At 59.5% G+C, this 111,071-nt stretch carries 124 protein-coding genes, 2 tRNA genes and 2 pseudogenes (2 of these 128 running past the window's edge); 67 read left to right on the forward strand and 61 right to left on the reverse strand.

The genetic code is table 11. The annotated features are described in order from the left end of the window. The 7 genes from hemE to KR52_RS10875 form a co-directional block, all read left to right on the forward strand. Positions 1-218: the end of a uroporphyrinogen decarboxylase gene (gene hemE / locus KR52_RS10845; RefSeq protein ID WP_038555750.1), read on the forward strand. Its footprint begins 841 nt before the window's first position; 218 of the gene's 1,059 nt are visible here — the last part of the coding sequence; its start codon lies off the left edge, out of view; it ends in the stop codon at positions 216-218. Further along, entirely contained in the window at positions 215-1,222 is a 1,008-nt protein-coding gene (locus KR52_RS10850; RefSeq protein ID WP_038555753.1) for an NAD(P)-dependent oxidoreductase, read from the forward strand. Before hemE ends, KR52_RS10850 begins: the two co-directional genes overlap by 4 nt. Before the next feature lie 19 nt (positions 1,223-1,241). Next, positions 1,242-1,601, forward strand: a complete 360-nt coding sequence (gene petE / locus KR52_RS10855; RefSeq protein ID WP_038555756.1) for a plastocyanin — start codon at positions 1,242-1,244, stop codon at positions 1,599-1,601. 128 nt (positions 1,602-1,729) lie between these two features. Continuing rightward, complete coding sequence (locus tag KR52_RS10860) at positions 1,730-2,098, forward strand: c-type cytochrome (protein ID WP_038555759.1); 369 nt, start codon at positions 1,730-1,732, stop codon at positions 2,096-2,098. Next, positions 2,095-2,337, forward strand: coding sequence for a Nif11-like leader peptide family natural product precursor (locus KR52_RS10865; RefSeq protein ID WP_038555763.1), 243 nt, complete (start codon positions 2,095-2,097; stop codon positions 2,335-2,337). The genes KR52_RS10860 and KR52_RS10865 overlap by 4 nt, the downstream gene beginning before the upstream one ends. Further along, on the forward strand, positions 2,337-2,732 hold the full coding sequence (locus tag KR52_RS10870; RefSeq protein ID WP_038555765.1) for a hypothetical protein: 396 nt from the start codon (positions 2,337-2,339) through the stop codon (positions 2,730-2,732). The genes KR52_RS10865 and KR52_RS10870 overlap by 1 nt, the downstream gene beginning before the upstream one ends. A 19-nt stretch (positions 2,733-2,751) precedes the next feature. Continuing rightward, on the forward strand, positions 2,752-3,066 hold the full coding sequence (locus tag KR52_RS10875) for a hypothetical protein (RefSeq protein WP_051834354.1): 315 nt from the start codon (positions 2,752-2,754) through the stop codon (positions 3,064-3,066). A 104-nt stretch (positions 3,067-3,170) separates the two neighbouring features. On the opposite strand, the gene KR52_RS15365 is transcribed toward KR52_RS10875, so the two are convergent. Both KR52_RS15365 and KR52_RS10885 read right to left on the reverse strand, forming a co-directional pair. Continuing rightward, entirely contained in the window at positions 3,171-3,707 is a 537-nt protein-coding gene (locus KR52_RS15365; RefSeq protein WP_371257679.1) for a glycine zipper 2TM domain-containing protein, read from the reverse strand. Between the two features lie 303 nt (positions 3,708-4,010). Continuing rightward, a complete protein-coding gene (locus KR52_RS10885; protein WP_038555771.1) occupies positions 4,011-4,211 on the reverse strand; it encodes a hypothetical protein in 201 nt (66 codons plus the stop codon). A gap of 144 nt (positions 4,212-4,355) precedes the next feature. Between KR52_RS10885 and clpB the strand changes: the two genes are divergently transcribed. Next, complete coding sequence (gene clpB, locus KR52_RS10890; protein ID WP_038555774.1) at positions 4,356-6,944, forward strand: ATP-dependent chaperone ClpB; 2,589 nt, start codon at positions 4,356-4,358, stop codon at positions 6,942-6,944. Here the strand turns inward: clpB and KR52_RS10895 are convergent. Then, positions 6,930-7,407, reverse strand: a pseudogene (locus tag KR52_RS10895) (6-carboxytetrahydropterin synthase). The gene clpB and the pseudogene KR52_RS10895 sit on opposite strands and share 15 nt — an antisense overlap. Positions 7,408-7,474: 67 nt before the next feature. Between KR52_RS10895 and hisIE the strand changes: the two are divergent. Further along, a complete protein-coding gene (gene hisIE / locus KR52_RS10900; protein WP_038557272.1) occupies positions 7,475-8,143 on the forward strand; it encodes a bifunctional phosphoribosyl-AMP cyclohydrolase/phosphoribosyl-ATP diphosphatase HisIE in 669 nt (222 codons plus the stop codon). Here hisIE and KR52_RS10905 read toward each other — a convergent pair. The 3 genes from KR52_RS10905 to KR52_RS10915 are packed head-to-tail and all read right to left on the reverse strand — an operon-like array spanning position 8,140 to position 9,999. Further along, positions 8,140-8,796: a L,D-transpeptidase gene (locus KR52_RS10905; RefSeq protein WP_038557275.1), complete on the reverse strand. Its 657-nt coding sequence runs from the start codon at positions 8,794-8,796 to the stop codon at positions 8,140-8,142. The genes hisIE and KR52_RS10905 overlap by 4 nt on opposite strands. Before the next feature lie 46 nt (positions 8,797-8,842). Continuing rightward, the gene (locus KR52_RS10910; protein WP_038555777.1) at positions 8,843-9,508 is read right to left on the reverse strand and encodes a peptidase; all 666 of its coding nucleotides are present in this window, start codon (positions 9,506-9,508) and stop codon (positions 8,843-8,845) included. Further along, a complete protein-coding gene (locus tag KR52_RS10915) occupies positions 9,508-9,999 on the reverse strand; it encodes a DUF2214 family protein (protein WP_038555782.1) in 492 nt (163 codons plus the stop codon). The genes KR52_RS10910 and KR52_RS10915 overlap by 1 nt, the downstream gene beginning before the upstream one ends. Before the next feature lie 180 nt (positions 10,000-10,179). Here KR52_RS10915 and KR52_RS10920 point away from each other — a divergent pair, with 180 nt between their 5' ends. From KR52_RS10920 to KR52_RS10940, 5 genes are all read left to right on the forward strand, one after another. Next, on the forward strand, positions 10,180-11,106 hold the full coding sequence (locus tag KR52_RS10920) for a sigma-70 family RNA polymerase sigma factor (RefSeq protein WP_038557276.1): 927 nt from the start codon (positions 10,180-10,182) through the stop codon (positions 11,104-11,106). Positions 11,107-11,174: 68 nt separating this feature from the next. Beyond that, positions 11,175-11,540 (forward strand): YkvA family protein, encoded by a 366-nt coding sequence (locus KR52_RS10925; RefSeq protein WP_038555785.1) that lies wholly within the window; start codon positions 11,175-11,177, stop codon positions 11,538-11,540. 24 nt (positions 11,541-11,564) lie between these two features. Next, positions 11,565-11,885, forward strand: a complete 321-nt coding sequence (locus tag KR52_RS10930) for a hypothetical protein (protein WP_038555788.1) — start codon at positions 11,565-11,567, stop codon at positions 11,883-11,885. 40 nt (positions 11,886-11,925) lie between these two features. Next, positions 11,926-12,171: a hypothetical protein gene (locus KR52_RS10935; protein WP_038555790.1), complete on the forward strand. Its 246-nt coding sequence runs from the start codon at positions 11,926-11,928 to the stop codon at positions 12,169-12,171. 5 nt (positions 12,172-12,176) lie between these two features. After that, the gene (locus tag KR52_RS10940) at positions 12,177-12,668 is read left to right on the forward strand and encodes a phosphate-starvation-inducible PsiE family protein (protein ID WP_038555793.1); all 492 of its coding nucleotides are present in this window, start codon (positions 12,177-12,179) and stop codon (positions 12,666-12,668) included. A 482-nt stretch (positions 12,669-13,150) separates the two neighbouring features. Here the strand turns inward: KR52_RS10940 and KR52_RS10945 are convergent, their stop codons facing one another. After that, positions 13,151-13,672, reverse strand: coding sequence for a Nif11 domain/cupin domain-containing protein (locus KR52_RS10945; RefSeq protein WP_038555796.1), 522 nt, complete (start codon positions 13,670-13,672; stop codon positions 13,151-13,153). A gap of 89 nt (positions 13,673-13,761) precedes the next feature. On the opposite strand from KR52_RS10945, the gene KR52_RS10950 reads away from it, so the two are divergent. Continuing rightward, the gene (locus KR52_RS10950) at positions 13,762-13,995 is read left to right on the forward strand and encodes a DUF3136 domain-containing protein (RefSeq protein WP_038555798.1); all 234 of its coding nucleotides are present in this window, start codon (positions 13,762-13,764) and stop codon (positions 13,993-13,995) included. 19 nt (positions 13,996-14,014) lie between these two features. Further along, a complete protein-coding gene (locus KR52_RS10955) occupies positions 14,015-14,371 on the forward strand; it encodes a c-type cytochrome (protein ID WP_084221999.1) in 357 nt (118 codons plus the stop codon). Here the strand turns inward: KR52_RS10955 and KR52_RS10960 are convergent. From KR52_RS10960 to KR52_RS10975, 4 genes are all read right to left on the reverse strand, one after another. Further along, positions 14,347-14,616 (reverse strand): YciI family protein, encoded by a 270-nt coding sequence (locus KR52_RS10960; protein ID WP_038555801.1) that lies wholly within the window; start codon positions 14,614-14,616, stop codon positions 14,347-14,349. The genes KR52_RS10955 and KR52_RS10960 overlap by 25 nt on opposite strands. Before the next feature lie 337 nt (positions 14,617-14,953). After that, positions 14,954-15,769, reverse strand: a complete 816-nt coding sequence (gene trpA, locus KR52_RS10965; RefSeq protein ID WP_038555804.1) for a tryptophan synthase subunit alpha — start codon at positions 15,767-15,769, stop codon at positions 14,954-14,956. Positions 15,770-15,803: 34 nt separating this feature from the next. Next, on the reverse strand, positions 15,804-16,160 hold the full coding sequence (locus tag KR52_RS10970; protein ID WP_038555807.1) for a DUF3007 family protein: 357 nt from the start codon (positions 16,158-16,160) through the stop codon (positions 15,804-15,806). A gap of 1 nt (position 16,161) precedes the next feature. After that, complete coding sequence (locus tag KR52_RS10975) at positions 16,162-16,413, reverse strand: NAD(P)H-quinone oxidoreductase subunit L (protein WP_038555809.1); 252 nt, start codon at positions 16,411-16,413, stop codon at positions 16,162-16,164. A gap of 206 nt (positions 16,414-16,619) precedes the next feature. On the opposite strand from KR52_RS10975, the gene KR52_RS10980 reads away from it, so the two are divergent. Both KR52_RS10980 and KR52_RS10985 read left to right on the forward strand, forming a co-directional pair. Next, a complete protein-coding gene (locus tag KR52_RS10980; RefSeq protein ID WP_038555813.1) occupies positions 16,620-19,313 on the forward strand; it encodes a glucosidase in 2,694 nt (897 codons plus the stop codon). Positions 19,314-19,363: 50 nt separating this feature from the next. Then, the gene (locus KR52_RS10985) at positions 19,364-20,962 is read left to right on the forward strand and encodes a GMC oxidoreductase (protein WP_051834356.1); all 1,599 of its coding nucleotides are present in this window, start codon (positions 19,364-19,366) and stop codon (positions 20,960-20,962) included. On the opposite strand, the gene KR52_RS10990 is transcribed toward KR52_RS10985, so the two are convergent. Both KR52_RS10990 and KR52_RS10995 read right to left on the reverse strand, forming a co-directional pair. Beyond that, positions 20,963-21,454 (reverse strand): DoxX family protein, encoded by a 492-nt coding sequence (locus tag KR52_RS10990; RefSeq protein WP_051834432.1) that lies wholly within the window; start codon positions 21,452-21,454, stop codon positions 20,963-20,965. Between the two features lie 59 nt (positions 21,455-21,513). Further along, positions 21,514-22,302 (reverse strand): VOC family protein, encoded by a 789-nt coding sequence (locus KR52_RS10995; protein ID WP_253912393.1) that lies wholly within the window; start codon positions 22,300-22,302, stop codon positions 21,514-21,516. Positions 22,303-22,480: 178 nt separating this feature from the next. Here KR52_RS10995 and KR52_RS11000 point away from each other — a divergent pair, with 178 nt between their 5' ends. From KR52_RS11000 to KR52_RS11010, 3 genes are all read left to right on the forward strand, one after another. Then, positions 22,481-23,257, forward strand: coding sequence for an SDR family NAD(P)-dependent oxidoreductase (locus KR52_RS11000; protein ID WP_038555819.1), 777 nt, complete (start codon positions 22,481-22,483; stop codon positions 23,255-23,257). Between the two features lie 132 nt (positions 23,258-23,389). Further along, positions 23,390-24,283: a DMT family transporter gene (locus KR52_RS11005; protein WP_038555822.1), complete on the forward strand. Its 894-nt coding sequence runs from the start codon at positions 23,390-23,392 to the stop codon at positions 24,281-24,283. A gap of 441 nt (positions 24,284-24,724) precedes the next feature. Then, a tRNA-Leu gene (locus KR52_RS11010) sits at positions 24,725-24,813 on the forward strand. Between the two features lie 7 nt (positions 24,814-24,820). Here KR52_RS11010 and KR52_RS11015 read toward each other — a convergent pair. The 3 genes from KR52_RS11015 to KR52_RS11025 are packed head-to-tail and all read right to left on the reverse strand — an operon-like array spanning position 24,821 to position 27,786. After that, entirely contained in the window at positions 24,821-25,123 is a 303-nt protein-coding gene (locus KR52_RS11015) for a thioredoxin family protein (RefSeq protein WP_038555825.1), read from the reverse strand. Continuing rightward, positions 25,098-26,144 carry a dihydroorotase gene (gene pyrC / locus KR52_RS11020; protein WP_038555828.1) on the reverse strand — a complete coding sequence of 349 codons (1,047 nt, stop codon included), beginning with the start codon at positions 26,142-26,144 and terminating at the stop codon, positions 25,098-25,100. Before pyrC ends, KR52_RS11015 begins: the two co-directional genes overlap by 26 nt. Then, positions 26,137-27,786 carry a SulP family inorganic anion transporter gene (locus tag KR52_RS11025; RefSeq protein WP_038555831.1) on the reverse strand — a complete coding sequence of 550 codons (1,650 nt, stop codon included), beginning with the start codon at positions 27,784-27,786 and terminating at the stop codon, positions 26,137-26,139. The genes pyrC and KR52_RS11025 overlap by 8 nt, the downstream gene beginning before the upstream one ends. Positions 27,787-27,867: 81 nt before the next feature. Here KR52_RS11025 and KR52_RS11030 point away from each other — a divergent pair, with 81 nt between their 5' ends. The 6 genes from KR52_RS11030 to KR52_RS11055 all read left to right on the forward strand — a co-directional run bounded on the left by KR52_RS11030 (position 27,868) and on the right by KR52_RS11055 (position 33,401). Next, complete coding sequence (locus tag KR52_RS11030; protein ID WP_038555834.1) at positions 27,868-28,953, forward strand: calcium/sodium antiporter; 1,086 nt, start codon at positions 27,868-27,870, stop codon at positions 28,951-28,953. Positions 28,954-29,054: 101 nt separating this feature from the next. Continuing rightward, entirely contained in the window at positions 29,055-29,555 is a 501-nt protein-coding gene (locus tag KR52_RS11035) for a DUF2231 domain-containing protein (RefSeq protein WP_038557280.1), read from the forward strand. Continuing rightward, positions 29,552-30,172: a DUF2231 domain-containing protein gene (locus tag KR52_RS11040; protein WP_038555837.1), complete on the forward strand. Its 621-nt coding sequence runs from the start codon at positions 29,552-29,554 to the stop codon at positions 30,170-30,172. Before KR52_RS11035 ends, KR52_RS11040 begins: the two co-directional genes overlap by 4 nt. Then, positions 30,169-31,104, forward strand: a complete 936-nt coding sequence (locus KR52_RS11045) for a cytochrome c oxidase subunit II (RefSeq protein WP_038555840.1) — start codon at positions 30,169-30,171, stop codon at positions 31,102-31,104. Before KR52_RS11040 ends, KR52_RS11045 begins: the two co-directional genes overlap by 4 nt. Positions 31,105-31,112: 8 nt before the next feature. Beyond that, positions 31,113-32,801 carry a cbb3-type cytochrome c oxidase subunit I gene (locus KR52_RS11050; RefSeq protein ID WP_038555843.1) on the forward strand — a complete coding sequence of 563 codons (1,689 nt, stop codon included), beginning with the start codon at positions 31,113-31,115 and terminating at the stop codon, positions 32,799-32,801. A gap of 3 nt (positions 32,802-32,804) precedes the next feature. Then, complete coding sequence (locus KR52_RS11055) at positions 32,805-33,401, forward strand: heme-copper oxidase subunit III (RefSeq protein ID WP_038555846.1); 597 nt, start codon at positions 32,805-32,807, stop codon at positions 33,399-33,401. 723 nt (positions 33,402-34,124) lie between these two features. Here the strand turns inward: KR52_RS11055 and KR52_RS11060 are convergent. Further along, positions 34,125-34,304: a hypothetical protein gene (locus KR52_RS11060; protein ID WP_038555850.1), complete on the reverse strand. Its 180-nt coding sequence runs from the start codon at positions 34,302-34,304 to the stop codon at positions 34,125-34,127. A 278-nt stretch (positions 34,305-34,582) separates the two neighbouring features. Between KR52_RS11060 and KR52_RS13960 the strand changes: the two genes are divergently transcribed. After that, the gene (locus KR52_RS13960) at positions 34,583-35,041 is read left to right on the forward strand and encodes a hypothetical protein (protein ID WP_051834357.1); all 459 of its coding nucleotides are present in this window, start codon (positions 34,583-34,585) and stop codon (positions 35,039-35,041) included. Between the two features lie 51 nt (positions 35,042-35,092). On the opposite strand, the gene KR52_RS11070 is transcribed toward KR52_RS13960, so the two are convergent. Beyond that, a complete protein-coding gene (locus KR52_RS11070; protein WP_038555853.1) occupies positions 35,093-35,518 on the reverse strand; it encodes a hypothetical protein in 426 nt (141 codons plus the stop codon). A gap of 335 nt (positions 35,519-35,853) precedes the next feature. Between KR52_RS11070 and KR52_RS14485 the strand changes: the two genes are divergently transcribed. The 3 genes from KR52_RS14485 (at position 35,854) to KR52_RS11090 (ending at position 39,055) form a co-directional block, all read left to right on the forward strand. Next, a complete protein-coding gene (locus KR52_RS14485; RefSeq protein ID WP_156957720.1) occupies positions 35,854-36,126 on the forward strand; it encodes a hypothetical protein in 273 nt (90 codons plus the stop codon). A gap of 273 nt (positions 36,127-36,399) precedes the next feature. Further along, positions 36,400-37,137 carry a hypothetical protein gene (locus KR52_RS11080; protein ID WP_038555859.1) on the forward strand — a complete coding sequence of 246 codons (738 nt, stop codon included), beginning with the start codon at positions 36,400-36,402 and terminating at the stop codon, positions 37,135-37,137. A gap of 412 nt (positions 37,138-37,549) precedes the next feature. Beyond that, positions 37,550-39,055 carry a GMC oxidoreductase gene (locus tag KR52_RS11090; RefSeq protein ID WP_038555865.1) on the forward strand — a complete coding sequence of 502 codons (1,506 nt, stop codon included), beginning with the start codon at positions 37,550-37,552 and terminating at the stop codon, positions 39,053-39,055. Between the two features lie 23 nt (positions 39,056-39,078). Here KR52_RS11090 and gorA read toward each other — a convergent pair whose 3' ends face one another. Further along, positions 39,079-40,437 (reverse strand): glutathione-disulfide reductase, encoded by a 1,359-nt coding sequence (gorA, locus tag KR52_RS11095; protein WP_038555867.1) that lies wholly within the window; start codon positions 40,435-40,437, stop codon positions 39,079-39,081. Between the two features lie 145 nt (positions 40,438-40,582). Between gorA and KR52_RS11100 the strand changes: the two genes are divergently transcribed. The 3 genes from KR52_RS11100 to KR52_RS11110 are packed head-to-tail and all read left to right on the forward strand — an operon-like array spanning position 40,583 to position 42,727. Beyond that, positions 40,583-40,828 carry a hypothetical protein gene (locus tag KR52_RS11100; protein WP_038555871.1) on the forward strand — a complete coding sequence of 82 codons (246 nt, stop codon included), beginning with the start codon at positions 40,583-40,585 and terminating at the stop codon, positions 40,826-40,828. Continuing rightward, positions 40,803-42,035 (forward strand): glutathione S-transferase family protein, encoded by a 1,233-nt coding sequence (locus KR52_RS11105; protein ID WP_038555874.1) that lies wholly within the window; start codon positions 40,803-40,805, stop codon positions 42,033-42,035. The genes KR52_RS11100 and KR52_RS11105 overlap by 26 nt, the downstream gene beginning before the upstream one ends. Before the next feature lie 23 nt (positions 42,036-42,058). Then, the gene (locus KR52_RS11110) at positions 42,059-42,727 is read left to right on the forward strand and encodes a ParB-like protein (RefSeq protein ID WP_038555877.1); all 669 of its coding nucleotides are present in this window, start codon (positions 42,059-42,061) and stop codon (positions 42,725-42,727) included. Here KR52_RS11110 and dnaA read toward each other — a convergent pair whose 3' ends face one another. Beyond that, positions 42,728-44,125, reverse strand: a complete 1,398-nt coding sequence (gene dnaA / locus KR52_RS11115) for a chromosomal replication initiator protein DnaA (RefSeq protein WP_038555880.1) — start codon at positions 44,123-44,125, stop codon at positions 42,728-42,730. Positions 44,126-44,208: 83 nt separating this feature from the next. On the opposite strand from dnaA, the gene KR52_RS11120 reads away from it, so the two are divergent. From KR52_RS11120 to KR52_RS11130, 3 genes are read left to right on the forward strand one after another with little or no spacing between them, the layout of a single operon-like run. Then, complete coding sequence (locus KR52_RS11120) at positions 44,209-45,336, forward strand: trypsin-like peptidase domain-containing protein (protein ID WP_038557283.1); 1,128 nt, start codon at positions 44,209-44,211, stop codon at positions 45,334-45,336. A 1-nt stretch (position 45,337) separates the two neighbouring features. Then, positions 45,338-45,979 carry a TIGR04282 family arsenosugar biosynthesis glycosyltransferase gene (locus KR52_RS11125; RefSeq protein WP_038555883.1) on the forward strand — a complete coding sequence of 214 codons (642 nt, stop codon included), beginning with the start codon at positions 45,338-45,340 and terminating at the stop codon, positions 45,977-45,979. Further along, entirely contained in the window at positions 45,967-46,656 is a 690-nt protein-coding gene (locus tag KR52_RS11130) for a TIGR04283 family arsenosugar biosynthesis glycosyltransferase (RefSeq protein ID WP_038555886.1), read from the forward strand. The genes KR52_RS11125 and KR52_RS11130 overlap by 13 nt, the downstream gene beginning before the upstream one ends. Before the next feature lie 9 nt (positions 46,657-46,665). Here the strand turns inward: KR52_RS11130 and KR52_RS11135 are convergent, their stop codons facing one another. Genes KR52_RS11135 through hisG form a run of 3 tightly spaced genes read right to left on the reverse strand, consistent with a single transcriptional unit; the run spans position 46,666 to position 49,597 of the window. Next, positions 46,666-47,151, reverse strand: a complete 486-nt coding sequence (locus KR52_RS11135) for a GNAT family N-acetyltransferase (RefSeq protein ID WP_253912394.1) — start codon at positions 47,149-47,151, stop codon at positions 46,666-46,668. Between the two features lie 14 nt (positions 47,152-47,165). Next, positions 47,166-48,944 carry an ABC transporter ATP-binding protein gene (locus KR52_RS11140; RefSeq protein WP_038555892.1) on the reverse strand — a complete coding sequence of 593 codons (1,779 nt, stop codon included), beginning with the start codon at positions 48,942-48,944 and terminating at the stop codon, positions 47,166-47,168. Next, positions 48,944-49,597, reverse strand: coding sequence for an ATP phosphoribosyltransferase (gene hisG / locus KR52_RS11145; protein WP_038555895.1), 654 nt, complete (start codon positions 49,595-49,597; stop codon positions 48,944-48,946). The genes KR52_RS11140 and hisG overlap by 1 nt, the downstream gene beginning before the upstream one ends. 41 nt (positions 49,598-49,638) lie before the next feature. On the opposite strand from hisG, the gene gloB reads away from it, so the two are divergent. The 4 genes from gloB (at position 49,639) to KR52_RS14490 (ending at position 51,391) form a co-directional block, all read left to right on the forward strand. Then, positions 49,639-50,388, forward strand: coding sequence for a hydroxyacylglutathione hydrolase (gloB, locus tag KR52_RS11150; protein ID WP_038555898.1), 750 nt, complete (start codon positions 49,639-49,641; stop codon positions 50,386-50,388). A 37-nt stretch (positions 50,389-50,425) separates the two neighbouring features. Further along, a complete protein-coding gene (locus tag KR52_RS11155) occupies positions 50,426-50,845 on the forward strand; it encodes a RidA family protein (protein WP_371257680.1) in 420 nt (139 codons plus the stop codon). A 45-nt stretch (positions 50,846-50,890) separates the two neighbouring features. After that, the gene (locus KR52_RS11160; RefSeq protein WP_038555901.1) at positions 50,891-51,118 is read left to right on the forward strand and encodes a DUF3136 domain-containing protein; all 228 of its coding nucleotides are present in this window, start codon (positions 50,891-50,893) and stop codon (positions 51,116-51,118) included. A 99-nt stretch (positions 51,119-51,217) separates the two neighbouring features. Next, positions 51,218-51,391 carry a hypothetical protein gene (locus KR52_RS14490; protein WP_156957722.1) on the forward strand — a complete coding sequence of 58 codons (174 nt, stop codon included), beginning with the start codon at positions 51,218-51,220 and terminating at the stop codon, positions 51,389-51,391. Between the two features lie 6 nt (positions 51,392-51,397). Here KR52_RS14490 and KR52_RS14495 read toward each other — a convergent pair whose 3' ends face one another. From KR52_RS14495 to ftsH, 7 genes are all read right to left on the reverse strand, one after another. After that, positions 51,398-51,550, reverse strand: a complete 153-nt coding sequence (locus tag KR52_RS14495) for a hypothetical protein (protein ID WP_156957723.1) — start codon at positions 51,548-51,550, stop codon at positions 51,398-51,400. A gap of 200 nt (positions 51,551-51,750) precedes the next feature. Then, a tRNA-Ala gene (locus tag KR52_RS11170) sits at positions 51,751-51,823 on the reverse strand. Positions 51,824-51,882: 59 nt separating this feature from the next. Then, complete coding sequence (lexA, locus tag KR52_RS11175) at positions 51,883-52,506, reverse strand: transcriptional repressor LexA (RefSeq protein ID WP_038555907.1); 624 nt, start codon at positions 52,504-52,506, stop codon at positions 51,883-51,885. Positions 52,507-52,572: 66 nt separating this feature from the next. After that, positions 52,573-52,797, reverse strand: a complete 225-nt coding sequence (locus KR52_RS11180; RefSeq protein ID WP_038555910.1) for a hypothetical protein — start codon at positions 52,795-52,797, stop codon at positions 52,573-52,575. 9 nt (positions 52,798-52,806) lie between these two features. Further along, positions 52,807-53,127 carry a hypothetical protein gene (locus tag KR52_RS11185; protein ID WP_253912395.1) on the reverse strand — a complete coding sequence of 107 codons (321 nt, stop codon included), beginning with the start codon at positions 53,125-53,127 and terminating at the stop codon, positions 52,807-52,809. Beyond that, complete coding sequence (gene argF, locus KR52_RS11190) at positions 53,124-54,080, reverse strand: ornithine carbamoyltransferase (RefSeq protein WP_038555913.1); 957 nt, start codon at positions 54,078-54,080, stop codon at positions 53,124-53,126. Before argF ends, KR52_RS11185 begins: the two co-directional genes overlap by 4 nt. Before the next feature lie 45 nt (positions 54,081-54,125). After that, positions 54,126-56,000: an ATP-dependent zinc metalloprotease FtsH gene (gene ftsH / locus KR52_RS11195; protein WP_038555916.1), complete on the reverse strand. Its 1,875-nt coding sequence runs from the start codon at positions 55,998-56,000 to the stop codon at positions 54,126-54,128. Positions 56,001-56,084: 84 nt separating this feature from the next. Here ftsH and KR52_RS11200 point away from each other — a divergent pair, with 84 nt between their 5' ends. Together KR52_RS11200 and KR52_RS11205 are read left to right on the forward strand one after the other, a co-directional pair. Beyond that, positions 56,085-56,741 carry an SOS response-associated peptidase gene (locus KR52_RS11200; protein WP_038555919.1) on the forward strand — a complete coding sequence of 219 codons (657 nt, stop codon included), beginning with the start codon at positions 56,085-56,087 and terminating at the stop codon, positions 56,739-56,741. A 63-nt stretch (positions 56,742-56,804) separates the two neighbouring features. After that, entirely contained in the window at positions 56,805-57,518 is a 714-nt protein-coding gene (locus tag KR52_RS11205) for a potassium channel family protein (RefSeq protein ID WP_051834433.1), read from the forward strand. A gap of 2 nt (positions 57,519-57,520) precedes the next feature. Here the strand turns inward: KR52_RS11205 and ribD are convergent, their stop codons facing one another. After that, positions 57,521-58,585 carry a bifunctional diaminohydroxyphosphoribosylaminopyrimidine deaminase/5-amino-6-(5-phosphoribosylamino)uracil reductase RibD gene (gene ribD / locus KR52_RS11210; RefSeq protein ID WP_038555922.1) on the reverse strand — a complete coding sequence of 355 codons (1,065 nt, stop codon included), beginning with the start codon at positions 58,583-58,585 and terminating at the stop codon, positions 57,521-57,523. Beyond that, positions 58,585-59,073 (reverse strand): DUF3122 domain-containing protein, encoded by a 489-nt coding sequence (locus KR52_RS11215; protein WP_038557288.1) that lies wholly within the window; start codon positions 59,071-59,073, stop codon positions 58,585-58,587. Before KR52_RS11215 ends, ribD begins: the two co-directional genes overlap by 1 nt. A 71-nt stretch (positions 59,074-59,144) precedes the next feature. Here KR52_RS11215 and KR52_RS11220 point away from each other — a divergent pair, with 71 nt between their 5' ends. Continuing rightward, entirely contained in the window at positions 59,145-60,125 is a 981-nt protein-coding gene (locus tag KR52_RS11220) for a helix-turn-helix transcriptional regulator (protein ID WP_156957724.1), read from the forward strand. Here the strand turns inward: KR52_RS11220 and KR52_RS11225 are convergent. Genes KR52_RS11225 through KR52_RS11235 form a run of 3 tightly spaced genes read right to left on the reverse strand, consistent with a single transcriptional unit; the run spans position 60,044 to position 63,914 of the window. Further along, positions 60,044-62,542 (reverse strand): GH116 family glycosyl hydrolase, encoded by a 2,499-nt coding sequence (locus KR52_RS11225; RefSeq protein ID WP_038555925.1) that lies wholly within the window; start codon positions 62,540-62,542, stop codon positions 60,044-60,046. The two genes, KR52_RS11220 and KR52_RS11225, sit on opposite strands and share 82 nt — an antisense overlap. A 59-nt stretch (positions 62,543-62,601) precedes the next feature. Beyond that, positions 62,602-62,844: a hypothetical protein gene (locus KR52_RS11230; protein WP_038555929.1), complete on the reverse strand. Its 243-nt coding sequence runs from the start codon at positions 62,842-62,844 to the stop codon at positions 62,602-62,604. Then, positions 62,841-63,914, reverse strand: a complete 1,074-nt coding sequence (locus KR52_RS11235; protein WP_038555932.1) for a sulfotransferase — start codon at positions 63,912-63,914, stop codon at positions 62,841-62,843. The genes KR52_RS11230 and KR52_RS11235 overlap by 4 nt, the downstream gene beginning before the upstream one ends. Before the next feature lie 32 nt (positions 63,915-63,946). On the opposite strand from KR52_RS11235, the gene KR52_RS11240 reads away from it, so the two are divergent. After that, on the forward strand, positions 63,947-65,206 hold the full coding sequence (locus KR52_RS11240) for a bifunctional cobalt-precorrin-7 (C(5))-methyltransferase/cobalt-precorrin-6B (C(15))-methyltransferase (protein ID WP_038555935.1): 1,260 nt from the start codon (positions 63,947-63,949) through the stop codon (positions 65,204-65,206). Positions 65,207-65,213: 7 nt separating this feature from the next. On the opposite strand, the gene KR52_RS11245 is transcribed toward KR52_RS11240, so the two are convergent. The 4 genes from KR52_RS11245 to pheS form a co-directional block, all read right to left on the reverse strand. After that, the gene (locus KR52_RS11245; RefSeq protein ID WP_038555937.1) at positions 65,214-65,657 is read right to left on the reverse strand and encodes a DUF192 domain-containing protein; all 444 of its coding nucleotides are present in this window, start codon (positions 65,655-65,657) and stop codon (positions 65,214-65,216) included. Between the two features lie 6 nt (positions 65,658-65,663). After that, positions 65,664-66,341: a winged helix-turn-helix domain-containing protein gene (locus KR52_RS11250; RefSeq protein WP_038555940.1), complete on the reverse strand. Its 678-nt coding sequence runs from the start codon at positions 66,339-66,341 to the stop codon at positions 65,664-65,666. Next, positions 66,338-67,246: an NAD(+) kinase gene (locus KR52_RS11255; RefSeq protein ID WP_038555942.1), complete on the reverse strand. Its 909-nt coding sequence runs from the start codon at positions 67,244-67,246 to the stop codon at positions 66,338-66,340. The genes KR52_RS11250 and KR52_RS11255 overlap by 4 nt, the downstream gene beginning before the upstream one ends. Before the next feature lie 80 nt (positions 67,247-67,326). Further along, the gene (gene pheS, locus KR52_RS11260; RefSeq protein ID WP_038555944.1) at positions 67,327-68,334 is read right to left on the reverse strand and encodes a phenylalanine--tRNA ligase subunit alpha; all 1,008 of its coding nucleotides are present in this window, start codon (positions 68,332-68,334) and stop codon (positions 67,327-67,329) included. A 71-nt stretch (positions 68,335-68,405) separates the two neighbouring features. Here pheS and surE point away from each other — a divergent pair, with 71 nt between their 5' ends. Continuing rightward, positions 68,406-69,215 (forward strand): 5'/3'-nucleotidase SurE, encoded by an 810-nt coding sequence (gene surE / locus KR52_RS11265; protein ID WP_038555947.1) that lies wholly within the window; start codon positions 68,406-68,408, stop codon positions 69,213-69,215. A 332-nt stretch (positions 69,216-69,547) separates the two neighbouring features. Here the strand turns inward: surE and KR52_RS11270 are convergent, their stop codons facing one another. The 4 genes from KR52_RS11270 to KR52_RS11295 all read right to left on the reverse strand — a co-directional run bounded on the left by KR52_RS11270 (position 69,548) and on the right by KR52_RS11295 (position 76,059). Then, on the reverse strand, positions 69,548-70,699 hold the full coding sequence (locus KR52_RS11270) for an HlyD family efflux transporter periplasmic adaptor subunit (protein ID WP_051834434.1): 1,152 nt from the start codon (positions 70,697-70,699) through the stop codon (positions 69,548-69,550). A 101-nt stretch (positions 70,700-70,800) separates the two neighbouring features. Then, the gene (locus KR52_RS11275) at positions 70,801-73,737 is read right to left on the reverse strand and encodes a type I secretion system permease/ATPase (RefSeq protein WP_038555950.1); all 2,937 of its coding nucleotides are present in this window, start codon (positions 73,735-73,737) and stop codon (positions 70,801-70,803) included. After that, positions 73,734-74,504, reverse strand: a complete 771-nt coding sequence (locus tag KR52_RS11280; protein ID WP_371257681.1) for a peptidylprolyl isomerase — start codon at positions 74,502-74,504, stop codon at positions 73,734-73,736. Before KR52_RS11280 ends, KR52_RS11275 begins: the two co-directional genes overlap by 4 nt. 994 nt (positions 74,505-75,498) lie before the next feature. Then, complete coding sequence (locus tag KR52_RS11295) at positions 75,499-76,059, reverse strand: DUF3611 family protein (protein ID WP_038555959.1); 561 nt, start codon at positions 76,057-76,059, stop codon at positions 75,499-75,501. Between the two features lie 54 nt (positions 76,060-76,113). Between KR52_RS11295 and KR52_RS11300 the strand changes: the two genes are divergently transcribed. The 5 genes from KR52_RS11300 (at position 76,114) to KR52_RS14500 (ending at position 79,693) form a co-directional block, all read left to right on the forward strand. Beyond that, positions 76,114-77,055, forward strand: coding sequence for a bifunctional riboflavin kinase/FAD synthetase (locus KR52_RS11300; RefSeq protein ID WP_038557294.1), 942 nt, complete (start codon positions 76,114-76,116; stop codon positions 77,053-77,055). A 134-nt stretch (positions 77,056-77,189) separates the two neighbouring features. Continuing rightward, entirely contained in the window at positions 77,190-78,248 is a 1,059-nt protein-coding gene (locus KR52_RS11310; RefSeq protein WP_038555963.1) for a thiamine phosphate synthase, read from the forward strand. Between the two features lie 3 nt (positions 78,249-78,251). Then, on the forward strand, positions 78,252-78,470 hold the full coding sequence (gene thiS / locus KR52_RS11315; protein WP_038555966.1) for a sulfur carrier protein ThiS: 219 nt from the start codon (positions 78,252-78,254) through the stop codon (positions 78,468-78,470). 18 nt (positions 78,471-78,488) lie between these two features. After that, complete coding sequence (locus tag KR52_RS11320) at positions 78,489-79,436, forward strand: DUF1517 domain-containing protein (protein WP_156957725.1); 948 nt, start codon at positions 78,489-78,491, stop codon at positions 79,434-79,436. Between the two features lie 98 nt (positions 79,437-79,534). Next, positions 79,535-79,693 (forward strand): hypothetical protein, encoded by a 159-nt coding sequence (locus tag KR52_RS14500; RefSeq protein ID WP_156957726.1) that lies wholly within the window; start codon positions 79,535-79,537, stop codon positions 79,691-79,693. A gap of 13 nt (positions 79,694-79,706) precedes the next feature. Here KR52_RS14500 and larB read toward each other — a convergent pair whose 3' ends face one another. The 3 genes from larB to trmD form a co-directional block, all read right to left on the reverse strand. Further along, on the reverse strand, positions 79,707-80,372 hold the full coding sequence (larB, locus tag KR52_RS11325) for a nickel pincer cofactor biosynthesis protein LarB (RefSeq protein WP_038555969.1): 666 nt from the start codon (positions 80,370-80,372) through the stop codon (positions 79,707-79,709). Then, positions 80,369-80,749 carry a TIGR03792 family protein gene (locus tag KR52_RS13965; protein ID WP_371257713.1) on the reverse strand — a complete coding sequence of 127 codons (381 nt, stop codon included), beginning with the start codon at positions 80,747-80,749 and terminating at the stop codon, positions 80,369-80,371. The genes larB and KR52_RS13965 overlap by 4 nt, the downstream gene beginning before the upstream one ends. 63 nt (positions 80,750-80,812) lie before the next feature. Next, positions 80,813-82,021 (reverse strand): tRNA (guanosine(37)-N1)-methyltransferase TrmD, encoded by a 1,209-nt coding sequence (trmD, locus tag KR52_RS13970; protein ID WP_084222001.1) that lies wholly within the window; start codon positions 82,019-82,021, stop codon positions 80,813-80,815. 162 nt (positions 82,022-82,183) lie between these two features. Here trmD and KR52_RS11340 point away from each other — a divergent pair. Together KR52_RS11340 and KR52_RS15015 are read left to right on the forward strand one after the other, a co-directional pair. Then, positions 82,184-82,452 (forward strand): annotated as a pseudogene (locus tag KR52_RS11340) (DUF3104 domain-containing protein). Then, entirely contained in the window at positions 82,416-82,706 is a 291-nt protein-coding gene (locus tag KR52_RS15015; protein ID WP_156957728.1) for a hypothetical protein, read from the forward strand. Before KR52_RS11340 ends, KR52_RS15015 begins: the two are co-directional and overlap by 37 nt. Positions 82,707-82,832: 126 nt before the next feature. On the opposite strand, the gene KR52_RS11345 is transcribed toward KR52_RS15015, so the two are convergent. The 4 genes from KR52_RS11345 to era form a co-directional block, all read right to left on the reverse strand. Then, entirely contained in the window at positions 82,833-86,816 is a 3,984-nt protein-coding gene (locus KR52_RS11345) for a M10 family metallopeptidase (protein WP_084222002.1), read from the reverse strand. A gap of 1,157 nt (positions 86,817-87,973) precedes the next feature. Continuing rightward, positions 87,974-88,435: a phycobiliprotein lyase gene (locus KR52_RS11350; protein ID WP_038555978.1), complete on the reverse strand. Its 462-nt coding sequence runs from the start codon at positions 88,433-88,435 to the stop codon at positions 87,974-87,976. A gap of 21 nt (positions 88,436-88,456) precedes the next feature. After that, positions 88,457-89,359, reverse strand: a complete 903-nt coding sequence (locus tag KR52_RS11355; RefSeq protein ID WP_038555981.1) for a phytanoyl-CoA dioxygenase family protein — start codon at positions 89,357-89,359, stop codon at positions 88,457-88,459. Between the two features lie 65 nt (positions 89,360-89,424). Next, a complete protein-coding gene (gene era, locus KR52_RS11360; protein ID WP_038555984.1) occupies positions 89,425-90,360 on the reverse strand; it encodes a GTPase Era in 936 nt (311 codons plus the stop codon). Between the two features lie 74 nt (positions 90,361-90,434). Here era and KR52_RS11365 point away from each other — a divergent pair, with 74 nt between their 5' ends. Further along, the gene (locus KR52_RS11365; protein ID WP_038555986.1) at positions 90,435-90,956 is read left to right on the forward strand and encodes a hypothetical protein; all 522 of its coding nucleotides are present in this window, start codon (positions 90,435-90,437) and stop codon (positions 90,954-90,956) included. 58 nt (positions 90,957-91,014) lie between these two features. Here the strand turns inward: KR52_RS11365 and KR52_RS11370 are convergent, their stop codons facing one another. The 5 genes from KR52_RS11370 to KR52_RS11390 form a co-directional block, all read right to left on the reverse strand. After that, on the reverse strand, positions 91,015-91,746 hold the full coding sequence (locus KR52_RS11370; RefSeq protein ID WP_038555989.1) for a Bax inhibitor-1 family protein: 732 nt from the start codon (positions 91,744-91,746) through the stop codon (positions 91,015-91,017). Positions 91,747-91,814: 68 nt separating this feature from the next. Then, positions 91,815-92,810 (reverse strand): PhoH family protein, encoded by a 996-nt coding sequence (locus KR52_RS11375; protein WP_038555992.1) that lies wholly within the window; start codon positions 92,808-92,810, stop codon positions 91,815-91,817. An 8-nt stretch (positions 92,811-92,818) separates the two neighbouring features. Continuing rightward, complete coding sequence (gene rpsP / locus KR52_RS11380; protein ID WP_038555995.1) at positions 92,819-93,205, reverse strand: 30S ribosomal protein S16; 387 nt, start codon at positions 93,203-93,205, stop codon at positions 92,819-92,821. Between the two features lie 79 nt (positions 93,206-93,284). After that, positions 93,285-94,772 (reverse strand): signal recognition particle protein, encoded by a 1,488-nt coding sequence (ffh, locus tag KR52_RS11385; RefSeq protein ID WP_038555998.1) that lies wholly within the window; start codon positions 94,770-94,772, stop codon positions 93,285-93,287. An 81-nt stretch (positions 94,773-94,853) separates the two neighbouring features. After that, positions 94,854-96,824 carry an ARC6/PARC6 family protein gene (locus KR52_RS11390; protein ID WP_038556001.1) on the reverse strand — a complete coding sequence of 657 codons (1,971 nt, stop codon included), beginning with the start codon at positions 96,822-96,824 and terminating at the stop codon, positions 94,854-94,856. Between the two features lie 101 nt (positions 96,825-96,925). Here KR52_RS11390 and pdhA point away from each other — a divergent pair, with 101 nt between their 5' ends. Further along, the gene (gene pdhA / locus KR52_RS11395) at positions 96,926-98,011 is read left to right on the forward strand and encodes a pyruvate dehydrogenase (acetyl-transferring) E1 component subunit alpha (RefSeq protein ID WP_038557300.1); all 1,086 of its coding nucleotides are present in this window, start codon (positions 96,926-96,928) and stop codon (positions 98,009-98,011) included. Positions 98,012-98,056: 45 nt separating this feature from the next. On the opposite strand, the gene KR52_RS11400 is transcribed toward pdhA, so the two are convergent. Together KR52_RS11400 and KR52_RS11405 are read right to left on the reverse strand one after the other, a co-directional pair. Then, on the reverse strand, positions 98,057-98,995 hold the full coding sequence (locus KR52_RS11400; RefSeq protein ID WP_038556004.1) for an RpoD/SigA family RNA polymerase sigma factor: 939 nt from the start codon (positions 98,993-98,995) through the stop codon (positions 98,057-98,059). A 178-nt stretch (positions 98,996-99,173) separates the two neighbouring features. Further along, the gene (locus tag KR52_RS11405; RefSeq protein ID WP_038556007.1) at positions 99,174-100,697 is read right to left on the reverse strand and encodes an NAD(P)H-hydrate dehydratase; all 1,524 of its coding nucleotides are present in this window, start codon (positions 100,695-100,697) and stop codon (positions 99,174-99,176) included. Positions 100,698-100,748: 51 nt separating this feature from the next. Between KR52_RS11405 and mnmA the strand changes: the two genes are divergently transcribed. Next, entirely contained in the window at positions 100,749-101,900 is a 1,152-nt protein-coding gene (mnmA, locus tag KR52_RS11410; RefSeq protein WP_038556010.1) for a tRNA 2-thiouridine(34) synthase MnmA, read from the forward strand. Here mnmA and KR52_RS11415 read toward each other — a convergent pair. Continuing rightward, on the reverse strand, positions 101,852-103,267 hold the full coding sequence (locus KR52_RS11415) for an apolipoprotein N-acyltransferase (RefSeq protein WP_038556013.1): 1,416 nt from the start codon (positions 103,265-103,267) through the stop codon (positions 101,852-101,854). The two genes, mnmA and KR52_RS11415, sit on opposite strands and share 49 nt — an antisense overlap. Positions 103,268-103,320: 53 nt before the next feature. Between KR52_RS11415 and KR52_RS11420 the strand changes: the two genes are divergently transcribed. The 4 genes from KR52_RS11420 to sodX are packed head-to-tail and all read left to right on the forward strand — an operon-like array spanning position 103,321 to position 105,200. After that, positions 103,321-103,650 carry a phasin family protein gene (locus KR52_RS11420; RefSeq protein ID WP_006850663.1) on the forward strand — a complete coding sequence of 110 codons (330 nt, stop codon included), beginning with the start codon at positions 103,321-103,323 and terminating at the stop codon, positions 103,648-103,650. A 51-nt stretch (positions 103,651-103,701) separates the two neighbouring features. Further along, positions 103,702-104,301 (forward strand): FKBP-type peptidyl-prolyl cis-trans isomerase, encoded by a 600-nt coding sequence (locus KR52_RS11425; RefSeq protein ID WP_038556016.1) that lies wholly within the window; start codon positions 103,702-103,704, stop codon positions 104,299-104,301. 42 nt (positions 104,302-104,343) lie between these two features. Next, on the forward strand, positions 104,344-104,817 hold the full coding sequence (sodN, locus tag KR52_RS11430; RefSeq protein ID WP_038556019.1) for a superoxide dismutase, Ni: 474 nt from the start codon (positions 104,344-104,346) through the stop codon (positions 104,815-104,817). A gap of 50 nt (positions 104,818-104,867) precedes the next feature. Beyond that, positions 104,868-105,200, forward strand: coding sequence for a nickel-type superoxide dismutase maturation protease (gene sodX, locus KR52_RS11435; protein ID WP_038556021.1), 333 nt, complete (start codon positions 104,868-104,870; stop codon positions 105,198-105,200). On the opposite strand, the gene KR52_RS11440 is transcribed toward sodX, so the two are convergent. Next, positions 105,183-105,851 carry a hypothetical protein gene (locus KR52_RS11440; protein WP_038556024.1) on the reverse strand — a complete coding sequence of 223 codons (669 nt, stop codon included), beginning with the start codon at positions 105,849-105,851 and terminating at the stop codon, positions 105,183-105,185. The genes sodX and KR52_RS11440 overlap by 18 nt on opposite strands. Before the next feature lie 85 nt (positions 105,852-105,936). Here KR52_RS11440 and KR52_RS11445 point away from each other — a divergent pair, with 85 nt between their 5' ends. Genes KR52_RS11445 through KR52_RS11475 form a run of 7 tightly spaced genes read left to right on the forward strand, consistent with a single transcriptional unit; the run spans position 105,937 to position 109,952 of the window. Beyond that, a complete protein-coding gene (locus KR52_RS11445) occupies positions 105,937-106,299 on the forward strand; it encodes an NADH-quinone oxidoreductase subunit K (protein ID WP_051834360.1) in 363 nt (120 codons plus the stop codon). Continuing rightward, positions 106,296-107,810, forward strand: coding sequence for a proton-conducting transporter membrane subunit (locus KR52_RS11450; protein WP_038556027.1), 1,515 nt, complete (start codon positions 106,296-106,298; stop codon positions 107,808-107,810). Before KR52_RS11445 ends, KR52_RS11450 begins: the two co-directional genes overlap by 4 nt. Then, a complete protein-coding gene (locus tag KR52_RS11455; RefSeq protein ID WP_038556030.1) occupies positions 107,807-108,196 on the forward strand; it encodes a hypothetical protein in 390 nt (129 codons plus the stop codon). The genes KR52_RS11450 and KR52_RS11455 overlap by 4 nt, the downstream gene beginning before the upstream one ends. Before the next feature lies 1 nt (position 108,197). Continuing rightward, positions 108,198-108,452, forward strand: coding sequence for a hypothetical protein (locus KR52_RS11460; protein WP_038556033.1), 255 nt, complete (start codon positions 108,198-108,200; stop codon positions 108,450-108,452). Further along, complete coding sequence (locus tag KR52_RS11465; RefSeq protein ID WP_253912397.1) at positions 108,449-108,769, forward strand: monovalent cation/H(+) antiporter subunit G; 321 nt, start codon at positions 108,449-108,451, stop codon at positions 108,767-108,769. The genes KR52_RS11460 and KR52_RS11465 overlap by 4 nt, the downstream gene beginning before the upstream one ends. Beyond that, positions 108,766-109,272 (forward strand): hydrogenase subunit MbhD domain-containing protein, encoded by a 507-nt coding sequence (locus KR52_RS11470; protein ID WP_051834361.1) that lies wholly within the window; start codon positions 108,766-108,768, stop codon positions 109,270-109,272. The genes KR52_RS11465 and KR52_RS11470 overlap by 4 nt, the downstream gene beginning before the upstream one ends. Then, positions 109,269-109,952, forward strand: a complete 684-nt coding sequence (locus KR52_RS11475) for an MnhB domain-containing protein (protein WP_253912398.1) — start codon at positions 109,269-109,271, stop codon at positions 109,950-109,952. Before KR52_RS11470 ends, KR52_RS11475 begins: the two co-directional genes overlap by 4 nt. Here KR52_RS11475 and trpC read toward each other — a convergent pair. After that, entirely contained in the window at positions 109,949-110,833 is an 885-nt protein-coding gene (gene trpC / locus KR52_RS11480; protein ID WP_038556036.1) for an indole-3-glycerol phosphate synthase TrpC, read from the reverse strand. The two genes, KR52_RS11475 and trpC, sit on opposite strands and share 4 nt — an antisense overlap. Before the next feature lie 39 nt (positions 110,834-110,872). Next, positions 110,873-111,071, reverse strand: the final stretch of a protein-coding gene (gene lpdA, locus KR52_RS11485) for a dihydrolipoyl dehydrogenase (protein ID WP_038556039.1). Its footprint extends 1,244 nt past the window's final position; the window shows 199 of its 1,443 coding nt (coding positions 1,245-1,443); its start codon lies off the right edge, out of view — the gene reads right to left on this strand; the stop codon is at positions 110,873-110,875.

Consider the following 111,071-nt stretch of genomic DNA (forward strand, 5'->3'; position numbering starts at 1 on the left):
AGCACGTCGGTGTTCAGGGCAATGTGGACCCCGGCTTGCTGTTCGGCACCCCGGAGGCGATTGAAGCCCGCATCGATGACTGCGTGCGCAAAGCCCGCGGCCGGAAGCACATCCTCAACCTTGGCCACGGAATCCTGCCGGGAACACCAGAGGAAAACGGTGAGGCCTTCTTCCGCGCCGGCAAGAGCGTGATGGACCGTCTAGGGGCTGTCGTTTGACCCGCATCCTGGTGACCGGCGCCAGCGGCTGCGTCGGTCAATACATCTCCCGCTGGCTACTGGATCATTCCGATGCAGAGTTGCTGCTCTGGCTGCGGGACCCCACCAAACTCACCGCTGTTCCAGCAGACCATCCCCGCATCCACCTGCTGGTGGGAGACCTGCGGGACACCGAGCGTTTTGCCCCGGAGCTGGCCTCAGTGAACCGGGTGATTCACACAGCCACAGCCTGGGGTGACCCCGAACGGGCCGAACAGGTGAATGTGGTGGCCGTGAAACGGATGCTGGCGCTTCTGGATCCCAGCAAGCTGGAGCAGATCATTTATTTCTCGACGGCCAGCGTGCTCGATCGGCACCTACGGCCCCTGCCGGAAGCTCTGGCCTACGGCACGGAATACATCCAGACGAAGGCTCGCTGCCTCAGGGATCTTGAGGATCATCCCCTGGCCGGCAAAGTGATCGCCGTGTTTCCCACATTGGTGTTCGGCGGGCGCGTCGATGGCACCAGCCCCTTCCCCACCAGCTATCTCACTGAAGGCTTAGCTGAAGCCAGCCGCTGGCTCTGGCTGGCCCGTTGGCTTCGGGTGGATGCGAGCTTCCACTTCATCCATGCGGAAGACATCGCCCGCATCTGTGGCCTTTTGACCACACGCGCCCATGAACCGAACCGTGAACCCGGGCAGGGGGCTCTGCGCCGGGTGGTAATGGGACAACCGGCCATCTCGGTGAACGACACCGTGAAAACCCTTTGCCGCTGGCGAGGTGTGGCCCGAACGCCCGGAATTCCGCTTTGGCCATGGCTGATCGAGACCCTGATCCGCGTTCTGCCGATCGAAGTGAATGCCTGGGACCGGTTCAGCATTCGGCAGCGCCACTTCATTCACGACCCGGTGACGCAGCCCGAGCGTTTCGGTGGCAAAAGCCATGCCCCAGACTTGGCAACAGTTCTTAGCAATTCCGGCCTGCCCAATCGCGGAAGCCCCAGATCCGCGCGTAAGGTTTGATCAAAGACAAAGCACATTCATGCGCTCAGTCATCCGCACCATTGCAGCTGCATGCTGCGCCTTCCTGATGCTGATCGGCCTCAACGTCGGCAGCGCTCAAGCCGCCACCGTTGAAGTGAAGCTCGGCACCGACGGAGGCATGCTCGCTTTCGAGCCCGCCACCGTGAACATCAAGGCCGGCGACACCGTCAAATTCGTCAATAACAAGCTCGCTCCTCACAATGCGGTTTTCGAGGGCCACGACGAGTACAGCCACTCTGATCTCGCCTTCAACCCCGGCGAATCCTGGGAGGAAACCTTCGCCACAGCCGGCACCTACGACTTCTACTGCGAGCCCCACCGCGGCGCTGGCATGGTTGGCAAAGTGATTGTTGAGTGATCCCAGGATTTCTTAGGAAATCACTGTCCATCCAACTGAACTGACAAGCCCTGAGCTGTTGACGATCAACAGCTCAGGGCTTTTTTTTTTGAAGCTGATGGATAGGTTGGGGCATTAAAGGGTTTGCGATGGCACGCCTACCAGGGCTGATCCTGACGTTGATGTTGATCATTGGTGCGACAGGGCTGCTTGCGGCTCCGGCCACAGCGGTCGACAGCCCTGCTTTGGAGCGAGGAGAGCAGATTTTCAACAGCAACTGTGCGGCTTGCCACATGGGGGGCGGCAATGTGATTCGCGCCAACCGGACGCTGAAGATCAGCGACCTGAACGACCACTTGGAGGCCTACTCCAAGTCCCCGCTGGAGGCCCTGGAGCAGGAGATCGAGGATGGGCTGAATGCCATGCCCAGCTATGCCGACACACTGAGCGAAGAGGAGATCGTTGCGGTGGCCACCTACGTTGAACAGCGGGCCGAATTGGGCTGGTCCAGGCGATGAGTCGTGAAGCTCTTCGAGATTTTCTACGGGCTGTGGAGCATCATCAGGGCTTGCGCCGCGATGCTGCCCAGTGCACTGATGATGATCAACTTTTAGCCCTGGCACGCCGCCATGGGTTCAAGGTGATCCAACGAGATCTCTGCGACGATGCCCGGGAATCAGCCATCACCCGCTGGTTCGAGACCAGCCGGATCCAGCGCTCTTTTCAATCACCACCGTCTCAATCACCAAAACCCTGATGGCCGTTGTCACCCTGCTCAGTGATTTCATTGACGGCACCAGCATGGCCCTGGCGGAAGACACCGATGCCGTCGATCTGAACGCCTTCATGACCGCCAATCAAGGCCGGCTCTGGGCAAGCGTGCAACAACGCCGACGCCAACGACGTCAAACGATTGAGCGGCGCGGCCCGGGAACGGTGTACTTCGCCGCGGACGCTCCAGGCGCTGCCGCCGTGGAGCACTACCTCAGCAGTGACACGGGCTCAGCCGAGGAAGCAACGGCGATGCACGCGATGCAGTCCGCAGGGGTGGAAATCGCCCCCCATGTGGGTGCAGAGCGCGAACGCCATGCCCTGCTCAACGGTCAATTAAGGGGACTGACGGCCCAGGCCAAGGCGGAAGGTTTTGGTTGATCCAACAGGCCATAACCCGGTGACACTCCCCGACAATCCGCTCGGTCTGAGCAGTCTTGAAGAACTGGTCGACTGGACCGAGTCCTACCTCCATTTCAAACATGCACTGGAGGTGATTGCTTTCTTCACACCAGAGATGGCGACGTCTTACGTCAACTGCTTCAGCGACTTCAGCGCCCGTTACGCCACGGAGATGAAGAAGCAGGACATCCTTGAAGCTCGTCTTCCCAAGAAGATGAGGCAAACGATCGAAGCCGACAATCCTCACCGTGGCCTATTGAGGCAGGTCTTCAACGAGGAATCAACCAACAGGTCTGATGACATGTCCCGGTGATGTTCATAAAAGAGAAAAGCAAGCGATAGAGATCAGTCATGGGCTTTTCCGAGGAGATGTTGAAAAACATCGCAAGCCTTTACCTTCAGGACAAGCATTCGAGATCAACCTCCATCCACTTGGCAGCCAACAAGAGCACCGCCAACCGCACCAGCTGGAATTGACCAAATCCAGTTGTCCTTTTTCGCAAGAACACCGCCCAGAGCACCCCCTAAAACACCGCCAGCCAAGCTTCCTTCCAAGCAAGAATTGTTGTCCTCTTGCACTGATTCACGCACATCAGCGCGCGCGCCTGTGGTCATTGTGGAGTGGGAATGGTGATCATGGGCGAGATTCCCTTGTTGGTGCTTGTGGCTTGTTTGCCCATGAAAATGCAGATTCTTGGGGCATGGGCGCTGGACTTTCTCCTCGCGACTGCTCACATACCCAGGCTTCTCACGGGTTCCGGGGTGATATTTCTCAACGTACTCATTCTGATAGCACGTTTTTGCCTGAGAATAATCCTTGTGCGCCAACACTGGCCCTTGCAACAAAGAAGTCAACAAGACTCCTGGCAGGAGTGCCACCACTGTTTTCTTCATTGACCCGCAGCTCGGTTTCACGAGATTACTCTGCACCGAACGACTCGCTGAAATATGCATAACACCGCTTGAGATGCGACAGGATGTGTCTGATCTTCAGCAAACGAGTACTCCATCCACCTGATCAACAGGCCGTAAGCTGATGAATTTGAGATCAAATTAGAAATATTTACTTGGAAGAAAGGAAGCGACGGATCATTTCACCGCATGCAGGCCTCAGGAATAGCCTGAAAAAAGCAATGGTGACTGCAAGGAAGGCGGACGGAATCTTTCTTCAATGGACCCGACTTACAACATCTCTAAGACATCAAACACAACCTGGAGTCAGCAGGTCAGTGGCGAATGGAACGTCCCGAAAATCGCTTACCGAGACTCCTTCGCGGCCTTCAACACCGCCAAGTAGAGATCTTCATCAATCTCCCGGATGTCGTACTCCGTTGGCTTCATCCCGTGATGGTGCTCATGCACCACCATCCAACAGCTGCGTTCCAGCTCACCGCCAGCCGTGGATGCCAGGGTTAATCCCTTCTCAACAAGGGAGTCCACCAGCTGCTGGTCGAGCATGGGCACGAAACGGTTCGGCAAACTCTAAAAAGACCACCCGGTTTGCCGCCCCCTGCCGTGAAGACCGATCCGAAGGCTTCGGTTGGCCGCTATCGGAGATGGAACAAGAGCCATACGGTGAACGCAGTTTGAAAGGCATCAGAGATGCAACCCACGGCGGAACAGTTCACCGAACAAGCCTGGGCCGCCATCGTCGCCGCCCAGCAATTGGCGCAGAGCGCCAAACATCAGCAGCTTGAAACCGAGCATCTGCTGCTCGCGCTTCTGCAGCAGAACGGCCTGGCTGGTCGGATTCTCAGCAAGGCAGGTGTCGACCTCGCCACGTTCCAGGCCTCGGTCGACACCTATCTCAAGCGTCAACCAAGCCTCGGTTCTCCACCGGAATCCGTCTTTCTGGGACGTTCCCTGAACAGCTGCCTGGATCGCGCCGAAACAGTCCGGGATGGATTCAGTGACAGCTATATCGCCATCGAACACCTGTTGCTGGCCTTGGCAGACGATGACCGCTGCGCGCGTCAACTGCTCAGCCAAGCAGGCGTTGACACCCCCAAACTCAAAGAAGCCATTACTGCTGTGCGAGGCAACCAGACGGTGACCGATCAGAACCCGGAAGGCACCTACGAATCACTCGAGAAGTACGGACGGGATCTGACGGCCGCTGCCCGAGACGGCAAGTTGGACCCAGTGATCGGCCGCGACGAGGAGATCCGACGCACCATCCAGATCCTCAGCCGGCGCACCAAAAACAACCCCGTGCTGATCGGAGAACCAGGGGTCGGCAAGACCGCCATTGTGGAGGGGCTGGCCCAGCGGATCGTCAACGGCGATGTGCCCCAGGCCCTGCAGAACCGTCAGCTCATCGCCCTCGACATGGGCGCCCTGATTGCCGGTGCGAAATACCGCGGCGAGTTCGAGGAACGGCTCAAAGCTGTGCTCAAGGAGGTCACCGCCTCCGAAGGCCAGATCGTTCTGTTCATCGATGAAATCCATACCGTGGTGGGTGCTGGAGCCACCGGTGGAGCCATGGATGCCAGCAATCTGCTCAAGCCGATGCTGGCCCGAGGGGAGCTGCGCTGCATTGGCGCCACCACCCTCGACGAGCACCGCCAGCACATCGAAAAAGACCCTGCCCTGGAGCGACGCTTCCAACAGGTGCTGGTGGATCAACCCACCGTGCAAGACACGATTTCCATCCTGCGCGGTCTCAAGGAACGCTATGAGGTGCACCATGGCGTCCGCATTGCTGACAGTGCCTTGGTGGCTGCTGCTGTCTTGAGCAGCCGCTACATCGCCGACCGCTTTCTGCCCGACAAGGCGATCGATCTGGTGGATGAATCAGCAGCGCGCCTGAAGATGGAGATCACCTCCAAACCGGAGGAGATCGATGAAATCGATCGCAAAATTCTGCAGCTGGAGATGGAGAAACTCTCCCTCGGCCGTGAATCCGACAGTGCCAGCCAGGAACGGCTGCAACGGATCGAACGGGAACTGGCGGAGCTGGGCGAACAGCAAAGCTCCCTGAATGCCCAGTGGCAGCAGGAGAAAGGCGCGATTGATGAGCTCTCGTCGCTCAAGGAAGAGATTGAACGGGTGCAGCTGCAGGTGGAACAGGCGAAACGCAGCTACGACCTCAACAAAGCGGCGGAACTGGAATACGGAACCCTGGCTTCACTGCAGAAGCAGTTGCTCGAGCAGGAGGCCCAGATCGCCTCGGAGGAGCCTGGCGAGAAAGGCTTGCTGCGGGAGGAGGTGAGTGAAGACGACATCGCCGAGGTGATCGCCAAGTGGACCGGAATCCCTGTGGCGAGGCTGGTGCAGAGCGAGATGGAGAAGCTGCTGCAGCTGGAGGTTGACCTGCACCAGCGGGTGATAGGCCAGGACCAGGCCGTTACCGCCGTGGCGGATGCGATCCAACGCTCCAGGGCAGGCCTGAGCGACCCGAACCGTCCCATCGCCAGCTTCCTTTTTCTCGGCCCCACCGGAGTTGGCAAGACGGAACTGTCCAAAGCGCTGGCCAACCGGCTGTTCGACAGCGATGACGCCATGGTGCGCATCGACATGTCGGAGTACATGGAGAAGCACACCGTCAGTCGTTTAATCGGCGCTCCTCCCGGCTACGTGGGGTATGAGGCCGGTGGCCAACTCACCGAAGCAGTGCGTCGTCGGCCCTACGCCGTGATCCTGTTCGACGAGGTGGAGAAAGCTCACCCCGATGTCTTCAACGTGATGCTGCAGATCCTCGATGACGGCCGCGTCACCGATGGGCAAGGTCGAACCGTCGACTTCACCAACACGGTTCTGATCCTCACCAGCAACATCGGCAGCCAGTCGATCCTGGAGCTGGCCGGCGATCCCGAGCAACATGGGGCCATGGAAGCGCGGGTGAATGAGGCCCTCCGCGCCCATTTCCGGCCGGAGTTTCTGAATCGCCTCGACGATCAGATCATCTTCCACAGCCTCAGGCGGGAGGAACTGCGCCAGATCGTCACCCTTCAGGTTGATCGTCTGCGTCAGCGGCTGGCTGACCGCAAGCTAGAGCTCAGCCTCAGTGAAGGGGCCGCCGACTGGCTCGCCCATGCCGGATATGACCCTGTTTACGGGGCACGACCGCTCAAACGGGCTGTTCAACGGGAACTGGAAACACCCATTGCCAAGGCGATCCTGGCGGGTCGTTACAGCGAGGGGCAGGCCATCAGCGTGGAGCTGGAGGCTGACCACTTAGCTCTGCGCTGAGAACCACGGGGGAACCTCGGCATAAGTGGCTGCATTGCTGCTGTTCTCCCGCGCCTCCACGGCAAAGCAGCAGGTGCGCCCGCTATCGCGCTCCTTCAGCAGCTCGTTGGCCCAGGTCCAGATCAAGGCCGCAGTGGCCTCCATGCCCACGTTCTCCATCACGCGGAGATCAATGGCCTGGAGAGCGTGCAGACGCTGCCATTCCGCCAGCAGAGGATCGTCGGAATTCACCAAAAAAAGTGTGGTCAAACTGCTGCCTCAACCGTTGCTCGAAGGGTCGCAGGCTGGAGAAATCAACAACAAAACAGCAGGCATCCAGCTCGGTTGCAGCGAACCAGAGGTTGAAGCTGCGGCTGTAGCCGTGCACGAAGCGGCAATGGCCTTCGTGACGCCACTGCCGATGGCAGCAGGGGTATCCACTGAAGGCTTTGCTGCAGCTGTAAGGAGTCGGAGAAACGAGCAAGAGGGGAAAAATGCGGAGTGGAGCGCGCTGCGGGAAGATTCAGGCACTGCCCGATGTCCGAGGCCTGATGCAGCCCCTCAGCCCCGCCTTCATTGATCAACTCCGTTTTAACGAAGCGGGGTTGATTCCAGCGGTGGCGCAGGACTGGCTGGACGGTGCCGTGCTGATGGTGGCGTGGATGAACCGAGAGGCGATCGAAGCGACCCTACGCAGCGGTGAGGTGCACTACTGGAGCCGCTCGCGCCAGGAGCTCTGGCACAAAGGAGCCACCAGCGGCCACATTCAGACAATGCGGGAGATCCGTTACGACTGTGATGCCGACGTGCTGCTGGTGACGGTGGAGCAGACTGGGGATGTGGCTTGTCACACCGGCGCCCGCAGCTGTTTCTACGAAAACAGCGATGGCCGAACCGAGGGTGGGGCAGCGGCTCTACCGCCGCCATCGGATGCCTGCTCCGAACTGTTCCAGGTGATCGAGGGGAGACGGGAGAAGCCGGAGGAAGGCAGCTACACCAATAAGCTCCTGGCAGGTGGAGACAACAGCATCCTCAAAAAAATCGGTGAGGAGAGTGCTGAATTCGTGATGGCCTGCAAGGACGACAACGCCGACGAAATCGCTGGCGAGGCGGCGGACATCGTCTTCCATCTGCAGGTAGCTTTGGCCCATCATGGCGTCAGCTGGCGTAAGGTTCAGGAGGTGCTGGCGGCACGACGGGGCGCCCCGCGACGGCACTAAGGCTGGCAGGGGCTATCGCTGCTGATCACCACTGCATCGCCGAGCTCCACGGTGTCCAAAAGCACCCCCATGGTGAGCTGACCGGCGTTGATGCAACCTCCAGTCACCGCCTTACCGATCCGGGTCTCGTCGTTGGTGCCGTGAATGGCGAAGCTGTACCAGCGGAACACACCGTCATAGGTGTTGAATCGAAACGGCTGATCGGTTGCTGGCACAGGAGCCAGGCTGATGTAGCCAACGCCGTATTCACCGGTTTCTCCATCACCTTTGAAGTCGATCGAGTTCATGTTGCTGAAGAGGGACTCGCGCAGCTCCTCCTCCGTCTTCCCTGATTGCTCCACCAGTGCGGGGTCCATCTCGAAGCGGTCGTTGCTCAAGATGGCGTTGACCTGAAATGTTCCGAGTGGCGTGACACCCTCTTGGAAAGTGGTGCCTTCACAGCCAATGCCATGGCGGCCATGGCCCACGGTGAAACGTAAAGGCCCCTCAGCACGATCCAGCACCCCCTCACTGGCACCGGGATCGCTGCCGTTCAGCTCAATGCGAATTGGCTCCCGCTGCTGGGGGGCTTTCACGGGGGCGCTGTTGTCGGAACGGCAACCCACCAGGCAGGCCAGCAAGCCGGCCATCGCCAAAGTGCGGATCAGATCCATGCATCGACAACAACTGCCGGCAGCATGGCGCGCCTGCATGGCGGCGTCACTCAGGCGAAGGCGATTCAACCGGCTCAATCGGCTGTCGAATCGTGGACCCGAAGCGGGTGGGCTGCTGCATCACCCACAAAAGCGTGAGGCGATCCCGCTCCGATGGCACCAACACCGGAGTTGTGCTTTGGCTCACCGCCAGGGCATCGGTGGGTTCAGAACTGTGGCCCCAGAGCCCGAAGGCGTGCCCCAGTTCGTGGAGGGCCGTGGCCTGGAGGGCTTCGGCGCGAAGCTCGGGTGACACCATGACCTTCACCTGGGGCTCGAGGCGATGGCGGCCCAGGCGCTGCACATCCACAACCTGAAGTTGGGTTCGTCCATTGCTGGCACGCCAAACCCCAGCAACCTGGCGGCGGGCCGGACGCTGCCGCTGGATCAGAACGTTGGCGCGCTCTGGACTGTCCACGCGGGTGAGTGGAACAAGAGCACCCCAGGTGGTGAGCGCCGAAGACACGGCCTTGATCCAGCGTTGGTCCCAACGGTTGGCGGGTTTTGCCGTGGCGGGCTGGATCCAGACGCACCAGTGCTTCAGCACAGGCGGACCAAGGGAAGTGGTTGCAAGGGAGGAGGCGTAGCCCGGACGCTGGCCCGTCTGCTGGGGTTCCAGCGCAACCTGCAGCGTTTGGAGCTGCTGTTGCGGGGGGCAGAGGTCAGGTTGCATCAGGCGGCGGGAAGACCAACACCGCGGGCCATCAGGGTTGCCAGCAGAGGAATGCTTGCGAATCCAACCAACTCAATGTTGATGATCCAGGCCAGACGGGTTGCGAGCGCCTCGCTCACTTTCGGCAGTTCACCCTTGCGCAGTGGAATGGCCCAGAGGATGTAGGTGATCGTGGGGTACAGCGACAAGCCGCCGACGGAAAGGTACAAACCGACCTTCCACCAGAACAGAGGGTTCTGGGTGTAGAACTCGGCGCCTTGGCCGAAATGGATCACCCGCAGGATGCCACTCACCAGCAGTGCCAGGGCTGCGATGCCATAGACGATGTCGGTGATCACCATCGCCGTTGCTTCCTGGCGGTTGGGATCAGCTTTGATCAGCTTCCGCTCCAGCACCAAGGCGCCAAAGCAGAGCATGAAACTGAGGTAGTGAACGTAGGCAACGCCAGCGTTTTTGGCGATGTCGGTTGTCAGAGCGACGGCCAGGGGCATGGGCGCGGCGGCGGTGGGTTGGGCGACCTTAGCCACCCAATTGAATTAACAATGAAAGATTCACTTCACCAACAGGAAGAAAGAGTGAAATAGCGCACAAAGTATTAATTCGGGAGTCTTTATTAGGACCGCCAGAAAAAAACACTTTGGTTCTAGGTTCAATTCAGCCGTACCGTCATGATGACGAGTTCTCTGAGTGCTTTTCTCGGTGAAATTGGTCGCCATCAGCTGCTCACTCCAGAGCAGGAACTCATGATGGGGAGAAAGGTTCAGGCGATGGTCGCCATCACCGAACGCTGCCATCTTGCGGGAGGGATTGGACCTGCTTGTGAGTACAGCGATGAAGAAAAAGGGGTGATTCGTCGTGGCGAACGCGCCAAGAATCAGATGATCACCTCAAACCTTCGCCTTGTTGTCAATCTGGCCAAGCGTTATCAGGGCAAGGGTCTGGATCTGCTCGATCTGATTCAGGAGGGAACCCTCGGCTTGACCCGTGCGGTTGAAAAATACGACCCCACCCGCGGCCATCGTTTCTCCACCTATGCCTACTGGTGGATTCGGCAGGGTTTGAACCGGGCGCTGTCCACCCAAAGCCGCACCATTCGCATTCCCGTGAATGTGAACGAAAAGCTCACCAAGCTGCGGGCAGCCAAGGCTCGATTGATGCAGCGAAACGGCCTCAGCCCCACAGGAGAGCAATTGGCGGAGTTCATGGAGATCCCGATCGCTGAGGTGGAGGACCTTCTGGCCTGTGAGCTGCGCAGCGTCACCGTCAGCCTGCAAGGGGTTGTGAAATCGAAATCGGACCCCTCCGAGCTGGTGGATGTTCTCCCCAGCGAGGAGCTGCCCCCGATGGAACGGGCCGAAATCGCCGAACGGACAGCCTCGGTCTGGTCCCTGCTGGCGAAAGCCAATCTCACGCCGAAGGAGCACACCGTTGTGACCCTGCGCTTCGGGCTGGATGGAACCAACGAGTGGCGCACTCTGGCGGAAGTGGCACGCCACATGAACTGTTCAAGGGAATATTGCCGACAGGTGGTGCAGCGGGCGTTGCGCAAACTTCGCAAGACCGGCATTCAGAACGGACTCGTTGAATCCACACTCTGAGCACCGGCTTCCCCGACTGGCGTATCGCTGAAGAACTGGAGAGAGTGGACCCAACCGGCTCCCTCCGCATGAGTGAACATGCTGCTCGAACCACCGTTGAAGCCGACGTGCTTGAACGGGAGGTGATCGACGAGAGCCTGCTGCGGCGCCTCTTGCAGCAGGCTGGCAGGGGTCTGGCGGCCCCTGCCTTGGAAGCCCTGGAGTTGATGCTTGACCCCGAGACTCCCTCAGCAGCACGGCTGACCATGCTTGCGGCCCTGAGTTACCTCTTGATGCCAGCAGACCTGATTCCTGACCTGCTGCCAGTGGCGGGTTTCAGTGATGATCTCGTTGCGCTTTCCGCGATGGTGGGACTTTGGAGCAATCACGTCACGCCGGCGATCCGGATGCGGGCTCGCCGCAAACTGGACCGTTGGTTCCCCCTGGCGCACTGAACCGCTGAACTGAATCGCTGATCAATGTCTGGCTGGACCCCTGAATTTGAAGCGGATCTCACCCTGCTGTTGAAGGACTGGTTGAAACAGCAGGGGCGTACACAAGCCGACCTGCGGCGAAACCTCCGCGCCGTTTCAACCCGAATGCCGGCCCTTCTGGAGGTACTGGAACGCGAACACAAGCTGCATGGTCTGGCCGGACTGGCCGATCGACTCTGCTCAGTTGAAGCCGAATGGCATGGCCAGTCCTCTGAATCCAGAGCAAGTCTCGCTTCCGCAGACGACGATCCCTTCGGTCAACTCGATCTGCTTTTGCAGGAAATTCGAGACGACTGCTCCGATTAGGGGCGTTCACGGGCAAAGTGGTGGCTCAGACATCGGCCCGATGACGCCAACACGACTCCTCAGCGCCTCTCTTCTGTTGACGATGATGGTGTGCGGATCCTCTGCGGCGTTGGCCCAAAGCGAAGTCTGGAAACGCAGCCGGGACAGCGCTGTTGGGAAAGACAGCACAATTGAGCCCACAAACTGCGTCACGGCAGAGGACGGATCAATCACGTGTGACACCAAAGTGGTCAACCCGGCCGGCAGCACCAAAGCTCGCCCTTACTACAACCCCTTCAACGACTGAGCCCCGTGAGCGGACCCTCCCGATCCAAGAGAACTTTTCTTGGTCTTGTCGATGCTGGTGAGCGGGAAGTCGCCCGATTGCTCACCCTGATCACCGCTGTTGTGATCAGTGCCGCGATCATCCAGCTGATGATTTCTCTGGGTTCCAAGCTGTTAACTGGATCCGCTGCGACCTGGTTGGGCGATGACTTGATCAAGATCCTCGGGGACCTCCTCACTGTTCTGATTGCCCTCGAGGTGCTCCAGAACATCACCAGCTACCTGCGGCGCCACGTTGTGCAGATCGAACTGGTTTTGGTGACAGCGCTCACCGCCGTGGCCCGAAAGGTGATCGTGTTGCCCTCAGGTGCCGAGAACAAACCCCAACTTCTGGTGGGTCTGGGGATTGCGGTCGTGTCGCTTTCCGCTGCGTACTGGTTGGTCAAACGAGCCAACGCCACACCTTCAAGAGCACGTCTGGGGCGTGGCTCGGACACCAGACTGGATGTTCAGAGCTGAGGGCACAAGGCCAGCAGGAAGGCCGCCCTTCCCGGTGGAAAGACGGCCTAACTCGCTCGTTTGTGCATGGCAATCGACCTCAACTTCAGTGTCTGATGCCTTGGAAAATCTCCTCCAGCTATGGAACTGAGACAGGAAGGTCGAAGCGTCTGGCTCAAGGCACCCTGGGGCCATCGGGTCCAGGTGTGAAGCGGGTCTCCTGCGGGGCACCTACGAACGATGCAGAGGGGAGTCGACTGGCTTGACGCTCTTCGTTGTCGCGCCAGACGAATCGCTTACGAATGGGTGGAAACTGTTGGAGCAGGGGCCAGAAAGTCAGTCTGCTTCTGTGGTTTGCTCAGGTGGAGTGTCGGCCGTCATGGGCTCCTCCGATCTCGATGCTCACACTCTGCTCAGCAACAACGGCATCAGCAATCAGCCGTCGTGCTCATTGCTTTTGAGGCATCAGCGCTCCACACTGGAGATAGCGTGCCTGAGCCGACCTAAGCGGCATCCCAGTGCAAGGCCAGCCATAAGGTCCCTGGATCGGGATCGGTGCGATCAACCCGGTGGCGTTGATGGGGCGGAAGCAAAAGATGATCCCCAGGGCTGAGATCGACGATTCGATCGGGGTTCTGCAGCGCAACACAGGCGCTTCCACGCAACACAAGCACCCATTCATGATCGGACTGATCCATCCACTCGCCGCTGGGTGATCGGTAGTCGTTCGATGCAATCAGACGCAATGTCCACGTCTCGGCAGACACCAAAACACGTGTTGATTCCTCTCCACGAGGAGGGCACGGGGTCGCCAGCAGATTGGCCTCACCCCCTGGCCCATGGTCACGCTCTCCCCAGCGCCGACCAATATCGAATCCCCAGGATTGCGCCAACCGCACGACCTGGTTGTGGTCAGCACAGGCCGCCAGCTGGTCTCGACTGGTGGAGTCCTGCTGGACGCGTTCCGCAAGAGATTGAAGTTGGGAGATCTTGCTGAGGAAACGGCTCAGATCCTGTTCCGCCATGGGGCGACCACATAGCTCTTTCTGTGATCCTGACAACAGACCATTTCAGAACCAGACGCCAGAGTCAGCGAATCCTGACGTTCGGGTTCATGCCAACTGCAACCAAGGCACTCACCATTGGCGAGCTGGAAGCAGGGTTCTCCACCTACTGCCATGCCCTACGTCGACTTGTGGCCGATGGACGCGACCTCCCCGCCATTCGCCGGACGGTCTGCTGGGACTACCTGAACAGATTGCACACCTCGCTTCCACAGGATTACCGCTCCCCTGACGAACTGATTCAGCGGTTCCAAAGGGACGGATCACCTGCTCAAGCAGACTGATCGAAGCCGCAACATCCCTGTGCTGAGCAACATCCTGAGCTGCTCCTTTGGTGCGTTTCTTGGTCTGCTGCTGAGCCTTGGCACTGCCGGGGCTTCGCTTGCTGCTGAGTCGCACACCAGTTCAGGCGCCCTGTTGTTCGAACACCACTGCGCAGGATGCCACATCAACGGCGGCAACATCATTCGCCGGGGGAAAAACCTGAAGTTGAAGACCCTCGAGCGTGATGACATCGCAACGGTGACGGCCATCGCAGCCATCGCCCGAGAGGGGCAAGGCCAGATGAGCGGTTACGCCGGCGTTCTGGGAACAGATGGAGATCAACTCGTGGCTGAATGGGTCCTGATGCAGGCTCAGAACGCCTGGACCCAGGGATAAACCTCGAGCGCCGTCCAGATGCCGTGCTTCCAGTAAACGTCGTCCTCAACAAGCCTGCGAATAACGTCAATGTTGTCGGCCTCGAAAATTCCGAACACGTGGGTGCTTCCCTCGGTGGGCCCAAGCGTGACGAGCGTCCCCTGCTCTTTCAGGCCCTGAAGGCGAGCGAGGTGCTCATCTCGATATGGAGCACGCTTCACAAGAGCATCCGCGCAGTACGTGCCCCACAAGACGAAACGTGCCATAACCAGCGATGAAATACCGAAGAACTTTTGCCTGAAAATGATGGCATATCAACTTAAAAAGCCGCCGTATTACAAAGATTGATCTCAAAAAAGCTAATCCTAGCGAGACACATTTTTTCAGCAGAATTGAAATTCCTGTTGATATCGCAAAGCCAATCCACTTCAAACTACGAGCATTCCCTCGAAAAAAAACAATGGGAAGCGAATGGAATCAACCACTTTCCATGAGTCTCCCAGAAGCGGAAGGCGCCGATCTTAATGGCGAAGATGTAGGGGAATCGGTAATGCGAATGGGGCTTCTCTGGACCGAAAGCCAGGAGACGACTTGCAAAAACAGCTAAGCCTGATCGGCAGCAACGCGCAATTCAGCACAGAAATGACCAGCCTCTCGAGCAATCTCACCTGGGGATGCTGCAGCCATCCTTTTGACAAGTGCGCTGCCCACAATCGCTCCATCAGCACCCCAACCCCGAACCTGACGCACCTGATCCGAACCCGAAATCCCGAAACCAACGGCAACGGGGACGGGTGAGGTTTGTTTCAGTTGCTGGACCAACCCCTCCACTCTGCTTTCCATCTGGGCCCGTTCACCGGTGACACCCGTCACACTCACCAGATAGGTGAACCCTCGACTGCTTGTCGCAATCCGACCCATGCGATCTTTGGGTGTGGTTGGTGCAACAAGAAGCACCAGATCCAATCCGTGGCGTTCTGCGATTGTCGACAACCGCTCGGCTTCCTCAAGGGGGAGATCAGGAACCACCAGTCCTGCAGCACCAGCCTCCGCTGCGGACTGACAGAACGCCTCCATCCCAACATTCAGAAGTGGATTGGAGTAGGTGAAAAGAATCACAGGGATCTGCAACTGCCCTTTCAAGGAGTGCAGCATGTCCAGAACAGACTTGGGCGTGGTTCCGGCAGCGAGAGCGCGGGACGCAGCTGCCTGAATGACGGGTCCATCCGCGAGAGGGTCGCTGTAGGGCATTCCCAGCTCCACCATGTCGGCACCGGCGTTCTGCAGGCTGAGAAGCACATCAGCGGTCACGGCCAGATCGGGATCGCCGGCCATCAGGAATGGCATCAGGGCGAGGCGACCGTCCTGCTTCAGCTGCTCAAAGCGCTTGGCGATGGACGAGGACTGCTGATTGGGCATCGCGGTCAACCGACCAGGAAGAAACCCAGGAAGCCTATGAGTCGGCGGGTGCTTCCCCGTCGGAAACGGCCTCAGCATCCGCGCCGATCTTGCGCAGCAACGCCTGCTGCTCCTCTTCTGGGAGAGCGTCAAAGCGGGCCTGAAGTGCGTCGGCCTCCTGTTTGTCGTACACCTCGCGGTAACGACGCCGCTGGTCCATGTAGGTCATCTGCCCGGTGACGACACGAAACAGGTAAGACCCCGTCCAAACAACAACAATCACAACCAGCAGGGCCTGGGCAGCGATCCCTGCCGAAAACCCTTCAAAGCCTGCAGCTCGGAAGCCGACTTGCCCCAGCCCTCCTAGCAGGAGCACAGCCAGTCCAATCAGAAGAACCTTTCCACGCGTCAATTCAGACGTCTCCTTGACCGCTCAAACGGAAATTCAGGAAGGGGGCAAACAGAATCATCCCCGGGAAAAAGAAGAAGACCATCCCGTAAATGCCCAGACGCTCCAGCTTGCCCATGCGATGCCAGCGCTGGTTCATCCAGGCATACAGGGCGAGGGGGATCACCACCAGGTAGAGCCCCCCCAAAGCGACGTAAGCCAACAGAACCAGCAACGTGTCCTGGGGAACTTGATGGAGCAGGGACGAGAGGTCCAAAGCCTGAGGACAGCTGAAGCGAATTTAAGCCGACAGCGCTGGGGACGTGAGAAATGGTCAGACGCATGCGGCGTCGTTCCGCCCGGTCCGCGCTACCTCCTGCAACTCCAGGATCCAGGCCATAAGAAGGGATTGCTTTGGGCACAAAACCTTCATGGGCAGTTCACAACAACCTCACTAGTTTCGAGTCATCAGGGTGTTGATCGATGTCGCCTTCTGTGAGCTCCATTGAAGCGATCGGCACGGAGCCTGCAGAACTTCTGCGTTGCCGCGAGAGGGATGAGGGGGACCAGCCCTGGGATCGCTGGGGCACCTATCTGAGTGATCGGCAGTGGGGGACAGTCCGCGAGGATTACTCGGGCGATGGCAACGCCTGGAACGCCTTTCCCTTCGACCACAGCCACCTGCGCACCTACCGCTGGGGGGAGGACGGGTTGCTTGGGCTGAGCGACGAACGCTGTCTGCTCTGTTTCTCTCCCGTGGTCTGGAACGGCAAAGATTCAATTCTCAAAGAACGCCTGTTCGGACTCGGCAATCCCGAAGGCAATCACGGAGAAGACATCAAAGACACGATGTACCACCTGGCGGGTACGCCAACCGGCAGTTACGCCAAAGCTCTTTATCGCTACCCCCATCAACGTTTTCCCTACCAGGAACTGCGTGATGAGAACCGCAAGCGCAGCCGCCAAGACAACGAATACGAACTGGTTGATACAGGGATCTTTGCGGACAACCGCTTTTTCGATCTCCACGTTGAGTATGCGAAGGCATCTCCGGAAGATGTGCTGATCAGGCTCACCATCACCAACCGAGGCCTGGACGAAGCCGACCTTCATCTCCTGCCCAGCCTGTGGTTCCGGAACACCTGGAGCTGGGGGGATCCGGACCGCCACCGGCCCAGCCTTCGCTTGCAGGGCAATCGGCTCGTGAGTGATGCGATCGAAGGGCTGGTGTCCTACGACCTGAGCTGCAGTGAACAGGGCCAGTGGTTGTTCACGGAAAACGAAACCAACACCGAACGGCTCTACGGTCAATCCCTGCAGCAGCCCTACGTCAAAGATGCCTTTCACCGCTTTCTGATTGAAGGAGATCAGAAAGCGGTGAATCCGGCACAAACCGGAAGCAAAGCAGCGCTGCATCTTCAGCGCGCACTCCGTCCAGGAGAAATCTGGACCGTGAATCTGCGCCTGAAACGAAACAGCCAACAAGGCGAGAGGCCTCCCGAACAGGTGGAGGAATCCGCGTTCAACAGCTTGATGGATCGACGCCGGCAGGAGTGGCTTGACCATCTCCAATGGGTGGCACCAGATCTGAATGCGGAGGACCGTGCCATCCATGCCTCGGCCGCTGCCGGGTTGTTCTGGTGCCGCAAGTACTACGACTGGTATGTGGCCCGTTGGCTGCGCGGTGACAACAACGCTCCAAGGCCACCGGAAGAACGGTGGCACACCGAAAACGCCTACTGGAGAACCCTGCGGGCCCGGAACATCATCTCGATGCCCGACTGCTGGGAGTACCCCTACTTCTGCCAATGGGATCTGATGTTCCATGCAGTGGCCTTCGCTGAAATCGATCCAGGCGAGGCGAAGCGGCAGTGCCGCATGCTCCGCCAGGCCTCCTACACCGCCAACAACGGGCAATCTCCTGCCTATGAATGGGCCCTCTCCGACGCCAACCCACCAATCGGCGCCTGGGCAGCACTGCGGATCTTCCAAATTTCAAAGCGTCGTTACGGAGGGAAGGACTATCCCTTCCTTCGCGCCAGCCTGCGAGAACTGTTGCTGGAATACGGATGGTGGGCCAACCGCACGGACCGTAACGGCGACAGCCTGTTTGAGGGAGGCTTCCTTGGCCTGGACAACATCGCCATCTTTGATAGGCGTTACCCGCTGAAAGACGGCAGCCGTATCGAACAATCCGATGGCACCGCCTGGATGGGAATGCTCAGCCTCAACATGCTGGAGGCATGCGTTCTTCTGTCTGAAGACAGGCAGGAATACAAAAGCCTGTGCGATCGCTTTGTTCGCGATTTCAGTCGCCTGACCTACGCGCTGAACAGCTCCAGCGGAAGAGGATTCGTGAATTGGGACGAAGAGGATGGGTTCTACTACGACGTGCTCAAGCGGCCGGACGGAAGCACCGACTACCTCAGGACCCGTTCGCTGAGTGGCCTGATTCCGTTGCTTGCAATCGCGACGTTTGACACGGGGACAGTCGAATCCATTCCTTCTCTCGACGTGAGCACCTATCTGCGTGATTTGGGTCGCGATCGCGGAGAGGAGTTCGACTCAATCACTCATCTTGGATCCTGGCACCGTGGCCGAATCCTGTTTTCGATTGTTCCACCACAACGCTTACGTCGCATCCTCGAGAGGGTGTTCGATGAAGAGGAATTTCTCTCCCCTTACGGCATCCGAAGCCTGTCCAGGATCTACGAAAACAATCCTTACAGCTATCAGCAGGGAGACGACTACGCCACGATCAGCTACTGCCCTGCAGACAGTCCTGTGCCCATGTTTGGAGGAAATTCCAATTGGCGAGGACCGGTATGGATGCCGATCAACTACCTGCTGATCGAGGCCCTGCAGAAGTTTGCCCACTACTTCGGTGATGATTTCAAGATGGAATTTCCAACGGGCTCAGGTCGGGAATTGAATCTCTGGGACATTTCTCTGGAACTCGAGGAACGATTGGTTGGCATTTTCAGGCGAGATGGCAACGATCAGCGGCCATTCAACGGGAATGTCGAACTGTTCCAAACGGACCCGCAGTGGCGTGATCTTTTCCTCTTCAATGAGTATTTCCATGGCTGCAATGGTGCTGGCGTCGGCGCAAGCCACCAGACGGGTTGGACGGCAATCGTCACAAAAATGATCACCCAGCTCCAGCGATGGCGCTGACGCCATGAGGTGATCTCTCTAACGTTCGGGTCATTGTTTGGCATGTCGCTATGGATCACGCCACCCATGCCACACGTCGACACAATGCTGTCGAACCTCAGGCAGATCACTACAACGTCGTGATCATCGGGAGTGGCGCGGGGGGTGGTTCCCTGGCCCGTGCGTTAGCAGACGCAGGCCACTCAATTCTGATTCTGGAACGTGGAGGCTGGCTGCCAAGGGAGCCACAAAACTGGGATCCGGTCGAGGTGTTTCAGAACGATCGCTACGTCTCAACGGACCCGTGGCAGGACAAGCATGGCAACACATTTCAGCCGGGTAGTCATTACTTCGTCGGCGGTGCCTCCAAAATGTATGGGGCCGCTCACTTCCGATTGCGGGAGCGCGATTTCGAATCGGTGATGCATGTGGATGGCGAATCACCTGAATGGCCGCTGAAATACGACGTCTTCGAGCCGTATTACCGCAAAGCCGAGGAGTGGTATCACGTGCATGGTCTGCGGGGTGAGGACCCCACCGAACCACCAGCCTCCTCCGACTATCCCCATGCGCCCATCAGCCACGAGCCGCGCATGCAGAAGCTGGTGGATGACCTGCGCTCAGCAGGGCTGCATCCCTTTCATGCACCCACGGGAGTCGCCCTTGATGAGGCAAACCCTGCATTCAGCGCTTGCGTGCGCTGCAACCGCTGCGATGGATTTCCCTGCCTCGTGCATGCCAAAGGTGATGCGGAAGTGATGGGTGTCCGTCCTGCTCTTGATCACGACAACGTGTTCATGCTCACAGAAGCGGAGGTGCTTCGCCTGAACACCGATCTGAACGGTCGTCAGGTCACTGATGTTGTGGTGAGGCATCAGGGAGAAGAACGTCGTTTCAAAGGCGACATCGTGGTGGTTTCCGCTGGTGCCGCCAATTCGGCACGTCTGCTGCTGATGTCAGCCAACGATGCCCATCCCCGAGGCCTGGCCAACAGCTCCGATCAAGTTGGCAGAAATTACATGTATCACAACTGCAAAGCATTGGTGGCTCTCGCCCATGAGCCGAACACCACAGTCTTTCAAAAGACTGTTGCGCTCAATGACTGGTATTTCGGCGACAACGACTTCGACTTTCCTATGGGGAACGTGCAGATGACCGGCAAAACCAATGGGGCAATGATGAAAGGCTACAAGCCGCGACTCACCGCTTTAGCACCCACTTGGAGCATGGATAAGCTTGCTGAGCATTCGCTCGATTTCTGGCTTCAGACGGAAGATCTTCCACTGGCCAACAACCGGGTCACCATCAATTCAGAAGGTCAGATCAAGCTGAACTACACCCCAACCAACACACGGGCCTCCGAAGAACTGGTCAACAGACTGGAGAGATTACTCGACAAGCTGTACCTCAAAAATCATCTGGCCGAACGGCAGATCTATTTCGCCTCATCGATGAATCTCGCTGCCGTTGGCCATCAATCAGGCACATGTCGTTTCGGCACTGATCCCAGCACTTCAGTGTTGGACATCAACTGCCGCGCCCACGATCTGGACAATCTGTATGTGGTGGACACCAGCTTTTTCCCGAGCAGCTCAGCGGTGAATCCATCCCTGACAGCCATCGCCAATGCCATCCGAGTGGCAGACCATCTCAAGGAAAGGCTCGGCTGATCAGCCGAGCCAGGATTGAAGACGCGGCGCAATCAGCATCAAGTCAATGCTGATGGGCCCACCACCTGCAGTGATCAACACAAGGCACATCACCACATACATCGCAGCTTTCTCCCAACTTGGCGGTTCTCCCACTCCCATCGGTCCGGCGTAGTCCCCTTCTGGAATGAGATAAGGATCTGGCGCAATGAACGGAAAGCCACTCGTGATTTCCAGAACAACGGCGTAGACCATCGACACGGCAATGGCAACAGCCGCCAGAGGTGTGAGAAAGCCGAACATCAGGGCAATTCCACCGGCCCACATCGAAAAGGCCGAGAGGAAACAGAGCCAGGCCGGCGTCTGCATCGCCGTAGACCATGTTTTGAGGTTGACGAGTTTCGGCCAACCATGACGGATGAACACCAGGCCCGTGAACAGCCGCAACACCAGCAAACCGGCACCCGCAAGACCCTCAGGCGACGAGGGGGCAATCAGTGAGACAAGGTCCACCAGACACAAGCCTTTTTCCAAAACTACTGACGTTGAACGGAAACAATTGAATGATTCGCTTAAGAAGAAATCCAGAGGTGATGACCATCCGGATCACACAGCAACCGCCCGGATCCAGCCGCAGCAGCTTTGACCAGGATCTGCGCATACAAGGCATGCTGAGGCGGCAAAGCAGCCGATGTGGGTTGCAGAGGAGAAGGGCTGAGATATCTCAGAAATTCAACACCGAAAGGAGCACTACCGCTTAAGCCATGAATGGCCACCTTTGGGTTGATCACGCGATCCAAGCGCTCCTGTTCGGGCCCCTGATTGAGGCTGGCATATCGAAGTTGTAGGCCAAGATCCACGCCGTAAAACAACAAACTGCGGTCGCTATCACTGATCGCAATGGCCGTATGGTCCAGTCCCTGAAAGAGAGGACGGTCGTCCTGATGCCAGCGGGAATGCCCTTGATCGGGAGGAAACCAGAGCAGCTCCATGGCATGACCGGCAGCGTTGCGGAACTTCCATGCCGCCACGCCATTGGGTAACCACTGTGGTGCTTCGGAGATCGGAGCCACAAGAGGCATCAACTGCTCAGCAGCGCGTTGCATATCGCTGACCACAATGGCGACATGCTGAAACCAGAGGGTGTTGGAGGCGCCTGGATCGTGGGATTGAACCGTATCGACTCCCTCGAAGGAGACATAGTCGAGGCGTTCCTTGCCAAGTCGGTAATGATGAATAACCGCCTGCCCTTTGGTCAGAGCAAAACGTTGTTCAAGGGCCTCACCGTCCAGCAAGGATTGCCCCTGATCGACAGCCCCCAGAACCTCAAGCAGAGGATCAAGGCTTCCCGGCGCAGGCAAGGAAAAAGCAACGCCTTGAATCGATGCAGATGGACACTGAACATCTGCCATGCATGCGTCCTCCTTTCTGAGAATGTCTTAGCGCCATTTACGCACGAAGCGCTGACGGGATCTGCGAAACCAGCTATGGAGTGATTGCCCGATCATTCCTCTCATGCCCACACAGGTCCCAAAGGCGATGACCTCTCTGTGTCTGCGTGACAAGGTGATCGTTGTGACCGGAGGCAATTCGGGGATCGGCAAGGCCATTGTCGAAGCCGTTGGCGCTTTGGGCGCCAAGGTGGTCATTGACTACCGCTCGCATCCTGAGCGCACCGAAGCCTTGATCGATGAAATTGGTGAATTGGGTGGACAGGCCATTGGCATCCAAGCCGATGTGGCCAAACTTGAGGACATTCAACATCTCATCGACGTCGCGGTAACGACGTTCGGCAAGGTGGATGTGATGGTGAATAACGCCGGCATCGAGACCCGCACGTCGATTCTTGACACCACACCGGTGGATTTTGACAAGGTGATGAACGTCAACCTTCGCGGTGTGTTCTTCGCCACGCAATACAGCGCCAAACAGATGATTGCCCAAGGGAGCGGTGGGCGAATCATCAATATTTCCTCAGTCCATGAAGACTGGCCGATGCCAGACAACACTCCTTACTGCATTGCCAAAGGCGGCGTGCGCATGCTCACTCGCACAGCTGGTGTTGAACTGGCGAGCAAGGGGGTCTCCATCGTGAACGTCGGTCCTGGTGCTGTCGCCACACCAATCAACGACTCGACCATGAACAACCCTGAGCTGATGGCAAAGCTCAATGCGGCCATTCCCATGGGCCGCATGGCCCAACCGGAAGAAATCGCCTCGCTTGTGGCCTTCCTCGCCAGTGACGGAGCCAGTTACATGACAGCAACAAGCGTTTTCGCTGATGGTGGGATCATGATGAGCAGCCCAGGGCTCTGAACAGAGCAAGCCAACGTCGTCACGCAATCCACACCAGCGAGAAACACAGATCCAATACAGACACGGAAAAGAATTGCCCACTTATTCAATTAACAAACACAGACAACAGGCCAAGGAGCGACAAAACCCACCATGAGGAAACCACTGCTTATTGGATCCGCCTACATCGTTCTGGCCTTTCTAGCAAACACAACTCAGAGCGTATTTGGCAAATACGTCGAAAAAACTCTGCCAATCGAAGTGTTTTCGCTTGGAACATTCCTGGCCGCTTTCATACTTCTTATTCCAGTCATTATATCCCGAAATTTCAAAGATATTCCCACAAATAAAGGCCCCTTTCATCTACTCAGAGCCGTCACCGGCATGACAGGATTTCTGCTTTTCATCGCCGCTGCACAACTCACAACACTGGTCAACACCAATGTCTTGGTGAACACCACGCCGATCTTCATACCGATCTTGGCTTTGCTTGTCCTTCACCAACGAATTCCAGCTGCCGTATGGGTCGCAATCATAGCTGGATTCATTGGGGTGGTCATCATCGTGAGGCCTGATGCCAGTATTTTTGCCAACCCTGGCAATCTTGTTGCGCTGGCAGCGGGCTTGGTGACTGCCATTGAATTCCTGGTCGTCAATCATCTTGATGATACGGAGTCACCGCTCACACAACTCTTTTATTTCCTACTATTTGGCGTCTTCGCTCTCGGCTTGATTTCCATCAACAAGTTTCACTCAATACCCCAATCGGCATATTGGATCATCCTAGGCACAGGCCTATGCCTTCTGGCCTTTCAATTCCTCCTGATCAAGGCCTATCAGTTTGCCAAGCCACACGAAATCGGGGCATTTCAATATGTTTCTGTCATTTTTGCCGCAATCTACGGAATTATCTTTTTCAACGAGAGCATTCAGCTGGAAACCATCATCGGCGCAGCATTTGTCTGCAGTGGTGGAATCATCAGCATCACCGGATCCGGCACCGGGCAGAAAACTCACAGAGGGAGCGATCTGACCATAAACGGCTGAAAGACAACCCAAACAATGAGAGCCGAAGTTAACCATCTCGAGCAGGGCCGCTATTCAACCTTTCACGACCAGTACCGCAATTAACCTACGAGCGAAGAGCAAAAATGTAAACGCGATATCCAAGGATTATCCGAGAAGGTAACGCAACGAATTCCCTCTCCAATGTTGTTCATTGAGAGGAATCCAGCTGATGCCTCTGAACATGGCACTCGGAATCCCAACGTCATTGGCCCTGGGCTCATCGCGGACTCGACAAAGGCTGTTCCAACACTGATGTGAGCGATCCAGTCACACAGGGAACACCAGGGGCAAATGACAAAGTTCGGCCAACCCATCGGCGTCAGGTCAGCCGAGTTCAGTAACGACTCGTGGGACCCAGCTGAACAGACATGACAGCGGCCAAGACCAATACGGTCGAAGAAACTAGGATCCCGTAGGGAAGGGGGCATGGCGGAATCGGTAGACGCACGCGACTTAAAATCGCTTGGGCCGAAAGGCCTGTGGGGGTTCAAGTCCCCCTGCCCCCACCACCAACCTTCAGGACGGCAACAACGCAGCAAGTTTGGTTCGGAAGTCTCCCTTGGGCATGCCGCCCTTCAGTTCCCCTTCAATTGAGAAATCACCGTCAGGATTGCTCACAAGCAGATACGTCGGCCAGCCCATACCCTCCTTGCTGGGGTACTGCTTGAGCAGGATTTTCCGGTATTTCCGATACATCTCCGTGTCCTGAAGCATCACGGAAATGAAGCTGCAGCCAAGGTCCTCAGCCACCTTGCTGTCGTAATGACTCATGCGGTGACAGGTTCCACAATCTTCAGAGCTGAACTTGATCAGATGCATCGGCGACGGCCCATGACAGGATCTCTCCAGCATGGAAAGGAACCAGTCCGTTCACAAGTTCCGGCACAAGATGATCACGCCGTTCCAAAATGACTCGGCCACTGTTGACTGGAAGGTTGTAGAACTCCGGCCCATTCAGGCTGGTGAAGGCTTCCAGATGGGCCAGGGCACCCTCCTCATCAAACACCTGGGCGTAACTCTCGAGAGCGAAGGGCGCATTGAAAATTCCGGCACAACCACAGGAGGACTCTTTCGAGGCCCGCTCGTGCGGTGCTGTATCGGTTCCCAAAAAGAAGCGGGGGTCTGCACTTGTAGCCGCACGGCGCAGGGCCTGACGGTGACATTCCCGCTTGGCCACAGGGAGGCAGTAAAAATCGCTTCTTAGCCCTCCAGCAAACATCGCGTTGCGGTTGATGTGGAGATGGTGGGGGGTGATGGTGGCGGCGAGGTGGCGGTCCACTGAGCTGACGTATTGCACCGCCTGCTCGGTGGTGATGTGCTCGAACACAACCTTCAGCTCTGGGTGGCGCTCCCGCAGCGGGGCCAAATGGCGTTCGATGAACACCGCCTCGCGGTCGAAGATATCGATTTCGGCGTCCGTGACTTCGCCATGGATCAACAACGGCATGCCGATCCGGGCCATCGTCTCCAGCACGGGATCAATCTGCAGCAGATCCGTCACCCCTGCTGCTGAATTGGTGGTGGCATTGGCTGGATACAGCTTTGCCGCGGCAAAGACGCCCTCTCGAAATCCTCTCTCCAGCTCAGAGGGATCGATCGTGTCTGTGAGGTACGCCGTCATCAAAGGCGTGAACTCCAGATCGGCGGGGCATGCGAGCCGAATGCGCTCGCGATAGGCCTGGGCTGCAGCCACAGAGGTGACCGGGGGGCGCAGGTTAGGCATCACGATCGCCCGCTGAAAACGATGGGCTGTATGGGGCACAACCTGGGTCAGCATCTCGCCGTCCCGGAGATGCACATGCCAATCATCCGGAGCGATGATCGAGATCCGGTCAGTCATTCAGCGGCAAACCGTTCACGGCAAGGCGCAAGGCATCGAGGCGATCAGCACTGATGTGGCTTTGGGGAACCCGTTCTAACAACTTCAGCTTCTGAAGACGCTTCTCTGTGCTGCCCGTCGCACCGACCAAAAACACCTTGCGTCCCTCTTCAATCGCTTCCTTGACGGCATTCTCCAGGGCGATCGCAGCGGTGACTCCCAGGTGGGAGACCTCGGAGAGATCGAAGACCACCGCCTGACAATTGCCAATGGCGTTGTGCTCACGCGAGATGGCCTTGGCCACGCCAAAGATCATCGGCCCGGCGAGCTGAAACAAGAGAACCTTGCCAGAAGCCTGATCCAGCAGCACCTGCTCTTCATTGGTCAGCTCCACATCATCATCGGCGGTGCTGATCGTTTTCACTTTTCTGGACTGCAGGGCGCTCATCCGATCAATGGTGAGCACGTTGGCCACGAAAACTCCGATGCCCACTGCCGTGATGAGATCCACCAGCACCGTGAGCGCAATCACGCCGTAGGTGATCACCGCAGCTTTCACTGAGAGATGGTGGGCCCGTTGAAGAAAATCCCAGTCGATGATGTCGATGCCCACTTTCAGGGCAATCCCCGCAAGCACGGCGAGGGGAATCGTGGAGGCGAGGGGGGCGGCGGCCAGAACGACCACCATCAGAATCAACGCCCGGACAATTCCAGACAGGGCTGAACGCCCACCGGCCTGGATGTTGACCACGGTGCCCATGGTGGCTCCTGCTCCAGGCAGGCCTCCGAAGACACCAGAAGCAATGTTGGCCAAACCCTGACCCACAAGTTCCTTGTTGGAGTTGTGCTCGGTGCGGGTGAGGCTGTCAGCGACGACAGAGGTCAACAGTGCATCAATACAACCCAGCATGCCGAGCACAGCAGCATCCACAAACATCAGGCGCAGCTGGCCACCTGAAAATGTGGGGGCGTGCAGGCTGGGGAGCTCGGCCGTGAACGGAGGAATGGTTTTAAGGCCAGCGTCGTGGAACAACGTCATCGAAAGAACCGTCCCCAACACCAGAGCCAGAAGCTGAGGCGGGCAGAAACGCTTGACGCTGGCAGGGGTGAACCAGAGGATCGCGACGGTGATCACAGCCAGCGCCAGCTCCATCGGCTGAACGCCTGAGATCAAACCCGGCAAATTGGACAGGGTTCCCATAACCCCACCCGATGCGGTCTGACCAAGGAAGGCCGGCAACTGGAGGATCACAAGGATGGCTCCGATCCCCGACATGAAGCCGGAGATCACCGTGTAAGGCATCTGGGTCACATAACGGCCCAGACGGAAGACGCCGAAGAGGATTTGGAACAGACCCGCCAGGATGACCACGGTGAACGCCATGGCCATCGCCGTCTCCTTGTCGGGAGCCGTGGCGGTGAAGCTCAGGATCACAGAGGTGAACACCACGGTCATTGGACCGGTGGGTTCAGAAATCAAGGTGGGTGTGCCACCGAAGACGGCGGCGACCAAGCCGATGATCACGGCGCCCCAAAGCCCTGGGGCTGGATCACCGGTTGCGGCAACCCCGAAGGCCAGGGCCATCGGAAGGGCAATCACGGCAGCTGTCACGCCACCAAAGGCGTCGCCGCGCAGATTGCTCGTGGAAATCCGATTCAACAAGAGTCCTGGCACTGAACCGCAGCGTCTGACATTAGGTGGAGTCGCGGCAAAGCAGAATCCCCACACACTCGATCTCTTCCCATGCCTGAATTTGTCCAGGCCGCGATCCAAGTGCTGCTGGGCATCGGTCTGCTGTTCGGCGGAGGTGAGCTGTTTGTGCAGGGGGCCGTCGCCATGGCGGTGATCTCCGGCATCCCCCAGCTCGTGATCGGGCTCACGGTGGTTTCACTCGGCACCAGCGCCCCTGAACTGTTCGTGAGCCTGAGTTCGGTGCTGCAAGGGGCTGATGCCCTTGCCGTGAGCAATGTGGTGGGAAGCAATATCTTCAACGTGATGGTGGTGCTGGGCAGCAGCGCCCTCGTGCTGCCGCTGCGCGTGGAGAGCCGTCTGGTGCGGCGCGATGTGCCCCTGATGATTGCGATATCAGCGGCGGTCTGGGGAATGGCCTCCGCTGGACGGGTCACATGGCAGGCCGGTGTCGCCCTGCTGCTGGGGCTGGTGATCAACACCATCTGGGAGATCCGAACAGCCCGCGAGCAACCGGATGACAGTGAAGGGGCCGAACCGGAGATCGAAGCCGATGCGGCCAGCGGTGGTTGGCGCATCGCCGTGCTCCGCCTGCTCGCTGGAATCCTCATCCTCACGATTGGATCAAGGGTGCTTGTGAGCGGCGCCACATCAGCAGCAACGCTTTTAGGCGTCAGTGAAACGGTGATTGGCCTCACCATCGTGTCGGCAGGAACCTCCATGCCGGAACTGATCACCTCACTGGTGGCAGCCTTGCGAGGGCGTACCGATCTGGCCATCGGCAACGTGGTGGGGAGTTGCCTGCTGAATCTGCTTCTGGTGCTGGGTGGAGGCGCCCTGGCCGCAGCAGGACGCGGCCTCGAAGTCAGCCCGGAACTGATCCAGGAGGATCTGCCTGTGATGCTGCTCACCAGCCTGGCCTGCATGCCGATCTTCTGGACCAAAGGTCGTATCAGTCGTTTGGAAGGAGGGCTGCTTCTTGGTTTCTATCTGCTGTACATCGTCGACAACGTGCTTCCGCGCACGATGCTCTCCAGCTGGTCGGATGAATTCCGCTTGGTGATGCTTTGCCTGGTGATCCCTGTGGCAATGGTGGTGATCATCACGCAAGCCGTGAGGTACTGGAGAACAAGGCACTAAGCCGGACCAGGGCGGGACGGGACAGGTTGTATTTCCTCATCAAAGGATGACCGACTGATCCAACGTGTTCATCCTTGAGGCAAGTAATGCTCGGCTTGCCGATGCTTGAGCTGCTGCCCCCGCTCAACGACAAAAATCTTCCCTGGATCGATGTCATCCACCCCATCGTTGTTCACTTCGTGATCGCGATGGCTCTGATCACAGTCGTATTCGATGTCATCGGTGTCATCAGCAGCAAGAAGAACCTGTTTGAGGTGAGCTTCTGGAACCTGATCGTGGCCACCATGGCGATCTTCGTGGCCATTATCTTCGGCCAGGTCGAAGCCGGTCTCGCCAATCCCTACGGCGCCTCACGGGACATCCTCAATGTCCACAGCACCATTGGCTGGTGCTTGGCGGGTGTGCTGGCCCTGCTGACGGGCTGGCGTTATGTCGCACGGCAGAAGGATCCGACGATCCTGCCCAGGGGCTTTCTCGTTCTCGACGTCATGCTGACAGGTCTTGTGATCACGCAGGTCTATCTCGGCGACAAGCTGGTGTGGGTTTACGGACTCCACACGGTCCCGGTTGTTGAAGCCATCCGTCAGGGAGTGGTGTCGTGATTGCCTTTGCCGCGTTCGCATCGCCGATCAACGACATCGCCGACTCCCTCGGCTCCAACACCCTTCCCTACGCGATCCCTCTGCACCCCAACCTGGTGCACCTGAGCATCGGCCTGTTTGCAATCGCCATCGCCTTTGACGTCGCCGGTGCGTTCTATCCGTTGGAGAAAAGGGTGTTCCGCTTTCTGGCTTTGCCGGTGACCCGCAGTGGCTTCCACGACGTGGGCTGGTACAACCTCGTGGCCTGCAGCGGCATCAGCTTCTTCACCGTGGCTGCGGGGTTCTACGAAATGCTGCTGGCGGTTCCGTTGCCGGGCGTTCGCAGCCTGCTGGGCCAAACCGCCATCGACACGATGCTCTGGCATGCCATCGGGGGCGTGGCGATTCTGCTGGTGATGGTGGCCATGACGATCTGGCGTGGTTACCAACGGTTTGTCTGGCGCAAGGACATGGGCCGTCAGGTCACCTGGCTGTATCTGCTCTGTGGCGCCGCCATGCTGCTGGTGATGGGACTCCACGGCAGCCTCGGCGCCTGGCTGGCCAGTGACTTCGGGGTGCACGTCACCGCAGACCAGTTGCTGGCAGCCGGCGCCGATCTGCAGGAAGCCTTGCCATGACCACATCCGCTCCCAAGAACGGCCCGAACGTCGGCGCCATCGTGATCATCAGCATCGCGGTAGCGATCAATCTGGTGATCGCCAAACTGATGGCCACGTGGTCCTACAGCTGGTTCCCACCCCAGGCCTCCAGCGCAGCCTCTTACGTCGACGATCTGTTCGCCCTGGAGACCGGCATCGGCTCCTTCATCTTCTTCGGCTGCACCGGCGTGATGGGCTGGGTCCTGTTGTTCAACAGAGCCGGCAAATACGACGAGAGCGACGGGGCACCCATCGAGGGAAACACCAAGCTGGAGATCATCTGGACGATCATCCCTCTGGTGACGGTCTTCGCGATCGCCGCCTACACGATGAACGTGAACATGAAGCTTCAGACCCTCGGTCCGAAGCACAAGTACGCCATCGGCAGCGATCCCACCACGCTGGTGAGCTTCGACCCCACGGCCGAAATCGGACCGATTGATGTGATTGCCCGCCAGTGGAGCTGGGAGTTCGTCTACCCCAGCGGCGTGCGCAGTTCTGAACTGCACCTGCCTGTTGATCAACGGGTGAATCTCCGGTTGATCTCGCAAGACGTGCTGCACAGCTTCTATGTGCCGGCCTTCCGGCTGAAGCAGGACATCATTCCCGGCAGCATCATTTCCTACAGCCTCACCCCCACCAAAGAGGGCAGGTTCCGGTTACGGGACGCCATGTTCAGCGGCGCTTACTTCTCCCAGAACCAGACCGACGTCATCGTCGAATCCGAGCAGACCTACGACGGCTGGCTGAAGGCAACAGCCAAACAACCCTTGCAGCCCGGCCTCGATCCAGGACGGCCGCTGTACGACCGACGCCTCAGTCGGGGAGACAAGGGCTGGGCCACGGTGCCGCCAGCTCCTGCCCCGATGGTGAACGACCCCGGCGATCCCTCCCTCCCCCACGACGCCTGAGACGCGCCATGACCTCCACGAACTACGACCCGCGCATCCTCAAGGCCCCCCACCCGGTCCCCGGTGCCCCGGACAACTGGAAGCGCTTCTTCAGTTTCAACACCGATGCCAAGGTGATCGGCATCCAATACATCGCCACGTCACTCTTTTTCCTTCTGGTGGGAGGACTGCTGGCCATGATCGTGCGCGGTGAGCTGATCACACCACCGGCAGATCTGGTGGATCCCACCGTCTACAACGGCCTGTACACCATGCACGGAACAGTGATGCTGTTCCTGTTCCTCTTCCCGATCCTCAACGGCTTCAACAACCTGTTGATCCCCACAATGATCGGCGCGCCAGACATGGCGTTTCCGAAGCTGAACGCGGCAGCTTTCTGGCTGGTGCCGGTGTTCGCCACGGTGCTGATGGGGAGCTTCTTCGCCCCCGGTGGACCGGCATCTTCGGGCTGGTGGTCCTACCCACCGATGAGTCTTCAGAACCCGCTTGGACACTTCATCAATGGTGAATTCCTCTGGATCCTGGCGGTGGCTCTGTCGGGCATCTCTTCGATCATGGGTGCCATCAATTTCGTGACGACGATCATCCGTATGCGGGCCCCGGGCATGGGATTTTTCAAAATGCCGGTGTATGTCTGGACCGCCTGGGCTGCCCAGACCATCCAACTGGTGGGACTGCCTGCCCTCACCGGTGGTGCGGTGATGCTGCTGTTCGACCTCAGCTTTGGCACGAGCTTTTTCCGGCCTGAAGGTGGGGGAGATCCGGTGCTGTTCCAGCACTTCTTCTGGTTCTATTCCCACCCCGCCGTGTACGTGCTGGTGCTTCCGGTGTTCGGCATCTTCTCCGAACTGTTCCCGGTGTACGCCCGAAAGCCTTTGTTCGGCTACCGCTTCGTGGCGCTCGCCTCCTTCGGCATCACCTTCCTCAGTCTGATCGTGTGGGCCCACCACATGTTCTACACCGGCACGCCGAACTGGATGCGCCATGTCTTCATGTTCACCACAATGCTGATCGCCGTTCCCACCGGGGTGAAGGTGTTCGCCTGGCTGGGAACGCTCTGGCGAGGCAATCTTCGCCTCAACACGCCGATGCTGTTCTGTCTCGGTGGCCTGTTCAACTTCATCTTCGCGGGGATCACGGGGGTGATGCTGGCCACCGTGCCGATCGACATTCATGTGGGCAACACCTACTTCGTGGTGGCCCACTTCCACTATGTGATCTTCAACACGATCGCCTTTGGTGTGTTCGCCGGCATCTATCACTGGTTCCCCAAATTCACAGGCCGGATGTACTACGAAGGCTTGGGCAAAGTGCACTTTGGGCTCACCTTCATCGGGGCCACCCTCAATTGGCTCCCTTTGCACTGGGCTGGGCTGCTGGGAATGCCGCGTCGTGTGGCCTCCTATGACCCGGAATTCGCCATCTGGAACGTGATCGCCAGCATCGGGGCATTCATGCTCGGTGTCGCTTCGATCCCCTTCATTCTCAACATGGTGAGTTCCTGGGCCCGGGGGCCGCAGGCACCCCCCAACCCCTGGCGAGCCATCGGACTGGAATGGCTGCTGCCCTCGCCGCCACCTGCCGAAAACTTCGAGGACGACATCCCCACAGTGATCAGTGAGCCCTACGGCTACGGGCTGGGTCACCCCCTCGTTGAGGACGAGGAGTTCTACGTGCGCCGTTCCCAGGAGGCCTGACCGATGACCAGTGTCAATCCCGATCTCAAGCTCAATCACACGCCGGGGCATGTGAAGCACGACGGCCACAACATGACCGGGTTCGTGATTTTCCTTTGCTCCGAAAGTGTCATTTTCCTTGCCTTCTTCGCCGGCTATGCAGTGCTGAAGCTGACAGCTCCTCAATGGCTGCCTGACGGAGTGGAAGGGCTGGAGGTGCGCATGCCTCTGATCAACAGCGTGGTGTTGGTGAGCTCCAGTTTCGTGGCCTATTTCGCCGAGCGTTATCTGCACAAGGGCAACCTCTGGGGCTTCCGTGCGGTATGGCTTCTCACCATGGCCATGGGCTCCTACTTCGTTTTTGGCCAATACCTCGAGTGGTCAGAACTCAGCTTCAGCCTCAGCAGCGGCGTGTTCGGGGGACTGTTCTATCTGCTCACAGGCTTTCACGGCCTGCATGTGATCACCGGAATTGGGTTGATGGGCCTGATGTTGGCGCGATCTTTTGTCCCAGGGAACTACGACAAAGGCGAGATGGGCGTCGCTGCAGTGAGCCTGTTCTGGCACTTCGTCGACGTGATCTGGATTCTTCTCTTCCTTCTGATCTACGTGTGGCAGTAACATCGTAATGAGAACAACAGACGAGCTCATCTACATCACCAAACCGATCCAAATGGGCCATTCGTTGAGATACGCACAAAGAAAAGAGTTCTTTTAAAGCGGCAATCGCCACCCACCACTTCACGATTGCAGCTCTTGAATACCCTCAAGCCAATAGAAATCAGAATCCCCGAACAAAGCCCACAAGATCATTACATCGCTCTTTTCCATTCATTCCCAATTACTGAACACAAATCAACCCGTATTCAATCAATACAGTCACAACTCCCGCGAAGAAATGAATGAAGCACCGGATACTACACTAGCAATCATTATATTGAAGAATCTCAATCAATCTGCGTGATGCACAGAAAAAATACACAGTCAGCCTTTCAGCGAAACGTTCTTAATTGTTTGATTTGAGTGCAATGAGGGCTTGTCAACCTTTCCAGCATTGACTGTTGCGTGCTGCCAGAACGAACCAGCAGCTTCCTTACAGAACTCGTGGCATTTGTTGAGCCATGGCGAGCCATCGGCATGGTCCGCCCTCTGTCGAGAAAAACCTTCGGACGCAAATCCTTACCAACTTGCCCCGATGGAACCGCCATTCAAGTGATCGTCGCAATCGATGTTGACGCACTTCGTCTGGCAGCGACCGGCTCCCATAGCGGAATCGAGGCCTGACAAACCCTCCCCCAAAGCTGACAACCGAATCATTTGCATCTGTCATCGGAGTTCTATGGCTCAGTCTTTATTTGTTGTTTTCAGCACGCCAACAGCGATCTGGTTGAGAACGACAAGACACGCAGCGGCGGCCAAGACAGCAAGAAAGGGTGCTAATCCAGCTGCCATCAACGCCGTACTTCCAGCAAAGCCCAAGAACACCCACGCAAAAACAGCCTCTCTTCTCTCTGCCTTATTCATCAGAAGGATTCAAGTTGGAATCAGCATGCCTGTAGCAACGCGATCCCTCATCCCCCAACTGAGGGAGGAATGAAGGCAAACCATCAGCCTGTGCTGCTGTTCCACAGCCAGAACAGTCCACCACTGGTTCACCCCGGTCTCGAAGACACCATCACGAGATACGGTCGCATGGAAGAGCTGGCCGATGAACTGAACACAACGGGGCCGACATCCGTGGAGCACACCCAAGACAACGTCCCAACGTTCGATGTCGCGGCGTGCGTATCAAGTGATGCACCATGCACCTCGCCGCCATGGCTACGAAGAAAGTGCTCCAGGGACGGCCCGAACCACACTGGGGCGGCGGAACCATCCACTTCGAGGTCTTTTGGCCGGTGGTTTCGCTTGTCCTTCCAGCTCAGCCCGCATCAGGCGAACAACCCATCTTCTCTGCCGAGTCGGCGCCTCAATTCTGCACTGGTTCACCAATGCGACCCTCCCAAAGCTGCTATCAACAAGGAATGCTGCGTTCTGATCCGATGCGCATTGCTGCGCTGCTACCGCTCCTGCTGGTGATCCCAACACTTGTGTTGGCACAGGAATCGAAGGTCACGGCCGAAGGCATGTCGGAAGAATTTGCGATTGCCGAAGCCTTGCGCGAAGTTCCCAAAGGTGCGTCTGTGATTGATACCTCTTGCAGGACCCAAGACGTTGGAGGGTCGACCCGGTACTGGTGCACGCTCACGTTCACCGATTAGCTGATCGACGCCACAGATGAAGTGCTGGCAGGTCATCAGCACGAGTCGTGATCAGGCGCTAAGGGCCACTGTTCTTGAACCCATCTGGCAGGGAACACAGCCTGGGTCACACACCAGCTTCAGGCTGGTATCGGCGGAAAGAATGTTCAGCCCCTGGAGTTGGTAATTGGTTGCACCAGGGATTTGTCTTGCCTCGGTCAAGGGGAGGTGCGGAACCCGCCTTCTCTTTGAACACTGCTCAGCAATCAGCTCTTGGGCCTTCCAGCATCCACCCACGTCGCGACAAGCGAGTTCAGATTTTTTTTCGATTCTGAGAATCTTAAAAATCAAGAATGTTGCGATACCAGCTGCGATGGCTGCAGGCAGAAGCGTGACGAACGGTGCCACAAGAAAGCATGCAAGCACGCCCACCATGAAAATTCCACGTTGCGAATTCGCAGGGATGGCATAGCCGCATAGCCCATGCTTGCTGCCCATTCACATGCCGCTTTTTCCTCTTTGCTCAAACCAGAGAATGCAGGTTTTTTCTGGGTTTCCCTCATTCTGACCTTGCCTCTAGCTTCAATCTAAGCGTGTGCGAAGAAGTGCAGCGATGCCATCCAGAGCGGGGATGCAGCTCACCTGAGCCCGAAGCCTGCATTGACGCCGTTGACATCATGAACCATCTCGACATCCCACCCCTTAAGAGCTTGTGACGGGATCTTCATCCATCCAGAGACACGTTGACCCTGAGTACACCTGAATGTTGACCAAAGACCTTCTCCAAACATGAAGTCGCGAATACGCTGGATCGACGAACCCCTATCAAGCAAGTGAACCATTTTCTGCTGATCTGCCTTGCGGTTTTGCTTTCACCATCAGCCCATGCGTTTGAGGCCAACAAAAACTCAGAGGCGGCCTTGGCAGGTTATCAACAATGCCTGTCTGACAAAAGACAAGCACACGCAAAACGGGAGCTTGAATACACTCTATGCATGAGCAAAACATACGTCACTGACTTCACCTATTGCCAGCCCCCCGGACCATTCTTTGACGGTGCAGAGTCTGAAACATGCAAATCAGAATTCGGAATCAACAGTGACTAAACAATCATTCAAGACGACACTCACCTCACTTATTTTTCAAAATAGGCGGCTCCGTAGATCCTCTCTCCCTCGGCCCATAGCGGGTGTTAAAACAAAGATTTCTGTTGTTGCTAGAGATACAGAATTTTCATTGTGCTCTTGATGCAGCGTCGATACTTTCTTGCATTCGCCGCCTTCTCAGGGCTTGGCAAACTGTCATTCGGCTTGCCTCGACGCTCGAGAGCAGCTCGTGTTGTGCCGTTGCCCCCAACGCTGGATGATCAGACGTCACGATTGGCCAAAGAACTGCTGCACCATCTCCAGCAACGGGGTTACGAGCTGACGGCCCCTCTTCCTCTAGTGACAGAACATTCCTTTAATGGTGGCCTGCAATTTGATGATGAAATCAAGGGGAGCTCTTCTGGGCATATTGTGATTCAGCCAGCGGCCCGAGTCGACGACATCAAGCAGAAAGACAGGATCGGTGTTCTGCCACTGTTTCACATCATCAATTTTGATCAGAGCAAAGGCAGCACGGGCTTTCTTCCTCTGGATCAGACCTTCAATTTCTTGATTCGTCACCTTGGCTTAGAGCCCAGTCGGCTGAGATTCACAGGGACTGACAGAGCCCTTTTCCTCTTTCCTTTTCTTGCTGAGCATGGAATTGTCGAATCGCAGGTGCGACTGGTGGACTGGGACAAAGCCCGGGCTCTAGGCACTGGATCCGGATACTTCGAACCCAAAGGTGATCCCCGCTCCCCCTCCTTCAACACGCTTTCGATTGAATATCTCCTTGATGACGGCAGCGAACTTGAAATTGGCGAAATCACTCTGACGGATGACCGTCCCGCTGCTGTACGGAGTGCTGGATTTGGTTTGGAGCGACTCAGCTTCGCCCGTGGTGATCGTTTAACCAAGTGGCATGAAACATTGCCTGCTTTCCGCCGTGCGGTTGAACGTGACGCCCGCCGACAGAGTCTGCCTCTACCAGCGGGCTACTTCGAGATTCTGGGTCGTTCAACGTCAGGCTGAATTCTGACTGGTGTTGGCCATACCTCCGGCGCGCCACTCCTACTCAGGTGGTGTTCATGCTGATTGTCAGCTGACTGTCGAGCACCTCACACTGAGCACGCGTCCAGTAGCCGAGGTTCTGCCGGTCGTGCCACTTTGTCGTCCAGAGAAGCTGACGAGCTCGCGGTCATCGACAAAAGGCCAATTCCCCACTGTCCTTGATGCAGTGCACGTACCAGACAAGATCGACGGTGGACCTGATGGCCTGTTGCGAGGGAGGCGTTCAAATCCAGAAGATCTACCTACCTTTTGAGAAGACGACCTGCGTCGGATCGGTGCGTGACACTGACGTGACACAACCCAAAAACAGCCCCTTCAATCATCGTTTGCTGCAGCAGGCGCTCTCTCCTGATTTACGTCTGGCAGTCAACCCATGATCATCGACGACAACCATTACGACGTCATCGTTATCGGCAGTGGTGCAGGAGGGGGAACGCTGGCGGGAGCCCTGAGCTGTCAAGGCAAGAGCGTGCTGGTGCTGGAGCGGGGCGGAGCGATGGCCCTCGAAGACCAAAACGTCGCCGACGTGGATCTGTTCCGCAAAGATCGCTATCACCCCAAAAGTGAGCGCTGGTTCGGCCCCGACGGCGATCCCTTTGCTCCGCAAACCACCTACGCGCGCGGTGGCAACACCAAGATCTGGGGCGCAGTTCTGGAACGGATGCGTGAACAGGATTTCAGCGAAATTGCTCTTCAGGACGGCATCTCACCGGCATGGCCCCTGGAGTACGACGCGCTGGCGCCCTACTACCAACAAGCCGAACAGCTGTATCGGGTTCACGGCAAGGCAGGCGTGGATCCCACCGAACCCAGCCGCAAGGGAGATTTCCTGGCACCGCCCAAGCCGATCGAACCCTTTCTCGAACCCCTGCGAAGCGCCCTACAGCGGCAGGGCTGTCAGCCTTATGACATCCCGATCAGCTGGTCGGACGATGCGGACGATCCCAGCGGTGATTCCCAGCTGTTTGGACTGCAGGTGGCTGACCCAAAACGGCTCACTGTGCGGGACAACGCTCGGGTGTTGCGCTTGCACGTGAATCCCAGTGGCCGAGCCATTCGGGGCGTGGAAGCGGAGGTGAACGGCGATGCCTGGTTGTTCAGCGGAGACGTGGTGGTGCTCGCCGCAGGGGCGATCAACACCCCTGCCATCTTGATGCGCTCAGAAAATGCCCACCATCCCAAAGGCATCAGCAACGGATCCGATCAGGTGGGCCGGAATCTGATGAATCTGCAGCTCACCTCAATCCTGCAGCTGGCCACGGAACGCAACAGCGGCCGCTACGGGCGTTCTCTGGGTATCAACGACTACTACTGGGGAGACAAGAACGTCAGGTTCCCCCTGGGGCACATTCAGGCCGCCGGTGGCGTGCTGCAGGACGCGCTCTTCGCCGAGTCACCACCGGTTCTCTCACTGGTCACCAAGCTGATCCCCGATTTCGGATTGGAGCGCCTGGCCTCCCGCTCGGTGGCCTGGTGGGCCATGACCGAAGTGCGCCCGGATCCCCACAACAAGGTGTGGCTCAACAATGAGCAGATCCGGATCAACTACATCCCCAACAACCGCGAAGCCCACGACCGGCTGGTGTATCGCTGGATCGACACCCTCAAGGAGGTGGAAAACGACCCGATGACGCAAGTGGTGATGAAAGCGCCCACCCATGCCCGTGGTGAGGCCCCTCTCAGTGTTGTTGGCTTTGGCTGCGGCACCTGCCGCATGGGTGAAGACGCCGCCAGTTCTGTGGTGGACCCTCAGGGCAAATGCCATGAACTCGAGAACCTCTACATCGCCGACAGCAGCGTTTTTCCCAGTTGCCCAAGCGTTGGCCCTGGCCTCACCGTGATCGCCCTGGCGCTGCGGCTTGCCGATCACCTGTCCTGACCGTGGACCAGGGCAAGCTGGGATTACATCGTCACAAACTCTTCGGACACGGAGGGATGCAGGGCCATGGTGCGATCAAAATCCGCTTTGGTGGCGCCCATCCCAACCGCAATCGCCGCCATCTGAATGATTTCAGCCGCATGCTCTCCCACCATGTGGCAGCCCAGCACCTGATCGGTTTGCTTCGCCACCACGAGCTTGAGCAGACAGCGAGGACCTGAGCCTGGCAGCGCCCGTGCCATCGAACGGAAGCGGGCACGATGAACAACAACGCCGTCCTCACCATGCTGATCGATGGCCTGCTCTTCAGATAGGCCAACGGTCGCCAGCTCTGGATCGCTGAACACGGCACTGGCCACCAGATCGTGGTTCACCTGGCGCTGACGCGAACCGTAGACGCTGTCGGCGAAAGCACGACCTTCATCAATGGCCACAGGGGTGAGGTTGACCCGATCGGTGACATCACCGACGGCATGAATATGGGGAACCGAGGTGCAGGAGTTGGCATCGACCTTGATCCGCCCGTTATCGACCGCAACACCAGCAGCCTCCAGACCCAGATCCGCAAGCCAGGGGCGACGGCCAGTGGCCATCAACACCCCCCCGCAATCAAGGGACTGACCATCCCCCAGCCGCGCCGTTAGCGCCCCGGGATTCCCCTCCACAGCCGCCACCGTCTGCTCCAACAGCACCTCAATGCCCTGATCACGCATGCCATCCAGCACGGCATCCGCCAACTCGGCATCAAAGCCGCGCAGCAGCCGAGGCCCCCGCACCACCTGGGTGACCGCAACACCAAGGCCCCGCAGGATGCAGGCAAATTCACAGGCAATGAAGCCTGCGCCCACCACCACCACCGCGGCAGGAACATCTTCGAGCAGGAACATGTCGTCACTGACCCAGGTGTGTTCAAGGCCTGGGATCTCCGGCCGGGCCGGACGGCCACCCACCGCCACCAGGAACCGCGGGGCTGCAAGCTCCTGTTGAACAGGCCCGCCACGTCGGTCGGAAAGGCCGATGCGGTCGGCTGCCGTGAAGCGCCCCCAGCCGGAGATCAACTGCACGCCGGCCTTGTCCAGAAATCCCAGGTGGAGTGCATTGAGCCGATCCACCTCGGCGCGCACCCGACGCAAGAGATCAGGCACATCGGAACGCGCAGATTGAATCTGCAGTCCGTAGGCCGAAGCATCCTCCAGTTGATGGCGGGCCTGGGCGCCGTACACCAAAAGCTTCTTGGGAACACAGCCCCGGATCACGCAGGTGCCTCCGACGCGATCTCCCTCCACGATCGCGACACGAGCCCCATGGCTGGCAGCGCGTTTTGCAGCGGCAAGTCCACCGGACCCTGCCCCGAGAACAATCAGATCCAGATCAGCACCCATGGCACCCGTTGGCTTCCATCAACGTCTTAGCGAAGAGGATTGACCGAAAGGACGGGCGCATTCCTGGAGATGGCGATAGTCTCCAGGGAAGTGGGCTGAAGCAGCCCAAGACGAGTTGGTCGTATTTCAACCGCGTCCTTAAACCATGAACCGTTCTTCCAAGCGCCGCAGGCAGACGCCTGACCCTGAACTGCAGCGAAAACAGTCGCAACGACGCGACATCGTGATGCTGATCACCAGCGACGACATGAAGCTTCGGCTCAAGCAGCTCGCTGATGAGGGCCGCCAGCAGGACTGTCTGGCACTGATGCACGAACTGGGTGACTGGCAGTCCTATGGACGGATCACGCTTGCGCCGATCCTGCATGCCCCCTACATCGGAATCAGCTGAACCTCTGAGTTGGCCGGAACTGGCTGGCTTGGCGAAGGCGGAACCGGATCGAGTCGAAGGGCCCACCAATGCCCAGTCCACCTTGCGCCTGTTCGGAAAGCCTGAATCCAGCGTGATGGTCACGCTTTACCGCGATATTCACGCCTGGTGTCCTTACTGCCAGAAAATCTGGCTCTGGCTTGAGTTCAAGCGCATCCCCTACCGGATCCGCAAAGTCACCATGCGGTGCTACGGCCCGAAGGAGCCGTGGTTCCTGGAGAAAGTGCCATCGGGGATGTTGCCGGCCCTGGAGCTCAATGGGCGATTGATCACCGAAAGCGACGATATCCTGCTCGCCCTCGAACAACAGTTCGGCCCCCTCGGCATGGCGATGACATCGCCGGAAGCCCTTGAGCTGCGCCGTCTTGAACGGCTGCTGTTTCAGGCTTGGTGCATCTGGCTGTGTTCACCAAGGCTTCGCCCCAGGCAACAGGTCTTGGCCCGAGAGCAATTTCAAGACATCGCGCAGCGCTTCGAACAGGAGCTGACGCGGGGAGAGGGACCGTGGCTGCGGGGGCCGGAGCCGCAGACCGTGGATCTGATCTTTGTTCCCTACGTGGAACGGATGAATGCCTCGCTGGCCTACTACAAGGGATACCGGCTGAGGGCTGAGCATCCAGCCATTGACCGCTGGTTCCGCGCCCTCGAGCAACTGGAGACCTACCGCGGCACCCAAAGCGACTTCCACACCCATGCCCATGACCTGCCTCCCCAGATGGGCGGCTGCTGGTCGGACGATGGAGCGGAAGCGCAACGCCTGGCCGAACCGATCGACCGAGGTGATGGCCTTGGCGAGGACGAAGCCTGCTGGGATGAGGTGAATCAATCCGATCAGGCCGCCATCGCCCTCAGCCGGGTACTGCGTCACCAGCAGCGGCTGAGGGACGTGAATCCCATGGGAGCTGCAGCTTTTGACCAGCCTCTGCGCTGTGCCCTGACCCGGTTGATCCGCAACACGCCCTGCCCACCGCCAGCGGGGAGTGCCGCCGGGCTCCGCTACCTGCGCGATCGCATTTCGGTGCCAAGGGACATGCCGCTCCCGGCAGCGCGTCTGCTGCGTCAGGCCCTCGAAGCCACCGCCCAGCTGGATGGGCCTGAACAAGCCAAACCTTTGCCGGTGAGGGATCGCTTTGATCAGGATCCACGCCCCTTCCTGATTCGGTCATAGTGCGGGGGCGCCAACGCTGAGTCGTGCCCCTGCGGCTGCCCGCCTACCAACCGATCCCAGCTCCTGATCGAGGGGCCGATCTGATTGAGGTGTCAGCGGCGCAGCTGCAGCCGACCCAGTGGTGTGTGGGCCTGGCGGAGATCTGGTCGCGCGAGAGGGATTTCGCCCAGGACACCCGTCAGCAGCGTCTTGACTACCTGCGCGGCAAACCGGTCCCCTTGATTCGGTCTGCCGATGGCGCCATGTGGATGCTGGACCGGCACCACCGGCTGCGAGGATTGATCGGCATTGATCCGGGTGCCACCACCTGGGGCTATGTGGTGCACGAGCTTCCTACAGCTGATCGGCGTGAGGTGCTTGCGTTTCTGAAAAGCCAGGGGTGGCTTTACCTCTATGACGGACGGGGCATCGGTCCGCGCCCTGCTGAACAGCTTCCCTCCAGCCTGATACGACTCGAGGATGATCCCTACCGGAGCCTGGTCTGGAAGCTCAAGCAGGACGGTTGGATCAAACCCCAGCCTCTGATCCCCTATCACGAATTTCGGTGGGCAGCCTGGCTGCGCAGCCGCTCCCTGCCCCCCTTCAGTTCCAAGCGGCTGGATCCCGCGCTTGCAGCTGCACGCCAGTTGGTCTGCTCTGCCGCAGCCCAAGCCATGCCCGGCTGGAAAGGCGACAAGAAAGCCTGCCGCTGATCAGCGTTTCTTGCGGGAATCGATCTGCAGCAGGTCCTTCACCTTCTGCACCTGACCAGCGAGCTGAGGGTCAGACGCCAGTTTTTTCTCCACCTGCTCAATCGCGTACATCACCGTGGTGTGATCCTTGCCGCCAAAGCTGTCGCCAATTCTCGGCAGGCTCAGGTCGGTGCCCTGGCGCATGAGGTACATGCCCACCTGGCGGGCCTGGCTCACGGCACGACGACGGGTGCTGCTGCACATCTCCTCAACCGTCACATCAAACACCTCAGACACCTTGTCGATCACCTGCTGTGGCGTGACCTCCACGCCTTGACCCGTGGGATCGAGCATCGGCGCCACCGATTCCACGGTCATCGGCAACCCCGTGATCGAGGCAAAGGCCACAGCTCGGGTCAGAGCCCCCTCCAACTCGCGGATGTTGGAGGTGAAGCGTCCTGCGATGTACTGGATCAGATCACGGGGCAACGACATGCGCTCCTGCTCCGCTTTCTTCTGGAGGATCGCCATGCGGGTCTCAAGATCAGGGGACTGAATATCGGCGATGAGTCCCATCTGAAAACGGGAAATCAAACGCTGCTGCAAGCGCGGAATCTGGCTGGGAGGACGATCACTGGCGATCACCACCTGTCGCCCCGCCTCGTGCAGAGCATTGAAGGTATGGAAGAACTCTTCCTGGGTGTACTCCTTGCCTTCGATGAATTGGATGTCATCCACCAGGATCAGATCAGCGGCGCGATAACGATCCCGAAACGCCTGCATGCCGTCCTTTCGAATGGCCTGGATCAAATCATTCGTGAAGGTTTCGGTGGAGACGTAGGCCACACGGGCCCCGGGGTCGATTTCGAGCCGGTAGTGGCCGATGGCCTGCATCAGGTGGGTTTTTCCCAGGCCCACGCCACCGCAGATGAACAGGGGATTGAACTCGCGGCCTGGTGCCTCGGCAACCGCAAGCGCCGCTGCATGGGCCATCCGGCTGTTGGGTCCGACCACAAAACGGCCGAACACGTAACGGGGGTTCAGTCCAGGGAGGTAACGCCGTGGGGTGCCACTACGGGCGGGAGCCGCCACCGTCTCCTGGACGGCGGACGGCGGCGCTGCATCGGCGGCAGCGGAGGACGCTTCACTGGTGTCCGGCAGCGGCAAAGCTGTTTCCGCCAGCACGGTCACCTGAACGGGCTGACCACTGATGCTGCTGGCCATCTCAGCAATCGTGGGCAGCAACTGCTCCCGCAGACGAACGCTGGCGAAGGGATTCGGGGCCAGAAGCTTCAGCTCCCCATTGGAGAAGCCACGGCACCCCGTCGGACGAATGAAGGTCTCAAAGGTGGGCTTGCTCAGCTTGGCCTGCAAGCCATCCCGCACCTTGATCCAGAGCTCTTCGCCCGTCTGCACCAAAACCCCGAATCGCCCGAGCGCTGAATCTACGCATGCCGATCCGCTCAGGCCGTCTTAAATGCATCAGCACACATCTCGTCGTGATGCCAAACGCCCAGCATTGGTTCGCCATCGCCCTGGCCGGGAGCGCCCTCACCGGTTGCAGCCTGGTGAGAGACCAGCTGGGTCTTACTCCCAAAGCACCGTTGCCCCCGTCTCCAGTGGTGCACGATCAGCCCCGCAGTGCTCCGCTGCAACCTGGAGACAACGTCATCGTGAAGGCGGTGGAGCGGGTTGGTCCTGCCGTGGTGCGGATCGATGTGGTGAAGGAGGTGTCCACTCCCTTCGGTGGAATCTTCGGCATGGGCCCCTCGAGCCAGCGTCAGCAAGGTCAGGGATCTGGCTTCATCACCCGGGCCAGCGGGCTGATCTTCACCAATGAACACGTCGTTCGAGGGGCGGATCAAGTGGCGGTGACCCTTCCAGACGGACGCAACTTCAAAGGCAAGGTGCTCGGCACCGACCCCCTCACAGACGTGGCGGTGGTCAAAGTGGTGGCTGACAACCTGCCGGTGGCGGCCCTGGGCAACTCCGACCAGATCAAGCCTGGGGAATGGGCGATTGCCATCGGCAACCCATTCGGCCTGAACAACACCGTGACCGCCGGCATCATCAGCGCGGTTGACCGACTCAATGCGATCGGTGCAGGCCAACGGGTTCCCTACATCCAGACCGATGCGGCGGTGAACCCGGGCAACAGCGGGGGGCCCCTGATCAATGCCGCCGGTCAGGTGATTGGCATCAACACCGCGATCCGCACAGCCCCTGGTGGCGGCCTGAGTTTTGCCGTTCCCATCAATCTGGCCAAGCGCATCGCTCAGCAGATCGTCAGCACCGGCCAGGCTTCCCATCCCTTCATCGGGGTGCAGCTGATGAACCTCACCCCGCAGCTGGCCCGGGAGATCAATGCCACCAACAGCGCCTGCACGGTTCCGGAAGTGAATGGTGTCCTGGTCAAGGATGTGGTGGGCGGCACACCTGCTGCCGCTGCAGGCATCCGCCAGTGTGACCTGATTCTCAAAGTTGACAACAAGGTGGTTCAAACGCCGAACGAAGTACAACTCGCTGTGGATCGCGGCCAGGTGGGTGAACCGATGGAGCTCACCCTCCAACGCAATGGAGAGGAGCTGACCGTGCAGGTGCGACCGCGGGAACTGCCCAGGAACAATTGACATGCTGCAGATCGTTGTGATGGCCCGCTGGCCATCACCGGGCCGATGCAAACGCCGTCTGACCCGTGATCTTTGTCAATCGCTGGGCGTGTCCAACAGCAGCGAACGCGCCGCGCGGATTCAAACGCGTCTCACCAGGCACACCGCCGCTGTGGTTAACAGCCTTGCGGACGTGATGGCGATCGAACCAGTGCTTGCCGTGAGCGGACTGGGGCCCCGTGCGGCCTCTCGCTGGGGGCAGCAGCTGGGCCTGCCGCATGTGCGATTGCAGGGGGAAGGGCAACTCGGCACCCGATTGCGGCGTCAGTTGATGCACGGCTATCGCCGTGACATGCCTTCTCTTGTGATCGGCACAGACCTGCCCGAACTCAATATCGATGACGTGAAGCGGGCCATCGAAACCTTGCAGAGCCACGATTTGGTGCTGGGTCCAGCTCTGGACGGAGGCTATTGGCTGCTGGGGGTGGGGGAGATTCTGATCCGCAACCCACAGCACTGGCCGCTGATCGGCGTGTCCTGGGGAGGATCGAGGGTGTTGGAGGAAACCCTGGCATCAGCAAGCACGCATCAGCTCTCCTGCGCGCTTGTGTCCAGACGAAATGATCTGGATCACTGGAACGACCTCAGGCCATGGCAGGGCTGAGCGTTGTGATTCCGACCCTGGAGGAGGCCAGCAGGCTGCCGCTGCTGCTGGCGGATCTTCAGCGCTGGGCTGGGGACTTGGAAATCGTGATCTGTGACGGAGGCAGCAGGGATCAGACCCGTCACGTGGCTCACCTGGCCGGTGCCACTGTGCTCGAAAGCCCGACAACAGGCAGGGGTCCCCAGCTGCGCTGGGGCGTAGAGCACAGTTCACATGCCTGGGTGCTGGTGCTGCACGCCGACAGCCGACTCCCGAGCACTTGGCACCACAAGGTGGAGACGGTTCTGAACACGCAGGAGGCTCACCTGAACGCCTGGTGCTTCGACTTCAACGTGGACGCGGAGGGGCGGCCCATGCTTTGGCTGCTGGCTCGGATGGTGAACCTGCGCAGCCGTTGGCTGCAGCGTCCCTACGGCGATCAGGGTCTGTTGATTCACAGGCAGATGTATGAGCGGATTGGTGGCTACCGGCCCCTGGCTCTGATGGAAGACCTGGACCTGGTGGAACGCCTGAACACGATCACGACCATCCGCCCATTGAACTGTGCCCTGCTGACCAGCAACCAGCGCTGGCAAGAGCGAAGCGTACTGATCCAGACCTGGCGCAACGCGCGGCTGCGATGGCTCTGGCGTCGAGGACGGTCAGCGGATCAGCTTCTGGAGATGTATAAGCGCTGAACGGTCCGATCAGTTGGCGTACCAGAAGGCACAGCGATGGTTCTGAGGCTCCAGATCCCAGCCCTGGCCTTGATAAAAGCTCACCACACCGGGGTCTGCAAACAGACTGACGCGCTCTGTTCCCATCTGCGCCAGAGCCTCGAGGATGTAAGCCATCATCTGCTTGCCCAGACCATTGCCCTGATACAGCGGGTGCACAGCGACGTCCCAGACGGTGGCTTCAAAGACTCCATCCCCGGTGCAGCGCGCAAAACCCACCAAACGAGGGACCCGAGGGTCATGGCGCCAGAGTCCAACCTTGAGAAGGCTGTGGGTGAGTGCTTTGCGTACCCGTCTGATCGGCCGGCGGCTCCAGCCCACAGCTTCCAGCAGCTGCTCAAGCTCCACCAGATCGAAGGGGTACTCCTGACTGAAGATCAAGGTGAGCTGATCATTGGCGCAGGGGCAGAGACGGGCCCCCTGGCCGTACTGCTGCAGAAGAGGTTCTGCAGGCATCGGGAGAGAGCTGATCACAAGCGCGCCAGCCCCCGTTCCTGCAGCTCAGCAAGCTGGGCGTAAAGCCCACCTTTGGCTCTGAGCTCGTGATGGGTGCCCTGTTCGATCAATTCCCCTCGGCGCAGCACGAGGATGCGATCTGACGCTTCCACCGTGGCCAGGCGGTGGGCGATGACGATGGCAGTGCGCTTGTCCAGGAGACGATCGAGATCAGCCTGAAGGGTCGCCTCCGTTGAAGGATCCATGAAGGCGGTGGCTTCATCCATCACCAGAACCGTTGGCTTGCGGATGGCCACCCGGGCCACGGCCAACAATTGACGCTCCCCTGAGGAGAGGTTGCCACCGCGCTCACGCAATTCTGTCTCTAACCCCTTGGGGAGACGAGCCAAAAGATCATTGAGGCCGAGATCAGCGCAGACCTGAACCAGCTCCTGGTCATTGACCGGGGCATTGAGCCGGAGGTTGTCGGCGACGTTGCCACTGAACAGGAACGTGTCCTGCAGCACAACCCCCAGTTCTCGACGGAGATCGGACAACGGGATGGTGCGAATGTCCCGACCATCAAGAAGGATGCGGCCCTGCTGGGGTTCATACAGGCGACAGAGCAGACGGATGATGGTGCTCTTGCCGGAGCCCGTGGGACCTACCAGCGCAACATGCTCTCCGGGGGCGATGCGGAAGGAAAGATTGCGGAGGATGGGATCGTCCGGCCGGTAGGAGAAGCTCACATTCTCGAAAATCACTTCTCCGCCACCACCGGCAACATGAGGACGCACCCCCTCGGCCTCGACAATCTCAATGGGCTGTTCCAACAGTTCCCCAATCCGCTCAACGGCCGTCAGCCCCCCCTGAATCTGTGTGAAGCGCTCCGCCAGCTGCCGCAGCGGATCAAAAAGACGCTGGGAGGAAAAGATGAAGGTGGTAAGGGTGCCCAAGCCCACCGCACCATTGGTCACCATCCAGCCACCCAGCGCGAGAACCAGCGCGATGGCTGCCAAGGCCACCCACTCCAGAAAAGCGGAAATGCTGCTGTCGAAAAAAATCGTTCCGTTGACAGCGCTGCGGTAATCCTTACCCGTGCGAAAGAACCGGTCGCTGTTGACCTTCTCGCGGCGGTACATCTGAACCACCTCAAGGCCCTGGAGGTTTTCCTGAAAGTCGGCATTGAGCTGGGAGAGCTCTTCGCGCACGCGGTAGTTGGCCTTGCGGTAGCGACGTTGCAGCCAGAGCACGGCAAGCGTCACGGGCACCTGGGTGAACAACAGCAGGAGCCCGAGCCGCCAATCAATGAGAACCATCGTTGAGGCCAGCACCAACAGGCTGACCAGATCACCGAGCACACCCACGGCACCCGTGCCGAAGACCTCGGCCAGAGCATCCACATCACTGGTGAGCCGCGTGAGCAATTTGCCCACCGGCATGCGGTCATGAAAGCGAAGAGACAGCGACAGCGCGTGTTGAAAAAGGTCGTCGCGGATGCGAGCTGTAAGCCGTTGACCAACCGCCTGAATGTTGAAGCCCTGCACACCTTGCAGGGCGAGCCGCAGCAGCACCGAAACGGAATACAGGCCGACGATGACGCGGATCGACGCGGACAGGTCCAGACCCGACAGCCAGGGAAGCGTGGGCTCCCCGCTGATGATGCTGACAGCCTGCCCCAACAAAACAGGCTGAACGGCTCCAGCGAAGGCCACGGGCAGCAGAAGCAGCAGGGTGGCCAGAAGCCGCCGGCGATCACGCCGGAGATAACGGCCCAGTCGACGGACCCGACGCCAATCCGCAACGGCTCCCATCAGCTGGAACTCCCAACGGGCATCCCTGCGGCGCGAATGGCCTCAACAATGGACGCCAGGGGGCCATGGTCGAGGCGCATCGACAACGGATGCCCCACCAACCGAGCCGTGGACTGGAACAAGTCTTCGATGGCAATCAGGCCGTTCTCCCGCAGGGTGCGACCGGTGGCCACCAGATCCACGATCGCTTCCGACATCCCTGTGATCGGCCCCAGCTCAACCGAACCGTTGAGATGAACCAATTCGACGGGAAGATCGAGGGCATCGAAATACTCCCTGGCGCAGTGCGTGAACTTGCTGGCCACCCTGCAGTGGGGCGGGAGATCAGCGGCACGGGTGTAGCCACTGCTTTCCTGAACCGCCACAGCCATGCGGCAGCCCCCGAAGCCGAGATCCACCAATTGAGCAACGGGGAGCTGATGTTCCTTGAGCACGTCGTATCCCACCACGCCCAGCTGGGCCTGGCCGTAGGCCACATACGTCGGTACGTCTCCGTTACGAACCAACAGGGCCCGGGCGCGACCGCAGGGGGTGGGCACCATCAACTGGCGGTTGTTCTTGTCGAGCACCGCCGAAAAATCGAGGCCGGCTGCTGCGAACCGGGCCACTGAATCTTTGAGCAGCGCTCCCTTGGCCAACGCGACGGTGATCATGGGTCCAGCGCTGACCGGGTTAACCAGGCAGGACTTTAACGATGCATTCCTCACTTCATGCCCTGCCGGTGCTGCAAGACAACGTGATCTGGATCTGGGTCAGGGGAACTGAGGCCGTGGTCATTGACCCTGCCGTTGCGCCGCCGGTGCGCGAGTGGCTGGAAGAACGCCATTTGACGCTGACTGCCATCCTGCAGACCCATCACCATGCGGACCACATCGGCGGCACAACGGATTTGCTGCAACGTTGGCCTCAAGCCGAGGTGATTGCCTCCGCTGACGACCGGAAACGGATTCCATTCCAGACCATGCCGGTGAGGGATGGAGAACGGATCACTGTTCTGGGGACCCGGGTTGAGGTACTGGACGTGGCAGCTCATACGAGGGCCCACATCGCCTTTTTCATTCCAGATCCCCAGGACGCGGCCCTGGGCCCTGTGTTGTTCTGCGGTGACACCCTGTTCAGCGGAGGCTGCGGCCGACTGTTCGAAGGCAGCGCTGAACAGATGCATCAAGCCCTGCAGAAGCTGGCCGAGCTTCCCGAGGCCACGAAGGTTTGTTGCGCCCACGAATACACCGAAGCCAACCTGCAATGGGCCGTTGAGCAACGGCCCAACGACACGGTTCTGGCTGAGCGCTATCGAGAGGTGCGGATCCTTCGCTCCAATGGCGCCCTCAGCCTTCCCAGCACCATCGGCGTGGAACGCCGGACCAATCTGTTCATGCGCGCGAAGACGGCCACGGAGTTAGCGACATTGCGCTCCCTCAAGGACCAGTGGCGGCCGGCCTGACAAAGCCCTCAGGCCGGGAGCATCAACGGCGATGATCATGGGCATCGCCGTTGACAACCATTCCATGAGCGCCAAGGCCATCACCACGCAAGACGCTCCTTCACCCGTAGGGCCATACAACCAGGCGGTTCTTGCCGGTGAGTGGCTCTACTGCTCTGGGCAGATTCCCCTCGATCCAGCCACAGGCGAGATGGTGGGAAACGGAGATGTGGCTGCGGAAACACATCAGGTGCTGAAGAACCTGATTGCTGTGTTGAAAGAGGCCGGCGCCACCCCTACGCAGGTGGTGCGCACCACGGTGTTCCTGGCAGACCTCGGCGACTTTCAGACCGTGAATGGCATCTATGCCGAGATCTTTGGGGAGGGGGTCAGCCCAGCACGCGCCTGTGTTCAAGTTGCGGCACTCCCGAAAGGATCCCGGGTGGAAATCGACTGCGTCGCTTGGCTCGGCAGCTGAGCCTGCCCCACGAGGGCATAGGTTGGAGCTGGCTTCAATGGTCCTATGCCTCAGGCAAAACTCACCATCGGTGAACTAGAGGCGGGATACCCGATGTATTGCAAGGCGCTGAGGCGGCTGCTCCAGCAGGGGAAAACGACGCAGGACATTGAACGCACAGTCTGTTGGGGACATCTGGAAACACTGAATCGCTGCCTTCCAACCCGCTACAAATCCCCCTCGTACCTGCTGGCTCTAATCCGCCGCGACCTGGAAAATCCTCAGGAGAGCTGAAATCACCCGACTCAGGTATTTCAAATCCTTCTATTCCCTAGCGCTTCATTTTGCACTGAAAAAAACCTTTAAACAGGGAGTGAACCTCAAGGATCGGGGATGACGCGCTGTATTTTCCGCAAGCCAAAGCGACACCTGAATCTTGGCCACGGCCTCACCATCGTTGTGGTGATGATGGTTGCAGCCCTGTGCCTGGAGCTGCAAGCAGGGATCAACCCCAGCAAGGAAAGGGGTGAGGCTTCGCCCGTGCTCGAACTGCTTCACCAACCTTGATGAAGATCAGATCTCAGCCCTGGGCAGCGTGACAATGCAGGAATGGATGTTGAGCAGTTGGAGCAGATTGCTGCCGTGGTGGTAACAGCAGGCCTGGTGGCCGGGAACTTCCTGCTGTTCACCCCCTGGCGCAACGGGGACGATCCGAGACGGCAACATCCTGAACGTTCCATCCTTCAAAACGGATCAATTCATCAAGCTGAGCAGGACTCAAAGCTGGTTCTGCCAAGAGCAGACATTTCCCAGCGTTTCAATTAACGCCACCAAGCTTTTAAGCACAATCAGCAAGCCTAGAGCTGAAAGTGCGGCATGAAAATCTATTGAATAGCTCAAACCCATGTGAGATAGGTTTGCGTTAATGGAGCCAAGGAGACTCGAACTCCTGACCCCCTGCATGCCATGCAGGTGCTCTACCAGCTGAGCTATGGCCCCATGTCGACGTGGAAGCTTCGAGCCGCCTTCGTCGAGTCAAAGCTTACACCGCGAGGGTCTTAAACCTGACGCCAGACAGCAACAAGGCGACCCTGCACCTCCACCTGCTCAGCGGGGAGCTCGATCGGCTGATAGGCAGGATTGGCTGCCTCGAGAACCACTGTCGCTCCCTGGCGGTGAAAGTGCTTGAGCGTGGTGCCGCTGCCGGCCACCAGAGCGCTCACCACGGTGCCGTTGCGCAGCCGCTGGGGATCCTGAACCGGTTCCATCAACACCACATCGCCGTCGGCGATATGGGCATCGACCATCGAATCTCCATTCACCGTCAGGGCAAACAGGCCACGGGTCTCGAGCACCGGCGCCAGGTCCAGATGCTCCTGAACATCGTCAAAAGCTGTCACCAGACCACCCGCAGCAACCGCCCCGAGCACAGGGATCCCCGCCGCACCGACCATGTCGCCCAAGAGCTGCAACGTGCGTGCCTGGCCCTCCTGCCAGGTGATCCACCCTTTCTGCTGAAGATGACGCAACCGGCTCTGGATCGGCGCGGGTGACCGCAGCCCCATCGCCTGCATCATCTGGCGAATCGATGGGCTGTGGCGATGGCTCGTGATGTAGTCCGCCAGCCAGTCATAAAGCTCTTGCTGGGCAGCGGTGAGAGGCTCCTGAGGGGCTCGGTTCACCGAAGAAAAGGCGCGGGCAATACATTTGTACCGTTCGCCGTCTGGATCCGCAAGCGCAGCAGCAGATCAAACCAACTTCCACACCGCAGCGTCGGGGATGTTCGGCGCGAGGTTCAGATCGTCGGGCTCCTTGAACACCACCCGCCATTCCGGAACCCGGCAGGAGACGTAACCAGGATGTTCAATCAGCAGGCCAGGTTCATCGGTCTGCGTCGCCACCCAGCCCGACATCCACTGCCCCTCCTCAGACAAACCACCTTTGAACCAAACCCAGCAGCGTTCCTTTCGCATCGAATCCCTTCAGCGGTTTTTGTAGTTCTCAAGCTGCTCCGGGCAAGCCGCCATCAGATACCCCATCAACTGTCCGGTGATGCGAGCCCTCTCCTGATCGTTCGGTGTGGCGGGGATGTCCTCGTAACGCATTGAGGTGTCGCGCTCAAACATGGTTTTGAGCTCAGGATCCGAGAGGGCGTAAAAGGCATCCACACCCATCTCGCAGATCTTCTCTCCAGTCCATCGGGCAATGGTGCTCTGCTCATTGGCCTTGCTGGCCTGCACAGCTGAAGCTGCCCCTGCCTGGACGATGACGATCAACAGAAGCAACCAACGGCAAATCGTCACAGACCACCCATCAAAACCGCCAACAGAGCCTGCTGCGCATGCAGACGATTTTCGGCCTGATCAAAAATGCGGCTCGCCGTTCCCTCCATCACCTCAGCGCTGATCTCCTCACCGCGGTGGGCCGGCAGACAGTGCAGAACGATGGCATCGGCAGCTGCCTGATCCATCAGAGCTTGATCCACACAGAAACCGGCGAAGGCCTGCTCCCGCTGGGCCTGCTCGGCCTCCTGACCCATGGAGGCCCAGACATCGGTGTACACGGCCTGGGCACCCGCCACCGCCTCACCGGGATCGGCCACCAGCTCTATCGAGGCACCGTGCTGTGCCAGGGATTGGGCCTGTTCAAGCACGCCCGGCAACGGCTCGAAACCTTCAGGGCAGCCAATCCGTACATTCACCCCCAGCAAGGCACCGCAGAGCATCAGGGAGTGGGCGACGTTATTGCCATCGCCCACATAGGCCAGGGTCTGCCCGGGAAGAGCGCCATGGGCTTCCTGCATGGTGAGGAAGTCCGCCAGGGCCTGACAGGGATGCTCCAGATCGGTGAGGGCATTGATCACCGGCACCGATGCCCAGTGGGCATAGTCCACCAGTTCCTGCTGGGCGAAGGTTCTGATCGCCAGCACATCGCAGTAACGGCTGAGCACCCGGGACGTGTCTTCCAGGGGCTCGCCGCGGCCGAGCTGGGTGACGGAAGGATTGAGATCCACCGTCTGGCCGCCAAGACGGGCCATGGCCACCTGAAAACTGACACGGGTGCGTGTGGAGGCCTTACTGAAGATCAGACCCAGCACACGGTTGCCGAGATCGATCCGACGATCACCGCTTTTCAGTTGTGCAGCCAGATCCAGCAACGCTGCTGTCTGCTCAGCGGAGCAATCCGCTGAGGACAGAAAATCACGTCCGCACAGCGGAGACAGGACAGCAGCAACGCCCGCAGAAGCGGTAGCCATCGCGACGGTTCAAAGGACTGTTATCGGGGATGAGGCCTGCTGCCGTCAAGCGGTCACACCCGACGGCAGCACACTCGCCTCAAGCATCTGCTTGAGGTCATCTCCCTCGATCACTTCTTTTTCAAGGATCTTCTGGGAGATCGTCTCGAGCAGCGCCATGTTCTCCCGCAGGATCGCGAGGGCGTCGTCGTGGGCCTGGTCCACCAGCCCGCGAACCTCCTTGTCAATGGCCTGGGCCGTGGCGTCACTCACGGAACGGCGTGGGTTGTTGCCACCCCCGAGGAAACGGCCGCCGCCCTGCTTGTCGTAGGCCAGAGGCCCCAGGGTGTCGCTCATGCCGTAAGTGCCCACCATCTGCTCCGCCAGATCCGTGGCGCGCTGCAGGTCGTTGGCCGCACCCGTGGTGATTTTGCCGAACACGATCTCCTCAGCTGAGCGACCCCCCAGAAGGGTGGCGATCTGACCCTGGAGTTCCTCCTTGGAATTGAGGAAACGCTCTTCGGTGGGCAGCTGCAGGGTGTAGCCCAGGGCGCTCATGCCACGGGGCACGATCGAGATCTTGGCCACCTTGCTGCCGCCGGGCATGAGATGGCCCACGATCGCGTGGCCCACCTCGTGATAAGCCACCACTTTCTTTTCGTCGTCCTGCAGGACGCGGCTCTTCTTCTCCAAACCGGCCACAACACGCTCGATCGCTTCACCGAGGTCTTGCTGCTCGACCCTGGTGCGCTGGGCACGTGCCGCCAACAGAGCGGCTTCATTGACCAGATTGGCGAGATCAGCGCCGGCAAAACCACTGGTGGCCTGGGCCACGCTGTCGAGATCAACGCCCTCAGCGAGCTTCACCTTTTTGGCGTAGATCTCGAGGATGGTCTTGCGGCCTGAGAGGTCCGGACGGTCGACCAGAACCTGCCTGTCGAAACGACCCGGACGCAGCAGTGCCGCATCCAGCACCTCGGGCTGGTTCGTGGCTGCTAGAACGATCACCGGCTTGTCCTGGGCGGTGAAGCCATCCATCTCAGTGAGCAGCTGGTTGAGGGTCTGCTCCCGTTCGTCGTTGCCGCCGACAACCCCCATGGACCCTGAACGGCTCTTGCCAATGGCATCGAGTTCGTCAATAAAGATGATGCAGGGGGCTTTTTTCTTGGCCTCTTCAAACAGATCCCGGACGCGGGCGGCACCGGCACCAACGAAGAGTTCCACGAACTCGGAGCCGGAAATGATGAAAAACGGCACCTCGGCTTCGCCAGCGACGGCTTTCGAGAGGAGGGTCTTGCCGGTGCCAGGAGGTCCGACCAACAGCACGCCCTTGGGGATGCGAGCACCGATCTCGGCGTAACGCTCAGGCCGCTTGAGGAAGTCGACGATCTCAGTCAGTTCCTGCTTGGCCTCATCCACGCCCGCCACATCGGCGAAGGTGATTCGCGACTCCTCATCGGGCACGTAGACCTTGGCCTTGCTCTTGGTGAAGCTCAAAGCCCCCTGCGCGCCACCGCCCATCGAGCGGCGGGCGAAGAACTGAAGCACCAGAATGAAAATCAGCGGCGGCACCACCCAGCTGAGGATGGTGGTGAAGATGTTGGGTTTCTTCGGAGGAGCTGCTGCGAATTCAACCCCCTTGGTCTCCAAGCGCTGGGGCAGATCCATGTCGAAGATCGGTGTGGTGGCCAGCACCGGAGGCGTGCCCTCCTCGGGGTCGCTCAGCTCGTAACGGATCTGATCCTGAGTGATGAACGCTCGCTTCACCGCACCGTCATTGACCTGATCGATGAACAGTGAGTAGGGAACCCGGGGCACCTGCTGCATGCCGTTGCTGGGGATGAAGCTGCTGAACAGCAGCAGCACCCCGAAGCCAATCAGCACCAGGTTGATGATCCCGAAGCGACGGTTCGGCTGGTTGTCGTCCTGGCGGATCGGCATGAATAGCCTGTGACTCTGATCACGCTACGAGGGATCTCAGTTAATCAACGGGTGTGAGAACCGAACGGCACCTAAGTTCTGGCCATGTGTGGACGCTATTGCCTCGACACGCCTCGCGCTGAACTGCAGCGGGTGCTCAAGAGCTGGCTTCGGCCGGACGACAGCACATGGCTCAACCATTACGCCCCCCGCGACCTGATCCGCCCCCACGAACCTGTACTGGCGTTGCGGCGAGAGCATGGTGAAGATCGTTTCTCCCACATGCTCTGGGGCCTCCTGCCGGGCTGGGTCAAGGACCCGTTGCAAGCGCCGCGACCGATCAATGCCCGCGCCGAAACCATTGCCGAGAAAGCGTCCTTCCGTGGTCCATGGCGTCATCACCGCTGCCTTCTGCCAAGCACGGCCTTTTATGAAAAGGGGCATCTGATCCATCGCAAGGACCGGCAGCTGTTCTGGCTGGCCGGTGTGTGGGACCGCTGGATCGGCCCCGATGGCAGTGAAGTGGAGAGCTGCTGCGTGATCACGACGCAGCCCAACAGCCTGGTGGCCCCATTGCACGATCGAATGCCGGTGATCATTCCCGAGGGGTTGGAGAGCATCTGGCTGGAACCGGGTGATGGAGCCCATCGACGTGCCCTCGAACCGATGCTCACGCCATCGCCAGCGGATCGCTGGGACTGCAAAGCAGTTGAGCCAACCGCCCAGAACAAAAGCCACCAGCAGCTCTCCCTGCTGGACTGAACAACGCTTGACAGCGGGCGCTTGCTGCCGACCCTATGGGCAACCGCAGGGGCCAAAGTGTTGGTGGGACTGGTTCAGCGACTCCTGCAGCGGGATGACACCCAGCTGAAGCTGTTGCTGCTCTGCACCCTGATCGCCACCGTTGGCTTTGCCTTTCCTCGCTTGGTCTGGGCGACCTACATCGGCTACACCCTGATTGCCCTGCTGCTCACGCAGGTGATGGTCGGGAGCAGCAACGCTCCGAACTGGAGTGATGCGCTGTACCGCGGCCTGGGACTGGTCGCCGTGGCGACCATGTGGCTCTGGCTGCTCACGCCCCTGGAACTGATCTACAGCGGCATGCCGCTGGCCCTGAGCTGGAGTGTGCTGGTGGGCTGGAGCGTGATCCGCCTGGTGACGCGCTTCGCCAGCACCAAGCGCGTCACCGAGGCGCTGCTGATGGGTGCCACAGCCGGTTACCTGCACATCGGACTCGCCGCCGGCTTGGTGATGAGTGCTCTGGAAACCATCCAACCGGGCAGCTTCGCGCCCCTGGACCTGGCCAAAGTCGGCGACGTCAGTGTTCTGGCCACCGCCCGGATCTTTTCAGCACTCAACTACTACGCCTTCGTCTGTCTCACCACCGTCGGGTTCGGAGACATCAGCCCGATGCTTCCTCTGGCTCGAATGGTGAGTGTGGCCACCAGCGTGGCCGGGCCGCTCTACCTCGCTGCTGTGATGGGTGTGCTGATCGGCCGCTATGCGAGCAGCCTTGATCGCCAAAGCCAGAGGCGCTGACGTCAAGTGCCGCTCCGCCAGTGCAGCAACCAGTCTGGCCCCAGCGGCTCACAGGACTGCCACCCCCCCTGCAACACCTGATCCATGGCGCTGAAACCAAGATCTCCCAGGGGGGTGCGGGCGGCCGTGCCACCCATCAGCTTCGGGGCTACCACCGCCGCGATCTCCTGCACACAGCCCTGCTGGATCGCGGCCGACGCCAATTCAGGCCCGCACTCCCACAACACCTGATTGCAACCACGCTCCGCCAGAGCCTCCATCAGCTGAATCGGTTCACATGCCGAGAGCGCCAGCCCCATGGGGCCCGCAGGCAGACGCTGGGAATCAGCATCGGGGCCGTGGGCCACCAAGGTCGGCGCCACCCCGATATCCCAGAGCTGGGCCTGCTCAGGCAGGTCCAAACTGCGGCTCAACACCACCCGCAGCGGCTCCGGTGAACGCCGGCCCCTGCTGGTGAGCAGAGGATCATCGCCGCGAACCGTTCCGCCCCCAACCACCACAGCATCCATGCCGCTGCGCAGCCGATGCACCCAATCGCGGGCGGGTGGACCGCTGATCCATTGGCTGGCGCCATTTGGCAAAGCGGTGCGGCCATCCAGGCTCATGGCCCACTTCAGAACCCCGAACGGGCGGCCGGTGCGGAGGCGGTGCAGAAAGGCCTGGTTCTGCTGGCGGGCCTCCTCGCGCAGCACACCACTGATCACCTCCAGCCCCGCCTCCTTCAGCTGTCGAATGCCGCCCCCATCCACCCGGGGGTCGGGATCCTCCAGAGCGATCACAACGCGGCGAATGCCCGCGCGCAGCACCGCCTCAGTGCAGGGGGGCGTGCGGCCGTGGTGGCAACAGGGTTCCAGGGTGACCACAAGAGTTCCGCCCCGGGCCGAATCCCCGGCCTGCCGCAACGCCCCCACCTCGGCATGGGCGTCACCGGCCCGCGCATGAAAGCCTTCGCCCACAAGTCGCCCTCGAGGATCAAGAACCACGGCCCCCACCAAGGGGTTAGGGCTGGTGTGACCTTGGGCCAAGGCGGCCAGGGCCAGGGCCCTCCGCATCCAGAGCTCCCACATCAGCTGAGGGGAAGCTCCTGCAGCGAGCGCCATTCACCGACGACGTAGGGAGGTACTGGCAACTCAGTGAACACGCCCGGCAGGGCCATGCGGAGCGGTCGGTTGTTGCTGAGATCGTCCAGCAAGGGATCGAGAGCGAATTCAGCCGCCGCTTCACGGCCATCGTTGGCCAGCACCGGATTGGTCAGGGTGATGTCGTCCAGCTGCCATTCGCGCCGACCCGCCAACACCTGGAGGCTCACCGGATGATCGAGCCGCAGTTTTCCCGGGTAGCCCACAACACGCAGTACCACCGGCTGACCCGGAGGGCCCTCGCGATAGGCCACCGCCTGCCAGCTGTCGTAATCGAGATCCCTCAGGCTTTCCAGCGAGCGGACCATGGCGACGCCGGATTCGCTCTCGTGCTGGTGCACCTGGGCCCAGGCCACACCAGGACTGAGAAGACACAAACCAATGGCGACCAACAGAGAACACAGCAATCGAGGCATGGAGAACATGTCAGTCGGAGAATTCTCACAACAAACCTGATTTTCAGGTGATTCCCACCAACAATCACTTGATGCAGGTTGCCTTTCAGTCCGCTCCTGATCTCAGCAGCGTCTTGAGATCGTTGGGCTTCGAGATGGACGTTGCCCAATTGAGTCAGGGTGCTCTCCATGGCTTCTTTCGACTGGGAGGTTCACGGCAACTGCCGGTGTTCACGATCCAGACCAATCAGGATCTGTTGATTCACGGCAACCGGCGCTCGGGAGTGCTGGCCATCTGCCTGAACACCACCGATCAACATCCTGTGGTGCGTGGCGAGGCAACGCAGCCCTGCTCTCTGCACGGTTTTCATGCTGGGCTGAGGGATTCTTTTTTCCAGCTTCCAGCAGGGGCTCACATCCAGGTGGCGCTCGTTTCCCAGACGCGGTTGGAACAGGTCGCCACCGCCACCGGTGATCACCAGACGCTCGGGGTCATCCATGGATCCAATTCCGCCAACCTCAATCCCAGGCGGTTTCAGGAGTTCAGCGCTTTGATCCAGGCCCAGCTGATGGGAGCTGCCCAGGACGAGCTGGTGGAGCTGGCGACACTGGAAGCGTTGTCTCCGCAGGAGCTCAGAGGCACTGCGAGTGGTGAACTCGGTGTGGGAGCTGGACTGATGAAGGACCTGGTCGCTTGGGGGTTCAACAACACCGGCCGAGCCATAACGCTAAAAGACCTGAGCGGAACGATCTTCGCCTCACGTTCCTCGATCGTTCACCACTGCCGCAAGAGCTTCGGCACCGGTCCCATGGCGTTGCTGAAACAGATCCGACTCAGCCAGGTGCATCACGCCCTGAGCTCCCCAGAGATGCAACACGCCATCGGCGGCAACACCGTGCAAGAAATTGCCTCCCATTACGGCTTCAGAAGCCGCAATCACTTCGCTCGCGATTTCCGCAACCAATTCGGAGAATCCCCCAGCGCAACGCTTCAACGGGCATCCGCTCCGGGGATGAGCATCCAATCGGTCTCCGTGGCCCAGAGCCCCCAAATGGCCATGGCCCTGAGGTAGTGGCAAGCCCGGTAGGTGTTCGCCGCGGTGATCGCCTCGGGGGTGCGGAACTGCAGACCACCGGAGTACACCTGCTCGACAACGGCTGAGCAGATGGCCTCCGCCGTCTGCTTGTCTCCCATCAAGCGGTAGTAGCTGGCGATCCCGAAGTTGATCCCCGTCCACACCTCAAGGGGGTGGGTGCCATTGGGATCCAAGGGCGTGCCGTCGCGGCGCAAGCCGTTGGCGACGCCAAGAGAACCGCCATCAAAAGCCTCGAAGCAGGCCTGCTTTACCGCCTTCAAGGTGCTGCGGCTGTTGGCATCACTCACCACCGATGGCAGGCCTAAGAGCCGTGCGTAGAAGTCTCCGCAGAGCTGATCGGCCATCACCACCGGTGTGCCGCTCTCGGCGTCGATGTCGTAGTACTCGCCGTTCCAGAGCAGCTTGTCGAAGTTGCCTCGGGATTGCTCCAGCCAACCGCTGAACTCCCTCTGCTCCGCTGAGGTGTCCAGCCCGGTGCTGAGCTGAAGGGTCTGCGCAATGGCGAGGGCTGCCTCGAGAGCCGCAATCCAAAGGGCGCCGCAGTATGCACTGACGCCTTTGAGGGGCCAGTCGTCGAAGGTCTGATCCGGAGCGCCGCCGTTGTCGGGCAGGCCATCGTTGTTCACATCAAACGTCTTCAGGTAGCGGAGGGCGTCCACGGCCGCCGGCCAGCAGTCGGCCAGGAAGCGGATGTCTTCACCGCTTGGAGCCAGCTTGAACGTGCGCCACACCTGCAGCACAAAGTCACTGCCAAGGTCCTTCCAGAGGTTGCAGTCCTGATAGGCGGTGTAGTTGGTCGCATCCCAGGGAATCTCATTCGGAGCCCCCAGGTCATGGGGCGTTGCTCCTTTCACCTTGCGGTCAGCCTCCACCCGTCCCTTGCCCTGGGTGAAATACCAGCCAATCGGGCGCTGGGTGGCATCCGCCGCCGGAATCGCCCGGGCAAAACTGCGCAGCACTGCCTTGTCGAGTTCAGGCCAGAGCTGCAGCAGCGCAAAGGACCCGTAAAGACGAACGTCGAGGCTCTCGTACCAGGCGTAGTCGAGGCACTCGAGAACACCGAAACGGCCGTGGGGGTCTTCGGGTGACGCTGCACTCCAGAGGCTGCCGCCACTGCAGAGGTCGTAGAGCTCATTGAACAGTGCCATTCGCAACGGTTCCGGCAGGTCCTGGCGTTGCAGCACCGGCTGCTGCCAGGCCTCGATCTGCTGCCGCCAGCTGCGCCAATCGCGCAGGGCTTCAGTGGCAATGGCAACCGCCTGGTTGGCATCTGCACCAAAGAAGTCGGTGTAGCGGCGCAGCGCCTGGCTGCCGGTGGCAAAGGCCGTCACAGGCAGGTCCCAGCTGATCACCACCGGTATCTCAATGCTTTGCCCGGAGGCCAGCTGACACTGCACCGCCAGCGCCGCGCTGAGGGGATCGTCCGATCCACTGCGTCGGTCGTTGTTGCTTTCGGGGATGGACCCATCAACACTGAAGCTGTCCCACAGCTCACGACCATCACCGCTGGGATTCCAGCGGCTGCAGCGCTGGATGGTTACACCGGGCTGCTCGGCCGTGGCAATGCACCACTGGCCCTCGCCTTCGGCGACGGGTTGGGAGACATTGCCCTCCAGCACCACTCCCTTGAGGGAGCCATCGTCAATGCAACGGTTGCGCTGGCCGGTGGTGGTACCGATGGCTGGGGCGTAGTTGTGCTCCGGACTGCCGTCATCGCGGAAGTGAACCTCCGCCGAGGCATCGGTGTTGGTGAACCAGCCGGTGGTGTTGCGCCAACTCAGAAGCAACGACAAATCCAGTGGCTGGTCGGTGGGATTGCGCAGCGTCCAGACGAACACTGCCACCGGGTAGCTGGTGCGCTGGTAATCACCCGGCAGGATCGGGCTGAAGGCCTCACAGCGCACCTCGGCGTCATAAACCCCTTTGTAGCTGGTCCAGCTCAAGGGATAACGGGCGGCATAGGTGCCGGTGCTGCGATCCGGCGTGCTGGCCGGGTACCACTCCCAGGCCTTCAGCGGCGGGCCCGCCTCCGGGCGTGATGCATCCTGATCCGGTTGAACCGCCAGGGCATGGGCACGCTTGCCGCGTTGGCTGCCCTCAAACAGAGCGAACTGGCAGTCGGGAAGCACCCCAAACCAGTGCTCCCCGCCATCGAGGTGCCACAGATTGATGTTGCCGTCGGGCGCCCGCCCGAAGCAGCCGGCGCCGAAGCCCCCCAGTGGCATGCCGTGGTTGGGGCCATCATCGAGGTTGCTGGCGTAGCGAACCGTATAGGGCTTGTCCCAGCCCAGACCGAAAGGGCGGCTCCAGGAGGCCTGCGGTGGCTGCCATCGGGAGCCTTTGTTGCGGCGGCCCAGCAGGGAGTTCAGAGCGGACCAACCGAACGAAACCATGCAGGGGCCGAGAGTCGCCCCAGATTGCCAGGTTTACCGCGATCAGCCAGCCGTTGGAATCAGCCCGCGGACAAGGGAGATGGATTGTCCTCGGCGTCGAGCAATGCATCCAGCGTGACCGCCGTGCGAACAAGGGCTTGGTAATGCTGAAGACTGCGCCGGTTCTGATCCAACCAGCGGCCGGGGGCCGCCCCCTCAAGGTCGGGCTGATCGGGGTCCAGCAGGGGCAGATCGTCCTGCTGCGCAATCAAGGCAATGACCAGGTCATGCAAGCGTTGACGGCGATCGTGGGCTGGGGTCATGCCTCCTCCATCAGATCGTGAAGCCGCTGTTGCGCTTCGAAAGGCAGCGTCACCGGATCAGCGATGTAGCTGCGGGCCTCGTGAATCCGAGCCTGGAGCGGGGCCTGCGCCACCGGCCAGCTGCTGAGCCCGAGTTCGTCATAGATCCGTTTCACCGCAGCGAGAGGTTGGCTGATCAACGTCTCGTAGGGCAGCTCAACCAACTGCCCTGGAGGGATCCGATGCCGAGACACCTCAAAGGCCTGGAGCAGCTCGCCATGGGCCGCCACCGTTTCCTCCACCTGGGTCACAACATCGGGAACGGGCTGAAGCCCCACCAAGGCACCCAACCGTTGCTTCACCTGAACCAGCGAGCGGATCGACGCCTGCGGATCACGGCGCAGCAGCACAAAGCGTGCCCTGGGGAAGTGACGCAGGAGCATCTCCACCCGGGCGGAATGGGCACTGTTCTTGATCAGCAGCCCCGTCTTCCCCTGGCCGTCATGGAGCCAGGTGAGCTTGGAGAAATGCAGCCACTGCCGCTCGTAGGCCCGGGACAAGCCAAGAACATTGCGGCGATAAAACCAGGAATAGGCCCGAGGGAAGGCCATCCCGGCCATGTTGGTGTCCATGGTGAGCCGGGCCAGACCGACCTCATCCTCCTGCGGATCATCCGGCCCCCAGGGCACCGCATCGATCGGCCGTTGCCGCGTCATCCACGCCTTGAGTGCGGAGCGAATCGAGGGTTTGAGCAGCAAGGCCACCTGCGGCGCCATGGTCAGCGCGTTGCGCGCCGTCGCCAGCGTGGGGTCACAGGCCAGCAACTGATGCAGATAGGTGGTGCCACTGCGCCAGTGGCCAATCACCACGATCGGATCATCCGGAAGTTCAGCCTTGTGCAACCGACGGGCGAACAGACAGGACTGGAGCCATGCCAGGGGCTCAACCACCAGCCCGCTGAGGCTCATCGCCAAGCTCACCCTCCAGCAGGAGAGCGCCGGGCGACGCAGCTGCAAGCCTCGAAGCAGCACCGCAGGGCGCACAAAGCCGCCAGCCACCAAGCGATCCGACAGCAGGTCAGCCTGTGCCATGGCCCCACAAACCCTGACACCAGAATGACGGGATGATCGACGTGATCGGCACCGACGCCGGGGCGCCCGCCTCGTTGCCCGCTCAACAGCAGGCGCTGTTGCGGGGTGCCGCGGTGATTGCAGTGCCGCAGCGGTTGCAATCCGCTTTGCAGGCTTGGCTGGGGGAGGCACTGCCAGAGCTGATCAGCAGCGATGACCCGCGGGCTCTGGTGGACAGCCTGCAATCACGGCCTGCGGAACAACCTGTGGTGGTGCTGGCCAGCGGCGACCCGCTCTGGTTCGGCCTGGGGCGGATCCTCTGCGACCGCATTGGCACGGACCGGCTGCGGTTTCATCCCGCCCCCACATCGCTGCAACTGGCCTTCGCCCGCATCGGTCGCCCCTGGCAGGACGCGGACTGGGTCAGCCTGCACGGACGGGACCCCGAGATCCTGGCCAGCGCCTTGCAGAAGCGACCGGCGGCCCTGGCAGTGCTGACGGACCCGAACCAGGGGGGCGCCGCCACCGTGCAGCAGATATGGCATAGCAGCGGCCTGGAGGCCAGCACGGACCTCTGGCTCTGCGAAAACCTCGGGCACCCCCACGAGCGGGTGCAGCAGATCGCACCCGGCACCGCCTTGCCGGCGGACCTGCATCCGCTGCTGATTGCTCTGCTGATCGCCCGGGACCCCGCCGCACCGGATCCCCATCTACTGCCCCTGTTCGGGCTTGATGACGGGCTCTACTTGCAGCACAGCGATCACCCCGGGCTGATGACCAAGCGGGAGGTGCGCATCCAACTGCTGGCCGAACTCGCCCTGCCGCAGCAGGGGGTGCTCTGGGATCTGGGGGCAGGCACCGGCAGCGTCGGTCTGGAGGCCCTGCGCCTGCGCCCGGAGCTGCAACTGCTGGCGGTGGAACGCCGCGCCGGTGGTGCGCAACTGATCCAACGCAATGCGCAACGGCTTGGGGTCAGCCCCGCAGCGGTGCTGGAGGCTGATGCCACCACGGTGCTGAATGGCGGGCTCCCCGATGGCCTCGGCCAGCCCGACCGGGTTCTGCTCGGGGGCGGGGGCGCCCAACGGGAGCGCTTGCTGCAGGACGTGCTGACGCGGCTGCGGCCGGATGGTGTTGTAGTGATTCCCCTGGCGAGCATCGAGGCCTTGGCCAACGTTCGGCCGCTGCTCGAGAACGCCGGATTGGCAGTGCGCGTGCAACAACTGCAGGCCTGGCGGGGACAACCGCTGGGGGACGGCACACGCCTGGCGCCGATGAACCCCACCTTGATCGTGACGGGAACCAAACCGGGTTAAAGCGGATTCAGTTGGAAGACGTGAGCGGGTCAATCCGAACCGGGTCGCCAATGGAAATCCCCAGCCGCTCCGCCTCCCCGGCTCCGATCTCGATCACCGCCTCAATGAAATCAGCCCGTCCGTTGCCATCCGCATCGGCGGCGTAGGAGCGACAGGGCAACGCTGCGCAGGTTGGAACGGCACGCACCAAATCGAGCACGCGCCCATCGCGCACAAAGATCATGTCGAGAGGCGCAAGGGTGTTGAACATCCAGAAGCGCTGCGGCTGGGGGGTAGAGAAGGGAAACCACATCCCGCGCAAGGGCGGCAAGGCCGGCCTCTGCATCAACCCCAGCCGCTGCTGCTCCGAACTGCGGGCCACCTCGAGCTCAATGCAACGCTGCTGATCCAGGCACCAGCGGGCCCCAATCGGCAGCCACTGCGGGGGCGGCTCAGGGGGCAGAGCATCCATGGCCGATCAAGCCTCCGGCATCACCTGGCCGAGGCAGTAGCCCCGGCCGCGCACGGTGTGCAGCAAACGGCGCTCACCGCCGGCCTCCAGCTTCTGACGCAGGTAGCGCACATACACCTCAACGACATTGCTGCTGGAACGCTCCCCCTGCCACACCTCCTGAAGCAACAGCTCGCGACTCAGCACCTGGCCCCGCCGCCGCAACAGCACCTGCAGCAGCATGAATTCCCGGGCTGTCAAGGCCACCACGCGTTCTCCCCGACGCACCGTCCGGGTGGTGGGATCGAGGCTGAGATCATCGAGCTGAAGCAGCAACGGTCGCTGACTCGAGCGCTGTTGAATCGTGCGGTGCAGGCGCAGACGCAGCAACAGATCGCTGGGACCGATCTCTGAAAGCCAAAAATCGTCGGCGCCGGTTCCCAGGCAGGCGGCGCGGGCCTCAACGCTGTCGCGTTCCAGATCCAACAGGATCGGCATGGCCGCAAAACGGCTGCGCAGGTCTGGAATCAATGGGGCCTGATCGGCCGCCAACACAGCGGCCACCGGGGATTCACCGGGTTCAGGAGCATGGGCCGAAGGCCCGGCACTGAGCCAATCGAGGGTGGCGTAGCCCGATGCGGCCAGGCGGGGTGCCAGGGAGACCGCTGAAGGGCCTGCCAGCAGCAACAGGGGGTCAACGTTCATTCCCGTTCGGGCTTGGCGATGTGGGGCAACCCCCAGCCCAGTTTGTTGCGCAGCACCTGGAAAAACTCATGGTCGGCGAGGCGCACAAAGCGCACCGGGTGATCGCTGCGACGGATTAGCACCCGATCTTCGGGCCAGACATAGCAACCGGCACTGCCGTCCACCACCATCATCAGCCGCTCAGGCGTGGCCGGGAACACCGTGACGGGTTCACGGTCGCTGAACACCAGGGCGCGGGAGGCCAGGGAATGGGGCGCGATCGGGGTGAGTTGCAGCACCGGACAATCCGGCGTGATCACCGGCCCGCCGGAGCTGAGGGCATAGGCCGTGGACCCCGTCGGCGTGGAGAGGATCACACCATCAGCGGCGATGTCCACCGGGGCGTGGCGGCCGATGGCGATTTCGAAGTGACACATGCTCGTGAGCGGCTCCCGGTGCAAGGCCATTTCGTTGAGGGACAACGCCTCCCACCGACGCTGATCACCCCGCATCACACTCACCACAAGGTTGCTGCGTTCCTCGATCGTCCACTGATCGGTGAGCACCACATCAAGGGCCCGATCCAGATCATCGAGATAGGCCTCAGCCAGGAATCCCAGGTGACCGGTGTTGATAGTGAGAATCGGAATCCCCACAGGGGCGGTCTGGCGTGCTGCGGAGAGCACCGTGCCGTCCCCCCCCAGAACGATGGCCAGCACCATTGATGGATCAAAGCCCTTGGGCACACAGGCGCTATAGCCCCGCAGCCGCAGGTGCTGATCAGGGTTGGCGAAACCCACCATGCCGCCGGAGCTGCTGGCCCGCTCAACGGCATGGCCGGCTGCCTCGAGGCGGTGTTGAATCGTGTCCGCCGTCTGCACCGCAAGCGGCTTGCCGTCATTGACGATCAGTCCGATCCGGGGCACTGATCCACGACGGGTAGAGGTCAGCCACAGCCTATGGGACGTGCGAGAACTGAACGAAACTCAGTTACGAAGGTTTCCGATCAGAACTGCTCGAGGAAGCGCAGATCACTGGTGTAAAGCCGGCGGATGTCATCGATGCCATGGCGCACCATGCAGAACCGCTCCACCCCAAGGCCTGCGGCGAAACCGCTGTAGCGCTCAGGATCAAGCCCCAGACCCTCCAGCACAGCAGGATCGACCATGCCGCAGCCCATCACCTCCAGCCAACGGCCGCGCCACTGCACATCCACCTCGGCTGAGGGCTCTGTGAAGGGGAAGTAGCTGGCCCGAAAGCGCACCGGCAGGTCGCCGAAGAAAGCCTTAAGGAAGGCCATCACCGTGCCACGCAAATGGCTGAAATCAAGCCCCTCATCAATGGCCAGCACCTCCACCTGGTGGAACACCGGCGAATGGGTGGCATCAACGGCGTCACGGCGATAAACCCGCCCCGGGGCAACGATCCGAACCGGCGGTGGGTTCTCTTCGAGGTGACGGATCTGAACCGGCGAGGTGTGGGTCCGCATCAACAGGTCACCCCCGAGATAAAAGGTGTCCTGCATGTCCCGGGCCGGATGGTCCTCGGGAATATTCAGCGCGGTGAAGTTGTAGTGATCCCGCTCCACCTCAGGCCCCTCGGCCACGCTGTAGCCCAGGCCCAGGAACAGATCGACGATCTCTTCGGTGGTGGTGATCAGGGGATGGCGATGCCCCATCCGCACCCCTGAAGCCGGAGCGGTGACATCGAGGCTTTCCCTGGCAATGCGCTCTGCCATGGCCGCCTGCTTCACGGCCTGCAGTCGCTCTCCCAACAGCGACTGCACCTGCGTTTTCAACACGTTGGCGCGCTGACCCACCAGGGGGCGCTCCTGACCAGGCAACTTGCCCATCGCCCCGAGCACACCGGAGATGCGGCCCTTCTTGCCCAGCAGCCCGACCCGCAGTTGCTCCAGTGCAGCGGCGTCGGCCGCCTCGGCGATCTCCGCCGCGGCCTGCTGCTCAAGAGCATCGAGTTGATCGGTGAGCTGCTGCAGGGTGACCGGTGCGCTCACAGGGATGAAACAGAGAGCTGCCGACTGTAATCAGCCAGGCCGCTTAGGTTCATCTCAGTGCGAACGACCCCATGGCCCCGCTGCGGATCCTGATCAGCAATGACGACGGGGTCTTCGCCGACGGCATCCGAACCCTGGCCGCCGCAGCGGCAGCCCGCGGCCATCAGGTGACGGTGGTCTGCCCGAATCAGGAACGGTCCGCCACAGGCCATGGCCTGACCCTGCAGACCCCCATCCGCGCCGAGCGGGCCGACGAACTGTTTGCCCCAGGGGTCACCGCCTGGGCCTGCAGTGGTACCCCCGCCGACTGCATGAAGCTGGCTCTGTTCGAACTGGTGAAAGAGAAACCAGACCTTGTGCTCTCCGGCATCAATCACGGTCCCAACCTGGGAACAGACGTGTTCTGTTCCGGCACCGTTGCAGCAGCGATGGAGGGAACCTTGGAGGGCATTCGTTCCCTGGCCGTAAGCAGCGCCTGCTTCCAGTGGCGTCAGTTCCAAGCCGCCGCAGACCTCGCTCTGGAGGTGAGTGAGCAGGCCATCGCCGACCAGTGGCCCGACAACCTGCTGCTCAACCTCAACATCCCCCCCTGTGCCCGGGAGGAGATGGGTCCACTGCGCTGGACCCGTCTCTCGATCCGGCGCTACGACGAGCAATTCAGCCGTCGGGAAGACCCCCGTGGCCGCGCCTACTACTGGCTGGCCGGAGAAGCGGTGCAGGATCTCGAATCAGCCGGAGAAGGCCCCCGGGATTGGCCCAGTGATGTAGCCCAGATTCATGCCAATGCACCCTCACTCACGCCGATCCAGCCGGACTTGTTCTGGAGGGGCCCCCTCAGCCGACTGCCGCAACTCAAGCTCAAGGATCAGCTGGTGCGGTAAGGCCAGCGATTGCTACTGATAGTGAGTCCCTAAAAAGGTTTGAAACCTTCTTTTTCACTTTCAATGCTGAGGAACTGGACAAAACAAAAACACATTGCACGAGGAGAAGTCAGACCAGAGACTCCACTCATCCCAATCAACGCGACGGGAAACCTATTAGATCAGTTTTTTGGCATGAGCAATGCTCCTCACCGAGACCAAATCAAAATTCAGCAACGACTTGCATGCAATATAAAAGCAATCAAAATCATAAACTTGACCACGCCTCAAGATCTATATCCTTAAACAAGCCAGTAGATTGACTCGATTACTGATACAGACATTCGATCACTTCAAAGACGTTGCAACGATTGGGCTTTATCTTGAAATTCACCCAATAGCAGCTGGAGGTAAGAAACCTTGCGCAACTTGATATTCGCAGTCAGGCTCATACCCACCTGCAACGGCAGTACAGCACCACTTTTCAAACGGAAATCCTGGTCATCCAGCTGAATGGTTACAGGAAAGCTGAGTTCTTGCCTCTGTTGCTGAGGATCAGGCTCCAGGGCATCAGATCCAATTTGAATCACTTTCCCTTTAAGAACGCCAAAATCAGTGGAGGGAAACGAGTCGATGCTGATCTCAGCATTCATGCAGGCCTCGCGCTTTTCAGGACAACCCGGTGCCACTTGGACGAAACCAATTTTATTAGACGGAACCTCAACCTTCGCTTCAAGTAAACCCTTAGGCACCACCTTCATCACTGTCTGGGTGGATTGCGCCGTGAATCCCCTGGACGTGGGCTTGAGATCAAAGATTATTCCATCAACAGGAGACTTGAGTTGCTGGTAGCGCAGGGTGACCTTGCTCTGCACCAAGCGCCCATTGAGATCGGCAAGTTCCGACTCCAACTGAGCCGTCTGTTGATCCAGCAGGGCAATCTGGCGGAGCTTTTCGGCCCTGGTCTGCATGAGTTTGCCTTGGGTTTCAGCAACAATGTTTTGCTGATTGAGGAGCTGCACTTCAGAAAAGGCACCAGCATCCTCTAACTGCTCGAAGCGATCCAGAATTTCGGACTGGAGCTTTAGATTTTTCTGCAGCATCAGAACCTCTTCCTGATTGACCTGCATGGTTTTGAGCTTTTCCTGCTCTTTCAACAGCAGTTGTTCCTTCTTCAGCCTGATGGTTTTCTCAAGACTCACCCGCTGTTCTTCACTCGCCTCGGTGTCCAGCTTCATCAAAACCTGACCAGCCTTCACCCGATCACCTTCTGAAACAAGAATCTGATCAGCCACACCCCCCACGGGCATTTGAATGTCCTGCACTGAGCCGATTGGCTCAAGCTGCCCTGGGGCCATCACAATTTCTTCGGTACGCGCCAAGGCCAACCATGCCAAACCGAAAATGCTGGTACCGATCAGGGTCCAGGTGACGGTACGCATCCAAAAACGACCCTGCTGAAGAATCGAGTCGTCAAAACTGTTGAGATCAGAAGATTTGTGCATGTCGCCATGGTCGAAGCGATGCAACCAACCGCGTGAGCTCTCGACCAGATTGTTGGAACTCCGCTTGACGAGGGCCACCAACTTTTGGGGATTCATTAACATCAGAAACTCTCTTGCTGGCGGTAAAGGGCGTAGTAGCGGCCACGATGTTTCATCAACTCATCGTGCGTGCCAACTTCAACAACCGCGCCCTGGTGCAGCATCACGATCAAATCAGCCTGACGGATGGTTGACAGACGGTGGGTGATGAAGAAAACGGTGCGGTCGTTGATGTTTTCGAAAAGGTTGTCGAAGACTTTCCGTTCAGTTTCGTAATCAAGGGCACTGGTGGCTTCATCCATCACCAGCAACTTGGGATTACTGAGAAGGGTGCGGGCAATGGCCACCCGCTGACGCTGTCCGCCACTTAGTGCCGCGCCTCGTTCACCAACAGGCGTGCTGTAGCCGCTGGGAAGTTCCATGATGAAGTCATGGGCATTAGCGAGACGTGCTGCTCTCATAATCTCTTCACTGGAGGCATCGGGATTGGTGAGAGCTATGTTGTCGCTCACGGTTCCGCTGAATAAAAGGGGATCCTGAGGAACGATGCCGATCTGACGTCGTAGGGAATAAAGCTCAACCTTTCCAATGTCGTAGCTGTCAACCAGGATCCGACCTTCTCCTGGTTCATAAAGCCTTGGCAGCAGTTTCATCAGGGTGCTCTTGCCGCTACCGCTCTGGCCCACGATGCCAACGAACGTTCCGGCCTTGATCTCAAGATTGACATCCTTGAGGACCTCAGACTGGCCAGCTTGAAAGCGGAAGGTGACATTCTCAAAGCGCACGTCTCCCTGCAGCGGAGGGAGCATCACCTTGGATTTATCGACCTCATTAGATTCTTCTGGGGTATCAATCACATCAGCAAGCCGTTCAAAGCTGACGCGCAACTCCTGGATGTTCTGCCAGATCGATGACAAACGCAGAAGAGGCTGGGTGACGTAGCCGGAAATGATCCGAAATGCGATCAACTGACCCAGCGTCAAATCACCCTTGAGCACCATCGTGGCACCGATCCAGAGCACCATCAGCTGAGAGATCTTCTGCAACACTTGGCTGGTCTGGCTCAGGGCCGTTCCAGTAATCGTTTTCTCAAAAGTGCGGGCAATGTACTGGGAGTAGAACTCTTGCCAGCGCCAGCGGCTGACCATCTCCACGTTCTGGGCCTTCACCGTCTGAATTCCGGTGAGAACCTCCACCAAATGGCTCTGAGTCTTGGCATTTTCTTCCGCAGCAGCTCGGAACTGACGGCGGAAGAGAGGAGCACCCAGAATCGTCAAGCCGATCTGAATGGGAAGAACGGACAGGGCAATTAAAGTAAGAAGCCAGCTGTACAGCAGCATCACCACGATGTAAATCACAGAAAAGGCGGCATCCAGGATGGTGGTGAGGGCCTGACCGGTCAGAAAATTACGAATCTTCTCCAGTTCAGCCACCCGGGTTCCCAGTTCACCCACTGGACGACGGTCGAAATAACCAAGGGGGAGACGCAACAGGTGGTCGATCACCTCTGCGCCAAGACGCTGATCAATCCGGTTGGTGGTTTCCGCAAACAGGAAGGTCTTCAGACTGCCCAGAACCCCCTCAAGAATCGTGACCACCACAAGGGCGATGCCCAGCACCTGCAACGTGTCCAGGCTGCGTTGAGTGATCACCTTGTCGATGATCACCTGGATCAGCAACGGGTTGGCGAGGGTGAACAGCTGAACCACAAAACTGGCCGCCAGCACCTGGATCAACACGCCGCGATATCGCTTCAAAGCCGGCCAGAACCAACCAGGGCCGAACTTCTGGTCGGGAGTTGCGTTGGAACGCTCCATCAGGAGAAGTTCAATTCCCTCCGGGAAGGCATCTTCCAATTGATTCGGCTCCAGGCTGACCATGCCCTGCTGCGGAGACGCCAGCCGCAGCCCACGCTCATTGCTGGCCACCACCAAGGCAAAGCCCTCCTGCCAAGGGAGCATGGAGGGAACCTGAAGTCGTGTACCAGCAGCGGCCGGCACCCGGGCAGCCATCACATGCAAGCCAAGACTGGTGGCCAACTGGCCGCAAAGTTGAAGATTGGGCGTCAATCCCCTGCGGATATTGTCCTGAAGAACCTTCTCGATCGAATCGCGCCGGAAGGGCAGCTTCATCAGCTGGGCCAGCATCTGGAAGCAAGCCAGGGTTTCCTGGATCGGGCCATCGGCCTGGATCAAGCGAAGGCTGTCAACAACATTGCGCTCAGGGCTAAAGCTGCTCACGGGAGGCAGAGCCTGAGCGTCTTGAATCCCAGCAACAGAGTCAAGCCAGCCAGAACTGATCTCCGCCGCAGCTTCAGCTTCGGCTGTATTGGACCAGCCGGAGGCGGGCAGAGACACCAACCGGAGCGCGAACGGCTCACATTTGGGAAGGTTTGCAGCAGAATAGAGCGGCTGACCGACAGTCAATTCACCCCATGCGCTGGTGACATAGATCAGCTTCCCGGCAGATAGAGCAGTCTCCACAGATTCCGGATCTGATGAACAACGCTCGGCGGACTGCTGCAAAGCCTCCAGTTTTTCAAGGGCGGAGCTGTCGCTTTCAGGATTATTTTGCTCCAGAACTTCCAGGAGCTGGTGCAGCTCCTGCGGCCAAAGCTGCTGGTCACACCACTGCCGAAATGAAGTCTCTTTGCGATAAAGCCCCCGCCAGAGTTCATCCGGAATGGCACAAGCAATCACCTCTTCAGCGGCGATGACCTCCTCGCATGGAGCACCGCACAGAAGACTTGCGGCCCCGATCACACTTCCGGGTCCAAACTTTCCAATTGTGGTGAGGCGGCCGTTGAGACGGCCGACAAGCCTGGCCTGGCCTTGGAGCAGAACCAAGACTCGGGCCGCAATGTGATTGGCGTCGGACAGCTGCCCCCCGAGCGCAAAACGAAGCAGATTGCAGCCGCTCTCCAAATTGTCAACCGATGCCTTGGAGAGGCCAATGAACGCCGGATGCTCCAGCAAAGGGAACGAAGGTGACCTGGTCATCGGGAAATGCTGAAATCACTGAAATCGCTAGTTGTCACTGGTTCTTTCATCTCTGAAGTCAGCAGACCCAAAGTCTGGGTGGTTTCCTCGTCAATCCAGGCATCAAACATTTCCTGGCACATCTGTTCGGCAACCTCGTCGGTGAACGTGGCGGGTGAGTAGCGCTCCAGGCGAACCACGAGCCACCAGTCGGAGATTCGAAAGGGTTCAAGCAAAACACCAGGTTGCGCAACCCGTAATTTCTCGACCAAAGCAGGATGGGCCTGGGTGAGGGGAACTGGGCCGACGATTCCGTTGGTGCTGCGTTCCGGTCCCTCGGCATAGCGCCGGGCCAAATCGGCGAAATTGGCCTCATCGGATTCGATCTGCAGATATAGCTCTTGTGCCAGAAAGCTGTTCTTGAGTCGCAGCAGGCTGTAAAGCACCTGATCCAGATCGTTTTTACGCTCCAAAAAACGGGCTTCCGCCTTTGCGGCATATCGCTCACGTATCAAATTGCGGCGGCGTATGTCATGACGAAGACGCTCCAAAACATCTTGCTCCCTGAGCCGCAGCGTCTCCAACAGCTCGGTCCACTGCTCCATCCGCTCATAACCGCGCTGGCGGAGAAAGCAGATTTGCGCATCTTGAAGCTCTTCCTTGCTGACCACCACGCCGGCCATCGCATCGCAGATCAGCATCTGCTTCACCAAGGGCTGCAGAAGGTTGAAACTGATCAGAAGTTCCTGCCCCTCAGATCCAATCGCACGACGGAGCTTCTGAACCACCGATCTACAATCCATGCCAGCAATCAATCCTCTATAAATTAGCTCTAGTACACGCATTTTGCCGTAATTCGGCCGCAGCCCAGGCCAATGAAACCGATAGAAAACATGATTCATCACCTACTTTCACGAATCAATAGAGCGCACACAAATAATCACAGGCGAACCGATATTCAGGACATCCGACGAGAGAATTGATTGATTCTCCATAAAGCATGAAAGGTATGCTTTGAATCCAATCGTTTCCCCATCAAAGTTCATCGCTAGATTGGTTGATATTTGTGCATAGCCCTACCCCTAAAGGACTGGATGCTCACCCCCAGGCGGCAAACCTTCAGCTTCTCCTGTTCGTCCACGGTCAGCAATAAGTTGAACCAATCCAACAGCAGCTTTTCAACCAACGGTTCCCCTAGGTCCTTAACGCCCCCGGACAGCCAACACCGAAAGGCATCAGGGTCATTGGCTCGTAGAGCTGTCGCTAGCTCTACAAGCAAGAACAGAGCAAAGCGGGTGTCGGTAGGCATGGCTCGTGCGTGACCGCCATGAGAGTTCTCTTGTAAGAGGAGTCAACAAAAAACCTCTATTGATAACAAGAGCAGCAGTTGAATTCTTGATCACCACCAACGATCAGCGCGACCAAAGGACGGAAGGCCCGGCTCACTGGGTACCGTCACCACCGACAGCCGCTGGGGTCCCGGTGAAGCTGTAATCAGCGGCAGTACCCAGCTGATCCAGCAACGAATGCGAGAACACACCTTTGGTGGAGTCAAAAATCATGTAACTCTTACCTGAAGTTGATCCATTGGGAGCAACTTGATGAGCACCAATTAGGAGATCCGCCAGACCATCGCCGTTCACCTCAGCCGCAACACACTCCAATGACAACTAACTCTATGGGTACAGTAATTCCCAATGAACAAAAATTCTTGAAGTCAAAACACGAAAACGAACTTCAAGCCACTACCTAAGCAACAAAGGAATAGACCACCGCTTCCATTCATTGTGCGCGGTAAACCCGCTGCAGCAGCCATAGGGAGAACAACACACCGATCAGGTGCGCAAACAACACCTGGGTGTTGCTAAGCACAGACAACATTTCCAGGGAGGTGATCGCCAGGTTGTCGGCCACGCCGCGGCCGCCGATAGCGATGCCAGGAGTTTGCATTGAGGCCTGAACAAAAAGGCTGCCTGCGAGGGCCTGATAGCCGATGGAGGCCAAGCTGAGGCCGAGCAGATCTGCCAAGAGGCCTCGTTTGATCAACCGCGCCACCTCCCCCCGACTGGGACGCGCAGCGCTATCGATCGCTCGACCTGCACGAACGATCAGCCAGCCCTGCCAGAGGCTGAACAGAAGCACGACGAACGCCAGGGAGGTGAGCGACAGGCCAGGCCCCAGGCCCACAGCCCGTTCGGAATTGCGCGCAAGGCTGCCGCCGATGTTGTTGAACAGAAGAACGCCCACCACGACGATGCCGAGAACCACCTGGATCCAGAACCGGATCCACCCCATCCGACGCACGCCGAACGACAACTTCTGGAAATCGAGGCGGTCTGCCATGCCCTGGTGCTCGGTCGTTCAAACTTGCCACCAAAGCGCACCTTCTGCACCTCCTTGATCCCGCTCCGCTCTCCAGAGGAGGCCCGTCGGCCCACTGCCCTGGCGCTGGGGAGTTTCGATGGGCTACACGCAGGCCATCGCCGCGTGATCGCCGAGGCCATCCAAGGCTGCCCGGAGGAAGCCGTTGCCTCGGTTGTGAGCTTCTGGCCCCATCCCCGTGAAGTGCTGTTCGGCGAGGCACGCCTGAGGCTGGATCTACCGAGCGAAAAACTCGCCCTGCTGGAGCCCCTGGGGATCCAGCAGCTCGTGCTTGTGCCCTTCACCCGCGAACTCGCTCAGCTGAATGCGGAAGACTTCGTCACCAGCGTGCTGCTGAACACACTTCAGGCCAGACGCATTGCCGTGGGCACCAACTTCCGCTTCGGCCATCAGCGGCGCGGTGACGCCGAGATGCTGGAACAGCTAGCGGCACGCAGCGGCGTTGAGGTGAAGGTGGTGCCCATGGTTGAAGACCATGAGGGCCGGATGAGCAGCAGCCGGATCCGCGCGGCCCTCGACCAGGCCGACCTCACCACCGCCAAAGCCTTACTGGGCCGGGCCTACCGCTTTCAGGGTCGGGTGGTTCGAGGCCGAGGCCTGGGGCGTGAACTGGGCTGGCCCACCGCCAATCTCCAGGTGGATGGTCGCAAGGCCTTGCCAGGGCTTGGCGTCTACGCAGCCTGGGCCCAACTCGATGGGGATGGCGATCGGCTGCCGGCTGTGATGAACCTCGGGCCCCAACCCACGATTGATCCAACATCTCCATCAGCTGTGGAGGTGCACCTGCTGGATCAGAGCCTGGAGCTGGAGGGCCGGCACCTGGGCGTCGAGCCGGTGCAGCGCTTGCGCGGCCAAACCAAATTCAGTGGACTTGAGGAGCTCAGCCGCCAGATCGGCCGCGACGCCGCCCAGGCCCGCGAGATCCTTCAAACCGGCTTTCAGGCCACGGTCGGATAGGCATTCACCAGGCCCCAAACGATGAACACGCCGATGCCGCCGAGAAGAACGATTCCCCAGACCAGAACGTGCATGGTGCTCTCCGAACCACCGTTCTCCATGACCGACGCCGCAACCGTTGCCCACAGAGTGCCATGAATCCAACCCCAAGCGAGACCTCCCTGGATCCACGGGTGGCACGACTGATCGACGCCAACCTCGACCGTGCCCGGGAAGGCCTGAGGGTGGTTGAAGACTGGTGCCGCTTCGGGTTGGAGCAACAGGATCTGGTGGTGCGCCTCAAGGACTGGCGTCAACGGCTGGGACGGCTGCATCACGACAGCTACAAGCAGGTCCGCTCCACCAGCACCGACACCGGGGCCGGACTGGAGCATCCGGCCCAACTCGATCGCCACAGTCCCGACCACGTGGTGGCGGCCAACTGCGCCCGGGTGCAGGAGGCGCTCCGGGTGCTGGAGGAGTACGGCCGCACCATCGATCCTGCGCTGGCCGCTGAAGCCGCTGCGATCCGCTACGGCCTCTACGACCTGGAGGTGACCTGCCTCAACGCCACCCTCGGAGCAAGGCGACGCACCAAGCTTCAGGACTGTCGCCTTTGCCTGATCACAACCCCCTGCGATGACCTCATCGATCGGGTGCAGGCCTCCCTGCAGAACGGCATAGGCATGGTGCAGTACCGCTGCAAAGCGGGGAACGACCGCGAACGCCTCCAGGAGGCCCAGCAGCTCAGGCAGCTGTGCAACCGCTTCGGAGCGCTGTTGTTCATCAATGACCGTGTGGACCTGGCCCTGGCGGTCGATGCAGATGGGGTGCACCTGGGCCAGGAGGACATGCCCTGCGAGGTAGCCCGCGACCTGCTGGGTTGCGATCGTCTGCTGGGCCGCAGCACCCACAGCATCGATCAGGTTGATCAGGCGCAGCGGGAGCCGATCGACTACCTCGGCTTCGGTCCGATCCACTCCACGGCCGTCAAACCCGAGCGCGACCCTGTTGGTGTGGAGCTCTTGGCCAAGGCCACAGCGATCAGCCAACGCCCCGTCTTCGCCATCGGTGGAATCACACCGACCAACCTGCCGGCACTGCTCGGGGCCGGGGGCCAGCGCGCGGCGGTGATCGGCGCGATCATGCACGCAGATGACAGCGGGCGGGCCACGCGGCACCTGCTCCAGCAGCTCAACCACGCCACGTTCTGAGCGATGCCTCTCACCCTGATGGTCAACGGTGAAACCCGCGTGCTGGATCCAGCACCGGAGCCCACCAACCTGGCGGCCGTCGTGGCCCTGCTGGCCAACAACCCCCAGTTGGTGGTCGCCGAACACAACGGCGTGATCGCCCCCCGCAGCCGATGGGAAGCCATCCTTGTGAAGGATGACGACACCCTTGAGATCGTCACCATCGTTGGTGGTGGTTCCTAAAGTCTGCAGATCAATGCTGTGGGCGCTGCTGTGGCCACCCCTCGACTGTTGACACGACCGCGAAGACTGCTCGCATCACTGCTTTTGCCTGTTGTTATTGCGGGGCTCTGTCTGTTCCATGCACAGCCGGCTGATGCCGCCCGCGGGGGGCGCATGGGCGGAGGCAGCTTCCGCGCACCTTCGATGCCACGATCCAGCGGCGGCAGCTACGGCGGCGGCTACCCCGGGGGTGGTTACCGCGGCGGCGGGATGGGCTTCCCTTTCATCATTCCAATTTTCGGCTTTGGTGGTGGTGGCCTGTTCGGACTGCTGATTCTCATGGCGATCGCAGGCGTTCTGGTGAACGCCCTACGAGGCGGAGGCAATGCCCCTTCGATCGGTGGTGCTGCCGCGGCTCCATCCATGCCGCGCAACGTGAACATGATTCAGGTGCAGGTAGGACTGCTCGCCAGTGCCAAATCACTCCAGGACGATCTGCGTTCCTTGGCCTCCTCGTCCGACACCAGCAGTTCAGCCGGCCTGCAGAGGCTGCTGCAGGAAACAACCCTTGCCCTGCTGAGACAACCGGACCTCTGGGTCTACGCCAATGCCGAGAACGGCAGTGTTCCCTTCAGCTCGGCTGAATCGACGTTCAATCGCCTCTCGATGAACGAGCGCAGCAAGCTGGACGCTGAGCTCACCAGCAACGTCGGCGGACAGCGGACGACGGACACGGCCAACAGCGCTGGAGACGCTGATGCCACCAACGAATTCATTGTTGTGACCTTGCTGGTGGCCTCGACGGCATCGGCCAAACTCGCAGGCGCCGACACCGGAGAAGATTTGCGCCAGACCCTGCGCATTCTTGGTTCCACAGCGTCCAGTGAATTGATGGCCCTGGAAGTGATCTGGCAACCGGAAGGCCGCGGTGATGTGCTCAGCGCCAACGACCTGGTCACGGCCTACCCCAACCTCCAACACCTCTGAGACCCCAGAGCATTTCTTGGCTCATCTACAGGATTTCTGAGTATTTCTTCCCAGAGATCAGTCTTAATTTGATCCAATCTCATTGCGGACATCCAGAGTTGGCTCCCGACCCCCGCTCCATGGCATGGCAACAGGACGGTGAGCTAGCGCCGGCTGATTTGGATGCCCTTGTGCATGCACTTCAGCGGGTCGAGTGCGACCACAACAGTGCTGAGCTTCAGCGTCTCGGCCAGATCGACCCTCCAGCTGGAGCCTGAACCCTCCGCTTGATCACTCCGGGGAACACCCTCGGAGCATCCTCAATGCAGCCATGGCTGCGCCATATCCGTTGTCGATATTCACCACCATCAATCCAGGCGCACAGCTGGCGAGCATCCCCTCCAAAGCGGTTCGTCCCCCTGCGCTGATGCCATAACCAACCGAAACCGGGACGCCGATCACAGGTTGCGGCACCAGACCTGCCAGCACAGTGGGCAATGCACCCTCCATCCCGGCGCAGGCGATCAGAATCCGCGCCGAAGCAAGACGGGGGAGTTGATCGAGCAGGCGATGCAATCCAGCCACCCCCACATCCATCACAGGATCCACGCCGACGCCGTGGCAACGCAGGGCCAAGCTGATCTCCGCCACCACCTTGCGATCACTGCTGCCTCCACTGAGCACCACCACCTCAGCCGGGGGCGATGGCTCAGCTGGCAACGCCCCCAGGGTGAGGCAGCCAGCGTCGGCGTGCAGCTCGACCGCCGGTAAGGCCTCACGCACCCGTGCCGCTTTTTCGGGGTCCACCCGGGTCACCAAACCCAGTTCCCCGGCTGCGGCAAAGCTCTTGAGGATGGTGCTGATTTGATGGGCGGTCTTGTGTTCCCCCCACACGGCCTCAACCATGCCCAACCGCTGGCGGCGGCGCAGATCAAGGCGAGCGTCCGGCGTGTTCACTGTGGCAACAGTTCCCCTTCAAACACCAGCGGGAAGGGGTTGCCTTGAACCTGCCCCGTTTGCTCACGGGCCAGCGTCTCGAAGCGCTCCTGAACCTGCTCCACATCCGCCATGGAGATGGACTTCCATGCCTCACGACTGCTCCACCGAATCAGCAGTGTTCCCTCTTCTGTTGCCGGATCCCAGAAGAGCTCACGGCCCAGAAATCCAGGCTGTTTGTCGAGCCAAGGTTCCCAGCTGCCGCGTTCAGCAACCATCCAGTCCTCACGGCTGTGCTGGGGGACCCGCAGCCGCAGGTGCTCCACCACAGCCACCCCTTCACCCACCTGAGGGTCGGCCCAGGCCAATACCCTTGCCTCCGAAAACCCGCCCAACAACAGAATCAGTGCCCAACAAAGTCCGAAGACCCTAAGCAGAACAGGCCGGAGTCGAGGCACGCTTCAGCTCCGCTGCAAAAGGGCTACAGCCTGGCAACTGATGCCCTCTTCCCGTCCCTCCGGACCCAAACCTTCATTGGTGGTGGCCTTCACACCCACGGAGTCTGGAGCAATGCCGATCGCTGACGCGATCCGGCTGCTCATCTCCGCTATGTACGGCTTGAGCTTGGGGCGCTCGGCAATCACCACCGCATCAATGTTCAGCACCGACCAGCCGCGCTCCTTCACCAGCTTCACCACCTGATCCAGCAGCTTCAAGCTGTCGGCCCCTTTCCATTGAGGATCGGTGGGGGGAAAGTACTTGCCGATATCACCCAGGGCCAGGGCCCCGAGCAGGGCATCCATCACGGCATGCACCAGCACATCGGCGTCGCTGTGGCCATCCAGGCCCAAACCGTCGGGATGGTCCAGGGTCACACCGCCGAGGATGATGGCCCGACCGGGCACCAGCCGGTGGATGTCGTATCCGTTGCCGATGCGCAGCTCCATGCCTGGGTCTGAAGGGTTAGTCATTGTCGCTGCCTGCCAGCGGGCAAACAGATCAGGCCGGCGCTCGCGGGTGCGCTGCTCCCGCTGCTCCTGACGCCACCGGGCGATGGCACCGTGATCGCCACTGCGCAGCACATCCGGAACGGTCACGCCACGGAAGTCGGCGGGGCGGGTGTAATGCGGGTGTTCCAGGAGGAGTGCACTGTGGCTTTCCTCCACCAGGGAATCAGCCGTCCCCACCGTGCCAGGCAGCAGACGAACCACACCGTTGATCACCGTCATGGCAGGCAGCTCCCCGCCGGTGAGGACGAAATCGCCCACCGACACCTCCTCATCAGCCAGGCCACGAATGCGCTCGTCGAACCCCTCGTAGTGGCCGCAGAGGAAGACCAGTTGATCGTGATCGATGGACCAACGCTGCAGATCCTGCTGCTGCAGGGGACGCCCCTGCGGTGACATCAACAGCACCCGGCTTCGGGGACTGCGGGGGATAGCCTCCATCGCGGCGAACACCGGCTCGGGCTTGAGCACCATGCCGGCGCCACCCCCATAGGGCTCGTCATCCACCTTGCGATGGCGATCCGTGGCGAAGTCCCTGGGGTTATGCAGGTGCAACGCAGCAATGCCCGCGTTGAAGGCACGACCGATCACTCCAAGCTCCAGCAGAGGAGCAAACGCCTGCGGCGCCAGGCTCACCACATCAAGGCGAAACGGTTTTGTCAAGTTATGACTGGGCTCAATGCCAACCCCCTGGCTTTGTAAGGCAATTATTTTGACAACTGGTCGGCGCCCTCCCTTAGGCCTCTTGCCAGCCCTCTTTCAGATAACCAAGAGTACACGCATACTAAATAACGAAAAAGGCTTACATCTGCTCATCACGGCACCATCACCCCGAAGCTTGAGGCTCCCTTTCTTCAAACGAATCCAGGGCACTTCGTTATCGGTGGAGGTGACCACATTGAGCAGGGCGATTGGTGGATGGGTCAGGCGATTTTCTGCGAGGGGAGTGCTCGGCATCCAAAGCTTCCCTTTCTGTTCAAGTGGCTGACGTTGATACAGGAATCATCAAGTGGATCAATGCTGATGAGGTGATCGATGTGATCTGGTCAATGGATGGATGGCCCACCTCAAGCCCCGTACTCGAGAAGCAGTAGGAGCCAGAGAAAAAACCAAACATGCAAACCAAACCGGACAGCCGAGCCGTGACCCTTGCCCATCCCTGCCGCAGGACCTGGCTGTCAGCCATGGCTTGCCGGCGTCGCAGTTAATTTTGACCTTTGTGCTCGGGCTGCTAATCGTGGCCTTGCATTCGGTTTCGGTGGGACTGCTCGATCGCGGCTGGTGGGTTGCGTTGATCGTACTGATGGCACTTCACAGCACCGAGATCAAACTGCTTGAAGCCGCCTGAACATTGCTGAATGGATCTTGCTAGCTGTCTTGCGCTGCAAGATCGGGCGCACTGGAATTAGTAATAAATAATCAGCAGATTCTTTTGTGCTACCAGATCTCTCCAGACAATTGACGTTATTTCTGTTTAGAAGGTCTCAGAATTCAGAGAGCCGGCAAACGCTGAATTGCTTGCAAAAGAGTAGAAGGAAGCGAAGTCTTCTGATAGTGTGGATGGCAAAATTGATGAAATATTTGATAGGGGGTCGGCATTGTTGCCGATGTCAGATTGACTATTTTCTGTGAATGCCGTCACGGTCTCCTGCAACACGATTTCAGCAGCTTTTAAAAATTGATCGCTTGGATTTAAGCCCGACATTTCTGTACTTGACGTTTTAGGGCTTATATATTCATCATTACCTGGAGTAAAAGGAGAATTTTTGTTAGCCTCTAACGGTTTAGCTGATAAGCCTATCCCCGTGATTGAGTCGACTTCTGTGGTCGCAGCAGTTTCTTTGATGCCTATAATGGATACATTATTGACATATCCATCTTCCTTGCCTTTGTTGACGTTTGCGGAAAAACGAATTTGCAATGATTCCATAGACGAGCTATCCAGCGCGATATTTTCTTGATTCCATTGATTTTCAATACTATTTCTTCGACGGAGGCCTCTTAGGTCTGAGATACCGTCGAGAGTTGTCCAGCCAGAATTGTTCTGGTTGATTTCGAATCTCATGAAATCAGATCTGTCCCAATTATCTTCAATTCTCCAGTCGAAGCTAATTTCAATCGTGTCGAAGCCCGTTGTATTAATTGGAGATGCAAGTGAGAGGCTTTGTGATGTGGTGGAAAGTCCATCAACCTCCATTGTGATGCCAATCGCCTCACCGTTGAGCAAAGTACCGACAAAGCGGTTTCGACTTTTCCAAACATTGTCGATGTTCCATTGACGAGCTGTCAGTGTTGGATTGTCAAAGTCATCAAAGAATAAATTTTCTTCAGACGTTTCAAAGATTGCCGGCTCAGTTTTCCCGTTAATCGTGATGGCGAGAGTCGCTTGGTTGCTGCTTGTACCGCTTTCGTCAGTTGCGATGTAGTTGAACAGAACTTCTTCCGACTCGTTGTCATTCAATGCAAGAAAATCTGTTCCAGGATCGTAAGTAAATGAACCGTTTTCATTTAAAATAAGGGTACCTTTTTGTATCTCGTTGGTGCTGACAAGGCTGTAGGTCAGCTGGTCGCTGTCGAGGTCAGTCGCAGGAAGAAGCTGACCGTTGTAGATGACATCTTCTTCGGTACTGAATGATTGTGAAGATGCAACAGGCGAATCATTTACACCATTGATGGTGATGATGATGTTGGTTTCAGCGCTTTCAGCATTACTGTTGTCGCGAGCGATGTAAGTGAAGACAACACTTTCTGATTCGTTGTCATTCAGGGATTCGAAGTTTGTCTCAGGGTCGTAGGTAAAGGTGCCGTCACCATTGTTGAGTACACTTCCTTTTGATGGGAGATTTGTGATGGTGTAAGTAAGGGTGTCGCCGACATCAGGATCTAGACCATCGAAGAAGATGCTTTCAGCGATTTCATCTTCAGTGATTGAAAGTGTGATCTCGTTGGCAGTCGGCTCATTATTGACGACTGGCGCTGGTTCAGTTTTCCCGTTAATCGTGATGGCGAGAGTCGCTTGGTTGCTGCTTGTACCGCTTTCGTCAGTTGCGATGTAGTTGAACAGAACTTCTTCCGACTCGTTGTCATTCAATGCAAGAAAATCTGTTCCAGGATCGTAAGTAAATGAACCGTTTTCATTTAAAATAAGGGTACCCTTTTGTGTCTCGTTGGTGCTCACAAGGCTGTAGGTCAGCTGGTCGCTGTCGAGGTCAGTCGCAGGAAGAAGCTGACCGTTGTAGATGACATCTTCTTCGGTACTGAATGATTGTGAAGATGCAACAGGCGAATCATTTACACCATTGATGGTGATGATGATGTTGGTTTCAGCGCTTTCAGCATTACTGTTGTCGCGAGCGATGTAAGTGAAGACAACACTTTCTGATTCGTTGTCATTCAGAGATTCGAAGTTTGTCTCAGGGTCGTAGGTAAAGGTGCCGTCACCATTGTTGAGTACACTTCCTTTTGATGGAAGATTTGTGATGGTGTAAGTAAGGGTGTCGCCAACATCAGGATCTAAACCATCGAAGAAGATGCTTTCTGCGGTTTCATCTTCAGTGATTGAAAGTGTGATCTCGTTGGCAGTCGGAGATAGATTCTCGTCACTGATGTCGGAAAGAAGCTCTTCATAGGTTTTGACAATGGCATTGTCAAAATAGAATAATTCTACATCGCTCCATACCTCGTCGATATCTGTCGTGTTAAAAATTTCGTTGGAGATTGATAGTGAAGAGCCGAGGTTAATGATGCTGTACTGGCTGTAAAGCCCGTCAAAGTAAATAGTGTCATTATCTCCTAAACCTCCGAAGTAGATGTCGGAGCCGATGCTGTCATAGAAATTATCGCTACCAGCACCTCCCTCAAAGACATTATCTGCAGTATTTCCGATGAATGTATCGTTGCCGCTCCCACCTATTGATTGTTCAATTATCGTATTTGTGCCAATCATTAAATTATTAATGAGGCCTCCTATGCTTGATCTTGAAGGGAGATCGTTATTGGGGTTAGATGGAGTTAAGTCGATATATTGGTTGTCAGCGAAATTGCTTACATCTAGAGTGTCATACCCCCCACCGTCAACTATCGTATAAGAGGTTTCTCCAATAGCCTGAGAGAAGTTGTGCATTATTTCACTTGTACCTTTGGATATATTTGTACCAACGCCGTAAATAGTATCTCCTTTAAACGCGTTTTTTGAGCTGTATCCTTGTGATTCGTAAAGCTTGTCCAAGGCAATCCAGTCACCGGTCATCGGTGTTTGTAAAAAAGCAAATGAAGCTTCAATATTTGTATTCTCTGTTTGATCCCAGTACGACATCATGGTCACAGACCAGTTGTCATTTCCGTATTGGGCGCTGTTTTCATAGGTTGGATTTCCGTTTCCAGCGTTGTATAGCCCTTGGTGACCTAGACCCAGTGAATGGCCAACTTCATGAAATATTGTTTGGGCTGTATAGCCAAGATAGCTTGAATCGCCCCCATACCAGTTCGAGGCAATGTTAATTACACTGTAGTCTGTAATCACTGAATTCGGGTATTGATCCCACCATCCACTTGCTAGATACGCGTAAGCACCTGTGTCATTATCTGTGAATCGTATATCTCCCCCTGTCGTAACTTCAATAAAATCAATACTGGTATTTGCCGCGTACAGTTTAAAAACTTCTCTTGTTAAATCACTTCGAGCGGCTGTCAAGCCGTTTGAATCATTGTTCCATCCCGTTACGTTGTAAGTAAGTTGCCCATTTTTTGCTCCTAATCCACTGCTGCTGAGATTGAATTTTCTTGTGTAGGTACTTGACTCTTGCCAGTAACCCGTAACAAGGTAATCTGCCAATTCATTTAGTGTTCCAAAGGCGATTGATGGTCTGGCATTAACGTTGTTGTCAGGCTCTAAACCAGTATTTAATTCTTTTTTGTCTGCAAATGAATCTCTGCTGAACGCACATGCGGAGCAGGAGCAACTTTCTGCATGAATATATTTTGGCTCAAGTTCGAGGATCTGAGTGCTACTGGAAACTGTCTCTTCCTTTGAGCTGTAGAGTGCTTTTTCTGTTATTGCGCTGCTGAAAGTGTCAATTTCCTTTAGCCACTTAGATGAGGTGCTAACTTCAATTGGTTGATCTTCTATCCAATTTTGTCTTCTCGTTGTACTTTGACCTTCCTGCCAACTCGAGTTGAGACTCTGTGCGCTAGGCGTTGTTTCGGTGTCGCCTCTTGATTGAATTGTCGGAAATTGAAGGCTACTCTGATGCCTAGCGATATTCAAGTTGCTCCTAAAGTCCCTCGAGGATTCCAGCGCTTCTTGGCTTACTATTGATTCATCGTTTGCACTTTGTTCGACCACAGATGCAATGTGATCAACTGTTGATATTGCCCTAGACCTAGACTCGTCGTATCTTATGCGCCTTCTTCTATATTTATTGATTTGATCAATGAAATCAATAAACTGCTTTGGCATCTTTGTACTTAAAAGTGCTTTATTTTAACAATCTTTCAGACCTAGTCAAGCTGGCTTAATGAGTTTTATAGCCTTGCGTGACTTTGTGGCGTTGCTCCAAAAACCTTAAGATCTTCATCTTGATGTCTTGACAATGTTTCTTTGCTGAATGTTATTTCCAGGTGCTCCCCTGGAAGGACCTCTTCCTCACTCCAAGTCTCATGAATGACGCATTCCCATTCTGCTGGCATTGGGAGCGTCACTCCGTTGCTTTTCGCATCCGGCAGTTCACCAGCCCTAACGACTCGGTAGGCCTTTTCCCAACCTCCCCAGGCTTTCCGTTCTGAGATCGATGCCTTTCTTTTGTTTTCAGTCGTTTGGCCAGCATCAAGGCCTGGGCGTAAACATCAAGAGCCATTAGGCACTGAATGTGATCAAGCTTTGTCAGAATGGCGTTCTCCTTTGTTGGGTTGAGTTATTGAATTTGGTCGGCGCCGATCAGTGATGAGCGATCAGGTGCAAATGCCTTGGCGAGGAAATGAACCTGGCTGCCTTTCTGATCAGTTCATCCCATCCAGCCTCTTGATCGGGTCATTGGATGGCGCCACCTCGCCCCATGTCTTCTCGACAGGCTTGGCGTCATCTGTCATCAGCCCTGTGGATGATTCACCTGCTGGGGATAAACCATTCCTCCACGCTTTCTGTCGGCTGGATTGTCTCTGTCGAGCCCTCTGCCATCAACTCGGAGGAATCTGTTGTTGCCGTGTTGAACCAGTGGTGTCCAAGGACCGGGCACCCATCCAGCTGCCGAATAAGTCCCCAGAAGAACGTCGTACTCAGTCACAGGCTCATCAGCTAGCCATTTCGATGGCTTCGCTGCTTGCTCCTGTTCCTTGATCCGGGCTTGCAGCAGCTTTATCGCCTGCCCGTAGCGGTGCGGTGCTAGCGCTGTCTCTCTGTCTGTGGTCTCCAGGGTCAGGGAATGGCGCTTGCCGTTGACATCACTGAGCTGGATTTACCAGTCGTTGCTCTTGAACCTCTTGATGCGTTATGAGGCCTGAGCATCGATTGACAACCTCGAAAGCCAACCGGTTAAAACAACCAATCGAATTTTATAGCTGGAGAGTCATTCCCCTAGCTGACTTTCCTCATATCAGGCCATAGGGCGTCATCTCGCCTCAGGCCGCCGGTTTGGACACCCTGCGGATGTCCGTGCAGAAACTGCCCTGAACCGGTGTTCCCTGCGCATCCACCGCCGTGGTGCTACGCAGGCGCAGGTTGGCCCGCGTGAACCAGATCCTCTCCTGAACCTGCACACCATCCGCACGGCTGAGGTTCAGCTCCATGCTGCCGTCAGGCCAGAACCTCCAATTCCCTGGGGAATCACCATCGAGGATGAGCTGTCCATCGGCGGCGAAGGTGAGGGTGCTGCTGGTTCCACCAGGGGCCTGCACCTGCAGTTGGCCGAGCGCCCCCTGCTCGGTCACGCAGCGGACGGTGAGTTCACCCCGTTCGCTGCTGTGCCACTCGTCGTCACCACCGGCAGCCAGCTCAAAGCAGCTGCGAAGGCTCATCCACTCCCCGTCGCAGAGGCTCAGAAAGGAGGCAGGGTTGTCCGGGGGAAAAGCTTGTTCACTCATCAGTCCATCCTCTCAGCCGGATCACCAGCTAATGGGAAGAAAGGGATAGGGGCGGTTCCAGCCGTAAAGGGCCAACCGCTGCTGACCCTGGACAGCAGCACCACGACGGTGAAAGCCGAACACATCCGCCAGCACCAGGGTGTTGGCCGGGCAGGTGAGCGCGACAGGTTTGGGCAGCCCCAGCTCGGCCAGGGCCTCTTCTCTGATTCGGAACGACCCGGACACATCAGGCTGCCGCCGCTGTTCGGCAGCCGCGCTGGCCGTGGTCTGCTCCCAACGCAGGCGAGAGGGATCAAGACGATGGCTGCCCGGCACGTATTCGAAGGGTCCGTCCTGGCGTTGCACCGGCCGCAGAAAAAACCAGAACTTCAGAGCACGAAAGAACGTGTCGCGGTGCAGCACCTTCTGCAGATCCGGCGTGCGGGTCTCCTCGCCATGCACCGTGAGATAGATGTCCAGCTTGCGCGGATTCATCGGCAAGCCGATGACCTGGCGCGATCCAGCACTGAGGCGCTGGTCATGGGAGAAGGCTGCGGCCCGAGGCATGTGCTCAGGATCGATGTGCAGAAAGCGGTTGAGGGTTCCACCGTCGAAACGGTCAAAGCCTCCAGGGAAGGGTTGTTTCGGACGAAAGCCAGGCCTGGTGTTGTCCGCTACTGGATGCAGGCGTGAGGCACGAGCCACCACGGCCTCCACCTCGTCGCGCAAGGCCTCAAACTCCGACTGCGGCAGAAAGTTCTCCAGCGCCACAAAGCCGTCGCGCTCCAGGCTGGCCAGTTGAGCCGGGCGCAGCAGCCGTCTCCAGAGGCACAGCGTCTCGGCCAGCTGAACCCGGCGTCGATGCAGCTGCCAGCGTCGGTTCAGATCCGGGTGACCGACCCAGGGATCCCGAAAGCTCTTGGTACGCGTCAGCAGCGAAAGCATGAACGCGACATTACGTGCTCATCCCACATCGAAAGGGACTTGCACAAATTCAGTGGGACGGGCGTTCAGTGATCCCCCGTGTAACCCAGCTCCGCCAAGCGGGCGGGTTTGCTGCGCCAATCCGGCACCACCTTCACGAACAGCTCCAAATACACCGGGCCATCGATCAGCATCTGCATCTGCAGCCGCGCCCCCTGGCCGATCGTCTTGAGCATCGCCCCGCCTTTACCGATCAGGATTCCCTTCTGACTTTTGCGTTCCACCAGCACCGTGGCCAGAACGGCTGTCCGCCCCGTCCCTTTGCCCTTCGCCGGCAACTCTTCAACGCGATCAATAGTGACGGCGACGCTGTGGGGCACCTCCTCCCGCGTTTGCAGCAGGACCTGCTCGCGAATGAGTTCCCCGAGCAACACCCGCTCCGGTTGATCACTCACCATCTCGGGTGGATACAACTGAGGCCCCAGGGGCAACTGAGCCGCCATCGCTGCTGTGAGCTCCGCGCAACCCTCACCTGACAGGGCGCTGCAGTGGTGCACCGGCCAGTTCGTCTCCTGCAGCAGGGCGGCATAGGCCTCTTCCGCTTCAGAGCGGTGTTCCTCCGCCAGCTTGTCCCACTTGTTCAGGGCCACCAGCACCGGCAGGGACTGCTGCTGCAGCAGATTCACGATGAAGGCATCACCGCGCCCCGGGCGCTCGCACCCCTCCAACAGCAACACCACCAGGTCCACTTCACCGATGGCGCTGCGCGCACTCTTCACCAGCCGTTCCCCCAGCAAGTGATGGGGTTTGTGGATGCCAGGCGTGTCCACCAGCACCATCTGGGCCACCTCCGTGGTGAGGATGGCCCGCAGGCGGTTGCGGGTGGTCTGGGCCACGGGCGATGTGATCGCCACCTTCTCCCCCACCAGCTGATTCACCAGGGTGGATTTGCCCACGTTCGGGCGACCGATCAGTGCGATGAAGCCAGAGCGGTAATCCTCTGGCAGAGGAGTTGCATGCATGCTCTAAGTTTGCGCCGCCGTTGAATCGACCCTTGGATCAACCCATAGCCTGAGGGCAGGAATTGGACAGGTCCATGGCGGATCAGCAGCCCACCTTCCAGCAGGCCATGGAAATCACAGCGGCCTGGCTGCAGCAGTGGGACAACGAGGAGATCAGCGATGAGGTGCTGGCCGACCGCATCGGTGAAATGGTGGCCAGCCGCGATGGTGCCAGGGGATTTTTCGTGGTGAGCCTGGCTGGCGAGAGCGTGCTGATGGATCGTTTGCCCGATGCCGTCGTGGGTCAGCTGCGCGGCGCCGGTGCTGGAGTTGTGGATCTGAGCGTTCGCAATCTGGCCATGAGCACTGCCATGGCCGTGCATCACCGGCGCACGGGAGATGAGGTGCAGCAGGCCGGCTCGGAGCGGGTCAGCAGCCGCTGCATTGAACTGCTCAGGCTGCTGGAACCAGCGGAGGTGAAGGAACGTCTGGAGCAACTGCTGGCCGCAGCCCTCGACAACCGCGGTGAAGACGTCGCCTTTCTGGAGAAGTGGGGTTACGACGCCGAGCAGAAACAAGCCATTGGAGACAGCGTCTATACCGTGGCCGAGGGCTGAGTCATAAAAAAGCCCCGGACAAGCCGGGGCGAGGGTTCATTCGATGGCGTTGGAAGCGTCAGTCGCGACGACCACCACCATTGAGCACGATGATCAGCCGCAGGATGAAGATAAACAGGTTGATGTAGGTGAGGTACATGCTCAGGGCACCTGCCAGGTATTGATCATCCCTGTAGGAGCGGGGCATCGTATAAAAGTCGACGAAGGCGGCACCCACAAACAGCACCGTGCCGAAGCCGGCGATCATCAGCTCAAAGCTGGTGCCATGGAACATGGCTGGAGCAAAGATGCCGCCGATGAACTGAACGACCATCGCCAAGATCAGGCCGATCAGACCAAGACCAACCACGCCGGAGAGCGCCTGACCAACGGAATCGCTCATGCGACGGCCGACAAAGGAGGCAATCACAAACGTGATGCCCGTGGCCAGGGCAGCTGTGCCAACCGCGCCGACACCGGCAACGGCTCCAGCGAGGGCCACGAGACCACTGAGGGTAAAGCCAGTGATCAGGCTGTAGATCGACAACAGCGGCAGCGCTGTGGCGTTGTTGCCCTTCATCGCAACGTTCTGGGCGACGAAGAACAACACAAGGTTGCCGATCACAGCCACCCAGAACAGGGGCATGAAGATGGGAGTGGCCATCATCGAGAGACCACCGATCACCCCGATTGAGGTGAGCACCATGCCGCCACCGACGTAGGGCAGCGCCTTATTGACAACGTTGGGGCCGACGAGGGCGCTGGATTGCGCCTCGCGAATCGCCTCTTGGAAATTACTGCTTGCTGGCATGTCGACCAGGTCACCAAAGACTCAACACATCCTGCCAGCGGTGACAAGGGACTGGGGTGTGGATCTCCCTATCGACGTTGAACTTTGGGCGTTTTGCGTTCATCCCGGCGGGCATAGGCCTCCACCACCCGCTGCACGAGGGGGTGGCGCACCACATCTGCGGCGGTGAGGCGGCAGACAGCGACTCCTTCCACGCCCTCCAACACCTCGGACGCCTCCACCAAACCGCTCTGCACGGTGGAGGGAAGATCGACCTGGGTGGTGTCACCGGTCACGACCATTCGCGAACGCTCTCCCAGACGGGTGAGCACCATGCGCATCTGGGCTGGCGTGGTGTTCTGGGCCTCATCCAGGATCACGAAGGCATCACTGAGGGTTCGGCCCCGCATGTAGGCCAGGGGAGCGACCTCAATCACCCCTTTCTCCAACAGCACAGTGGTTTTCTCGGCGCCGAGGAGGGAATGCAAAGCGTCGTAGAGCGGACGCAGATAGGGGTCCACCTTCTGCTGCAGGTCGCCCGGCAGGAAACCAAGGCGCTCCCCAGCTTCAACAGCCGGCCGGGTGAGAATCAGACGCTCCACCTTGCGTTCGGTGAGCATCCGAACCGCCAGAACGGTGGCCAGAAAGGTTTTTCCGGTACCGGCAGGACCGAGGGCAAAGGTGAGGTCGTGACGCTCCATGGCGTCCACGTATTTCTTTTGGCGCAGGGTGCGCGGGCGCAGCAGGTTGCCCTTCTGGCTCTTCGCCAACACCTGCTCGCCCATGGCGGCGTGGTCATCGCCGCGGCCGGTGTTGAGCGCTCCCAGCGCCGACTGGAGGTCCACCGGTGACACCGACTGGCCGTCCTGCCAGATCGGGCGCACCAATTCCACAACCGCAGCAGCCCTCTCAATCTGCGTTGGCCGCCCGGTGATCACCAGTTGAAGACCCCGCAACACCATGGAGGCTCCTGTGAGAGCTTCCAGGCGATGCAGAGTTGTTTCCGCTTCACCGGCCAGGGCCAGTGCAGCATCAGGATCAGGCAGGTCGAGAACGAAACGGCCGCGTTCGCCGTCGTCAGACACCGGAATAATCAGCCCTCGGTGGATTCGGATTCTGCGGAATCAGAAGCCTCAGCTTCTGCAGCCTTGGCCTCGGCAGCCTCCTTGGCGGCTTGCTTGGCATCAGCTTCACGCTTGGCCGCTTGCTTGGCCTTGCCGACGGTCTCTGCAGGCCGCACGGTCTTTTCCAGAAGACCGCCGCGCTCGAGCAGCGTGCGAACCACATCGGTGGGTTGGGCACCCTGACCCAGACGCTCACGGATGGCCTCGGTGTCGAGGCGTGTTTCCTTCGTCCGCGGGTTGTAGAAGCCCAGCTCCTGCAGGGGACGACCGTCCCGACGTGAGGTGCTGTTGCAGGCCACGAGGCGGAAGCTCGCTTCCCGCTTTTTGCCAAACCGCTTCAGGCGGAGCTTGATCATCGTGGCCCTGGAATGAAGGAAAAGAGGAGGTCCGGCGACGCCCAAAGGCCCGCCAAACAACCACCATACCGTTCCGCCCTCACAGCTCCCCGAAGCCCTTCTTCTTCTTGGCGGGTCGCTGCCGCTTCGGTGGTCCACCGCGACCGGGACGACCTCCACCTCCGGGCATGCCTCCCATTCCAGGCATTCCTGGCATTCCGCCCATGCCCGGCATGCCACCCATTCCGGGCATACCTCCCATCCCAGGCATCCCGCCCATGCCAGGCATGTTGCCCTGGCTCATCTGCTGCATGAAGCCACGCATTTTCTGGAAGTCGGCCAGCACCTTGTCCACATCTGAGGCCTGATGGCCGCTGCCGCTGGCAATCCGGCGACGCCTTGAGGGTTGACTCGCCAGCAGATCGGGATTTTCCCGCTCCTGCTGGGTCATCGAACCGATCATCGCCTCGATGCGCTTGAGCTGTTGCTCCCCCTGCTTGAGCATGCCGTCATCGATCTTGTTCATGCCCGGGATCATTTTCATCAGACCCCCCAGCGAGCCCATGCGCTTGATCAGGCGCATCTGCTTCACGAAGTCCGAGAAGTCAAACGTCGCCTCCTGCAGCTTCTTCTGCATCTTTTCGACGTCGGCGAGTTCGACCTCCTTCTGGGCCTTCTCCACCAGCGTGAGCACATCACCCATGCCGAGGATGCGACTGGCCATCCTTTCGGGATGGAAGGGCTGCAGGGCCTCAACCTTCTCTCCGGTGCCGATGAACTTGATCGGCTGACCGCTCACCTTGCGGATTGAGAGGGCGGCACCGCCACGGGAATCACCATCCAGCTTGGTGAGCACCGCACCGGTGATGCCCACCTGGTCGTGGAACGCACGGGTGAGCTCGGCCGCTTCCTGCCCAATCATCGAATCCACCACCAGCAGCACCTCATCGGGCTGCACAGCGGTGCGGATCCGCACCATCTCCTCCATCATCTCGGTGTCGATCTGGAGGCGACCGGCGGTGTCGACCAGGAGCGTGTCGAATCCTTCCGCCTTGGCCTTGGCCAGACCAGCGGCCGCAATGTCTTCCGGCTTGGCCTCAGCCCCAAGGCTGAACACCTCCACATCAATCTGAGCACCGAGCGTTTTCAGCTGCTCGATGGCCGCTGGTCGATAGACGTCGGCACCCACCATCAGGGCACGCCGCCCCTGATCCTTGAGGTGGAGGCCCAACTTGGCCGTCGCGGTGGTTTTACCGGCACCCTGCAGGCCGGCCATCAGCACGACGGTGGGAGCTTCAGCCGCCTTGGCCAGAGGTGCGTTCCCGCCCCCCATGACCTCCACCAGCTGTTCATGGACCACCTGGATGAACTTCTGATCCGGGCTGACCCCGCGCACCACTTCAGCGCCAACGGCTTTGTCGCGGACCTCAGCCACGAACTCCTTGACAACCGGCAGGCTCACGTCGGCTTCAAGCAAGGCCCGACGGACGTCCTTCAGGGCTCCATCGACGTTGGTCTCGCTGATGCTGTCCTGGCCCCGCAGCCCCTTGACCGCATCCTCAAAACGGGCTGAAAGCTCGTCGAACATCTGCGTCACGCCCCTGGATCAATGAAGTGATCGTAAAAAGCGACGGTCACGCAATCGGGTCAAGCAACTCAGCCGAGCCACTCAGGAGCCAGGGATGTAGTCATGCAAACGCCATTGGGTCCCATCTCTACCGAGCACATAGGTCACGCTGAGATCACGGGGTGCTGTCTCGTCGATCACGGCACCATCCGCACCCTGGAGCCGATCGCTGTAGGCCACCTGGGCCCGCAGTTCAATTCTCAGCGGTTTGCGATCCACCACCTCGATGCTGGTGATGGAGGCATCAATGGATTTGGATCGCCCTGCGGAGGCATCGGCGGCCCGTTCTCGCTCCACGCGCTTCACGAGAGGTTCCCTGGCGACAACGGATAGATCTGCAGGCTGGCCGGACAGTGCCAAAGCCTTGGCATCCAACCATCCCTGCACCAAGGCCTGCAGCTCGGCTTCGGTCGGAGCATCACTCACCAGCGGTTCTGAAGGAGCGGAAGGCTGAAGGTCGGGCTTCAGACTCGCGACAGGATCGTTGGCCGGCGATGGAGAAGAAGTATCGGCCTCCACGTTCTCTTCAACCTCAGTCGGCTCCGAAGCCTGTTGAGATGTCGTCTCCAGCATCAACGGCGCAGGAGTCCAGTTGCGTCGTAGGAGAGCAAGACCGCCCAAAACGATGCCAACCAAAGCGAGGGTCGCAGCAGCGGGCCGAACCCAGCGTTGCTGCCACAGCGGCGTCGGAACCTCCGCATCTTCGGAAGCGGAATCTGATGGATCCAGTGAATCCAGCTCGAAGGACGAGTCGGTGGATGCAGCAGCAACTTCCGGCCAGGCCAGGGGGACCTCTTCGGCAGGGATCCGACGCGAAGCCTTGCGGTCAAGACGATCGACGTAACTCTGCACGTCACGGTCAGCAAACCAGGCATCCAGATCAGCGACCGATGCGTCGACATCGCGGTATCCCGGGAGGACATCGCGTTCAAGCCAGGATCGGCAGTATTCGCATTGGGCAGCGAGCCGATCGCCAGGATGGTTCAGGAACCAGGCCTGCAACTGGGCATCACGCAGAAGGGTGAAATGCCGCTCCGCATCCTTGACATTGCCCAGCAACAGATCCAGGCAACCCAGCAGAGGCATGGGGTCGAGGTCAGCATTGGCGAGCGTTTGCATCCGCCCGCGCGCCTGCTCCAGAAATTCGGGCTTACGGCGCGAGAAACCGGCGGCGGTCAGCGCCAAAACTGTCAGGAAACCCGCGTCATCGGCGCCTCCTTCAAACCAGCGACTGAACAGATCAATCTGCTCTTGAACCGTCAGAAAGCTGCGGATCTGGTGAAAGAACGATTCGAAGTCGTCCTGACTGAGGCTCCCTGGCTGATGGCCATCAACGGCGGCGGCCTCCAACCCACCACGAGCAGTCACCAACTCGTCAAGCAGTGTCAACCCACGTTGGTGGGCGTCCTGATCACCAAGGTCACGGCTGAGCAGATCAAGAATCCGGAAAGGGATGAGCGCCTGTAACGCCTCCTCGAGCAGGCGCTGCTGATCGGGAAGCTTTCCCATCCGCTGCTGAAGCTGGATGCCGTCGATCAAAAGTTGAGCGGCCGACTCATATCGCCGTTGGTCCTGTTCCTCCAGCGCAGCATCGCGGCAAGCCAGAGCGGCCAGCAGGGTTAAATCCGCTTCACGTCCGCTGCCAAGGGCCGGAGCCTGAGGAGGCTGAAGCCCCTGCCGAGCCAGCTGAAACGCCTCAACAGCTCCATGGGCCTCCCACAGCAGAATCAATCCAGCCACTTCACTGCTGGAGGGGAGATCGAGCCCCACCGTTCCATTTGGGTGAGATTCACTCAGACGAATCAAAGCGGATTCGTAGTCAGCCCTGTCCGTGGGATCGGTCAGCAGATCAGCGGAGCGACGCAGAAGTTCAGCCCTCCGGAGCAGCGCCTCGTGGGTGAATCCCTGGTCCGGCGGACTGTCACAGCGGCTTTGCAACCGACGCAAGATTGCTTCTGGCTCTGCCGATGGACTGACGCCCAGGAGTCGGAAATGATCGATCGGCAGATCCAACAGCAGTGCTGCGAAGAGACGCGGATCTTAGTCAGTGTCAGGGGTTTTGCCCATCGCTCATCGGTTGGCCCTTAAAGTCGTTTGCAATCCATTTGTTGGACATGGGTCAGGACCTCGCTGTCGATTCCGCTCCGATTGGCACTGCGACTGCTGGTCCCCATGCCGAACGGCTTTCCAAACTGGTCACAGCACAACGGGCCACCGTTGACCGGGACACGGGCCTTGAGCTTTACAGGGACATGACCCTGGGCCGGCGCTTCGAGGACAAATGCGCCGAGATGTACTACCGGGGCAAGATGTTTGGCTTCGTGCACCTCTACAACGGTCAGGAAGCCGTCAGCACCGGTGTGATCGGTGCCATGAAGCGCCAGCACGACTGGTTCTGCAGCACCTACCGCGACCACGTCCATGCTCTGAGCGCTGGCGTACCGGCCCGTGAGGTCATGAGCGAGCTGTTCGGCAAGGAGACCGGTTGCAGCAAAGGACGAGGAGGGTCGATGCACCTGTTCTCCAAGGAGCATCATCTGCTTGGCGGCTTTGCCTTCATTGCCGAAGGAATTCCCGTGGCGCTCGGATCCGCCTTCACCAGCCGCTACAAACGCGACGCCCTCGGAGATGCCTCCAGCAACGCCGTGACAGCAGCGTTCTTTGGCGATGGAACCTGCAACAACGGTCAGTTCTTCGAATGCATGAACATGGCCCAGCTGTGGAAGCTGCCGATCATCTTTGTGGTCGAGAACAACAAATGGGCCATCGGCATGGCCCACGACCGGGCCACCAGTGACCCGGAGATCTGGCGCAAGGCCAGCTCCTTCGGCATGGCCGGCGAAGAGGTGGACGGTATGGACGTTCTGGCCGTGCGTGCTGCGGCCCAGCGCGCCGTAGAGCGAGCCAGGGCTGGAGAAGGGCCGACCTTGCTGGAGTGCCTGACCTATCGCTTCCGCGGTCATTCCCTGGCGGACCCGGACGAGCTGAGGGCTGAGGAAGAAAAGCAGTTCTGGGCCAAGCGTGATCCCCTCAAAGGGCTGGAGCGGGACCTGACCGAATCGGGTCTGGTGAACAGCGATGAACTGCGGGCAATCGAAAAGGACATCGACGGCATCGTTCAGGACTGCGTTGATTTCGCCCTCTCTGCACCCGAGCCGGACCCCGCAGAACTCACCCGCTACATCTGGGCGGAAGACTGATTCAGCTGAACTGGATTTGTTGGAGCCATCGTCTTCCGAGGCGGCTCAGATGCCGCTGGGAAGACGACGGGTGAGGTTGCGGAGCTTCCGCAGCGCCTTGAGCTCAACCTGACGCACCCGCTCTCGGGACACCTCCATGAGTCGTCCGATCTCGGCAAGCGTGTGGCGTTCGTTGCCCTCAAGCCCGAAACGCATGCGAAGAACATGCTGCTCCTGTTCGCTGAGATGGCTCAACCAGCGTCCCAGTTGTTCATGGTGAATCCGCTGCTCCACGATGTCGAGGGGTTCATCGAGGGACGAATCGGCGATCAAATCGCCAAGGAAGCTGCGCCCCTCCTCACCGTTGACTGGAGCATCCAGGCTGCTGGTGGTCAGGGCCTGGCGGAGCAGTGAATCCAATTCATCAAGCGGAATGTCCATGGCTTCAGCGATCTCCACACGGCTGGGCATGGCTCCGAGCTTGTGGGCGAGATCGAGGCTGACCTTGCGAATGGTGGTGAGCCGTTCACTCAGATGGACGGGCAATCGAATCGTGCGCGACTGACAGGCAATGGCGCGCGTCATGCTCTGGCGAATCCACCAGAAGGCATAGGTGGAAAACTTGTAACCCCTGGTTGGATCGAATTTCTCAACAGCCCGTTCCAACCCGAGAGATCCCTCCTGAATCAGGTCGAGCAACTCCAGACCCTTTCCCTGATATTTCTTGGCAACGCTCACCACGAGACGGAGATTGGCCTTCATCATCCGCTCTTTGGCGCGGCGACCGATCCTCAGAAGGCGGCGCTGCGCTGTTGTGAGTTCCCCATCCTCAAACTCACGCGAGCCGTCCTCAGTGAGAGCCATCATCGCCTGGACCTGATTGCCCAGTTCGATTTCTTCCGCTGCTGTAAGCAGAGGAATTCTGCCAATGGTGGCGAGGTACCAGCTGACGGGATCGCTGCTGCGCCGGCGTTGCGTCTCCAGCGGCTTGGAAGCTGTGGACACCTTGGGTGCTGCAAAAGTGAATTGACTTTCCTACGAACAGAAAGAATGTCGAAGTGTTTTCAGCAACCCTTCAGATTTAGGACAGCAAACCGCAACATTACATATTGCCGAAAGATTTGAAACCAAGGAAAACTCACTTGGCACCTGCAAGCCGAGACGATCAAAACGACTCATTTGTTCAGACTTCGTTGAACATCGTTGTTTGCTTTTTCTGACATCGCGCTGTATTGATTTTCAAACAATCCGCAATCGTTGAAGCATCACTGGAGCGAGCACGAGCTGCCGCCAATCCATGCAAAGCCGTGGCGGCAGAAAAGCTTTCCAGCCCTGGCTCCTCCTGCGCGGCAACAGCCTGGGCACCCCAGCCGGTGGCAAAACCGGCCAGCAGGTCGCCCAGGCCGGTGCGGGCCACCCGAGGGGTCGTGCCTGTCAGCACCACCGCCGCACCCGATGGATCCGCCAGCACCGAATGCGCTCCCTTCAGCAAAATGCAGCAACGACTGCAGCGGGCCGCGGAAATCGCCTTCTCCAGCGCATCACCCGCACCACAGTCTGGAAACAACCGCGCAAACTCGGCCGCATGGGGCGTCAGCCAAGTCGGTCCCTGCCGTTGCAACAACCAACGCCATCCCTCAGGGCTTGCCGCCAAACCATTGATGCCATCGGCATCGAGCACCAGCAAACCAGCAACGCTGAGCATCTGCTCTGACCATCGGTTCCACCAATGGGTGGGCTCCCCCAGCCCGGGCCCGACCAACACCGCATCCAGCCGCTCTGGAATCACCCCGTCCTCCAGTTGCATCACCTCCGGCAACATCTGCCACAAGCTGGATTGAAGACGGGGCGGCACAACGGCTTGAACGCACCCGCAGCCACTGGCCATGGCCCCCCGCAGCGCCAGATGTGCTGCGCCGGGGTAACGATCACTGCCCGCCACCACCAGGCAGCGGCCCCGTTCGTACTTCATCGCTGTGGGCGGCAGCGATGGTAACGGGGCCGAGCAGGCCTCGCTCACCGGCAGGCGGCGCGGCAGAACCGCCGCAGCGTTGCCCATCACCGCAGGCGGCAACCCCAGATCCATCCGCACCAGCGCACCAACCCAGGGACGGGCCGGATCCAGACACAGCCCGCGCTTCAACCAGCCGGCGCTGAGGGTGACCGAAGCACAGGCCGCCTGCTCACCCAACACCGTTCCATGGTCGGAACAAAGGCCCGAGGGCACATCCAGGCTGATCAACGCCCCAGGCCGCAGCTGTTGACGGCGCCGGAACAGATCCGCCAACGAGGCAGGCAGCGGCCGGCTCTGGCCGAGCCCGAAGACCGCATCCAGCCACAGGGCGGCTCCGCCGGGGTCGGGCTCGTCAGCCAGGCGCCGCAGACCAAGCCACTCCCCATGGCGCAGATGCTCTTCAGTGAGGGGCTTGCGAAGCGAAAGGGGACACCAAAGAGAGACATCAACTCCCGCCAGGTGCAATTCTCGCGCCACCACGAGACCATCGCCACCGTTGTGGCCCGGCCCCACCAGAACCACCACACCACGCCACAGCAGATCCCGGCGTGCCAGCAGCCAAGCCGCCATGACCAGCCCCACCTTCTCCATCAAGGCGGCGACGGGCATTCCGCTGTTGAACAACCTCTGTTCCGCGGCACCCATGGACGCGGCATCCACCAGCAGGTGATTGGAATCAGCGGGAGGCCACACCAGTGGGAGGTTGCCGGGACCTCACTATGGAGAGAACTCCCTGTGCCGCCCATGGCCGTCGGATCCACCACAACCCGCGCTGGAGAGGCTGCTCTTGAGCGGCTCCGGCACTGGCCCGGTGAGCATCGCGTGGCCGTTGGTCTCTCCGGCGGCGTCGACAGTTCCCTGACGGCGGCACTGCTGGTGGAAGCGGGCTGGCAGGTGGAAGGCCTGACGCTCTGGCTGATGAGCGGGAAAGGGGCCTGTTGTGCGGAGGGGCTGGTGGATGCGGCCGGAATCTGTGAACAGCTCGGCATTCCCCACCACGTGGTGGACACGCGGGAGACCTTCCGACAGGAGATCGTGCAACGGCTGGTGGATGGCTATCGCGATGGGATCACGCCATTGCCCTGCTCCCAGTGCAATCGATCGGTGAAGTTCGGACCGATGCTCGATTGGGCTCTGCAGGAGCGCAAGCTGCCCCGCATCGCCACCGGCCACTACGCCCGGATCCGTCATGGCGGCGATCGAGGGCGACATCAGCTGCTGCGGGGCCTCGACACCCGCAAGGACCAGAGCTATTTCCTCTACGACCTGCCCCAGGAGGTTCTCGGGCGCATCGTTTTTCCCTTGGGGGAGCTGACCAAACCCGACACGCGGCTCGAAGCCGCCCGACACGGTCTGCGCACCGCAGAAAAACCGGAGAGTCAGGATCTTTGCCTGGCCGACCACCACGGATCGATGCGGGCCTTCCTGGATGCCTATCTGCCACCGCGGCAGGGGGAAATCGTGCTGGCCGATGGAACCGTTGTGGGCGAGCACGACGGCATCGAACACTTCACCATCGGTCAGCGCAAAGGGCTCGGTGTGGCCTGGCGCGAGCCCCTTCACGTCATCCGTCTGGATGCTGCAATGAATCGGGTGGTCGTGGCACCCCGGGCCGAGGCCGGCCGAAACAGCTGCGTGGTGGGCGCGGTGAACTGGGTCTCGATTGACCCGATCGAGGCGCCGCGAACCATTGAGGTGCAGGTGCGCTACCGCAGTACACCGGTGCGTGCGGAGCTTTCACCCCTTCCGGCCATCGAGGCCGATCAGCAGCGGGAGCGGCCCCACCGCTGCCGTCTCAGCTTTGAGGAGGAGCAGTTCTCGATCACACCAGGCCAGGCGGCGGTGTTCTACGACGGTGAAACCGTTCTGGGTGGGGGGCTGATCCAACGGGAATAGGGCGTGACGCGCTGGCGGACCTGAACGACGGCCTCGGCGACCCCCGGGGCTTCAGGCGCTAACAACCTCTGCACCGTCCCATTGGCCGAAATCAGCGCCGTGGGGCCCGTGTTGCCAACGCTGAGCAGATCCCGTCCTGTCTCGATGGCCCGTAACTGCGCCAGAGCCAGAAACTGCTCCTGCAACTGGAGCGGGTAGGGGTCGAGATTGGCGATGGCCAGGAGCCAGGTCGCTCCATCCGCAGCGGCGCGGGCCAGAGCCAGGCCATCGGCGATCTCGTAGCAGATCGCCACGGCAGCCGGCGGCTCCAGCACCGCCATCGTTCTCGGGGCCGGACCGGGGGACAGTCCCCCCACCGCAGACAGTCCCGCCGTCAGCCCGGCAGGCAAGGGTGGCATCCATTCCCCGATCGGCACGAGACGGTGCTTGTCAGCAAGAGGAACGGGAAACCAGTCGGGCGGCTCGTACAGCACCAAAGAACTGCGTTGCTGACCCCGCACCCAACGGAATCCGCCACTGATCAGAGGAACGGCTGGAGCTTCGGCCGGCAGCTGAAAACGCGCCGGCAGCGCTCCCTCCGGAGCCACCACAGCAGCCGGATTGTTGGGCTCCAGCTGACGCATCGCCTCCACCAGAGCCATTGGAAGCGCCTGTTGACGCTCCAGATCGAATTTTTCTCGGGTGGGAACGGCGGGTTGCCAGACCCCCAGAGCAACGGAGCCGACCGGCGGCGGCGGCGCCGACAACAGCCAGCTGCCCAAACCATGGGCCAGAAGCACACTGGCCAATCCGAGCAGGCCCCAGCGACGCCAGGCAGCGGGTTGCTCGAACAGCGCCAGCAGGCAGCAGCCCCAGCACAACTGCAGCCATGTCAGCCCTCCGGAACCGAACCAGCGGGCTAATCCCGCCAGGGGACGGTCCCAGGGCAGGGTGGTGTCGCCGACGCCGATCCAGAACAGCGGCGAACCCGAAAGCACCAGTTCGGCAAGGGCCCAGACCCCGGCCAGCAACATCAGCCGCACTGGACGCGGCCAGTGATGAGGCAACCGCCACGCCAGCACAGACCATCCGGCCAGAAGCAGAGCGGCAAGGCTCCCGCAGGCCAGCCAGAGGGCCAGGGCCACAGGCAGGCTGAGCCAGGCGGGGACGCCCATCCAGGTGAGGGGGTGCAGGGCCAGCAGCCAACGGTGACTGATCAAAACGGCCAGCAGTCCCCAGCCCGCCGACCAACGGGGTCGTTCAGCCACGGACCAGAGCAGCGCCAGGGCGGGGACCATCAACAATGGCCCGCCCAGGGATGGAGCTGTGCCCGCCAGGACGCCTCCGAGCAGGGCGCGCGTTCCGGCCTGCAGTTGGTGATTGCCCATGGTCAGCAGTCCCGGCCGAGGTCATCCTGGATCGGACCCGCCCACCTCTCACCATGGATGCCGCGAATCCTCTCCAGCAACTGCTGCTCCGCGGCCTGGGGACGACCACCCTTGTTGCGGAACGTCTGCGCGGCGTCACCCAGAACTGGGTGAGCAGTGGCCGGCTTGATCCAAACGAAGCCTCTGCTCTGGTGGATGACGTGCTCAAAGCCCTCCGCGGTGAAACCCCCGAACTGGAGCAGCAGATGGGGCGCAACTTGGAACGGAACCGCGACAACCTCCTCCAGGACTTTGGCGTTCCCAGCCAGAAGGAAGTGGATGAGCTGCGCGGTCGCATTGATCGGCTTGAACAACAGCTGCGGCAGATGAACCGGCCGGAATGAACGCCGCTGAAGCAGAGCGGAGGTCAGAATCGAGACAACAGAAGCCCTTCCGTGCGCGACATCATCATCAGCACAACGGTCTGCGTGGCCTGCCTGCTCCTGGCCCTGGTCAGCCAGATCGTGGCCCCCTCCACCGTTGCCGCAGCCCCCGTCCGGCCCGCTGCCGTGCGCACCGAGGCTTCCAAACCCCAGAAGGCGTTGAGCTTCGAACTCGACCCTGACGACCCCAACCCGACCCTTTTCGCCATGGCCAACGATTCGAATCGCGCCGATGCCTCGGCCCTCGGCGGCCCCCTCGATGCCCCTGACACCAGCATCACCGCCAGTGGCCTGAAAATCACCGAGCTGGAGGTGGGCAGCGGCGACGAAGCCACTCCGGGCCAGACAGTGGTGGTGCATTACCGCGGAACCCTTGAAAACGGCAAGCAATTCGACGCCAGTTATGACCGGGGCACACCTTTCAGCTTTCCCCTCGGCGCTGGCCGCGTGATCAAAGGTTGGGATGAAGGAGTGGCTGGGATGAAAGTCGGCGGCAAGCGCAAGCTGGTGATCCCGTCGGACCTGGCTTACGGATCCCGGGGCGCCGGTGGCGTGATTCCCCCCAATGCAACCTTGATCTTTGAGGTGGAATTGCTCGACGTGAAGAAGTAGGCGGAAGCTAGGCTCAAACCAAGCCAATTCCGCTCTGAACCGATGCTGCGCTCGGCCCTTTCCGCCCTTGCATCTGCCCTCCCTGCCCCCGTGGCAGAAGCCCATTGTGACGGTCCTTGTGGCGTGTACGACCCGGCTTCCGCTCGCGTGGCAGCCGAAGCCGTGCTGTCGATGACCAAAAAGCTGAAGGCGATGGAAGCTCCCGCCGCTGGTGACGCTGCTGCGCTGGCCGCTTACAACAACACCTTCGGCCGCTACGTGGCCATCAAGGAAGAGGAAGCACAGAAGACCAAGAAAGAGCTGTTGATCCTCTGGACCGACTACTTCAAGCCCGATCACCTGGCCACCTTCCCCGACCTGCACGACACCTTCTGGAAAGCAGCCAAACTCTGCAGCGCCTGCAAGGTGAACATCGATCAGGCCAAGGCCGAGGAACTGATGGCCGCCGTTGAGAAAATCCACGGCATGTTCTGGCAGTCCAAGGGCCGTTCCGACGCCTGGGTCACCGCATCCTGAGTTCGAACAGAACCAACCACCCCATCGCAGCAGCAGGTCTTCGCGACCTGTTGCTGCTTTTTTGTGGCCGACGGCTGCTGCTGCGCATCGAAGGACGATCGATGCAACCCACCCTTGAACCCGGAGACCGGGTTCTGGTCAGACGACTGGGACGGAAGCCCGCGCCCGGACTGGGATCCGTGGTCGTGACCTGGCATCCACAGCACAGCACGCTGCGCCTGATCAAGCGCCTGAGCCGAATGGACAGCAACGGGCTTTGGTTGCTCGGAGACAATCCCGCCGAAAGCACCGACAGCCGCCAACTCGGAGCGGTGCCAACCAACCTGTTGATTGGCGAGGTGGTGGGCCGGCTCCCGCTCGGGGAATCAGAACAAGGCCGGTGAAGTCTTCTGAAGCCAGATGGCACCGGTAATGATCGAGAGAGCACCTGTACCGCCCACGAGGAAGGGCATCAGCCGGGCACCGCTGCGGAGGGTCAGAAACGAGACCACCGAGACAACGGCCACCATGGCGCCGATGGACCCAAGCAGGTAAGCCAAGAGGTAGCCCACAGCCGCATGGGGCGGCAGGGCCAAAGCAGGAATCACCGCTAGCAGGTGACTGGCCCCCGCCAGACCATGCAGCAGGCCCAGGCCCGAGGAGGCATGAACGTGGCGACGGTGGTTACTGGCGCCACGCACATGCAGATGAAGATGACGGTGCTCCGCGGCACCGTCGTGGCGGTGCTCATGGGTGTGCAGTTCCAGCCCGAAGGCGGTGCGCACCGCCAGGGCGCCCACCACCAGCAGGGCCACACCCACGAAAAATTCCGCCCAGGACGACATGGCCTCCACATGGGCCAGGTCTTTGAGGCCGATGGCGATCAACGCCAGAACCACAACCCCGGCGGAGTGGCCAGCACCCCAGGCCAGGGCATGACGAAAGGCGGCCAGGGGCTTGTTCAGGGAGAAAGGCGCCATGGCCACCAGGTGATCAGCACCACCCACCACATGAACAGCCCCGGCTGCAACTCCGGTCAAAACGCTAATCAGCACAAAGAACCGCCTGAATGTCGCAATTCTACATCAGCAGTCCTAAGGGAGGTCGAGGCATACGATCCCAAAGGAACAGGAGACGGTGATGCAGCTGTCACCCCTTGCACCGATCAGTTCGGCGGTGATCACCGTGCTGATCGGTTTGAGCGGATTCGCACTGCGACGACGTCTGCTTTCCAAACTCTTTGCCATCGATGTCGCTGCGACTGGCGTGGTGACCTTGTTTGTGTTGGTGGCCTCCAGAACCGGCCTTGGATCACCAATCATTGTTGACCCTCAGGATGTTGCTTCGTCGATCGCGGATCCCTTTCCCCAGGCGGTGATTCTCACGGCGATTGTGATCGGCTTCTCAGTGGAAGCCTTGGCTTTGGTGCTGCTTCGGCACATGGCCCGCACGCATCCACTCCTGCGCGTTGATGACTTCGACAACGAGACCGCTGGACCATGACCGTGAACAGCGTGGTGATCGGATGGCTGCTGCTGCCGGCCATCGCCGGCTTCGCAGCTGCCTTGAGCCCAAGGCTGGGACGCCCATTGTTGTGGGTGATCCCCCTTCTGAGCCTGGGCGTCGCCTTCAGTTTTTTGGGGCCCAACGCGGCTCTTCTGCCCCTCAGCCTCAGCACGAGCCCAGCCGTCAGCCTCCAACTGGAGACACAGCAACTTCCGTTTCTCGTGCTCAATGCATTGGTGCTGCTCGCCATCGTCCTGCAGCAACCACGGCAACACGACCACGATCAATTTCGACCTGTTTTGCTGCTCGTGCTGCATGGTGCACTCAACACGATTGACCTTGCAGCTGATCTGGTCAGCATCTATGTCGCGATCGAATTGATCTCGATTGTGAGCTTTCTGCTGATGGTGGATCTCAACCATCGCGCCAGCCTTTGGGTGGCCTTTCGCTATCTCACGTTGGGTGATCTGGCGATGTTGCTGTTCTTGCTTGGGGTTTTGGTGGTCTATTCCACAACAGGATCCTTCGCCATGGATGCGGCAGCGAGGGCCCCCGACGTTGCCATCCTGTTGCTTCTGGTTGGTCTGCTGATCAAGTCAGAAGCCTTTCTGCCGGGGTTTTGGCTGCCCAAGACCCATGCCGTCATCTCCACTGAAAATTCAGCCCTGCTCTCGGGCTGCGTGGTGACTGCCGGGATCGCGCCCCTCAGCAGACTCGGCCTGATCAACGCCAATGCCGCTCAACTGATGCTCATTTTGGGACTGCTGAGTGTTGTGCTCGGAGGCGTCGCGGCCCTCGTGCAAAACGATCTCAAACGTCTTCTCGCCTGGAGCACGGTGTCGCAGATGGGATTTGCGCTTCTGCTGCCCACAGTGGCCAGTCTCTATGCCTTGGCCCATGGCCTGGGCAAGGCCGCTCTCTTTCTTGCTGTCGGCGAACTCCCTGCTCGCTCGATCCGCGCCCTTCAACAGCAACGGATCATCGGGCGCCTCGGTTGGCCGATGCTGCTTGCCAGCCTCTCGTTGATCGGCCTCCCCCTCAGTTTGGGCTATGGCGCCAAGACCGCACTCGTTCAACTCCTGCCCATGCCACTCGCCACAGTGGTGGGGTGGCTTGGCATCATCACCGCCCTTGTTCTCGTCAAGCTCCTGCCCGACCGCGGGGCGCTGTCACCCACGGAACGCCCAAGCAGTGGTCAGCCGGGCTCCGGCCTTAAAGGGACAGACGGATCCATCAAGGTGCGAGGAATCTGGTTGCTGTGCATCGCCCTCTTTGTTCTCCCCGTGGCGCTGCATCAGCCCCTCTCCCTCAGCGCTGCTTCAGTCCTGAAGCTGGCGTTGATGCTGGGTGTGGCAGTTCTGGGAGAACGTCTGATCCGGCCGGCACTCAGAGGCTGGACACCACCGGATCTGGAAAATTTCAAATCCATCGTGCTGGCCATCGGCATCACCTTGCTGGTGGGGACGACCATCAACAGCACCATCTCCACGGGAGCGGTCGTGCCATGAAACGAACAACACCCCCCCTCCAGATCGCCGCAACGTTGGCGGCCTGGCTCATGCTCACCGCCAGCCTGACCACCCTCAACTTTCTGATCGGTTTAGGCATTGCTCTGCTCCTGCCGCCATTAACACTCGGCAAAACCAAGCGCAGCAATCTGATCGCCATGCTGCAACTGGTTCCCTCGACGGCATGTCAAGGCATTCGAGAAGGCCTCACTCTGCCGCTCCGAGGGCTCCGAAGTCGACCTGATGTCCGCGAGGATCCGTGGCCCCTTTGGGCCAAGCATGATCCCTTGCTGCGGTTCAGCTGGTTGGTGATGGTCTCATTCACCCCAAAGACCTTGGTTTTGGCAGCCAACGCGGACACCGTGCACACCCACCTGGAAACGTGACATGACGCCAACGGAACTTGCCCTTGATTTGATGGAACTGGCCGCGCTGCTCGCAACGCTGGCTCTCGTCTTGACCCGTTGCCGGATGTCGCGGATCGCCTGCTTGGGCAGCCTGTCCGTTCGACTGTCATGCATCCTTCTGGTGCTCTCCGTCATCCGGGATGACTGGATGCTCGGACTGGTCGCTGTGGTCAGCCTCATCAGCGGCGATGCCGGACTGGTTCTACTGGCCCGCTGGGCGGGAGAGAAGCCATGAACGCCATTCTTCCCACCATTGCCTGGTGTCTGATTGGGCTCGGGATTGTGCTCTGGTTCTGGGGAACGCTTCCCCTGTTCTTGCGTCGCTCAATCTTCTTTCGGCTTCATGCCCTCACCGTTGCCGACACCATTGGCTCCCTTCTGATCGTGGTTGGCCTTCTGTTGCTGCGCAGCCGTGAGTGGCCCTTGCTGCTGCTCAGTCTTGTCAGCCTGGTGCTGTGGAATTCCACCTTCAGCATTGTTTTGAGTCGATTGGCCGCAGAGGACGCCACCGATCCTGAAACCGGTGTTCTCAAGGAGGAAGCCGTCCGATGACTCCCAGCTATGTGCTTCCGCCCCTGGTGGGCATTCCCCTGATTGGCCTGGCCCTCGTGCGTTGCAGCGATCCCTGGAAGGCCCTCGTCTTGCGGAGCAGCTTGGGCAGCTTCGCTGCTTTGCTCTTCGCCACATACGGCGCTGTTGATGTGGCTGTGACCGAAGCCCTGGTGGGCACCCTGCTGTCGACGCTCCTCTACACCGTTGCCATCAAAAGCACCACCACATTCCGCCTCCTCCAAGATCCCCAAGCCTCGATGGCCCCTGCGCAAGAGCAGAGGCTCAGACAGCTCCTGTCCATGGTGGGGCTGCGTCTCGAGCTCATTGGAATCGCCCCGTCCAAAGCAACTGGAGACCTTCATGCAGCCTTCATCCACAACGAAGAGAACCAACCCACCGTTCTCATGCGACATCCCTCGTTGCTGACCGAGCTCACCGCCTGTGACGCTGATGCGGTCAGGGAGATGAATCTGATTCTCGATCCCTCGCTGAGAAGCCCTTGAGCGCTTCACTCATGCCTCTACTCGCCCTCCTCGGCCTGCTGATCACGCTGGCCAGAACAGCGATCGGGCTCGTGCAAGGGATGGAGGAGGTCGTTCCTGCACCCCTCTCCGTGCATGCACTGGTGGATCAGTTCGGCGTTCCCAATCTGGTCACACCCATCGTTCTGGATCTCAGGCTTTACGACACATTGGGCGAGGTCATTGTTTTCACGTTGGCCTCAATGGGCGTGCATCACTTGCTGAGCAGCGAGGATGCAGAGCACGATCTCAAACCAGCCGAAGACGAAGCGGCTGTGGTGCTCTTCCGTCTCGGTGCCATCCTCAACACATTGATCGCCGTTGAACTCGCTGTGCGAGGGCACTTAAGTCCAGGGGGTGGATTTGCCGCTGGCGTGGCAGGCGGAACGGCACTGGCTCTTGTGCTTTTGTTCGGAGGCTCCGCTGAGGCAACGGGGGCTTATCGCAGGATTCATGCCAAGACGCTTGAAGAAAGCGCTGTGCTGATGTTCATACTGCTGAGCCTGGTGCTGCTGGAAGGCTTCAATCTCCCGGTGGGCGAGTACGGAGCCGTTCTCAGTGGAGGCCTACTTCCCATCCTCAATGTGCTGGTTGGCCTGAAGGTGACGCTGGGGTCCTGGGGAATGATCCAGCAATTCCTCACCACCAACCAGCTGCATTAACCGTTGATCAATCGAAGCAGACCCGCTTCAACATCCGGTTGCCGCATCAGGGCTTCCCCCACCAGCACCGCGCCTGCACCGGCGGCCAGAACCCGATCGAGATCAGTCCGGAGGAACAGACCCGACTCACTCACAACCAAGGCCCCCTGCTGCTTCAACCGGTCATTGAAGTCGTTGAGCAGGTGCTCGGTCGTGGCCAGATCCGTCTCGAAGCTGGTGAGATCGCGATTGTTGATCCCGATCAAGGGGAACCCGCCAATGCTGAGCACCCTCTCCATTTCAGTGGCATCGTGCACTTCCACCAAAACGGTGAACCCGAGAGCCGCTGCCGCTTTGTTGAGGTAACGAAGGTCCTGATCCGAAAGGATGGCAGCGATCAGCAGCACCGCATCAGCGCCGGCCGCCCGGGCCTGAAACAGCTGGTACGGGCTCAGCACAAACTCCTTGCAGAGCAGCGGAAGGTCAACGGCCTTGCGGACCTCCACCAAGACATCGAACCCCCCCTGAAAAAAAGTCTTATCAGTCAGCACCGACAGGCAACTTGCGCCGCCTGCGGCGTAGGCCTTGGCAATCGCCACCGGGTCGAAATCCTCTCGGATCACCCCTTTGCTGGGGCTGGCTTTTTTGACCTCAGCAATCACCGCCGGTTGGTGAGCGGACGCCTGAAGCGCCCCCAGAAAATCCTTGGTGGGGGGAAGCTTGGCAATCTGCTGCTTCAGGTTGTCGAGGGGAACCTTGTCGCGGGCCGCATCGATCTCACGGTCTTTTTCCCAGACAATCTTCTCGAGGATGTGACGCGGTTCCTCCTCGTCGTGGGGCACCGCATATTCGAGATGGGCCACCCGCACCTTGGGGTTGGGGGGACGACGGCGGATCTCCATGGATGAGGGAAAAGACTGGAACGAAAAAGCTGGGCGGAATCAGGCGGCCACCTGGGCGGCAGCCTGCTTGTAAGCGACCTCCACCACCTCGCTGAGGGTCGGATGGGTGTGCACTTCGGTAGCGAGCTGACGCACGCTCTGGCGCCGGGCAACGGCATTGGCCACCTCCTGGATCAGGTCGGCGGCATGAAGCCCATAGATGTGGGCGCCAAGCACTTCACCACTGGTTTTGTTGAAC

Origin of the sequence: Synechococcus sp. KORDI-52, from assembly GCF_000737595.1 — a bacterium.
Lineage (GTDB): Bacteria > Cyanobacteriota > Cyanobacteriia > PCC-6307 > Cyanobiaceae > Parasynechococcus.

Bases quoted from the DNA above. Each gene is read 5' to 3' on its own strand.
- petE (WP_038555756.1), top strand. From the start codon at position 1,242: ATGCGCTCAGTCATCCGCACCATTGCAGCTGCATGCTGCGCCTTCCTG.
- KR52_RS10860 (WP_038555759.1), top strand. From the start codon at position 1,730: ATGGCACGCCTACCAGGGCTGATCCTGACGTTGATGTTGATCATTGGT.
- KR52_RS10865 (WP_038555763.1), top strand. From the start codon at position 2,095: ATGAGTCGTGAAGCTCTTCGAGATTTTCTACGGGCTGTGGAGCATCAT.
- KR52_RS10870 (WP_038555765.1), top strand. From the start codon at position 2,337: ATGGCCGTTGTCACCCTGCTCAGTGATTTCATTGACGGCACCAGCATG.
- KR52_RS15365 (WP_371257679.1), bottom strand. From the start codon at position 3,707: ATGCATATTTCAGCGAGTCGTTCGGTGCAGAGTAATCTCGTGAAACCG.
- KR52_RS10885 (WP_038555771.1), bottom strand. From the start codon at position 4,211: ATGCTCGACCAGCAGCTGGTGGACTCCCTTGTTGAGAAGGGATTAACC.
- clpB (WP_038555774.1), top strand. From the start codon at position 4,356: ATGCAACCCACGGCGGAACAGTTCACCGAACAAGCCTGGGCCGCCATC.
- hisIE (WP_038557272.1), top strand. From the start codon at position 7,475: ATGCAGCCCCTCAGCCCCGCCTTCATTGATCAACTCCGTTTTAACGAA.
- KR52_RS10905 (WP_038557275.1), bottom strand. From the start codon at position 8,796: ATGGATCTGATCCGCACTTTGGCGATGGCCGGCTTGCTGGCCTGCCTG.
- KR52_RS10910 (WP_038555777.1), bottom strand. From the start codon at position 9,508: ATGCAACCTGACCTCTGCCCCCCGCAACAGCAGCTCCAAACGCTGCAG.
- KR52_RS10915 (WP_038555782.1), bottom strand. From the start codon at position 9,999: ATGCCCCTGGCCGTCGCTCTGACAACCGACATCGCCAAAAACGCTGGC.
- KR52_RS10920 (WP_038557276.1), top strand. From the start codon at position 10,180: ATGACGAGTTCTCTGAGTGCTTTTCTCGGTGAAATTGGTCGCCATCAG.
- KR52_RS10925 (WP_038555785.1), top strand. From the start codon at position 11,175: ATGAGTGAACATGCTGCTCGAACCACCGTTGAAGCCGACGTGCTTGAA.
- KR52_RS10930 (WP_038555788.1), top strand. From the start codon at position 11,565: ATGTCTGGCTGGACCCCTGAATTTGAAGCGGATCTCACCCTGCTGTTG.
- KR52_RS10935 (WP_038555790.1), top strand. From the start codon at position 11,926: ATGACGCCAACACGACTCCTCAGCGCCTCTCTTCTGTTGACGATGATG.
- KR52_RS10945 (WP_038555796.1), bottom strand. From the start codon at position 13,672: ATGGCGGAACAGGATCTGAGCCGTTTCCTCAGCAAGATCTCCCAACTT.
- KR52_RS10950 (WP_038555798.1), top strand. From the start codon at position 13,762: ATGCCAACTGCAACCAAGGCACTCACCATTGGCGAGCTGGAAGCAGGG.
- KR52_RS10960 (WP_038555801.1), bottom strand. From the start codon at position 14,616: ATGGCACGTTTCGTCTTGTGGGGCACGTACTGCGCGGATGCTCTTGTG.
- trpA (WP_038555804.1), bottom strand. From the start codon at position 15,769: ATGCCCAATCAGCAGTCCTCGTCCATCGCCAAGCGCTTTGAGCAGCTG.
- KR52_RS10980 (WP_038555813.1), top strand. From the start codon at position 16,620: ATGTCGCCTTCTGTGAGCTCCATTGAAGCGATCGGCACGGAGCCTGCA.
- KR52_RS10985 (WP_051834356.1), top strand. From the start codon at position 19,364: ATGGATCACGCCACCCATGCCACACGTCGACACAATGCTGTCGAACCT.
- KR52_RS11000 (WP_038555819.1), top strand. From the start codon at position 22,481: ATGACCTCTCTGTGTCTGCGTGACAAGGTGATCGTTGTGACCGGAGGC.
- KR52_RS11005 (WP_038555822.1), top strand. From the start codon at position 23,390: ATGAGGAAACCACTGCTTATTGGATCCGCCTACATCGTTCTGGCCTTT.
- KR52_RS11015 (WP_038555825.1), bottom strand. From the start codon at position 25,123: ATGCATCTGATCAAGTTCAGCTCTGAAGATTGTGGAACCTGTCACCGC.
- pyrC (WP_038555828.1), bottom strand. From the start codon at position 26,144: ATGACTGACCGGATCTCGATCATCGCTCCGGATGATTGGCATGTGCAT.
- KR52_RS11030 (WP_038555834.1), top strand. From the start codon at position 27,868: ATGCCTGAATTTGTCCAGGCCGCGATCCAAGTGCTGCTGGGCATCGGT.
- KR52_RS11035 (WP_038557280.1), top strand. From the start codon at position 29,055: ATGCTTGAGCTGCTGCCCCCGCTCAACGACAAAAATCTTCCCTGGATC.
- KR52_RS11045 (WP_038555840.1), top strand. From the start codon at position 30,169: ATGACCACATCCGCTCCCAAGAACGGCCCGAACGTCGGCGCCATCGTG.
- KR52_RS11050 (WP_038555843.1), top strand. From the start codon at position 31,113: ATGACCTCCACGAACTACGACCCGCGCATCCTCAAGGCCCCCCACCCG.
- KR52_RS11055 (WP_038555846.1), top strand. From the start codon at position 32,805: ATGACCAGTGTCAATCCCGATCTCAAGCTCAATCACACGCCGGGGCAT.
- KR52_RS11060 (WP_038555850.1), bottom strand. From the start codon at position 34,304: ATGAATAAGGCAGAGAGAAGAGAGGCTGTTTTTGCGTGGGTGTTCTTG.
- KR52_RS13960 (WP_051834357.1), top strand. From the start codon at position 34,583: ATGCACCTCGCCGCCATGGCTACGAAGAAAGTGCTCCAGGGACGGCCC.
- KR52_RS11070 (WP_038555853.1), bottom strand. From the start codon at position 35,518: ATGGGCAGCAAGCATGGGCTATGCGGCTATGCCATCCCTGCGAATTCG.
- KR52_RS11090 (WP_038555865.1), top strand. From the start codon at position 37,550: ATGATCATCGACGACAACCATTACGACGTCATCGTTATCGGCAGTGGT.
- gorA (WP_038555867.1), bottom strand. From the start codon at position 40,437: ATGGGTGCTGATCTGGATCTGATTGTTCTCGGGGCAGGGTCCGGTGGA.
- KR52_RS11100 (WP_038555871.1), top strand. From the start codon at position 40,583: ATGAACCGTTCTTCCAAGCGCCGCAGGCAGACGCCTGACCCTGAACTG.
- KR52_RS11105 (WP_038555874.1), top strand. From the start codon at position 40,803: ATGCCCCCTACATCGGAATCAGCTGAACCTCTGAGTTGGCCGGAACTG.
- KR52_RS11120 (WP_038557283.1), top strand. From the start codon at position 44,209: ATGCCAAACGCCCAGCATTGGTTCGCCATCGCCCTGGCCGGGAGCGCC.
- KR52_RS11125 (WP_038555883.1), top strand. From the start codon at position 45,338: ATGCTGCAGATCGTTGTGATGGCCCGCTGGCCATCACCGGGCCGATGC.
- KR52_RS11130 (WP_038555886.1), top strand. From the start codon at position 45,967: ATGGCAGGGCTGAGCGTTGTGATTCCGACCCTGGAGGAGGCCAGCAGG.
- KR52_RS11135 (WP_253912394.1), bottom strand. From the start codon at position 47,151: ATGCCTGCAGAACCTCTTCTGCAGCAGTACGGCCAGGGGGCCCGTCTC.
- KR52_RS11140 (WP_038555892.1), bottom strand. From the start codon at position 48,944: ATGGGAGCCGTTGCGGATTGGCGTCGGGTCCGTCGACTGGGCCGTTAT.
- hisG (WP_038555895.1), bottom strand. From the start codon at position 49,597: ATGATCACCGTCGCGTTGGCCAAGGGAGCGCTGCTCAAAGATTCAGTG.
- gloB (WP_038555898.1), top strand. From the start codon at position 49,639: ATGCATTCCTCACTTCATGCCCTGCCGGTGCTGCAAGACAACGTGATC.
- KR52_RS11155 (WP_371257680.1), top strand. From the start codon at position 50,426: ATGGGCATCGCCGTTGACAACCATTCCATGAGCGCCAAGGCCATCACC.
- KR52_RS11160 (WP_038555901.1), top strand. From the start codon at position 50,891: ATGCCTCAGGCAAAACTCACCATCGGTGAACTAGAGGCGGGATACCCG.
- KR52_RS14490 (WP_156957722.1), top strand. From the start codon at position 51,218: ATGACGCGCTGTATTTTCCGCAAGCCAAAGCGACACCTGAATCTTGGC.
- KR52_RS14495 (WP_156957723.1), bottom strand. From the start codon at position 51,550: ATGTTGCCGTCTCGGATCGTCCCCGTTGCGCCAGGGGGTGAACAGCAG.
- KR52_RS11180 (WP_038555910.1), bottom strand. From the start codon at position 52,797: ATGCGAAAGGAACGCTGCTGGGTTTGGTTCAAAGGTGGTTTGTCTGAG.
- argF (WP_038555913.1), bottom strand. From the start codon at position 54,080: ATGGCTACCGCTTCTGCGGGCGTTGCTGCTGTCCTGTCTCCGCTGTGC.
- ftsH (WP_038555916.1), bottom strand. From the start codon at position 56,000: ATGCCGATCCGCCAGGACGACAACCAGCCGAACCGTCGCTTCGGGATC.
- KR52_RS11200 (WP_038555919.1), top strand. From the start codon at position 56,085: ATGTGTGGACGCTATTGCCTCGACACGCCTCGCGCTGAACTGCAGCGG.
- ribD (WP_038555922.1), bottom strand. From the start codon at position 58,585: ATGTGGGAGCTCTGGATGCGGAGGGCCCTGGCCCTGGCCGCCTTGGCC.
- KR52_RS11215 (WP_038557288.1), bottom strand. From the start codon at position 59,073: ATGCCTCGATTGCTGTGTTCTCTGTTGGTCGCCATTGGTTTGTGTCTT.
- KR52_RS11220 (WP_156957724.1), top strand. From the start codon at position 59,145: ATGCAGGTTGCCTTTCAGTCCGCTCCTGATCTCAGCAGCGTCTTGAGA.
- KR52_RS11225 (WP_038555925.1), bottom strand. From the start codon at position 62,542: ATGGTTTCGTTCGGTTGGTCCGCTCTGAACTCCCTGCTGGGCCGCCGC.
- KR52_RS11230 (WP_038555929.1), bottom strand. From the start codon at position 62,844: ATGACCCCAGCCCACGATCGCCGTCAACGCTTGCATGACCTGGTCATT.
- KR52_RS11235 (WP_038555932.1), bottom strand. From the start codon at position 63,914: ATGGCACAGGCTGACCTGCTGTCGGATCGCTTGGTGGCTGGCGGCTTT.
- KR52_RS11240 (WP_038555935.1), top strand. From the start codon at position 63,947: ATGATCGACGTGATCGGCACCGACGCCGGGGCGCCCGCCTCGTTGCCC.
- KR52_RS11245 (WP_038555937.1), bottom strand. From the start codon at position 65,657: ATGGATGCTCTGCCCCCTGAGCCGCCCCCGCAGTGGCTGCCGATTGGG.
- KR52_RS11250 (WP_038555940.1), bottom strand. From the start codon at position 66,341: ATGAACGTTGACCCCCTGTTGCTGCTGGCAGGCCCTTCAGCGGTCTCC.
- surE (WP_038555947.1), top strand. From the start codon at position 68,406: ATGGCCCCGCTGCGGATCCTGATCAGCAATGACGACGGGGTCTTCGCC.
- KR52_RS11270 (WP_051834434.1), bottom strand. From the start codon at position 70,699: ATGCACAAATCTTCTGATCTCAACAGTTTTGACGACTCGATTCTTCAG.
- KR52_RS11275 (WP_038555950.1), bottom strand. From the start codon at position 73,737: ATGACCAGGTCACCTTCGTTCCCTTTGCTGGAGCATCCGGCGTTCATT.
- KR52_RS11295 (WP_038555959.1), bottom strand. From the start codon at position 76,059: ATGGCAGACCGCCTCGATTTCCAGAAGTTGTCGTTCGGCGTGCGTCGG.
- KR52_RS11310 (WP_038555963.1), top strand. From the start codon at position 77,190: ATGAATCCAACCCCAAGCGAGACCTCCCTGGATCCACGGGTGGCACGA.
- thiS (WP_038555966.1), top strand. From the start codon at position 78,252: ATGCCTCTCACCCTGATGGTCAACGGTGAAACCCGCGTGCTGGATCCA.
- KR52_RS15015 (WP_156957728.1), top strand. From the start codon at position 82,416: ATGGCCCACCTCAAGCCCCGTACTCGAGAAGCAGTAGGAGCCAGAGAA.
- KR52_RS11345 (WP_084222002.1), bottom strand. From the start codon at position 86,816: ATGCCAAAGCAGTTTATTGATTTCATTGATCAAATCAATAAATATAGA.
- KR52_RS11350 (WP_038555978.1), bottom strand. From the start codon at position 88,435: ATGAGTGAACAAGCTTTTCCCCCGGACAACCCTGCCTCCTTTCTGAGC.
- KR52_RS11355 (WP_038555981.1), bottom strand. From the start codon at position 89,359: ATGCTTTCGCTGCTGACGCGTACCAAGAGCTTTCGGGATCCCTGGGTC.
- era (WP_038555984.1), bottom strand. From the start codon at position 90,360: ATGCATGCAACTCCTCTGCCAGAGGATTACCGCTCTGGCTTCATCGCA.
- KR52_RS11365 (WP_038555986.1), top strand. From the start codon at position 90,435: ATGGCGGATCAGCAGCCCACCTTCCAGCAGGCCATGGAAATCACAGCG.
- KR52_RS11370 (WP_038555989.1), bottom strand. From the start codon at position 91,746: ATGCCAGCAAGCAGTAATTTCCAAGAGGCGATTCGCGAGGCGCAATCC.
- rpsP (WP_038555995.1), bottom strand. From the start codon at position 93,205: ATGATCAAGCTCCGCCTGAAGCGGTTTGGCAAAAAGCGGGAAGCGAGC.
- ffh (WP_038555998.1), bottom strand. From the start codon at position 94,772: ATGTTCGACGAGCTTTCAGCCCGTTTTGAGGATGCGGTCAAGGGGCTG.
- pdhA (WP_038557300.1), top strand. From the start codon at position 96,926: ATGGGTCAGGACCTCGCTGTCGATTCCGCTCCGATTGGCACTGCGACT.
- mnmA (WP_038556010.1), top strand. From the start codon at position 100,749: ATGGCCGTCGGATCCACCACAACCCGCGCTGGAGAGGCTGCTCTTGAG.
- KR52_RS11415 (WP_038556013.1), bottom strand. From the start codon at position 103,267: ATGGGCAATCACCAACTGCAGGCCGGAACGCGCGCCCTGCTCGGAGGC.
- KR52_RS11420 (WP_006850663.1), top strand. From the start codon at position 103,321: ATGGATGCCGCGAATCCTCTCCAGCAACTGCTGCTCCGCGGCCTGGGG.
- sodN (WP_038556019.1), top strand. From the start codon at position 104,344: ATGCTGCGCTCGGCCCTTTCCGCCCTTGCATCTGCCCTCCCTGCCCCC.
- KR52_RS11445 (WP_051834360.1), top strand. From the start codon at position 105,937: ATGCAGCTGTCACCCCTTGCACCGATCAGTTCGGCGGTGATCACCGTG.
- KR52_RS11450 (WP_038556027.1), top strand. From the start codon at position 106,296: ATGACCGTGAACAGCGTGGTGATCGGATGGCTGCTGCTGCCGGCCATC.
- KR52_RS11455 (WP_038556030.1), top strand. From the start codon at position 107,807: ATGAAACGAACAACACCCCCCCTCCAGATCGCCGCAACGTTGGCGGCC.
- KR52_RS11460 (WP_038556033.1), top strand. From the start codon at position 108,198: ATGACGCCAACGGAACTTGCCCTTGATTTGATGGAACTGGCCGCGCTG.
- KR52_RS11465 (WP_253912397.1), top strand. From the start codon at position 108,449: ATGAACGCCATTCTTCCCACCATTGCCTGGTGTCTGATTGGGCTCGGG.
- KR52_RS11470 (WP_051834361.1), top strand. From the start codon at position 108,766: ATGACTCCCAGCTATGTGCTTCCGCCCCTGGTGGGCATTCCCCTGATT.
- trpC (WP_038556036.1), bottom strand. From the start codon at position 110,833: ATGGAGATCCGCCGTCGTCCCCCCAACCCCAAGGTGCGGGTGGCCCAT.